83 protein-coding genes and 1 pseudogene (1 of these 84 cut by a window edge) are annotated in these 92,130 nt (G+C 35.5%); 64 read left to right on the plus strand and 20 right to left on the minus strand.

What is annotated here, in order from left to right; translation table 11 throughout:
• On the minus strand, positions 1–541 hold the 5' portion of the coding sequence (locus tag WH267_RS03545) for a hypothetical protein (protein ID WP_340005766.1). The gene continues 386 nt to the left of window position 1, outside the view; only the first 541 of its 927 coding nucleotides appear in the window; it begins with the start codon at positions 539–541; its stop codon lies beyond the left edge, outside the window.
• Between the two features lie 552 nt (positions 542–1,093).
• On the opposite strand from WH267_RS03545, the pseudogene WH267_RS03550 reads away from it, so the two are divergent.
• The 3 genes and pseudogenes from WH267_RS03550 to WH267_RS03560 form a co-directional block, all read left to right on the plus strand.
• Positions 1,094–1,449, plus strand: a pseudogene (locus WH267_RS03550) (recombinase); the annotation flags it as partial.
• A gap of 92 nt (positions 1,450–1,541) precedes the next feature.
• The gene (locus WH267_RS03555; RefSeq protein WP_228438685.1) at positions 1,542–1,991 is read left to right on the plus strand and encodes a type VI secretion system amidase effector protein Tae4; all 450 of its coding nucleotides are present in this window, start codon (positions 1,542–1,544) and stop codon (positions 1,989–1,991) included.
• Positions 1,992–2,003: 12 nt separating this feature from the next.
• Entirely contained in the window at positions 2,004–2,480 is a 477-nt protein-coding gene (locus WH267_RS03560; RefSeq protein ID WP_340005771.1) for a hypothetical protein, read from the plus strand.
• Between the two features lie 78 nt (positions 2,481–2,558).
• On the opposite strand, the gene WH267_RS03565 is transcribed toward WH267_RS03560, so the two are convergent.
• The 4 genes from WH267_RS03565 to WH267_RS03580 form a co-directional block, all read right to left on the minus strand.
• The gene (locus WH267_RS03565; protein WP_115971310.1) at positions 2,559–2,855 is read right to left on the minus strand and encodes a hypothetical protein; all 297 of its coding nucleotides are present in this window, start codon (positions 2,853–2,855) and stop codon (positions 2,559–2,561) included.
• Between the two features lie 121 nt (positions 2,856–2,976).
• Entirely contained in the window at positions 2,977–4,458 is a 1,482-nt protein-coding gene (locus tag WH267_RS03570) for a carboxylesterase/lipase family protein (RefSeq protein ID WP_340005773.1), read from the minus strand.
• 67 nt (positions 4,459–4,525) lie between these two features.
• A complete protein-coding gene (recF, locus tag WH267_RS03575; protein WP_123318692.1) occupies positions 4,526–5,605 on the minus strand; it encodes a DNA replication/repair protein RecF in 1,080 nt (359 codons plus the stop codon).
• 3 nt (positions 5,606–5,608) lie between these two features.
• Positions 5,609–6,364 carry a hypothetical protein gene (locus WH267_RS03580; RefSeq protein ID WP_340005778.1) on the minus strand — a complete coding sequence of 252 codons (756 nt, stop codon included), beginning with the start codon at positions 6,362–6,364 and terminating at the stop codon, positions 5,609–5,611.
• 18 nt (positions 6,365–6,382) lie between these two features.
• Here WH267_RS03580 and WH267_RS03585 point away from each other — a divergent pair, with 18 nt between their 5' ends.
• Positions 6,383–12,301 carry an alpha-2-macroglobulin family protein gene (locus WH267_RS03585; RefSeq protein WP_340005781.1) on the plus strand — a complete coding sequence of 1,973 codons (5,919 nt, stop codon included), beginning with the start codon at positions 6,383–6,385 and terminating at the stop codon, positions 12,299–12,301.
• A gap of 43 nt (positions 12,302–12,344) precedes the next feature.
• Positions 12,345–12,833, plus strand: coding sequence for a serine protease inhibitor ecotin (gene eco / locus WH267_RS03590; RefSeq protein ID WP_115971305.1), 489 nt, complete (start codon positions 12,345–12,347; stop codon positions 12,831–12,833).
• Between the two features lie 80 nt (positions 12,834–12,913).
• On the opposite strand, the gene WH267_RS03595 is transcribed toward eco, so the two are convergent.
• Together WH267_RS03595 and WH267_RS03600 are read right to left on the minus strand one after the other, a co-directional pair.
• A complete protein-coding gene (locus WH267_RS03595) occupies positions 12,914–13,102 on the minus strand; it encodes a hypothetical protein (RefSeq protein WP_340005786.1) in 189 nt (62 codons plus the stop codon).
• 42 nt (positions 13,103–13,144) lie between these two features.
• Positions 13,145–13,405 carry a hypothetical protein gene (locus WH267_RS03600; protein ID WP_340005789.1) on the minus strand — a complete coding sequence of 87 codons (261 nt, stop codon included), beginning with the start codon at positions 13,403–13,405 and terminating at the stop codon, positions 13,145–13,147.
• Positions 13,406–13,823: 418 nt separating this feature from the next.
• Here WH267_RS03600 and WH267_RS03605 point away from each other — a divergent pair, with 418 nt between their 5' ends.
• From WH267_RS03605 to WH267_RS03690, 18 genes are all read left to right on the plus strand, one after another.
• Positions 13,824–15,242, plus strand: a complete 1,419-nt coding sequence (locus tag WH267_RS03605) for a TolC family protein (RefSeq protein WP_340005792.1) — start codon at positions 13,824–13,826, stop codon at positions 15,240–15,242.
• An 11-nt stretch (positions 15,243–15,253) separates the two neighbouring features.
• Positions 15,254–16,210 carry an HlyD family secretion protein gene (locus tag WH267_RS03610; protein WP_115971411.1) on the plus strand — a complete coding sequence of 319 codons (957 nt, stop codon included), beginning with the start codon at positions 15,254–15,256 and terminating at the stop codon, positions 16,208–16,210.
• Between the two features lie 75 nt (positions 16,211–16,285).
• On the plus strand, positions 16,286–17,494 hold the full coding sequence (locus tag WH267_RS03615; protein WP_115971303.1) for an ABC transporter permease: 1,209 nt from the start codon (positions 16,286–16,288) through the stop codon (positions 17,492–17,494).
• Between the two features lie 127 nt (positions 17,495–17,621).
• Positions 17,622–18,077, plus strand: coding sequence for a DUF1569 domain-containing protein (locus WH267_RS03620; protein WP_115971302.1), 456 nt, complete (start codon positions 17,622–17,624; stop codon positions 18,075–18,077).
• Between the two features lie 11 nt (positions 18,078–18,088).
• Positions 18,089–18,559 carry a hypothetical protein gene (locus WH267_RS03625; protein ID WP_123318696.1) on the plus strand — a complete coding sequence of 157 codons (471 nt, stop codon included), beginning with the start codon at positions 18,089–18,091 and terminating at the stop codon, positions 18,557–18,559.
• A 68-nt stretch (positions 18,560–18,627) separates the two neighbouring features.
• Positions 18,628–18,999, plus strand: coding sequence for a VOC family protein (locus WH267_RS03630; protein ID WP_340005797.1), 372 nt, complete (start codon positions 18,628–18,630; stop codon positions 18,997–18,999).
• Between the two features lie 37 nt (positions 19,000–19,036).
• Entirely contained in the window at positions 19,037–19,486 is a 450-nt protein-coding gene (locus WH267_RS03635) for a VOC family protein (protein ID WP_115971299.1), read from the plus strand.
• A 133-nt stretch (positions 19,487–19,619) separates the two neighbouring features.
• Positions 19,620–20,015, plus strand: a complete 396-nt coding sequence (locus WH267_RS03640) for a DUF1398 domain-containing protein (protein WP_340005801.1) — start codon at positions 19,620–19,622, stop codon at positions 20,013–20,015.
• 140 nt (positions 20,016–20,155) lie between these two features.
• Positions 20,156–20,833: a DUF2490 domain-containing protein gene (locus WH267_RS03645; protein ID WP_123318699.1), complete on the plus strand. Its 678-nt coding sequence runs from the start codon at positions 20,156–20,158 to the stop codon at positions 20,831–20,833.
• A 67-nt stretch (positions 20,834–20,900) separates the two neighbouring features.
• Positions 20,901–21,905 (plus strand): bestrophin family protein, encoded by a 1,005-nt coding sequence (locus WH267_RS03650; RefSeq protein WP_340005803.1) that lies wholly within the window; start codon positions 20,901–20,903, stop codon positions 21,903–21,905.
• A gap of 136 nt (positions 21,906–22,041) precedes the next feature.
• Complete coding sequence (locus tag WH267_RS03655; protein ID WP_340005805.1) at positions 22,042–23,652, plus strand: Na+/H+ antiporter; 1,611 nt, start codon at positions 22,042–22,044, stop codon at positions 23,650–23,652.
• Positions 23,653–23,885: 233 nt separating this feature from the next.
• Complete coding sequence (locus tag WH267_RS03660; protein ID WP_340005807.1) at positions 23,886–24,311, plus strand: SRPBCC family protein; 426 nt, start codon at positions 23,886–23,888, stop codon at positions 24,309–24,311.
• 3 nt (positions 24,312–24,314) lie between these two features.
• Complete coding sequence (locus tag WH267_RS03665) at positions 24,315–24,815, plus strand: GNAT family N-acetyltransferase (RefSeq protein WP_340005809.1); 501 nt, start codon at positions 24,315–24,317, stop codon at positions 24,813–24,815.
• Between the two features lie 6 nt (positions 24,816–24,821).
• Positions 24,822–25,205: a VOC family protein gene (locus tag WH267_RS03670; protein ID WP_340005811.1), complete on the plus strand. Its 384-nt coding sequence runs from the start codon at positions 24,822–24,824 to the stop codon at positions 25,203–25,205.
• A 35-nt stretch (positions 25,206–25,240) separates the two neighbouring features.
• Positions 25,241–26,263: a glutaminyl-peptide cyclotransferase gene (locus WH267_RS03675; protein ID WP_123318703.1), complete on the plus strand. Its 1,023-nt coding sequence runs from the start codon at positions 25,241–25,243 to the stop codon at positions 26,261–26,263.
• A gap of 88 nt (positions 26,264–26,351) precedes the next feature.
• Positions 26,352–27,314: a hypothetical protein gene (locus tag WH267_RS03680; RefSeq protein WP_340005813.1), complete on the plus strand. Its 963-nt coding sequence runs from the start codon at positions 26,352–26,354 to the stop codon at positions 27,312–27,314.
• Between the two features lie 24 nt (positions 27,315–27,338).
• Positions 27,339–27,953 (plus strand): deoxynucleoside kinase, encoded by a 615-nt coding sequence (locus WH267_RS03685; RefSeq protein WP_115971290.1) that lies wholly within the window; start codon positions 27,339–27,341, stop codon positions 27,951–27,953.
• An 88-nt stretch (positions 27,954–28,041) separates the two neighbouring features.
• Positions 28,042–28,392, plus strand: coding sequence for an ArsC/Spx/MgsR family protein (locus WH267_RS03690; protein ID WP_115971289.1), 351 nt, complete (start codon positions 28,042–28,044; stop codon positions 28,390–28,392).
• A 101-nt stretch (positions 28,393–28,493) separates the two neighbouring features.
• On the opposite strand, the gene WH267_RS03695 is transcribed toward WH267_RS03690, so the two are convergent.
• Positions 28,494–28,970 carry a hypothetical protein gene (locus WH267_RS03695; protein WP_340005818.1) on the minus strand — a complete coding sequence of 159 codons (477 nt, stop codon included), beginning with the start codon at positions 28,968–28,970 and terminating at the stop codon, positions 28,494–28,496.
• 94 nt (positions 28,971–29,064) lie between these two features.
• Between WH267_RS03695 and WH267_RS03700 the strand changes: the two genes are divergently transcribed.
• Positions 29,065–31,125 carry a M43 family zinc metalloprotease gene (locus tag WH267_RS03700; RefSeq protein WP_340005820.1) on the plus strand — a complete coding sequence of 687 codons (2,061 nt, stop codon included), beginning with the start codon at positions 29,065–29,067 and terminating at the stop codon, positions 31,123–31,125.
• Positions 31,126–31,384: 259 nt separating this feature from the next.
• Here the strand turns inward: WH267_RS03700 and WH267_RS03705 are convergent, their stop codons facing one another.
• Positions 31,385–31,690 (minus strand): DUF493 family protein, encoded by a 306-nt coding sequence (locus WH267_RS03705; protein ID WP_115971285.1) that lies wholly within the window; start codon positions 31,688–31,690, stop codon positions 31,385–31,387.
• 41 nt (positions 31,691–31,731) lie between these two features.
• Positions 31,732–32,403, minus strand: coding sequence for a DUF4197 family protein (locus WH267_RS03710; protein WP_115971284.1), 672 nt, complete (start codon positions 32,401–32,403; stop codon positions 31,732–31,734).
• A gap of 348 nt (positions 32,404–32,751) precedes the next feature.
• Here WH267_RS03710 and WH267_RS03715 point away from each other — a divergent pair, with 348 nt between their 5' ends.
• The 21 genes from WH267_RS03715 (at position 32,752) to WH267_RS03815 (ending at position 66,316) form a co-directional block, all read left to right on the plus strand.
• Entirely contained in the window at positions 32,752–35,574 is a 2,823-nt protein-coding gene (locus WH267_RS03715) for a SusC/RagA family TonB-linked outer membrane protein (protein WP_340005822.1), read from the plus strand.
• A gap of 12 nt (positions 35,575–35,586) precedes the next feature.
• Entirely contained in the window at positions 35,587–37,002 is a 1,416-nt protein-coding gene (locus WH267_RS03720; protein WP_123318708.1) for a RagB/SusD family nutrient uptake outer membrane protein, read from the plus strand.
• A gap of 67 nt (positions 37,003–37,069) precedes the next feature.
• Positions 37,070–38,461 carry a glucoamylase family protein gene (locus WH267_RS03725; RefSeq protein ID WP_340005826.1) on the plus strand — a complete coding sequence of 464 codons (1,392 nt, stop codon included), beginning with the start codon at positions 37,070–37,072 and terminating at the stop codon, positions 38,459–38,461.
• 352 nt (positions 38,462–38,813) lie between these two features.
• Positions 38,814–39,515 carry a carboxylesterase family protein gene (locus WH267_RS03730; RefSeq protein ID WP_340005828.1) on the plus strand — a complete coding sequence of 234 codons (702 nt, stop codon included), beginning with the start codon at positions 38,814–38,816 and terminating at the stop codon, positions 39,513–39,515.
• A 69-nt stretch (positions 39,516–39,584) separates the two neighbouring features.
• On the plus strand, positions 39,585–41,912 hold the full coding sequence (gene bglX, locus WH267_RS03735) for a beta-glucosidase BglX (RefSeq protein WP_123318711.1): 2,328 nt from the start codon (positions 39,585–39,587) through the stop codon (positions 41,910–41,912).
• 94 nt (positions 41,913–42,006) lie between these two features.
• A complete protein-coding gene (locus WH267_RS03740) occupies positions 42,007–42,396 on the plus strand; it encodes a hypothetical protein (RefSeq protein WP_340005831.1) in 390 nt (129 codons plus the stop codon).
• 178 nt (positions 42,397–42,574) lie between these two features.
• Positions 42,575–42,988 (plus strand): hypothetical protein, encoded by a 414-nt coding sequence (locus tag WH267_RS03745; RefSeq protein ID WP_340005833.1) that lies wholly within the window; start codon positions 42,575–42,577, stop codon positions 42,986–42,988.
• Between the two features lie 514 nt (positions 42,989–43,502).
• Positions 43,503–45,122, plus strand: a complete 1,620-nt coding sequence (locus tag WH267_RS03750) for a T9SS type A sorting domain-containing protein (protein ID WP_340005835.1) — start codon at positions 43,503–43,505, stop codon at positions 45,120–45,122.
• Positions 45,123–45,134: 12 nt separating this feature from the next.
• The gene (locus WH267_RS03755) at positions 45,135–48,626 is read left to right on the plus strand and encodes a hypothetical protein (protein ID WP_340005837.1); all 3,492 of its coding nucleotides are present in this window, start codon (positions 45,135–45,137) and stop codon (positions 48,624–48,626) included.
• 5 nt (positions 48,627–48,631) lie between these two features.
• Positions 48,632–52,075, plus strand: coding sequence for a DUF6443 domain-containing protein (locus WH267_RS03760; RefSeq protein WP_340005839.1), 3,444 nt, complete (start codon positions 48,632–48,634; stop codon positions 52,073–52,075).
• 2 nt (positions 52,076–52,077) lie between these two features.
• The gene (locus tag WH267_RS03765; protein ID WP_340005841.1) at positions 52,078–52,665 is read left to right on the plus strand and encodes a hypothetical protein; all 588 of its coding nucleotides are present in this window, start codon (positions 52,078–52,080) and stop codon (positions 52,663–52,665) included.
• Between the two features lie 222 nt (positions 52,666–52,887).
• Entirely contained in the window at positions 52,888–54,126 is a 1,239-nt protein-coding gene (locus WH267_RS25080) for an RHS repeat domain-containing protein (protein ID WP_445223262.1), read from the plus strand.
• 1 nt (position 54,127) lies between these two features.
• On the plus strand, positions 54,128–54,847 hold the full coding sequence (locus WH267_RS03775; RefSeq protein ID WP_148060734.1) for a hypothetical protein: 720 nt from the start codon (positions 54,128–54,130) through the stop codon (positions 54,845–54,847).
• A gap of 696 nt (positions 54,848–55,543) precedes the next feature.
• Positions 55,544–56,971, plus strand: coding sequence for an adenylosuccinate lyase (gene purB, locus WH267_RS03780; protein ID WP_047096071.1), 1,428 nt, complete (start codon positions 55,544–55,546; stop codon positions 56,969–56,971).
• 47 nt (positions 56,972–57,018) lie between these two features.
• Positions 57,019–57,993, plus strand: coding sequence for a WG repeat-containing protein (locus tag WH267_RS03785; RefSeq protein WP_340005845.1), 975 nt, complete (start codon positions 57,019–57,021; stop codon positions 57,991–57,993).
• 5 nt (positions 57,994–57,998) lie between these two features.
• Positions 57,999–59,426, plus strand: a complete 1,428-nt coding sequence (locus WH267_RS03790; protein ID WP_340005847.1) for a serine hydrolase — start codon at positions 57,999–58,001, stop codon at positions 59,424–59,426.
• A gap of 180 nt (positions 59,427–59,606) precedes the next feature.
• Entirely contained in the window at positions 59,607–63,302 is a 3,696-nt protein-coding gene (locus tag WH267_RS03795) for a phosphoribosylformylglycinamidine synthase (protein ID WP_340005849.1), read from the plus strand.
• A gap of 108 nt (positions 63,303–63,410) precedes the next feature.
• Positions 63,411–64,109, plus strand: a complete 699-nt coding sequence (locus tag WH267_RS03800) for a DUF3667 domain-containing protein (protein ID WP_115972121.1) — start codon at positions 63,411–63,413, stop codon at positions 64,107–64,109.
• Positions 64,110–64,170: 61 nt separating this feature from the next.
• Positions 64,171–64,587 carry a ribonuclease inhibitor gene (locus WH267_RS03805; protein ID WP_115972122.1) on the plus strand — a complete coding sequence of 139 codons (417 nt, stop codon included), beginning with the start codon at positions 64,171–64,173 and terminating at the stop codon, positions 64,585–64,587.
• Positions 64,588–64,955: 368 nt separating this feature from the next.
• Positions 64,956–65,585 carry an SGNH/GDSL hydrolase family protein gene (locus WH267_RS03810; protein ID WP_340005853.1) on the plus strand — a complete coding sequence of 210 codons (630 nt, stop codon included), beginning with the start codon at positions 64,956–64,958 and terminating at the stop codon, positions 65,583–65,585.
• Between the two features lie 272 nt (positions 65,586–65,857).
• On the plus strand, positions 65,858–66,316 hold the full coding sequence (locus WH267_RS03815; RefSeq protein ID WP_340005855.1) for a GyrI-like domain-containing protein: 459 nt from the start codon (positions 65,858–65,860) through the stop codon (positions 66,314–66,316).
• Between the two features lie 102 nt (positions 66,317–66,418).
• Here WH267_RS03815 and WH267_RS03820 read toward each other — a convergent pair whose 3' ends face one another.
• Positions 66,419–66,772 carry a diacylglycerol kinase family protein gene (locus WH267_RS03820; RefSeq protein ID WP_340005857.1) on the minus strand — a complete coding sequence of 118 codons (354 nt, stop codon included), beginning with the start codon at positions 66,770–66,772 and terminating at the stop codon, positions 66,419–66,421.
• A gap of 251 nt (positions 66,773–67,023) precedes the next feature.
• Here WH267_RS03820 and dnaN point away from each other — a divergent pair, with 251 nt between their 5' ends.
• From dnaN to WH267_RS03845, 5 genes are all read left to right on the plus strand, one after another.
• The gene (dnaN, locus tag WH267_RS03825; protein WP_340005860.1) at positions 67,024–68,154 is read left to right on the plus strand and encodes a DNA polymerase III subunit beta; all 1,131 of its coding nucleotides are present in this window, start codon (positions 67,024–67,026) and stop codon (positions 68,152–68,154) included.
• A gap of 484 nt (positions 68,155–68,638) precedes the next feature.
• Positions 68,639–69,469 carry an AraC family transcriptional regulator gene (locus WH267_RS03830; RefSeq protein WP_340005863.1) on the plus strand — a complete coding sequence of 277 codons (831 nt, stop codon included), beginning with the start codon at positions 68,639–68,641 and terminating at the stop codon, positions 69,467–69,469.
• 63 nt (positions 69,470–69,532) lie between these two features.
• Positions 69,533–70,144, plus strand: a complete 612-nt coding sequence (locus WH267_RS03835) for a DUF417 family protein (RefSeq protein WP_340005865.1) — start codon at positions 69,533–69,535, stop codon at positions 70,142–70,144.
• Positions 70,145–70,402: 258 nt separating this feature from the next.
• On the plus strand, positions 70,403–72,805 hold the full coding sequence (gene pheT / locus WH267_RS03840) for a phenylalanine--tRNA ligase subunit beta (RefSeq protein WP_340005867.1): 2,403 nt from the start codon (positions 70,403–70,405) through the stop codon (positions 72,803–72,805).
• Between the two features lie 487 nt (positions 72,806–73,292).
• Positions 73,293–73,703 (plus strand): META domain-containing protein, encoded by a 411-nt coding sequence (locus WH267_RS03845; protein ID WP_115972130.1) that lies wholly within the window; start codon positions 73,293–73,295, stop codon positions 73,701–73,703.
• A 49-nt stretch (positions 73,704–73,752) separates the two neighbouring features.
• Here the strand turns inward: WH267_RS03845 and WH267_RS03850 are convergent, their stop codons facing one another.
• The 6 genes from WH267_RS03850 to WH267_RS03875 form a co-directional block, all read right to left on the minus strand.
• Positions 73,753–73,992, minus strand: a complete 240-nt coding sequence (locus WH267_RS03850) for a hypothetical protein (RefSeq protein ID WP_002977986.1) — start codon at positions 73,990–73,992, stop codon at positions 73,753–73,755.
• A gap of 45 nt (positions 73,993–74,037) precedes the next feature.
• On the minus strand, positions 74,038–74,934 hold the full coding sequence (locus WH267_RS03855) for a 3-hydroxybutyryl-CoA dehydrogenase (protein ID WP_185018765.1): 897 nt from the start codon (positions 74,932–74,934) through the stop codon (positions 74,038–74,040).
• 10 nt (positions 74,935–74,944) lie between these two features.
• On the minus strand, positions 74,945–75,355 hold the full coding sequence (locus WH267_RS03860) for a hypothetical protein (protein ID WP_340005872.1): 411 nt from the start codon (positions 75,353–75,355) through the stop codon (positions 74,945–74,947).
• Between the two features lie 55 nt (positions 75,356–75,410).
• A complete protein-coding gene (gene bla-A, locus WH267_RS03865; protein ID WP_115972133.1) occupies positions 75,411–76,292 on the minus strand; it encodes a CGA/CIA family class A beta-lactamase in 882 nt (293 codons plus the stop codon).
• A gap of 168 nt (positions 76,293–76,460) precedes the next feature.
• Positions 76,461–78,191: a cellulase family glycosylhydrolase gene (locus WH267_RS03870; RefSeq protein ID WP_340005875.1), complete on the minus strand. Its 1,731-nt coding sequence runs from the start codon at positions 78,189–78,191 to the stop codon at positions 76,461–76,463.
• Between the two features lie 328 nt (positions 78,192–78,519).
• Positions 78,520–79,488, minus strand: a complete 969-nt coding sequence (locus tag WH267_RS03875) for a Gfo/Idh/MocA family protein (protein ID WP_115972135.1) — start codon at positions 79,486–79,488, stop codon at positions 78,520–78,522.
• 126 nt (positions 79,489–79,614) lie between these two features.
• On the opposite strand from WH267_RS03875, the gene WH267_RS03880 reads away from it, so the two are divergent.
• From WH267_RS03880 to WH267_RS03895, 4 genes are all read left to right on the plus strand, one after another.
• Positions 79,615–80,265 carry a protein-L-isoaspartate(D-aspartate) O-methyltransferase gene (locus WH267_RS03880; RefSeq protein ID WP_123318732.1) on the plus strand — a complete coding sequence of 217 codons (651 nt, stop codon included), beginning with the start codon at positions 79,615–79,617 and terminating at the stop codon, positions 80,263–80,265.
• A 310-nt stretch (positions 80,266–80,575) separates the two neighbouring features.
• The gene (locus tag WH267_RS03885; protein WP_340005880.1) at positions 80,576–80,833 is read left to right on the plus strand and encodes a prevent-host-death protein; all 258 of its coding nucleotides are present in this window, start codon (positions 80,576–80,578) and stop codon (positions 80,831–80,833) included.
• Positions 80,834–80,905: 72 nt separating this feature from the next.
• Positions 80,906–81,892, plus strand: coding sequence for a 2-hydroxyacid dehydrogenase (locus WH267_RS03890; RefSeq protein ID WP_340005881.1), 987 nt, complete (start codon positions 80,906–80,908; stop codon positions 81,890–81,892).
• A gap of 50 nt (positions 81,893–81,942) precedes the next feature.
• Entirely contained in the window at positions 81,943–82,236 is a 294-nt protein-coding gene (locus WH267_RS03895; RefSeq protein WP_340005883.1) for a hypothetical protein, read from the plus strand.
• Positions 82,237–82,355: 119 nt separating this feature from the next.
• Here WH267_RS03895 and WH267_RS03900 read toward each other — a convergent pair whose 3' ends face one another.
• The gene (locus tag WH267_RS03900) at positions 82,356–82,790 is read right to left on the minus strand and encodes an endonuclease domain-containing protein (protein WP_340005885.1); all 435 of its coding nucleotides are present in this window, start codon (positions 82,788–82,790) and stop codon (positions 82,356–82,358) included.
• A 266-nt stretch (positions 82,791–83,056) separates the two neighbouring features.
• Between WH267_RS03900 and WH267_RS03905 the strand changes: the two genes are divergently transcribed.
• From WH267_RS03905 to WH267_RS03925, 5 genes are all read left to right on the plus strand, one after another.
• Entirely contained in the window at positions 83,057–85,042 is a 1,986-nt protein-coding gene (locus tag WH267_RS03905; RefSeq protein ID WP_340005887.1) for a urocanate hydratase, read from the plus strand.
• Positions 85,043–85,058: 16 nt separating this feature from the next.
• Positions 85,059–85,514 carry a hypothetical protein gene (locus WH267_RS03910; RefSeq protein WP_115972141.1) on the plus strand — a complete coding sequence of 152 codons (456 nt, stop codon included), beginning with the start codon at positions 85,059–85,061 and terminating at the stop codon, positions 85,512–85,514.
• A gap of 51 nt (positions 85,515–85,565) precedes the next feature.
• Positions 85,566–86,108, plus strand: a complete 543-nt coding sequence (locus WH267_RS03915; protein WP_340005889.1) for a Crp/Fnr family transcriptional regulator — start codon at positions 85,566–85,568, stop codon at positions 86,106–86,108.
• A 407-nt stretch (positions 86,109–86,515) separates the two neighbouring features.
• On the plus strand, positions 86,516–87,277 hold the full coding sequence (locus WH267_RS03920; RefSeq protein WP_340005891.1) for an MBL fold metallo-hydrolase: 762 nt from the start codon (positions 86,516–86,518) through the stop codon (positions 87,275–87,277).
• 42 nt (positions 87,278–87,319) lie between these two features.
• On the plus strand, positions 87,320–88,093 hold the full coding sequence (locus tag WH267_RS03925; protein ID WP_340005893.1) for a hypothetical protein: 774 nt from the start codon (positions 87,320–87,322) through the stop codon (positions 88,091–88,093).
• 64 nt (positions 88,094–88,157) lie between these two features.
• Here WH267_RS03925 and WH267_RS03930 read toward each other — a convergent pair whose 3' ends face one another.
• Both WH267_RS03930 and WH267_RS03935 read right to left on the minus strand, forming a co-directional pair.
• The gene (locus WH267_RS03930; RefSeq protein WP_340005895.1) at positions 88,158–88,457 is read right to left on the minus strand and encodes a hypothetical protein; all 300 of its coding nucleotides are present in this window, start codon (positions 88,455–88,457) and stop codon (positions 88,158–88,160) included.
• Positions 88,458–88,591: 134 nt separating this feature from the next.
• Positions 88,592–89,383, minus strand: coding sequence for a hypothetical protein (locus WH267_RS03935; protein ID WP_340005897.1), 792 nt, complete (start codon positions 89,381–89,383; stop codon positions 88,592–88,594).
• A 243-nt stretch (positions 89,384–89,626) separates the two neighbouring features.
• Here WH267_RS03935 and WH267_RS03940 point away from each other — a divergent pair, with 243 nt between their 5' ends.
• From WH267_RS03940 to WH267_RS03960, 5 genes are all read left to right on the plus strand, one after another.
• A complete protein-coding gene (locus tag WH267_RS03940) occupies positions 89,627–90,196 on the plus strand; it encodes a hypothetical protein (protein WP_340005899.1) in 570 nt (189 codons plus the stop codon).
• Positions 90,197–90,272: 76 nt separating this feature from the next.
• Entirely contained in the window at positions 90,273–90,818 is a 546-nt protein-coding gene (locus WH267_RS03945; protein WP_340005900.1) for a Crp/Fnr family transcriptional regulator, read from the plus strand.
• A gap of 46 nt (positions 90,819–90,864) precedes the next feature.
• Positions 90,865–91,254: a tautomerase family protein gene (locus tag WH267_RS03950; RefSeq protein WP_340005902.1), complete on the plus strand. Its 390-nt coding sequence runs from the start codon at positions 90,865–90,867 to the stop codon at positions 91,252–91,254.
• A gap of 1 nt (position 91,255) precedes the next feature.
• Positions 91,256–91,654 carry a cupin domain-containing protein gene (locus WH267_RS03955; protein WP_340005904.1) on the plus strand — a complete coding sequence of 133 codons (399 nt, stop codon included), beginning with the start codon at positions 91,256–91,258 and terminating at the stop codon, positions 91,652–91,654.
• Positions 91,655–91,656: 2 nt separating this feature from the next.
• Entirely contained in the window at positions 91,657–92,058 is a 402-nt protein-coding gene (locus WH267_RS03960) for a cupin domain-containing protein (protein WP_340005907.1), read from the plus strand.
• Positions 92,059–92,130: the final 72 nt, after the last annotated feature.

Raw genomic sequence — 92,130 nt, forward strand, 5'->3', positions numbered from 1 at the left:
AATAAAACTCATCGTATAAGATATCACCGGAATGAATTTCCTGATCTTGAATAAATATCTTTATAGGATTTAATATTTTATCCGGCATAGGATATTTTTGAGCAGGTATAGGTTCTTCAGTATAATAAAGCGGATTGAAATACTCTTGGGGTACTAATTTCTCAGTTTTTAAAATATTTCTGATTTCTTCAGCCGGCAGATCTGTTACAATCACAGGATCTTCCAGAGTCAGCAACACCGAATCTGACTGATATATTAAGATTGCTTTATAGGAGTTGTTAATCACAATACCTTTTTCTCCTGTCTCCCGATCTACACTAATTAAGTTTTTGCCTTCCCAATACAGATATTCATTATATTCTGTATCAAAAAGGAGTTCTACGGAATAAGTATACATTTTCTTCCTGTGATTAACATGAAAACGGGGGAAGCAATACTCTAATAAATGAGGTAACCCAGTCTGTTGTAATGATTCTTTGAATTTTTTTATATGCAGTTTCTCTGCATCAAGGATCTGTTGTTTAATGTCTTCGAAGTTCATGGTTTGTTTTTACTGTTATTGCTTTAGTTTTGATACTCCTGTTTAATTCGTCATTATGCTGTTAATAGGATTGAACCATGAAATATCATCCGGATAAATTTACATTATTTAGCATTCTCTATTTTGTTTTTAAGAAAAATAAAAATTGAAACAGATTGTATTGATTTATCTTCTAATTTTAGGATTGAGCCGTCTAGTAAAGTAGAAATACTATTTTTAAAGCATGAAATGTAATGGGTTCAAAGCTGTTTTATGATCTGGATGAAACTATAAAAGCATTAAAACCCGAATGAAATATATGTAACCCTATACTTCATCAGCAATATAATCGCACAACCTTACTTCCTCAAAATAAAGCAGGACGATTAATCAGCTTTGTGCTAATTTTTATTTTTTGAAACGGAGTAATTATAAACATCTTTTAATCAGTACTAATTATGTGTGATTTGTAGAATGTGTTCAATAAGGGGTGGGCTTTAGCCCGCCCAAATAATAAAAATAATCCATTGGCTTTAGCCAAAAATATATACCGTCAATTTGTAAAATAGGCGGGAGAGAATTGCCAAAAATATTTCTATCAGAATTTTTTTTTGGAAGAAATTTGCAAAAGGACTATCAAAATATTATGCTAAAAACTGGCTTGGAATTGTTTCCTATTTCTGGTTCGCGATGTTCCTAGGGCTACAGAACCCGTAGGATTGTTCTTTGGGCTTGACTTGGACATCAGAGACATTACCTTTGCTGCAGAAAACTTTGCGCTAGGGCTTTATGGAAAAAACTTTTCAGTAGATTCCTACACGTTTTGGATGTCCTTTTTTACCGTATTTCTATTAGGGTTCTTTAACTTCCTGGTAAGCCTCAGTCTATCGATGTTCCTAGCCTTCAGGTCAAGGAAAATGAATTTTGGGTAGGTGAGTGAGATCTATAAGAAAAATTTCTGGGATTTTTTATGAAATAATTTTTCCTTTTACTGTGAACTAAATATTATTTGTTAATTTGGATGAAAAATTATTTCGATATGGTAAGATTTGATATTCTATGGAAAAACCATCCCGGAACCTTTAAGCCATGCAATGTTGTCGAATTTCCGAATCAATGTGCAATACGCATGAGCGAAGCATTTAGCAAATCAGGAGTAGACCTAATCTCTTTTTCAGGAGCAAGATGCTGGGAAAAACATGAAAATAAGTTTAGACACATCTTAAGAGCTCAGGAGCTGGCAGATTGGATAGATAAACATCCTGAAATTTTTGGAAACACTCTAAAATTTTCAAGAAAAAAATATTCTAAAATGAATAGTAAAAGTTTTAAGCATAAAGGATTAATTTTCATAAAGGATGGATGGGGAGCTACGGATCATATTGATTTATGGGATGGAATCTCTTTAAGAGCAGGATCTGTAGATTATTTATCTTTGGGTATTGAAATATGGTTTTGGCCATTAATTTAAATTCTTTTTGATATGAGAGCAACAATTTATATTTCTATCATAATTTTTTGTTTGCAAGCCTGCAGGGAGAAAAAAGAAACTTTGAAAGAAACTCATAAAACTGTAACAACTGATACAGCAAAAATTAATGGAGTTTTACTTGAACTAATAGATGATAATGGAGTAGGTAAATTAAAAGCTATATCAGGTAAGTATAGGTTGTCCGGAAGTGTAAAAATTAAGTCTCCTTGTTATTTTTTAAGGAACAAGGGAAAAGTTATGTCGTATGCATATCCACAATTCAATGTTCAGGAAACTATCGTCATATTAGGGGATACTAAAAAGGAGAGCTTAAATAAAATTTTCGGAACTGAAATTCAAGGTATTTTATTTAAGAATGACAGTATAAAAATTGTTGGAACTTTAAAAAATTACAGTCCGATTAATCTAGAAGCTGGAGTTGATGAAAAAGATTATTGGGGGTTTGCCTCTGGGACATATAAAAATTAGATGTCAATATATTTGAATGTAAAGCACAATGTATTTAATAGAATTGAATGAGTATTTCAGGTATATTGATACTGTATTTTAAAGTATCTGCAGATCATCAAATTTATCCTCACCAAATTTATCCTGAAACTTCTTCAGATAAAAACTTTTCCGCATTTTAAAATCATTCTTCAATAAAGGAGAATCTATTTTAATAATGATGCATTTCTTTTCAATGTTCACACTTCTTATTTCATTGAAAAGACTCTGGTCAAGATAATCTTCAAGAAAATCTTTAATGTCAAAAGCCACAAGCTTATCTTCAAAACCATAGATTCTTGCAAAAGATTTTACAAGTTCTGATGACTGAAATTCACGTTTTTTATTCTTCTTCATAGGTAGGTTTTCGATTGCCAGTTTCTCTTATATAAATGCAACCCATCAATTTTATAAATGGTGTTTTAAAATACTATGGTTATTCTCAATAAATACTCAATTTATTCTTAATGTCAATAGATTATCTGACCCCATCCCATGCAGAACGCTCATCAGCCCTGTCATCAACAGTAATTTGTGATACAACATCAAAACGCATGGATATACGGTTATCTGTATCATAAGTATCCCAGCCAGGATTGCCATTCGTCGCAAAATCCACCCATGCTTTATGAACAGTGTCAGCCAATTGTTGTGGAGGATGATTACCTAGCATATTGGAAAAACCGGGATTAGTTAGATTATCAAATACAAAGGCAATTTCAATACCATGACAGGCACCAAGTAAATTGTCACATGCAGGGGAACCCCATGAAAACTCATATACATGTGTATTGCTGTGTTTTTCTGCAATGCGCAATGCAGGGATACGGTAAAACCAATCTGTAATAATAGCGCTTAGTGTATCACCAGGAGAACTGTCGGGGCGATTAGTCCGGTAGGTTTGAATAGCTTCTGCGGATAATCCATAGGCAGCAGCGGCAGTATCCAAAGCGGAATCTGTAATTTTTGGTAGGATACCATCAGGGACAAGAAATAATCTAAATTCCTGGCTGTTGGTACCAATAAGGATATCTACCTCTTTACCGGAACCATTGGCAATGCATTCTATTGGGGAGGCGGTTAATAAATGGCCATCAATTACCGGTTCAAAAGGCATTAAGTTGAATGCCGCTTCACCCCATAACTCCATTGAAGGTTTTGCCATAATTTCGGATCCTAATTGTCCCTGTGCTGCAAAGACCTTTTCAAGACTTACTTCTCCAATGGCTTCTCGTGTTGGTGCAACGCCAAGTATTTCTGCTAGTCTTGTACCAATAAGCTTTGCGGATGAAGGGCTAATTACAGAGTGTCCTGCTCCTGATTCAGCAATTGCCCGTCGAAATAACCCCTGCGCTTCTTTTATAGCAAGTAGTGTACAGACGCTCATTCCACCAGCAGATTCGCCAAAAATAGTAACATTATCAGGATCGCCGCCAAAGTTGGCAATATTGTCCCGAACCCACTTTAGAGCAGCAATTTGGTCCAGTATACCAAGATTGGGTACCCCATCTCCAAACCATAAAAATCCTTCAATACCTATTCTGTAGTTGATGGTAACTAAAACAACACCATCCCGTGCAAAACTACTGCCATCATAACCTGGGACAGCTCCTGATCCAAGAACAAAAGCTCCTCCATAAATAAAAACCATAACCGGTTTTTTTTCAGCGGTATCTGAAGTCCAGATGTTAAGGTTCAAATAATCGTCCCCTGGAATTACAACATTAGGTAATAATTCAGCAAATGGTCCGGTATTAGGTGTTAACTGAGGTGGAGTAGGTCCATATTCTGTTGCGTTTTTTATTCCGGTCCAAGGTATAGGAGGAGTAGGAGGTTGAAAACGGTTTGCTCCAATAGGTGGAGCTGCATACGGAATGCCTTTAAATGTTAGGATGCCTTTCTCTGTTTTAATGCCACTAACGTCTCCATACTGAGTAGTAACTGTGTGTAATGTTTCCATAATAATTGTAAAAAAGTATACTACAAGTTAGACATATTTGGGTAAATTAAAGAAAATAAGAGATTAATTATATCTCAAAGATGATGCTTTCCTCATTAATTTTCTTTACCACACTTTCAGTTCTTTCTCTATGTGTATCTGTAATAAAAATCTGGCCAAAGCTTTCTTTATTAACAAGCTCAATCAATTGTGCAACTCTGGTATCATCAAGCTTATCAAAGATATCATCTAACAAAAGAATAGGCGTTTTTTTGGTAAGTTCTTTGACAAGGCTCATCTGAGCAAGCTTTAAAGAAATCAGGAAAGATTTTTGTTGTCCCTGTGAACCTATTTTTTTAATTAAAATATGATCCATTTCAAAGAGAAGATCATCTTTGTGTATTCCTTTTGAAGTATAAGTCAACATGCGGTCCTTTTCAAGGCTTTCTTTTAAAAGTACTTCAAAGGTATTTTCCAATAAGTGAGATTCGTAGATGACAGAAACCGTTTCTTTTCCACCCGAAATAATCTGATAAAAATTCTGAACAATAGGATTTAATTGTTCAACAAACACTTTTCTTTTATTGAAGATTTTGGTTCCGGATCTGGTGATCGGTTCATCATAAATTTCCAGTGAATCTTTATCCCAGGTCCTGTTTTTAGCAAAGTATTTCAGTAAAGCATTTCTTTGCTGTATTGTTTTTTGATACTGGATCAGGTCAAAAAGATATTCAGAATCTGTTTGGGAGATCATAGCATCCAGAAACTTTCTTCTGCTTTCTCCGGAATCAGAAATAAGGTTGGAATCATAAGGTGAAATCATAACACTTGGGAGATATCCGATATGATCGGCAAGCCTGTCATAGCTTTTATCATTCTTTTTAATCACCTTCTTAGCTTCCTTAGGCTGAGTGATTCTAATGATATCTTCACTGTCTTCATTCTGGATCTCAGCATCAAGGGTGAAAAAATCTTCCTCTTTTTTGATGTTGTTGAGATCCGTATTTCCCAAAAAGCTTTTCCCAACTGATAAATAATGAAGGGCATCGAGGATATTGGTTTTTCCCACACCGTTATTACCCACAAAACAGTTGATCTGTGGGGAAAATTCAAACTTTTTCTCAGAATGGTTTTTGAAGTTGTATAGTGAAAGCTTCTTGATTATCATTCGTCAAAAATACTCCATTATTAGTAAAAATAAAAAAGGAAGTGCCGAACAAGTTTCCACTCCGAATGAAAAATAAGTGTCATCTCTTTTGTTTTCAGCGAAATAAATAAGAATATAAGTAATGATACTGGATAGAAAAAAGGCGACAGCATAAAGAGGTTTCAGATAAAAAATTCCAATGATACTGCTTATGAAAACCATTGTATAGGCAATATACTTTGTATTCTGAACGCCAATCAGCATGGGGAAGGTTTTTACCGTATCACTGTTCATATCACGGATGTCAAAAGGAAGTACCAATGCCGTGATATAAAAAAAACTGATCAGAAAAATAGGGATACTGAATTCAGGGAGTGTAAGCCAGCAGTTAACCAATGCCCAGACCAGTCCTACATAAAATACTTTCAACAAAGGAATTTTCCGGATATAAACATCCAGAAAAAAACTGTTATACAGTAATCCCAATATCACAATAATAAACCACTTCATCAGTCTTATTTCATTATGATTATGAATGATTATGAATGCGCAGAAGATCCCTGCAACAGCATTTAAAACCAGAATTTTGAAAAAATGTTTGGTATACTGGTACTTTGTATAAAGATAACCACTGAAATACGTTATAAAAATCAGCAGAATAGTAGGGAAACGGAATGTGTTTTGCTCTTTCATGAAAAATACTGCAAAAAGAGTTCCCATTAAAGAGACATATATTTGGCTGTCTATGACAGTTTTTTTCAGTATTTTTATAATGTTCATTTATCAAAATTAATACATATGAAAAGATTTTCCAAGATATTTATGCTTTCGCTGTTATCATTGGGCTTTTCCCCGGTTTTCGCACAGAAATATTATGATGACCAGTGGAAAAAAATAGCAGAGAACAGTCAGAAAGGAGCTTATAAATCTAATCTTCCCATTATTTTAGACCTGGAAAACAAAGCTATGAAAGAAAATAATACCATTCAGCTGATCCGTTCCCTTAAAGCAGAGTTCAGTATTGTAAATCAGACTGTAGACGATGATCAGAACGATGCTGCGTCAAAATTCTTTAAAAAACTTCAGGAATCAGAAGGAAAGCTGAAAGGAGAGGAGAAACTGGTATATAATGTCCTTTTGAGCGGATTCTTTCTGGATTATTACAATCAGAATTATTGGGAGATCAATGGAAGGACCAATATCAATACGCAGAATCTTACACAGATTGAGACCTGGACAAAACTTGACTTTAAGAACTATTTAACCAAAAGTTATCAGGAGCTTGATCAGCAGAAACAGGACATGAAGAAGATTTCACTGGAAAAGTATAAAACACTGTTTTCAGAAACGAAAGACCTTGCCTATTTTCCAAGTTTGTATGAATGGTATGCCCTTAAGAAAGTCGGGTTTTTATCAGAAAATAATATTTTCACAAAAAATGAGCTTGCAGAGAACAGGACTACAATTAATGCTGTTTTTGATGAATTGATTGAACAGAATAACGGGAATCCTAAGCTGTATTTTATGAAGGAAAAATTGGTGAATAACTGTAATTTCAACCAATGTAAAGATAAACTTGAACAGCTTCAGGCGCTTGCCAAATCCGATGTGCAGGGTGATTACAAAGTAGTCATCATGGGCGAAATTATGGATGAACTTATCATGAAAAAGAAAGCCAAAGAAGCTATTGCTGTTGCAGCACAGGCCAAAAGTGAATATCCGAAATCTCCTTTCATCGAAAACATTAAAAACAAGGAAAATCAGATTACTAATCCGGTATTGAGTATCAAATATGAGAAGCAGACCCAGAATAATCTGCCAATTCATTTTGTTGCAGAATATCAGAATATCTCAGAATTTTCTTTAAACATTTATGCGGTAAAAGAAGATTTTCTGCCATTCATAAAATATGCACAGAATCCTTATGCCAATAATTATTTTGGAAACATTAAAAAGAACCTGGTAAGAAAGGAAACTTATCAGCTTTCAGATCCTAAAGATTATCAGCTTCATAAAACTTCACTGGAAATCAAACCGCTTCCTTCAGGAGTGTATGTGGTAGAATATGCAGTAGCAGGAACCAATTCAAAAGATAATGATCCTGAAAGGAATTTTTATTTTCTGGTTTCCGGTAATAAGATCATCTATCAGTCTAAATCTTCCAAAAACACGCTTTCCAACGACCTTAGATTAGTGAGTAGTGAAAACGGAAAAGCTATTTCTAACGAGAACCTTAGGTTTTATGAGTTTGTGAATAATAATTCCATTAATAAAATTGAAGGAAAAACAAGTGATAAAGGAGTTTTTCAGTTCCCAGTCACTGCCAACAAGGAATATTACAGAACGTTCCTGATTCAGCAGCCTAAAACCAACGATTTCCAGATCATGCAGGTTTATGGGAATTCAGGCAATGAAAATTATAATCCTAACGTTGAAACCCGTTCCAAAGCTCAGATCTTTACAGACAGAGCGATCTACAGACCAGGACAGACTGTGTATTTCAAAGTAGTCAATACCCGGTTAAATAATGAAATTGAAACCGTAGTTTCGGGATTGAATCAAAAGATTACGCTTTTGGATGCCAACAGCCAGGAAGTTACTTCCCAAAGCCTTACCACAAATGAGTTCGGCTCCTATCACGGAAGTTTTATGTTACCAAAAGGAAAGCTGAATGGTGTTTTCTATCTGAGAACAGATGGAAATAGCCAGGGATATAAAGATATCAGAGTAGAAGAATATAAGAGACCCAAGTTTGAAGTGAGTTTTGAATCGGTAAAAGATGAATATAAATACGGTCAGACCATAGAGCTGAAAGGGAAAGCAATGATGTTCTCCGGAGTCGCTTTAAGCAATACAACCGTACATTATGAGATCAAAAAACAGAATATCCGATGGAGATATTTCTGGTGGTATCCAAGAGATAATGATAATGAAAACTCAGTTCTTGGAGAAGCTAAAACCAATGAAAAAGGAGAATTTGTTATTCGTCTGGATCTTAAAAAAGATGAAAAACTGGAAGGAATACAGATTGATAACTATCAAATCAATGCTTCTGTCACTGACATTAATGGAGAAACCCAATCTGCGGATACAAATCTTAAGGTTGCTTCAGTTTCCCATTACATCAAGGCTGATGACATTAAGAATATATTCAGTGATGAAAATACCAAGCTAAAGGTAGAGACGAAGAATTATAATGAGCAGGTTCTTAAAAAATCGTATCAGGTAAAGTTGTCAAAACTGGCTGCTCCGGATAGAATTTTCAGAGATAATTTTACATCAGAAGTTCAGGATCTTCCAAAATATTCAAAAGAAGAATTTATAGGTAAGTTCCCGCACGATAGATTTGACAAAAATGATGACATCAAAAACTGGAAAACAGAAAAAGTAGTCGTTGATAGACAGCAGCAACCTTCTTCTGGTACACAAACTGGATCAGATCTGGATCTTGGAAAACTTGAAGCTGGAGATTACCAGCTGGAGCTTTTCAATATTGAAGGAAGAGACACGATAAAGGCTTCTCAATATTTCAGTGTTTGGGATAAAAATTCCCTGAAACCGGTTCAGAAGACATTTTTAACGGTTATTGCACCGAAAGATGAGCTTTCAAGAGGAGAAAAAGCAAAAGTATATGTGTATTCTGCAATTCCGGATGCTCTGGTCAATGTATTTGTTCAGGATGGATCAGGTAAAACGCTTACTGAAACCCATCAGCTTAACAAAGGAATATTAGAGTATACCGCAGATATTCCAAAAGATAAGAGTGTTTCTGAACTTAATCTTCAGTTCCAGTTGGTCGCATTTAATAATGTAAAAACAGAGGCCGCAGTTTTGAAAATAAAAGACACTGAGAAACCTTTAAAGATTGAAACGGTCACTTTCAGAGATAAGCTAGAACCAAATGCTAAAGAAAAATGGACTGTAAAAGTTACTGGAAATGATAAAGAAAAGGTAAATGCAGAAGTACTGGCAAATATGTATGATATGTCTTTAGACCAGTTTGCCGTAAATAATTTTGGCTGGAGTAAGCTGTATAGACCGTTCAATATGATCAGCTCCTATGATATCAGAGAATATCTGTTGGAGAAAAACTACCAGAAACGATTGAGATATTTCAATGAAAAGGGGATAACGGTTCCTGAGTTTAATTGGTTTGATGGTGACTTTTCATATGTTTTGCAAGGCGAGATTGCCAGTATTCAAAATCAAGAGGGCATTAAAGCACCATCGTATTCACCACGACCACCATCACCCATTGCAGGGGCCAGATTTAAAACTGCGAGAGCTGCGTCTGTCGAAGATAAAATAGAGGTTGTACAGAATGTTCTTCCTGAACCTGTAACGGCTGCGAAGTCGGAAACGCCTCCTCCTGGAGGATCTGCTGAAGAAAATCTAGATAAGGTTCCTGTACGTCAGAATTTAAATGAAACAGCATTCTTCTATCCGGATCTGAAAACCGATGCGGAAGGAAATGTAAACTTTGAATTTACTTCTCCGGAAGCTTTAACGAAGTGGAAACTGATGTTCCTAGCTCATACAAAAGATGCAAGAGCTGCTACATTGGAGAAAGAAGTGGTAACACAGAAAGAATTCTCTGTGACTCCAAATTATCCGAGATTTTTAAGAGAAGGAGATGAATTGAACTTACAGTCAAAACTATCTAACCTTACCAATAAGAAAATGAACGGTTCTGCCGAATTACAGATCTTAGACGCATTTACCAATGAAAATATATCGTCTCAATTCGGAATCACCTCAGGAACCCAGAATTTTGATTTAAATGAAAACGGAAACGGAGCATTAACATGGAAATTAAAGGTTCCGAATAATGTTTCATCTATTATTTTGAAAGTAGTAGCAAAAGCTGGAGCTTATTCTGACGGAGAGCAACAGGCTGTAGCAGTCTTGCCAAACAGAATGCTGGTGACTGATGCTGTACCGGTTTTCGTGAAAGAGGGAGAAACGAAGACTTTTGTGCTGGATAATCTTAAAAATAATACATCTACAACAGCGTCCAATGTTTCGAATACACTGGAACTTACAACCAATCCTATCTGGGAGATTATGTTTGCGCTTCCAAGCCTTAAAAATGATCAGAACAGTTCGGCTGATGTTGTTTTCAATAAGTGGTTTGCAGATATACTGGCTTCAGAGGTATTTAAGGCTAATCCTAAAATGAAGACGGTTTTTGATGAATATCAGAATAAAGGAATACTTAATTCAAATCTTGAAAAAAATCAGGAGCTGAAACAGTTATTGTTGGAAGAAACCCCTTGGGTGCTGGAAAGTAAGAATGAAAATGAACAGATGCAAAAGTTGGCCCTTCTGTTTGATACGAATACGATGAGGAATTCAATGAATCAGGATTGGGATGATTTCAGTAAGCTGCAAAATCCTGATGGTGGATTCTCCTGGTATGCGGGATATCCAAGTTCTTACAGTACGTCATTATATATTCTTAAGAATCTAGGAAAACTTAATATATGGTTAAAAGATAACGCCAAAGACTATCAGAGTTCAGGGCAGAATGCTTTAGTGTCAAAACTGATTCAGTATGTAGACAATGAGATCAGTAAATATGCTGATCCTAAAAAAGAAAATGTTTGGAGCAATTGGGTTCTTGATTATCTTGATACCAGAAACTACTGGGAAAAACAATACCCTTTAAAAGGAAAAGGGGCGAACCTGAAAGTATTGATAAAACAAAAAGCAAAAACGGCAAAAATCACTGATTTTACATTCTTCGGACTTCATCGTGCTGCTTTACTAATGAATGATTATGGAGTAAAAGATGTTTCTGATAAACTGATGAATTACCTTAAAGAAACTTCTACAGATACCAAAACTCAGGGAGTATACTGGAAACAGAATCTGAATGACTGGGGCTGGTTCAGTTCTAAAGTAGTGAACCATGCAGGGGCTTTGGAAGCTTTCAATACATTAAAAGCTAATGATACCAATTTTATAGAAGACATGAAAATCTGGCTGGTAACACAGAAAGAAGTGAACTCATGGGGAAGTTCAAGAGGTACGGCCGAAGTGATCTTTACAATCTTAAATTCAGGAAAATCATGGACGGGTGCTGAAAGTGATAAAGCAACTATTGTTTGGGGTGGAAAAGAAATCGTTCCTCAGACTCAGGCAACAGGATATGTGAAATCAACAGTGAAAACAGAGGCTGTAGATAAAAACCTTGGAACGGTGACTGTTACCAAACCGGGGCCAGGAATTGTTCAGGGTGGATTGTTCTGGCAGTACTATGAAGATCTGGATAAAATCAAATCATCCGAGAATTATATCTCCGTAACCAAAGAGCTTTATAAAAAAGTGAAAACAGTAAACGGGGAAGAGCTTCAGGAAATTTCAGCGGAAACTCCATTAAAAGTAGGAGACAAAGTAACCGTAAGAATGATCCTGAATACAGACAGAGCGATGGAGTTTATTCATATTAAAGATATGCGTGCTGCAGGATTTGAACCGGTTAATGCAATATCAGGATATCAGTGGAAAAATAATTTAGGATATTATCAATCTCCTAAAGATGCCTCCACAAATTTCTATATTCAATATATGCCAAAAGGCAAATATGTGTTTGAATACGATGTAGTTGCTAATGCATCCGGAAAGTTCTCAAATGGTATTACCACTATGCAGAATTACTATGCCCCACAGATGAATGCCCATACAAAAGGAACCGGTGTTCAGATTTTGGAATGATTTTTGGCTATTAGGAAATACGTAAAATTTAAAACCAAATAAAATGAAATTTTCAAAAACTTTAATTACTGGATTGGTATTGATGGCTGGGGTAAGTGCTTTCGCTCAAAAGAAAGCTGAAAAGTTTGAAAAACTACAGATTGAAATGTTCCCAAAAGCTAAAGAAGGATACAAACAAGTATATATTCAGCTTCCTGTTGCAAAAAATGAAAGCGATTTAAAAGTAGAAGTTTTTGTTGGTGCTGAAAAAATGTTAGACTGCAACAATTACTCTTTAATGGGAGAAATGAAAAGCCAGGATCTTCAGGGATGGGGATACAACTATTATGAAGTAGAATCAAAAGGGGAAACGGCAGGAACGTTAATGGCTTGTCCGGGACAGAAAATGACTAAAAAGTTTGTTACCCTTAAGCCGGAAATTGTAAGATACAACAGTAAACTGCCATTGGTATTTTATGTACCGAAAGACATAGAAGTTCGCTACAGAGTCTTAAGACCTGATAACACTATGAAAAAAGCAGTTCAGAAGTAAAATTTGCAAGCTTATTATAAACAGAAAACTCCTCACAGTGATGTGGGGAGTTTTCGCTTTTTAGAGAGATTATATTATCTTTATTTTGGGCTATTTCCATCCGTATCTTTTGAATAAGGATTAGTGAAAAGCTTTTGGGTTTCTTCAATATCATTAATGCCATCTCCGTCAGAATCTTTTAAAATCTCAGCAAGATCAAGAGTGAGTAAAGCATTGTTTTTTACAACAGTATATTCAGGAGTTTCTCCGTAAACCAGATGTTTAGTCATTCGGGTTATATCTGCTTCAATTTGAATATAATTTTCGTCTTTTCATAATGGGTACTTGGAATTGGATTTTAAGAAATAATAATGATTGGCAACTAATCCCGTAAAATAATTCTGCCAGGTTTTGCCATTATCTTTGGATATCTTTATATAATAATTTTTGGATAAAAAAGAATCAGTGGTATATAAAATAGCAATTGTCCCTTTAAATTTTTCCTTCTTAATAATAAGTGGGATAGGAATATCATTTATCTTTTTAGAAAACTCTTCCTGCATGATGGCATGCAAGGCATCAATACTGTCCAATTGGAGATCCTTTATTCGCCAGTAAACAGAATCAGTAATATTTTCTGATTTTAGCAGCTGCCTTGATATATTTTACTGAAATATAGGTGAAGAGTGGGATGAGAGCATCTTCTTCCGTAACAGTCTGAAAAAATGGATGTGACTGAGAAAGGCTGTCTTTTAATTTTTCAAATTGAATACACTTGCAAGCCTTTGTTTCCTGAGGAAATGAAATGAAAGGACATTACTAAAAGTGGAGTTAAGATTTTTTTCAAGATTTTTTAGTTTTTAATTAACATTTAAACGGTTTTGATAAGACTTTATTTCAAAGACTTTTATACTTAAACACATTTTAAACTTATTTTAAATTCAGGGTTTTGTTAAATTATCTTTGAGTATTTTAACAATTTTTGCATTATATTTGTTATAAACATAAACCATGAAAAACAATTTATTGATTTTTACGTTTAGTTTTTTTGCTTTTCCTGCTTTTGGCTGGGCACAGTCTGCGCCGGATTTTAAAGAACTTTTGGATAGTGCTATGGTTCGGGACTCGAACCTGAAAATGCAGATTACCCAAAACAAGCTTACCGATCTTGATGAACATAAATTAAAAGATATCTTTCTTCCTACTCTGGAATTAAGTGGTAAAGCAGGTTATCTTAACGGAACAGCAAGACTTACGTCACCGGAAATTAATCTCGCTCCCTTCATCAATATTCCGGAAGGTACTTTCAACAATAATTTCAATGTATCAGGGTTTTCAGGCGTTGCCAAGGCAGATGCCAAGATGCTGCTATACTCTGGAGGGAAGGTGAAATATCTGAAAAAAGCAGTGGAAGAGAAGAAAAAATCTGAAGAAGTACTGCTGGAAAAAACAAAAGATGAAGTGGTTGCCACTATTTCCAAAGCCTATGACCAGCTGGCATTGATCCATCAGTCTAAAAAGGTATTGGACGAAAGTAAAAAAAGACTGGACATCAACAAAAAAACAGCAGACAAAGCTTTAGGCTATGGTCTGATCACTCCTTACGATCACAAAAAAATTGAACTGGCTCAGGCTACTTTAAATGCAAAGATGGTAGAATATGAAGGGAAAAAGGAATTGCTTCTTACCCAGCTTTATATTTTAACAGGAATCGACAGGGAACGTTTAAGAATGATAGACCCCGTACTATCTCCTGTAGAGCTTCTTGCTGCAGAAAAAGGAATAGAGCAGAGAGCTGAAGTTCGTGCCCTTGAGCATGGGATCAGTGCTGCAGATTATAAAATAAAAGCTGAAAAGACCTGGATGATTCCAAAAGTTCAGTTGATGGCCTCAGCTTATTACATCGGGTTATACGGAAACCGTATCAAAAGTTCTGAAAATGTAGTTCCTGCCGTTCCATTATTAGGATATGAAGGGAAAAAACTGGACTGGACCCCAAACAATATCAATGTTTTTCCGTTGATTACAGCTGGTGTTGGATTTAAATGGGAAATTTTTGACGGAAAAGAAGGAAAGCATGCTGAAGAAACAGCAAAAGTTGGTAAAGAAGTATTGCAGAATCAAAAAGAAGATGCCCTGAAAAAGCTAACTCTAAATCTGGCCAATAACCAGACCAATTATGATATTGCTTCTGCTCAGATCACTTTAAAGGCTAAAGAAAAAGAATTGGCTAAAAATGCATTGGTACAGGCTGAAAAAGAATTCAGATATGGAATGAGCAAATCATCACAGCTTATCGATGCGGAAAATGACCTTGAAGCAGTAGAACTTGAATATCAGAATGCAATTTTCAACCAGAGAAGAGCAGGAATAGAACTGATGAGGTCTACTCAGGAACTGGATATCACCAGATTTTATTTAATCCCTTAAAAATTAAAATGATGCATAAAAATATATCTATACTCATTGCTTCTCTGTTTTTATTGGGAAGTTGCGATAAAAAGAACGAAAAGATAAAAGAACCTGAAGGAAAAACCAAAAAGGATGTGATCTCTTTTGCTCCGAAGGTTACCGGAAGAATCTTAAAAATATATGTCTCTGAAGGACAGTCTGTAAAAAAAGGAGATACCCTGGCCCAGCTTGATGTTCCCGAGGTTTCTGCAAAAATAGCACAGGCGCAGGGAGCCGTGAATGCTGCAACCGCTCAGGAGCAGATGGCAAAAAACGGAGCAACACCGGATCAGCTGAGACAGCTTCAGGCAAAGTATAAAGGATTAAAGGAGCAATATGAATTTGCACAGAAATCCTACAGAAGAGCCAATAATATGTTCCGGGACAGCCTGATGTCTCCGCAGGCACATGATGAAATTTATGCAAAGCTTCAGGGTGCAAAAGCACAGTATGATGCTGTAATAGCAGAACTGGATGATGTGAACAGAGGAACGCGTTTCGAAAAAGTAGAAATGGCGGCAGGGCAGGCTTCCCAGGCTAAAGGAGCTTTACAGGAAGCCAATGTAGCTTATTCTGAAAGATACGTTATTGCAACCAACGATATGGAAATTGAAACCATCAGTTTAAATACCGGAGAATTGGCAACAGCCGGATTTGCTTTGTTCAACGGATATATTCCTGAAAGTACTTATTTCAGATTCACCGTTCCTGAAAGTGCCATTTCAAAATACAAAAAAGGGCAGAACGTTACTATGCAGGTTGTTTACAATAAAGAAAATCTGGCAGGAACAGTTGTTTATATCAAACAGCTTACAAGATATGCAGATATCACTACTGCTTATCCGGATTACCAGCTGCAGGATGCGGTCTATGAGATCAAGGTGAAACCCACAGATATGAATAAAGCAAAAGGGCTCTTGGTGAATGCCAATGTGATCCTTAAATAATACGAAATAAAATATGACGGATGTTCCTTTTGTAAAAAGACTCCGTCAGGTTATTTACAATTTTAAAATATACAGATGAAAGAATTTTTCCGTCTTTTAAAACGTGAGTTCAAACTTTTTATCAGCAATTCTACCTTAAGAACTGTGTTCTTTTTGGCACCGGTTTTTTATGCAACCTTGCTGGGGTTTGTCTATCAAAGCGGAAAAGTTGAAAATACACCTGTATTGGTTGTTGACAGAGACAATACGCCATTGTCCAGTCAGTTAACCGAAATGCTGGATGATAATAAAAGTATCAAAGTCATAAAATACCTGCAGGAGCCTTTGAGTATAAAAGATGAGGTGATCCGTCATGAGGCGGCGGCAGTTGTTATTATTCCTTCCCGTTTTGAAGGAGATATGCTTCAGAAAAAATACCCTGAACTGAACGTATATGTAAATACCGGAAACGTTTTGACAGCAAACTTTGCTTCCAAAGCACTCCAGCTTACTATAGGGACATTCTCTGCCGGGGCATCCATCAAGGCTTTACAGAAAGCAGGAATGCCTGCAGCAAAGGCTGTTACACAATATGAGCCTTTTAAAACAAACTATATCACTCTTTTCAATACAACCAGCAACTACCTTATCTTTATGTGGCCGGCTATGTTGGCGGTAGTATTGCAGCAGGTAATTCTGTTGGCAATGGCAGTAAGTTTTGCAGCAGAATTCCAGAGAGGATCTTTCGTAAAAGAGTATGCGAAAATGAAAAAATGGGCATTTCCTACGATGTTGATTAAGGTTATTCCGATTTGGGTATTTTCCATTCTTATCGTGAGTGTCTATTATCTGATGCACATGATTTTCAAAGTACCGATGCCGGAAGGTATATTTAATTTTATTCTTCTTACAGCTGTTTTTGTAGGCTCAGTTTCTTTCCTTGGTGTGTTTATCAGTATATTGATCCCGGATGCTTTGAAAGCCACACAGATTCTTATGGTTATTGCTTCACCGGCATTTATTATCAGTGGTTTTACATGGCCTTTAAATGCAATGCCTGCCTTTGTACAGTTTATTGCGAATATTATTCCGCTCACTCCTTTTTTACAGGCATTTAAAATTCTGCTGATTCAGAAAGGATCTGTAGAGCTTACTTTCCCATATCTGGAGCACTTAAGTATTCTCTTAGTGGTTTATGCTATTATAGGATGGATTGCTTTAAAAATCAAACTTTGGTTTATATTCAAAAAACCGGTTCCGCAGGAAATTGAAGCGGAAGAAGCTTCGGAAGGCGAAAATGTATAATACGCTGGAATTTTCAGATGCTCAAACTTAGCAAGCCACATCCCAAAACTCACAACAAAAATTCTTCCCACAATAAAAATCAAACAAAAAAACTGATATATTTGTCTGTAGTAAAAACAGATCGTATATGGAAAATGTATTTGACGCAAAAGATGCTCAAAACTATATTGATAGAATAAACAGACTGGTAGAAGATACTCATGGATTATGGGGAAAAATGACGGTGGATCAGATGTTGGCGCACTGTAGTGTAACCTATGAAATGATATATGAGCCTGAAAAACATAAAAAGCCGGGCGCAATTGCGAAGTTTATTTTAAAGACTTTTGTTAAGCCTAAAGTAGTAGGTGAAAAAGCATACCCAAGGGATTCCCCCACAGCTCCTCAGTTTTTGGTTACGGGAAGAAAGAACTTCGATGAAGAGAAAATTAGACTGATCGGTTTTATTCAGAAGACCCAGCAATTGGGAGCAGATGCTTTTGATGGTAAAGAGTCTTTTTCTTTTGGAAAATTAAATGCTCAGGAATGGAATAATATGTTTGCAAAACATCTGAACCATCACCTGTCACAATTCGGAGTCTAAAAAATCACTGTATGAAAAAACTTTTATTGCTCTTCATCCTGGCTGCCAATTTTGTATTGGCACAAATGCCGGATATCTCAAATACATGGCTGAATAACAGTAAACCTTATATCGGGACTATTGGAAATAAGGGACAGGAACTGAAACTTAAAATCAATACTGCTGAACAGAATAAAAAAAATGACCAGGAATATTTTGTTTCAGGATATTCTCTTGTGGACACCAATTATGCAAAATTTGAAGGAAAAATTACCATTTTAAAATATAAGGATGCCAAGAAACAAGGAACTGTGTTTGGTGAATATGAATTGTCTGAAGAGAATAAAGGAAAACATTCAGGAACCTTTAAAGGCCGATTCGTTTACAACTTTAAATGGAATAGAAAAACTGAAAAAGTAGAAGGGCAGTATATTGAACTGATTGGTGACTGGAAAAGCTATGACGGAAGTCTGGAGTTTAAAACCCGTTTAAAAAATCAGTAAAGCAAATTTGTCTTTAATCGTACAAATATAATTTCTAAAAGGCTTAGTCCACAATCAATCTTAAAAATATGAAACTAGGAGCATTTTCAATCAGTCTAAGTGTAAAAGACCTTCAGAAGTCCAAAGATTTCTATGAAAAGCTGGGCTTCGCAACTATGGCAGGAGCTACAGAGCAAAATTATCTGATCATGAAAAACGGATCCACTTTGATTGGGCTGTTCCAGGCAATGTTTGATGGGAATATGCTTACTTTCAATCCGGGATGGGATGAAAATGCCCAAAATCTTGAATCCTTTGACGATGTACGTGAAATCCAGAAGCGTTTGAAGGAAAATGGAGTAGAAATTGATAAAGAAGCTGATGAAACTACTTCAGGCCCTGAACATATGTACCTGAAAGATCCGGATGGAAATATGATCCTGATCGATCAGCATAGATAAACTTCAAAACAAATTAAAACTTAACTAAAAAACAATCATGGCAACAGTAAACGTTTATTTAACATTTAATGGAAACTGCAGAGAAGCATTCGATTTCTATAAGTCGGTTTTCGGAGGAGAATATCCTTATATCGGAACTTTTGGAGAAATGCCTCCAATGGAAGGAAAAGAGCTTCCAGAAGAAGATAAAAACAAAGTCATGCACGTTACCCTTCCTATTTCCAAAGAAACGGTATTAATGGGCAGTGATACAGGCGGAGAATGGGCATCCAACTTTAAAGAAGGAAACAATTACTCTATTTCTATTAATGCAGAATCCAAAGAAGAAGCAGAGAAATTATTCAATGGCCTTTCTGCAGATGGGCAGGTAACAATGCCATTGGCTGATACTTTCTGGGGAGCTTACTTTGGAATGTTTACTGATAAATTCGGGATCAACTGGATGGTTAATTACGATGATCCTGCCAAAATGCAGCAACATCCGTAAGATTCATATTTTGTATATGAAATATAGTTATAAGTTACCGGCAGCCATACTGCCGGTTTTTTATTTGATGTTATATTTGCATCCCGAAAATTTTTAAATTTGAATAAGTATAATAATAATTAATTAAAATAACATGATGAAATTTACCATTGAAGAGATTAAAGCGGAGCATAAAAAAGTAAAAAGTGGAGCCGATTTCCCACACTATATAAAAGCTATTAAAAATCTAGGTGTCTCTCACTATACAGCCTATGTTGATGATGGAAACACAGAATATTCTGATAGTCATAATCAATCTGTCCATACAGGAGCTAAGTATGAGAAACTTATTGTTTCTGAAAAGATGAATCTTGAAAATTTTAAAACAAGATTAAAACTTCACCAGCAGGGAGGCACAGATTACATGACATTCTGTAAGGACTGTGCAGAAAACGGAATCGAAGGCTGGGTAATAAATCTGGGAGCAATGACCTGTACTTATTTTGATAAAGATCGAAAAGAAGTTCTGGTGGAACAGATTCCTGATTAAGACTAGATAAATTTGATAGGAGCCAGATTGAATGCTACCTAATATACAAATTCGATGGAATCAATCATAAAATATCGCTTGCTATTATTGATTTAAAATATTAATTTTGTTAAAACGATAGATAATAGTAATTGATAAACATGAGAAAGGTTTTTACGAAGTTGGCATTCACGGTATTGGGTTTGGGATCCGTTTTTACATTTGCACAGAAAAGTGATCTTGGTGCATGGTATATGTATTTTGGAAATAATAAAATCAGCAAAAAACTGAACTGGCACAATGAGGTACAATACAGAAACTTTGATGCCGTTGGTGATCTGGAGCAGCTTCTGATCCGTACCGGAATTGGGTATGATCTCACCGAAAACAATAATAACGTGTTATTGGGATATGGATTCATACTTAGCCAGCCATATGTAAACGGAGATAAAAAGGAAAATATAGAACACAGAATTTTCCAGCAGTACATTACCAAACAGAAGTTTGGACGTTTTAACCTTCAGCACCGCTACCGTTTGGAAGAACGTTTTCTGGAAGACGATTTTAGAATGAGATTCCGTTATATGCTGGGATTCAATATTCCGATCACTCAAAAGGAAATGCTGCCGAAAACATTATACGCATCCGTATATAATGAAATTTTCCTGCATTTCAACAGCCCTGTTTTTGATAGAAACAGAGTCTATGGAGCTTTAGGATACGTCATTAATAAAAATATGCGGATTGAAGCCGGATATATGAATCAGATTCAGGAAAACAGAAACAGAGGACAGATCCAGATTGGTTTTTATAACAATATCCCATTTACCAAAAACTGATTCTGACCTTTCTGCTGGATGCGCTGATGAAAACTATTAAATAATTAACACACAAAAATAACACATAATGCATTCAGGAAAAAGATTTGGAGCGCGTGAGTTCATCAGTTGGACACGACGCAGTATTTATGCCTTAATTATATTGGCTGCCATTCCTACGATTTTTTATTTCTTAGGTTGGAAATTTCTTTCTGTACCCTGGCAACCCATTGCAATCATGGGAACAGCAGTTGCCTTCATCGTTGGGTTCAAAAATAACGCCAGTTACAGCAGGCTTTGGGAGGCAAGACAGATTTACGGAGCTATTATTAATGATAGCAGAAGCTTTGGGTATATCTTAAGGGATGCTCTTGTTTCAAAAGATTCAGATACAGTAAAAACGATGTTCCTGCGTCATTATGCATGGCTGACGGCGCTAAGGTACCAGCTTAGAGAGCCCAGGATTTGGGAGAATACAGGATCAGCCCAGTTCGATGAATATGCTAAAAAATATGAAATCCCGGAACGGCTTTCAAAATTGGATGATGAACTGAAGAAATACCTTTCAGAAACAGAACTTCAATATATCCTGAGTAAGAAAAACAGGGCAACACAATTGATGGCTAGTCAAAGTAAAGAATTGTCTGAAGCTTATGAAAAAGGAGAAATCAATGATTTCCAATGGACACAGATCAACCAGCAATTGGTGAAATTTACAGATAGTCAGGGAAAAGCAGAAAGAATCAAGAACTTTCCCTATCCAAGAAATTTTTCTTCTATCACAACCTATCTTTTGTTGTTGTTCATTGTATTTGTTCCTTTCGGATTACTAAAAGAATTTGATAAACTGGGAGAAAATTCTATGGTGGAAGGATGGACAATTTGGTTCAATATTCCTTTCTCATTACTGGTAACATGGTGTTTCCATACATTGGATAGTGTAGGAGAAGCATCAGTAAATCCTTTTGAAGGAAGTGCCAATGATGTTCCCATTACCCAGATCAGCCGTACTATAGAAATCGATATGAGAGATATGCTGGACGAAACTGATCTTCCGCCTGCGATCACTCCAAAAAATAATATTGTACTTTAAAAAGATTAAGAAATCTGCATTATCTGGAAAATCTGCGTGAGGAAAAAATCAAACGGATAAATTTAAAAAATCCATTAGGTTTAAATAAAGAAGCATTTCTTAACAAAAAATAATACTTAAAAAAAACTAACTCAAAATGATTCACAGCTATGTTATAATATCTATTGTAGTCTTACTGTCTGTAATGATATTGGTAATGATAGGACAAAAACTGAAAGTAGCATATCCTATTTTTCTTGTGATTGCGGGATTACTCATCAGTTTTGTTCCGGGAATGCCCCGGGTAGAAATAGAACCTGATCTTGTATTCCTTATTTTTCTTCCTCCTATTTTATTTGAAGCCGCATGGTTTACTTCATGGCAGGATTTTCATAAATGGAGAAAACAGATCTTTTCCATGGCATTCGGATTGGTTTTTTTAACGTCAGTTGTTGTTGCTTATCTTTCATCTTCAATTATTCCGGGACTTACCATAGCGATGGGCTTCCTGTTGGGAGGAGTAAATTCTCCACCGGATGCTGTAGCCGCAACTTCAGTATTGAAGCATATGAAGATTCCAAAAAAAATTACCAGTATTCTGGAAGGAGAAAGCCTGATCAATGATGCATCCAGTTTAATTGTATTTAAATTTGCCCTTGCAGCAGTCATTTCAGGGCAGTTTATCTGGAGAGATGCTGTTCAGGATTTCTTTACTATGGCCATTGGGGGAATTGCAATGGGTGTTGCAATAGGTTTTCTGTTTGGAGCATTATTGAGAATTATTCCTACAAATTCCAATATTGATACTGTTATCACGCTCATTGTTCCTTACATCATGTATGTGGGAGCAGAGCACTTTCATTTTTCAGGAGTATTGGCCGTTGTTGCCGGCGGACTATTGATGTCTTATAATTCACACTGTTACCTAAGTCATACCTCAAGAATTCAGTCCGGAAATGTATGGAGTGTTTTAATATTTCTGATGAATACCATTATTTTTATCCTGATCGGCCTTGAACTGCCTATTGTTGTAGAAGGATTAACAGATTATACTGTTTCAGAAGGGATTTTCTACAGCGTAGTGATTGGTGGTGCCATAATCGGAACTAGAATTATCTATAGCTATGCACTTATGTATTTCCCAAGAATCTGTTCCAAAGAATTAAGGTTAAAAGCTCCGAAACCCGATTGGCGTGAACCCTTTATCATCAGTTTTGCAGCAATGAGGGGAGTCGTTTCATTAGCCGCTGCATTGTCTATCCCAGCATTTTTACCTAATGGAGAAGCTTTTCCACATCGAAACATTATTTTATTCGTAACCTTTGTTATCATATTAATTACGTTGGTTGGCCAGGGATTATTGCTTAGTCCAATCCTGAAATTATTGAATATACAGGATGCAGGAAGTGAATTACCGGAAGAAAAACAGGAGGTAATCCTGATGAGAAAACTTAAAGAAACCGCTTTACATAAACTTGATAATGACTTTTCTGAACTGGCAGTAACCAACAGCCTTGTTCGTCATCAAAAGCATAAACTGGAAAATGAAATGATGCTGATGGCTGATAAAGCTCAGTGTATGGCTTCTACCGGAGATTATGTAACTGCAATCAATGAGAATAAAGATGTATTGCGTCAGGTTATTCAGGCCCAGAGAAATGAGTTGCATAGAATGAAAAAAGAAAAAATATTCGATGATCATGTGATGAGAACCATTGAAATGCAGCTGGATTTTGACGAAGCAAAGATTACCGGATTTTCCCACTGATAATATAAAATATTTACGATAAAGTAAATATAAAACCACAAAAGTCACAAAAGGATTTAAGCTAGGTTTAAAATTAAGGTTAACTTGCATAAGGTTCACAAAGTGAAAATTCACAGATTTCTGAAATTTCAGTGTTCTTTTCAATGGCAAGAATATTAACTTTAAAATAACTTAAGTGTTAAGATTCTTTTGTGACTTTTGTGGTTAAAATAATTTAGTTAAATTTTAGTAATATGAACACTCCAATCACCGTTCAATACAAAATAAATGCTCCCATCGATAAGGTTTGGAGGGCATTAACTGATAAAAATGAAATGAAATCCTGGTATTTTGATATTCAGGATTTTGAACCGGAATTAGGAAATGTGTTTAATTTCTACGAACCGGGAGGTGAAAATAAATACCATCATCAGGGCGAAATTCTGGAAATTATTTCCCGTCAAAAATTAAAACATACCTGGGCTTATCCTGATTTCTCAGATCAGAAAACAACAGTAACATGGGAGCTGCAATCCGAAGATAATGGAACTCTGGTTACATTAACCCATGAGGGAATTGAAAACTTTAAAGACCTTGGAGAAGGCTTTTCAAGAAAGAATTTTACCGGAGGCTGGAATGCTATTTTAGGTCAGAGTTTAAAAGAATATTTAGAAAAATAAAACATGATAGAATTACAGCCGTTCAGTATTGTTGATGCGCCAGTATTAATTTCAAAAATTAAAGATAAAAGATCTCTACTTCAGTTTGCGGGACCTATGTATCGTTTTCCTTTGACTGAAGGTCAGCTTGAAATGGATTTGTCTGATGAAAACCGAACCTTATTCAAAGTAGTGGATATGGAGCATCAGAATATAATAGGTCATGCTCAGATATTTTTAAAAGAAAAGACATTTTTGCTGGGAAGAATCCTGATCTGGGACGAGAATAACCGTGGAAAAGGCTATGGTAAAAAGGTAATGCAGGAACTTTTGAAATACGGATTCAGCCATTTAAACAGAGAGCTGGCGGAACTGAATGTATACGACTGGAATACCGGAGCGATTGAATGCTATAAAAAAGTAGGATTTACCATTGATCCGGATATTAGAAATGAAGCTAAAATTGATGATGAAATCTGGGTTTCTCTCAATATGAAAATTCACAGAGGTACATTTGAAATATAAAAAATCATGAGCAGATTTACCGGACTTCGTCCCATGCTTTGGACTGAAAATTTAGAGGAAAGTATAGGGTTTTATATTCATATTCTCGGTTTTGAGCTATTAGACAGAAACGATGAGTGGCATTGGGCTTCGCTTCAGAAAGACGATGTGTATATCATGCTTGCTTTGCCCAACAAACATGAAAACCCGGTCACAGTCGGTTTTACCGGATCATTTTATTTTAATGTAAATAAAGTGGATGAATTATGGGAAAACATTAAAACAAAGGCCCGAATCTGTTATGAAATTGAAACGTTTGAATGGGGGATGAGAGAATTCGCAGTATATGATAACAACGGATATATCCTACAATTTGGCGAACCTGTGGATAATATTGGCAATACGGAATAAAATTTGCTATTTTTGGGGAAATATTTAAAAAGTCAATGAAAAAAAATATAATAGCGGGTTTCGCAGCAATCTTACTACTGGCATCTTGTAATAAGGATAAGGAGATTCTTAACACATTAAATACATACAATAATTCTATGGAAGCAAAGGGATATCATTTCGGTGATAAATTACAGCTTCCAAAAGAAGTGACAGAAAATGCAGAAAGCGTAAGCATCAGCTTTGGAGATAAGGAAACTACAGATTTAACTATCGACCCTAAATTTTTTACATTAGGTGATAATGCTGTTACTTTTAACATCAAAACCAAAGGCGGAGAAACATTGAACCAGGATGCAACCATCAATGTGTTTGCAAAAAGTCCTGAAAAAAATATTGCTTACCAGATTGTAGCAGAATATCCTCACGATCCTAAAAACTTTGTACAGGGATTCCAGGCTGAAGGAAATACCATTTATGAAAGTGACGGTCAGAACGGATCTTCACAAATTCTTAAATATACATTAGGAACAACTACACCACTTGCTTCTACTAAGCAGGCTCCGGAAGATTTCTCAGAGGGAAGTACCATTGTGGGAGATAAAGTGTATCAGCTGACATGGCAAAGTAAGAAAGGCTATATTTATGATAAAAGTTCTCTGAAATTACTTTCAGAATTTGCGTATCCAAATGTATTGGGTGAAGGCTGGGGATTAACGTATGACGGGAAAAGCCTGATTGCATCAGACGGAAGTAAACTTTTATATTTCCTTGATCCGAATGATCCTTCAAAACTGATTAAATATATTGCTGTGGCAGGAAGTTCACAGGCATATGATCAGTTGAATGAACTGGAGTATCACAACGGATTCCTTTATGCTAATGTATGGCAAAAACCAATCATCCTGAAAATCAATCCTGCTACCGGAGAAGTAGTAGGTACATTTGATTTTACCGAAATTGCAAAACAAAACACCAAAGGAAGTGATGACGTATTGAACGGAATTGCCTTCAAAGGAGAAAATATGCTAGTCACAGGAAAGAATTGGCCAAAAATTTATGAAGTTGTTATTAAATAAGAAAAATTGATAACAATTTCTATCCGAATAAAATAAAGTATGTAAATTGGTAGCGTTCCGAAAGGAGCGCTATCTTAGTAAAAGAATTTTGAGATTAATCTATCTGATATGCATTTTCATTTTCTGTACCTCTGCGGCACAGAACGTTCTTCCTTTGGATACCTTGAAGCTGAAGGAAGCCAAAGATATGCTGGCTGATGACTACGGAAACCTGTACATCTATAAAAACAAGGATTTCAGCTTTACCAAGTACGATTCTTTGGGGAAGCAGATTGGGAAAATGATGCTTACAGTTCCTTATAAGGTACAGTCGGTACAAAATCCTCTGACTTTATCTTTGTTTTCGGAGAATGCTCAGGAAATGAAATTTGTAGACCAGAATATGAATGAAATCCAACGTATTGATTTCAAACAGAAATTTGGCTTTATCAAAATGGCTTATGCTGAAGATTTACAGCAGTTATGGCTATTGGATGACAGTACAAAGAGACTAATACAGTATAATTTCAGAAATGATACCACCATCAATGCATTTCCTTTTGATATCAGTTTCGAGGATTTGATGGATATGTTGGTATATGAAGGTAAAGTTTATATTCTTACTCAAAAACATCTCAGAATTTATAGTGTAAAGTTTGAAAAACTCTTTGAAGCTCCGGTGGATAACGGAAAAAGATTCAGAAGAGAGAATGATAATATTCTGGTTGTTACTAATAATTCAATTCTAAAATATGTTCCTGAGAAAGGGATGAGTGTCATTTTTGAAGATCCCGATGCACAAATTGTGGATAAAAACATCCTTTCTTATTTTGAAATCAAGGGGAACAAGCTTTATCTTTACAGCCTTGAAAAAGTAAAGAAAGCCAGACAGCAGAAACAGCAGGAAGCTGAGCTTCAGATCATAGAGCAATCTACCGGGAAACCTGTAGAAAATACTGAAGAAAAGCCCGATGGAGAAGCAGAAAAGAAATCTTCTGACAATACATTGGAACAGTTGATTGAAGACACTTCCGAAGTGCAGGCTGCAGGTGTAGAAAAGCTTATCAATTAATCAGTTAATACAAGGAAAAAGAATATGCATATTGCAGTTACAGGAAACATCGGAGCAGGAAAAACAACTTTAACCACGATGCTTTCTAAGCATTACGGATGGGATGCACAGTTTGAAGACGTAGATCACAATCCTTATTTGGAGGATTTTTATTCGGATATGAGTAAATGGAGCTTTGCATTGCAGGTATATTTTCTGGGAAGTAGATTCCGTCAGGTAAAAGAGATCAGAGAAAGTGGGAAAAACATTATTCAGGACCGTACGATCTATGAAGATGCCCATATCTTTGCGGAGAATCTGAATGATATGAATCTTCTTTCAGACAGGGATTTCAATAATTATTCATCTGTTTTTGATCTGATGAAATCTTTCGTTTCGGCGCCGGATCTTTTAATTTATCTGAAATCAGACGTTCCGAATCTGGTAAAGAAAATCTACAAAAGAGGACGTGAATATGAAGCATCTATCAGTATTGAATATCTATCAAAACTGAATCAGAAATATGAAAAATGGATTTCCAACTATACAGAAGGTAAACTTTTGATTATTGAAGTGGATGATTTGGATTTCGTTGAAAAGCCGGAAGATTTCGGATTGATCCTGGAAAAAATTGAAACAGAATTGAACGGATTGTTTTAACAAACTTTTATCAGAACATTAAGATAACATCCACTGAATTCTTGTTAAATTTGTTACAGAAGAGTTTAATTTTTTAAAATCATTAGAAATGTTAGTTAAGGTTTTACATAACGGAAGCTGTTCAAAATCAAATGCAGTATTAGAGTATCTTGATGAAAACGGAGTACCTTTTGAGATTATCAATATTATTGAAGATCCCTTGAGTATTCTGGAGATTAAAACCGTATTGAAGAAGCTTAATCAGAGCGTTTTTCATATCATTAGGAAGACAGATAAACTGTATACCGATAACTATGCAGACAAAAATTATTCTGAAGAAGAATGGATAAAAATTCTGTCTGAAAACCCTTCACTGATCCAGAGACCGATTTTGGTAAAAGGTTCGGTAGCCATGTTGGGAAGGCCTATTGATAATGTGAAGTTCTTTATTGAAAAATAATAATTGATTATATATATAAAAGAGTCCGTTTTACAAGCTAAAACGGACTCTTTTTATTTTATACTTTTCTTTTGGAATAACCGCCGGAAACTTAAATGGGTTTAAGGTGTTTTTTTCTTTTTTCCTTTTGGTTGCCGGATAGTGTAGTATAACGCTTCCAGTTCTTTTGGAGGGTTGCCGGCGTCAAATGTTGCGGAAGTGTATGTTGTTCCTCCAGAAGTAATGAGAAAAGTTGCGGATAAGGCCTGATCAGAATATCTGCCTGTAGTAGGAGACTGAAGTTCTGATATTTTGGAGAGATCAAGAGCTTCTACCTGTCTGGAGATATTATCCCATTCGGAAGGATTTGTTGTATATTTTGTGGAATCGCCATTTAAAACAGTGATTTTAAAGGTTGGTGTAAAAATAGAATTTCGATGGATTCCCCTTGTCATCTCTGTTAGCTGTATTTTTTCAATTTTTTTTTGTTTATCGTTTTTTGTTGTTTTTATTTCATTATTATCTTTTTTATTTTGATTAGCGCAACATATTGTTGATGTAATTAAAATAATACTCATTAATGTTAAAAATACCTTCATTGTGTTATTTTTATTTTATTTAATATTTTATTGAATAGTTAAATTGTTAAGTAATTTAATTTTATATATTTGCTAAAATATAAAAAATATATTAATGAGAAAATCTACTATTTTTAAATCCTCTTTAGCCGTATTGTTTTTTATGGGCGTTGGATTTTCAAATGCACAGAAGAGAGATGGTGGAAAGCCATCAAAAAAAGTGTGGGAAAAAAGAGAACTTGATCCTAAAGGAATGGAAAAATGTGGGACTGTTGAATATGAAGACAACTTGCAGAAGAAGTTTCCAGACAGATTATCATCAGAGAAGTTTGAAGCATGGATTGCTCCTTTGATTGAAAAGGCAAAAGCAGACAAGTCTCAGATTGGAAATGTAATTACAATTCCGGTGGTAGTACACGTTATCCACAGTGGTCAGAATGTAGGAGTAGCTCCAAATATTTCTGACACTCAGGTAATGTCACAGCTTACTGTGATGACTAACGACTTCAGAAAAAAAGTTAACACTCCTGGTTTTAATAACAACCCAATTGGTGCAGATACTGAAATAGAATTTGTACTTGCAAAAGTAGATCCTAACGGAAATCCTACCAATGGAATTGATAGAGTAAATCTTTGTAGAGATTACTGGGGAAGAGGTGATGAAAGCCAAGGGTATACAAATTATCTTGACAGTATTGTAAAGACTAAAACAATTTGGGATCCAACCAAATATATGAACATGTGGAGTGTGGACTTTGCAGATAACGGTTTATTGGGATATGCCCAGTTTCCTTCTAATTCTACACTTCCGGGTCTGAATCCTAACATGGGTCTTGCAGCTACGGATGGAGTTGTTGCCGGATATTCTACTTTCGGAAGTATGGATTATGATGATACTACATTCATTATGCAGCCTGGCTATGACAGAGGAAGAACAATGACTCATGAAGTAGGCCACTTCCTGGGATTAAGACATATCTGGGGAGACTCTGCATGTGGTAATGATTACTGCGCAGATACCCCTACTGCACATACTGCAAATTATCAATGTAATGCTTCTATACAGAGTTGTAATGATCCGAACGTTTTTGAAATGGTTCAGAATTATATGGACTATACCAATGATACCTGTATGAATATCTATACTAATGATCAGAAAACAAGGATCAGAACGGTGATGGATAATTCTCCAAGAAGAATGGAGCTGAAAGCTTCTACTAAAGATCAAGCTATTCCTTTATTTCCAAATGATGCTGAAATAAAATATGATGGCGGATGTTCCATAGGAGTTGTTAATTGTGGGCAAGGATCATTGCGTCTGCTTATTACAAACAGAGGTACCGCTAATCTGACATCGGCTGTTATTACTTACACCATGAGTGGAGGTGCTGCTCAGACATTTAACTGGACAGGAAATCTTACTCAGGATAAATCAAGTGTGATAAATATTCCTGTTGACGCATCTATAGCATCTTCAGGAGTTTCCTTCTCTATTGCTTCTGTAAACGGAACAACGGATCAGAGAAGTACTAATAATACTACATCTGGTGACTATGTGAAACCTGTAGCACCTCAGTATTTTGGAACAACTACGGTTACCTTCAAATTACAGAGAGACAGATGGGGACAGGAGACAAGATGGAATCTTAAAAACAGTAGTGGACAGATTGTAAAATCCGGAAGATATGGTAATACCGAAGATGGTGATCCAGATCCGGCTCTTATCACTCAGGTATGGGATTTACCTACAGATTGCTATGTGTTTACAATATCTGATGATTTTGGGGATGGTTTAACCGGACAATTGGCTAATGGTGCAAGTGGATATGCAAAACTAACTGTAGGTTCTTCGGGGACAGGACAGACTATATTTGAAACGAATGGTGAATTCTCTTATGAAACTAAAGCCTTTACTACAAGAGAATCTTTATCAACTACAGAAGTAAATAAGAAAAATACTTTTGGAGTATACCCTAACCCGGTTAATGATATTCTGAATGTTACAGGACTTTCCGGAGAATCTCAATTTGAAATTCATAATACTGTAGGACAAGTTGTTAAAAAAGGAAAAATTAATGATAATCAGATTCATGTAGCTGATCTTGTGAAAGGAGTTTACGTGATTACGATTAATAATGCTAAAGTTTCAGAAAGCATTAAGTTCGTTAAGAAATAATAATAAATACAGCAAAGTATTAAGCTGATAAAACCGTCTCAATAGAGGCGGTTTTTATTATTAAAAAAATGATTATACATTTTGAGTGAGGGTGAAGGTCAAAAAATAAGAGACAGTCAATAATGGTTTTTGACTCAGAATTAATTCTTACCCTTAATTCACTTTATTTTAATAGATTAAAATATTAAAAAATAAGAATAGTTTTTAATGAATAGAGCTAAAAAAAACCGTTTCATTTAATTATGAAACGGTTTCTTTTTTACAATAGAATAACGCCTTCTATTTTTGCTACTTCTTTATAAATTTTCACTACCTGATCTGCATCTAAAACAAATGCATTAATGTTGCAGGCTGTGTATTTTCCATTTTTGCTTTCGCGATTTCCCAATGTAAATTTGATACCATCAAATACTTTGTAAATTTCTGTAAGTTTTGATTGGTCTGTAGGAATAATAAATTTAAATAAATAATCCTCAGGAAAATCATGATGACCTTCCAGTTTTTCCTTTAAAGATTTATAAAAGTCTTCAGGATTTGCGTGTTGATTTCCTTGTAATATATCCATCTGCAATTCTAATATAATATATAAATATAACGAATTTTTTTCTATTTTCCAAATGGTCCCAGCAGTGACTTGGAGTTCTGGTGCTCGTAATCTTCAATAATATTAAAGAGTCCTGCTACCAACTGTTCAGAAGCAAGCTGGCTTAATCCACCTGAATTTACGGTGTTCTTATTTCCTCCCAGAAGACTTCCGAGGAAGTTACTTCCTGCTAAAGATGTATTGATGGTTTTTACAATGCCATATTCATTAAGCTTTTCATCCACCTTTGGAGCGATGGCAGCAATAAGCTGTTGTGAAGTTTTTTCCTTAAGGATCTGTGTTGCAGTAGTTCCTTCAATGATTCGCGTTACATCCTGCGCGTTTAAGCTGTTTACAGCACCCTGCAGAATGGGCCTTGAAGTATTTACGGTATAGGCTGCTGCCTGCGCAATATAATCTCTCTCTTTAGCAACTAGTGATGGCGCTATCTTTTCCAGCATGGAGTTGATCTCTCTAAGTTCTTTAGGAAGAGCCTTGTCTACCATATTATTCTGTAAGAAGGCTTCTTTGTTGGTATAAATACCCATTCCCTTATCAATGCCATTGAGTAGCATTCTTTTAATAATAGAAAGCCCCATATCAGATGTGGCCAATGTTGTACAGGATTGTACAGAGGTGGTAATAACAGCACCGGTTCCTATGATAAGAGCGGCTGCAACGATATATTTTTTCATTGATCTTTTTATTGCTTTTCTCAAAAACTGCACCAAAGGTAAATACTATTTTGTATTTAACAAAATATTAATGATTAGTGAATTATTTGGTGATTTTTTGAGTTGAAATCATGATTTTGTTATTAGTGATGTGATATTAAATTAGTGTTTATTTTGTATTTAAATTCACAAAATGTAATCATATTTATATTTTTGTGTAAAAAAATACAATTGTTTTTAAATTTTTAAGATATCTTAACATAGTTCGGTTTTTTTTATATTTTTGACTAATGTCTTCTTTTGAGAAATTGAATGCTTCGAAATGAGACATTGTTGAAAATCTGATTGTACGAATAAAATTGAAACTATATGAAACAAAGTAATGTAAAATATTCATGTCTCATTGCTGTTCTATACTTTGGTATGAATGTCAATGCTCAGACTCAGCCTAAAGATACTGCTGCCAAAGAGCAGAAGATCGACGAGGTGGTTCTGATCGGATATGGATCGCAGAAAAAAGAGAATGTGACCGGTAGTATCGGAATCGTTTCTGCTAAAGATTTAGCGAATAAACCGAATGCCAACCCAATTAGTTCTATACAGGGAAGGGTAGCAGGTGTACAGGTTTTAAACTCCGGAGCACCAGGAGGTTCTCCCAGAGTGGACATCAGAGGAATTAGTTCATTAACGGGGAAAACTGTTTTTATTGTTGATGGAATGATTACAGATGATATCTCATTCCTAAGCCCTCAGGATATTGAATCTATGAGTGTGCTGAAGGATCCTTCCAGTTTGGCAATTTATGGGGCCAGAGCATCCAATGGTGCTGTGATCATTAAAACCAAAACCGGAAGAGGTAAAAAACCGGTTTTTAATTTTAACTCGTATCTAGGAATTAAACCGGTAACGAACGTTCCTAAAATGGTTAATTCAGATCAGTATCTAAAGCTGTATAATGAGAAACTAATCAATGATAAAGTAAAAGACCCTGTATTTTTAGACAGATCATCTTATCCTGCAGATACAGATTGGTTCAAAGAGATTTTGAGAACAAGTATCATTAACTCGAATGATATTTCGGCTTCAGGAAACCTTGGAAAGCTGAACTATTATGTAAGTGCCGGAAATCTTCAGGATGAAGGAAATTTGGCAGCAGGACAAGGTATTAATTCAGGCAGTGGTTTTAATAGATTTACAACCAAAGTGAATTTGAGTTATAAAATTACAGATAATATAACCATAGGTAATAATTTCACTTTTTCAAAAATGCGTACAGATCATGTAAATAATACTTTGCTGGACGCTTATTCATCTCCTCCAGTTTATGCTCCAATTAATCCGGCTACAGGGGATTACCAATATTTTACATTAGCAAAAGTCCCTAACTCCAGAGCAAAAATGGATTTATTCAGATCTCAGACAAGAGAAGAAAGACTGCTGAATAATATCTGGGGAGAATATAAATTTTTAAAAGATTTTACTTTACGAATCAGTTATAGTTCTGATAATATTAATTCGAATAAATACGAATATACCCCAACATTCGGTTACGTTCCTGTTGCCGATCAGAAACCAAATAAATTAATAACAAGAGATTCGAGAACCAGAAATTATATCTGGGATAACACATTAAGCTGGAAAAAAGATTTTGGAAAACATAATGTAGAATTACTGGCAGGTTTCTCCAGAACCAGAAACTCCTATTCTCAGGCCTATGCAGAAGCTTTAAACGTTAATTATAACGGAACAAATGCTTCTCTGGATATTTCTAAAGGAACGGATATTTATAAAACAAGTTTCGATGAAAAAGAAAGAAATGTTATTCCTTATCAGGACAGAATTGAATCCTTTTTCGGAAGGCTTAATTATGATTATGATGGGAAATACTTAGTGAATGCATCGGTTCGTAGAGATGGAACTTCTAAGTATTCTGCGAATGACAGATCTCGTGTATTTCCTGCTGTAAGTGCAGGATGGGTAATTTCCAGAGAAAACTTTATGAGTGAGCAGAATGTTGTTAATCTTTTAAAATTAAGAGCAAGCTGGGGGAAGCTGGGTAATCCGGATGTACAGAGAGCTTACACTCTAAATACTACTAAACTGGAGGGAGGAGCTTATTATGGAGATTCCGGATATCCTGCAGAAACAATAGACAAAGTTATAGACCCGAATATTGGCTGGGAAACAACAACAGGTAAAGATTTCGGATTGGAAATGGCCATGTTCAATAATAAACTGAAAATAGATGCTACTTATTTTGATAAAGATACCAAAGATGTAGTGTATGGTATTGTTCAGGGAATGGTTTCCGGTGCTTCTAACTGGAATAACTATATTACGAATGCGTACTCTTTTAATAATAAAGGATTTGAATTTTCGGTTAATTACGATACTAAGATTAATGATCATATAAAAATCGGTGTATATGGAAACTTAACCACTTTAAAAAATAAGATTACCTCTGTTTTAAATGATTCATACTTAAATGCAGGGGCCAGTTTATATGGTAACTCCATCATAAGACTTCAGGAAGGACAGGCTGTAGGTTCATATTATGGTTACCAGGTGGCAGGTATTTTTCAGAATAAGGCAGAAGTAGATGCATCGGCGGTTCAAAATGGTGCACAGGCCGGAGGGTTTAGATTTGAAGATTTGGATGGAAACGGAGTGATCGATGTTCGAGATAAGACATTTTTAGGAAGCCCTATTCCAAAAGGGACTTATGGATTTGGTGTGAATATGAATGTATATGACTTTGATTTTGCTATTGATTTTCAAGGGGTGTTCGGAAATAAAATTTACAATTTCAACAGAGAGCAGCGCTATGGAAATGAAAGCTGGGATCTGGATTTCTACAATAACAGATGGCATGGTGAAGGAACATCCAATACCTATTCAATGGCAACCAATAACCAGGCTATTATTTTACCCAACAGTTTTTATGTAGAAGATGGAAGCTACATAAGAATCAGAAATATTCAGGTGGGATATAATTTACCTCAATCATTTACAAAATCGATGTCGATTACAAAGCTAAGATTATATGTAAGTGCACAGAATCCATGGACAAGTTTCAAATATAATGGGTTCTCACCTGAAGTTTTAAATACCGACAGGGTACAAATGGGGGTGGATAATAATATTTATCCAATTTCAGCCATTTATACTTTGGGTCTTAATTTAACATTTTAATAAGAAAGAGTTATGAAAAAGATATTTTTATCAATCGCATTATTATCACTTGCAGCAAGTTGCAATGATTATTTAGATATAAAACAGGAAGGGTATACAGAAGCTGCATCATTTTTCAAGACACAGGAGGATGCAATGCTGGCAACGAATGCTATCTATAGTTTTCTGAGAAGTTATGATAATTCAGCTTTTCCTTACCAATTTGTTTTTGGAGTGCCTGCAGATGATGTTGTTAAAGGTTCCAATCCCGGAGATGCTTCTTTTATCAATGTTTATGATAACTTCACCTATACTGTAAGTGATGAGGGTGTAAGAGGATACTGGATCGGACAATGGCAAGGACTAAATAGCTGTAATCAGGTGATCACGAATGTTCCGAAAATTGAAATGGACTCAGCACTGAAAACAAGATTGGTTGCAGAAGCAAAAATGCTGAGAGCCTATATTTATTTTAATTTAGTAAGGATATATGGTGGAGTGCCTATTTTTGACGGGCTTCAGGCCAATTATAAAGTTCCGAGAAATTCAGTAGAAGAAGTATACAATTTTATTATTTCTGATCTTACCAGTGCGGCAGAAATTCTTCCTCAGACTTACCCTGCTTCAGATTTAGGGAGAGTAACAAAGGGAGCCGCATTAGGATTGCTTTCAAAAGTATATCTTTATAAAAAAGACTGGCAGAAAGCCTATGATACCTCTAATCAGGTGATGGCAATGGGATATGATTTAGATCCGGATTTTAATCATGTATTCAGACCTTCAGGTGAATTTGGAAAGGAATCTGTATTTGAAGTAAACTGTGACTGTATCCCTCCATTAAAAGGAAGTCAGTATGCTGAAGTTCAGGGTGTAAGAGATCAGTTTGGCTGGGGCTTCTTTACCCCTTCTAATGCTCTTGAAAATGCATTTGAACCAGGTGATATCAGAAAAGAACTTACCATCTTAAGAAACGGGGAAATTACTCCGGAAGGCGATTTAATTGCAATGGGGGATGCTCAATCGGTAACCACTTATAACCAAAAGGTATATGTACCAAAAGCATTGAATAAAAGTGCTTGTGGATATGGATCTATTCAGAATATCAGAATTTTAAGATTTGCTGAAATTCTTCTGATCAATGCAGAAGCAGCTAATGAATTAGGAAATACTTCTGTAGCTACTACAAATCTGAATAGAGTAAGAGCTAGAGCTAAGCTGGCAGGAACTACGGCTTCAACACAAATAGCCCTTAAAACCGCAATCTGGAATGAACGCAGGGTAGAATTAGCCATGGAAGGAGATCGCTTTGTAGATCTTGTAAGAACAGGACAGGCTCCTACAGTTCTTGCTTCTTATGGATTCAAAGCTGGAAAAAATGAATTATTCCCGATTCCATTTGATGCCATCACTGAAAGTGCTGGGGCATTTACACAAAATCCAGGATATTAACAAATAACCATAAACTAGAGGAGAGTGAAAATTCTCCTCTACTTTTATAACCAGTAAACCAATACCAATGAAAAGGACCCTATTATCAATTGCAGTAACTTCTTTATTCTTTGCTTATTCCTGCAAAAATGCTCACGTTTCAAAACAGGAACCACCAAAAAGTAATGTAGTTAAAAGTACTGTTACGGATGAACAGCTGATGGATAGAGTACAGCAAGATGCTTTAAAGTATTTCTGGGATTATGCGGAACCCAATTCTATGCTGGGAAGAGAACGTTATCACGAAGACAATATCTATCCGGATAATGACAAGCATGTCATTACAACAGGAGGATCAGGATTTGGATTGGCAACTTTACTGGTAGGAGTGGAAAGAGGATTTGTTCCAAGAAAAGAAGCTGTGAAAAGATTAACCCATATTATGAATTTTCTGGCAAAAGCAGATCGTCATAAAGGGGCATGGCCACACTGGATCAATGGGGAAACCGGAAAAACGGTTCCTTTTGGAAAGAAAGATAATGGAGGAGATCTTGTAGAAACAGCATTCCTTACTTCAGGGATACTGATGGTTCGTGAATACTTTAAAAATGGAAATGCAGAAGAAAAAAAATTGGCTGCAAAATGTGATGAACTCTGGAAAGGAATTCAATGGAACTGGTACACCAAAGGAGGTGAAAAAGTACTGTACTGGCACTGGTCACCGGAATATCAATGGGAAATGAATTTCCCACTTGAAGGCTATAATGAATGTCTCATTACTTATATCCTTGCCGCATCTTCTCCTACATATTCCATAGATGCTGAAACTTATTATAAAGGATGGACCCGAAACGGAACCTACCTTACCGACAAAACAAAATACGGATTACCTCTGTATGTAAAACACAACTATGCCGAAGAATACGGCGGGCCGCTTTTCTGGGCTCAATATTCATACATTGGGCTTGATCCGACAGGATTATCCGATAAATTGGTGAAAAACTATTTTGATATTAATAAAAATCAAACCCTTATTGATTATAAATACTGTGTTGAAAATCCAAAACAATGGAAAGGTTACGGACCAAATTATTGGGGACTCACGGCCGGATATACAAGAAATGAGGATGGAAGCACAGGCTATACGGCTCATATGCCAAATAATGACAATGGAGTGATAACCCCTACAGCTGCTCTAAGCAGTTTTCCGTACACTCCAAAAGAATCCATGGATTTTCTGAGGTTTATCTATACTCAAAAGCCTGAATTCATTGGATCAGCAGGCCCTTACGATGCAACTTCCATCAACTATAACAATTGGTTTACGCCAAGATACCTTGCCATTGATCAGGGGACAATAGCACCCATGATCGAAAATTACAGAACAGGATTTCTCTGGAAGCTATTTATGAATGCTCCTGAAATCCAGCAAGGATTGAAAAAACTAAGCTTCCAATCCACAAAATATGGAATAAAATAATTAAAAATAAAGCTCACTGATTTTATATGAAAAAGTTATTTATTTTTATATAAACCTCAAAAGATAAAATACTTAAGTTATTTAAAGTGTCAGGCCTTGTGTATCATAAGGACATATAAGTAGAAAATCAAAGACTTTAAAAAACTTAAGAGGACTTATATACAGTATTGTTTAAATTAACTTAAGAGGGCTAAAGTGTTTGGAATAAAACTTTTGTGGTTAACTATTGATGAGAACTGTAAAAAGATAAAACACAATAATCTGCTTAATCTGTAAAATCTGCGAGAGAAAAAATTTGCAAAAGCTATATGCATTCAATAGAAACAGGCTTTAGCCAAAACCTAAAAGCATCATGAAATTAAAACATATTCCCCTTTTATTATTGCCACTTTCTTTACAGCTTAATGCTCAGGAAATCAAAGCAGAACTGAATAAAGAGATCAAAAGACCGGAAAAAATCTCTTATATCCTGGATTATCCCCAGAATGCAAAAGGGAATGTTCCACTGATTGTTTTTCTTCACGGTTCGGGAGAAAGAGGGAATAATCTTGAAATGGTAAAAGCTCACAGTCCATTCACATATAAAGCCCTGATCAAAGAACCGGTGGCTATTCTGGCACCGCAATGTCCGGCAGATAGCTGGTGGGATACAGTAACAGTATATCACCTGATTAAGGATATCCAGAAAAAATATAAAATTGATGCCTCCAGAATTTATCTTACAGGACTTTCGATGGGAGGTTGGGGAACTTTGAAGCTGGCAATGGAGCATCCTGAAATGTTTGCTGCAGTAGCCTCAGTTTGTGCACCTACAGACCAGATGATGACGGCCAATATTGATCAATTTAAAGATTTGAATATGAAGATGTTCCATGGTGGGATGGATGATGTTGTATTACCTGAAAATGCTTTTAAACTGTATCAGAAACTTCATCCTATAAATCCATCAGCAGAACTGGTGATTTTCCCGAATGACAATCATAATTCATGGGACTCAGCCTATTCAAATCCGCAGTTGTATGAATGGATGCTGTCTAAAAAGAAAAATAAATAGAAATACAGGTTTCGTTAAACGAAAAAGACTAGATAGAAATCAAAACAATAATAATAAGAAGATAGATTTATGAAAAAGTTAATTGTACTTGCAACCCTGGCCCTTTCGCCGGTGTTTTCCGCTCAGGAAATGGTGGATAAGCCTGTACAGTCCTATCAGACTGCACAATATCAGGCCAAGAAGAAAGCCTTTGTAGACAATCTTTTATCTAAAATGACCTTAGATGAAAAAATCGGTCAGCTGAACCTTCCTACCTCCGGAGATTTTACTACGGGAATGGCTCAGAGTTCAGATATCGGAAAAAAAGTAGAACAGGGGCTAGTAGGAGGATTATTTAATATAAAAGGAGCAGACAAGATTAAAGCTGTTCAGAAAGTAGCTGTTGAAAAAAGCCGCCTGAAAATTCCAATGATCTTTGGAATGGATGTGATTCACGGCTATGAAACTACTTTCCCTATTCCATTAGGTTTAGCCGCTTCATGGGATATGAATCTGGTACAGCAGTCTGCTAAAGTAGCTGCAAGAGAAGCTGCATCTGATGGAATCAACTGGACATTTTCGCCAATGGTGGATATTTCCCGTGAACCAAGATGGGGAAGAGTGTCCGAAGGTTCCGGTGAAGATCCGTATTTAGGAAGTGAGATTTCAAAAAATATGGTATATGGTTACCAGGGTAAAGATTTGGCTAATGGTACAAATATTTTGGCATGTGTAAAGCATTTTGCATTATACGGAGCAGGAGAGTCCGGTAGAGATTACAATACGGTTGATATGAGCCATGTAAGAATGTTCAATGAATATTTTCCACCTTACAAAGCTGCTGTAGATGCTGGGGTAGCTTCTGTAATGGCATCTTTCAATGAAGTGGACGGCGTTCCCGCTACTGGAAGCAGATGGCTTCAGACGGAAGTATTGAGAAACCAATGGAAATTCAAAGGATTTGTAGTAACCGATTATACCGGGATTAATGAAATGGTTGATCACGGAATGGGAGATCTTCAGCAGGTTTCAGCACTGGCTTTAAAAGCTGGGGTTGATATGGATATGGTAGGAGAAGGCTTTTTAACCACTTTAAAAAAATCATTATCCGAAGGAAAAGTTACCCAGGCTGAGATTGATATGGCCACAAAAAGAATTCTTGAAGCAAAATATGACTTAGGTCTTTTTGATAATCCATACAAACACGGTGATGCCAAATTAGCGGCAAAAGAAGTATATAATTTAGAAAACCGTAATATCGCAAGAAGCATTGCTGCTCAGTCAATGGTTTTACTGAAAAATGAAAATCAGGTATTGCCTTTAAAAAAATCAGGAACTGTTGCGGTAATCGGACCATTGGTGAATAACTCTATGAACATGGCTGGAACCTGGAGTGTTGCTACAAAACACAGTGTTTCAGTTAATTTAATGCAGGGGCTTCAGGCAAATTACGGCAAAGAAGTGAAATTCCTTTCAGCAAAAGGGGCTAATATCGATTACGATGCCAAATTAGAAGAAATATATGCTGCTCACGGAAAGAAAACCGATAGAGATAACCGTTCAAAAGAAGAACTGTTAAAAGAAGCCGTTGATATTGCCAGTAAAGCTGACGTTATAGTTCTGGCGATCGGAGAATCTGCAGAAATGAGTGGAGAATCTTCATCAAGATCCGAAATTACGATTCCTCAATCACAGGTTGACCTGTTAAATGAACTGAAAAAGACCGGAAAACCAATTGCAATGATCCTTTTCACAGGTCGTCCATTAGCATTAACGAATGTAAAAGACACTCCCGATGCCATTCTTAATGCATGGTTCCCAGGTTCAGAAGCAGGAAATGCCATGGCAGATGTACTTTTCGGAAAAGTAAACCCATCAGGAAAACTTCCGATGACGTTCCCGAGAAGCCTGGGACAGGTCCCTATTTATTATAATGCTAAAAATACAGGCAGACCATTAGATCAGAAACTTACGGATAAATGTGAATACCAGAGATTCCGTTCCAATTATATGGATGAGTGCAATACGCCATTATATTCATTTGGTTACGGATTGAGCTATACGAAATTCAACTATTCAGATATCAGCATATCCAATACCAATCCAAAAGGAAACCAGGAGATTCAGGCGTCCGTTACCGTAACCAATTCTGGAAACTATGACGGTGCGGAAGTGGTACAGTTGTATATCAGAGATATGGTGGGAAGTATTACAAGACCCGTAAAAGAACTGAAAGGGTTCCAGAAAATATTTTTGAAAAAAGGAGAATCTAAAAAAGTAACCTTTACGATTACGCCGGAAAACCTGAAATTCTATAATGGAGATTTAAAATATGACTGGGAATCAGGCGAATTTGATATTATGATGGGAACAAGTTCTGATGAGGTGAAGCATTCAAAGATCAATTGGACAAAGTAAAAAGAGATTTTTTTTCACAATAATGTGTTTTATGATTTTTTTGGCATGATTTTTATTAATATCCTGCGTAGTTATCATATATAATACAAACGAAATGAAAAAAACAATTTTATTGAGCGCAATGTTCCTGGGTACTATAGCATTTGCACAGCAAACACCGGTATTAGGTGGCGATAAAGATGCTCACGGATGTATCGGTTCAGCAGGATATACCTATTCACAGATTAAGAAAAACTGTGTAAGAACCTTTGAAGAAAAGATCAAATTAAAAGAGGTTGCTACAAAAGGAGATTATATCGCAGCAGTTATTTTCAGTAAAGACATGAAGAAAGCTGAAATTTTTGTAAAAGATGTTGAACAAGGAAGCATGATTCTTAACAGAACAGGAAAAGCAAAAGCTTGGAAAAAAGATGGCTATGTGTTAACTCCCTACAAAAAAAGAGGTTACCAGCTTAAAAAGGATAATGTAGTAATTTATCAATAAAATCACATTTTTAAAGAAAAATGAAGTCACTCGAAGGAGTGACTTTTTTGTAGAATTAATTCACATAAAATAGAACTGATACATTGTTTATAACAATAATGTTTTTTGTAACTAAGAATGAATTAGTATCTTTATTTCCAAAATACTTTACCAAACTGAAAACATTAATAATTTAAATATGAAAAAACCAATTTTATTTAGCATGATGTTCCTGGGATCTTTAGTTTTCGCTCAACAAAAAACTCCGGCTTTGGGAGGTGACAGAGATGTTCACGGATGTATAGGCTCAGCAGGATATACTTATTCGCAAATCAGAAATAACTGTATAAGAGTTTTCGAACAGAAAATCAAATTAAAGGAAGTAGCTACAGATAAAAGCTATTCCACAATGACGGCAGTTATTTTTAGTAAAGATATGAAGCGGGCTGAAATTTTTATTCCGGAAGGAAATGCAAAAAGTATCATCCTTGATAGAGAAGGCAAAGGAAAAATCTGGAAAAGCGGAAGCTATATTAAAGAAACCTATGTCTTAGTTCCTTACAAGAAAGCAGGCTACCAGATTAAAAAAGATGACATAGTCATTTATCAATAAGATCAAAATTTCAAAAAATCTAAGCCACTCGTAAAGGGTGGTTTTTTTATGAATATATATTAGACTTTAAATGTCTTCTTCTTTTTTTAGGAGCTTAATCTCGCTATCCACTCATACTCCTCACGCCATAGCGCTCCAACGCTCAATTCCTACACCTTTCTAACCTGTGTTGCGGGGTAACCGTTTCTATCGGGGCTATTTTTATGAGTAAAGAATGATATTACTTTTCAATACAGTACCTTTTATATCTCATAAGTTAAAAGAATATTTTGTTATCCTGTAAGACGGTTCTCAAGCATTTTCGTTAAGCTGTCTTACATTGAAAATAATCTCAAAATAACACGACAGGTTCTGTCGTTGTGCTGTGGTAGATTTGTATAATTAGAATAGAGTATGATAATGAATCTGATATTGAAAATTTATATTAAATCATACCAACGTGATATTGTTATATTAAAAAAGTTACATTTGCAAAAATTTGAAAACTAATCATTAAACTCAAAACAACACGAGAATGAAAAAGATTTATCTCAGTGCATGTACTGTATGCACAATTCTTGGCATATCTGCCCAGAATGTTCTCTGGCAGAAAGATATCAAGTCCTCTACCCAGGATTTCCTTAGCCAGGTGACCACCACTATCGATCAACAGTATCTTATCACAGGAAGCTCTATACAAAGCGATAAACAGCAAACTTCAGGAAGTAAACAAAACAATGGCTATGATTTCCACCTGGTTAAACTCAATCAACAGGGAGAAGAAGCTTGGGAAAAGTATTTCTCAGGAAATAATCACGATTATTTATCTGCAGCAGTCAGCACTCAGGAGGGAGGATTTCTTTTAGCAGGAACCTCATACTCCGGAAAAGGGCTGGATAAGAAAGAAGATTCCAAAGGAGGTTCAGATATCTGGCTGATCCGGATCAATGAATTTGGCGATGAAATCTGGCAGAAAACATTAGGAACCTCTTCCGATGAAGAAGCTAAAGCCGTTATCCAGACTACAGATTTAGGCTTTTTTGTAGCCGGGAATGTACAAAACTCTTCCCAAGGGTATGGCTCCAAAGATGTCTGGATCACCAGACTCAATAAAGACGGAAAAGAACTTTCCCAATTGATAGTAGGTGGAAAAGGTTTGGATGAAGTAGAGAAAATGATTCCCACAAAAGATGGTGGAGCCTTATTAGGAATTTATTCAAGAAGCTCCGAAGTTCGAGGTTCAGGATTAAGAAATCCTGAGAGTAAATCTTCAGATGAAAGATCTGTCAGTTCAACAGCCATTAGCCAGACGCCAAAAGCCAGCAGCAACTTCGGTGAAGGAGATTACTGGATTATCAAGCTGGATAAAAACGGAAAAGTAGAATGGGAAAAGAACTTTGGTGGAAAAGGAGATGACCATATCAGAACCCTGTCTTTAACCTCAAATGGCTATATCATCGGTGGGGAATCCAGATCCGAAAGATCAGGAAACAAGACTGTTGGTATTGAAGAAGGAACCGATCTGTGGCTGATTTCTTTAAATGAAAAAGGTGATGAACAGTGGCAGAAATCCTACAATTTCAAAAACCGTGATATTCTGATGGGAGCAAGCGTAATCCGTTCAGGAGACGACAAATCCTCGAAAGGAATTCTGTTAGGTGGTTACACCCAAGCCGAAGGAAGAATAGAAAAAGATGATGAGACGTTCTGGATGATCTACCTGGATGGTAATGGAAATGAACAGTGGAGAAAACATGTAAGCGGAGAATCCAGACAGAAAGAAGAGAGACTTTCAGATTTGAGACTCAACAGAGATGGTTCTATTATTTTAGCAGGAACCAGTGCCAAAGAATTGGGTAAAGAAAACTGGAAGATTGTAAAGCTTGGCGATAAACAGGTCAATGATCTGATTGAAAAATATGATATCAAGATCTATCCCAATCCTGTATCTGATTATGCTTACATAGAAATCGGCTTTGATTTTAAAGAGGCTGATATTGTGCTATATGATATGAGCGGAAGACAGCTTCAAAATTTGAAGACTAAGAATAAAGTAACGAAGATAAATACCCAAAATCTAATTCAGGGAGCTTATCTGGTGACTATAAAAACGGATACTAATAAAACAGCGAATGCAAAGCTGATCAAAAAATAAAAAACATTAATCATGAAGAAAGCTATCATTTGTGCAGCTATCTTGTCTGCTCATTTTTACTCTGCTCAGGAAGTAGCAAAGGGAAATCCTGGCTCAGGATCTGGAATAGAACTTCCTAATATAAATCCTCCTTCTCCTGAGTCCTCTTTTAGGACACAATTTGGCAATTTGGAAACCAATGAATTTAAAGGAAATCCCAATATCAATATTCCGATTCATACGATCTCCGATAGTGGATTAAAGCATACAATATCTTTAAAATATGGTAAAGCTGGCGTAAAAGTAAACGACACCCCAAATACATTGGGGATGAACTGGATCCTGGATGCAGGAGGCGTTATTAATAGAACCATTTATGATAAAGCAGATGAGTTCGGAGCAGAAAGGATTTTACTAAGCCTCAATGATCTCACTCATCTGTACAGTCAGCAGGGAGCAGATGATCTTGTAAAACTTACTAAATATGGCTCTGAACAGTATGATCACCAGCCTGATGTTTTCAGTTTCTCTTTTCCTGGTTATAGTGGAAGTTTTTATCTAGATGCTAATTTTCAGCCGGTTCTTCTGACTCAGGATAACAATCTCAAAATTGAAACGATAGGAGCATTCAAGGATAATCATTCTTTTATTATCACTACTTATGATGGAACAAAATATACCTTTGGAGGTACAGGAGCTACTGAAAAGACTTGGGTAAGGCTCAATGGAGGATTAAGTGGAGATACTAGTTTCTTTCTTACCAAAATAGAGAATACTGCAGGAAATAAAATTGAATTTTCATATTCTGAAGTTAATACGAATGCTACCATACTTAGTATAGGAGAACAGCAGTCTTTGGATACCCGAATGATGGATGAAGGTCCTGCAGAACAAGGTACCTCAGCAATTCCTCCTACAACTCCTTATAGCCAGTCAATTCGAACCCTCAATATAATCAGGCCCAAAATATTAACCCAGATTAGTACGGAAAGCGAAAAAATTACCATCAATTATTCAACAGATCCTTCAGAAATTTTTCAAAAGATTGGAAATATTATAGTGTCTTCAGTTACCAGTTCCAATACTATTACCAACCGTATTACAGGTACAACGAATGTCAAAAAAATTGTATTCGATTATATCAACAATTCAGAAAGTGATCGTCAAAAAAAGCGTTTTTTCCTTGAGAAAGTGAAAGAATATGTAATAAAAAACAATCAGGAAACTTTTGTACAGGAACATAAATTTGAATATGATAATCCTCTTGGTCTCCCTGCAAGATTATCTAAGACTACAGATTATCTGGGATACTATAATGGAAGCAATAATGGAAATACCTCACTGCCTGATTTAAATATGTTTGGAGAGAAATACAAACTGTTTTTTAATAGCTCTTATTATGCCAATAGAGTCCCTAGTTTTATCTATGCCAAGTTAGGAACACTTACTTCCATTACTTATCCTACCAAAGGAAAAACTACTTTTGAGTACGAGCCTGAATATGCAAAGGAAGCTATAATAGGAGAAGGAAAACATTATGTAGCGATAGGGAACGCAGAGCCATTTTTTGAGGATGCACCTTCTGCCGATTATGATCTGATACATATGGTAGCGGATCGCCTCCCTTTATCTAATGAAACAACAAGTACATTTGATGCCTCTGAGGTGGATGGAGGCAAGGTAAAGATAGAATTGAAAATACACTCAAACACAGATATAGGATTCGGTAAAGGAAAAGCTCAATTTACTCTTGTGGATACGTCTACGGGGCAGACTGTATTTACAAAACCGATATTTCTAAACAAATCCGACAAGGATATGAGTTCTATTGAAGATTTATTATTAGGTGGTAGTACTTATCAATTGACATTCAAAATAGTAAATAATATTTGTAACCAATGTTCTGCTACTGCGCTCATCAGATATAATGAAAAAAACAAATGGAATATTGTTGAAGATGGAAATGTCAGATTGAAAAAGCAATATGATATTGCTGAAACTGGAAAAACGAATATTAAAAGACTATATTATAGTGTTTATAATGATATTAACAACATGAACAAGATGGGATCTCCATATAAACCGGAATTCAGATCCTACAGATTTGATCAAAAAACTTATGCTCCCTTTACTGATCCTAACTCTTTACCTTCTCCTGGAGCTACTATGGTAGGTAGTCTATTTGAGACTATTTTTCATTCGGAACCTCAAATTTCAATTCGACATTCTGGTTTTTTTACGGATAGTATGGATGGGCAATACTCTTACAGCATATATGACCCGATATATCCTAATGTAACAGTTAGCTATGGAGGAGATCAATTTGAAAAAGGAGGTGAAGAAAAAGTATTCTCAACTCAACTATACAATAACAGTTATGCTTTCCGAACTCCCACGGTAGATGGAATGTATACTAATAATTTAAATGATCTTCCTATGGTATCTTCATCTGCAGAGAACTCACTGTTTTGGAGTGTTCCATCAGGAAATCTGAGTGGAAAGCTCTTATCCCATAGGGTATTCAACAGTAAGAATGGGCAATTTTATTTGAAGACTTCTATGAAAAATGAGTATTTTAAGGATCAGACAGGGATTATATCGAGTATTGCAGGCGTTACACTTTTCCCTCTTGCTTTCATCATGCCGGGAACCAATGTCGGGACTTATCTTGATAATATGTACATCACAGCCTATAGGCTTCCTTCTTATTCTTTTGTTCTCAATAAAAGCATTTCCAAAGAATACCTGGAGGATGTTCCTTTGAATACTACAGATGATTCTTTGTATAAAAAAATAACTACAAGCAGTGATTATCTTTATAATAATCCTGATCAGCAACTTTCAAAAAGTATTACTTCATTCTCTGGTGCAGGAATTAAGGAAACGTCTTATCTATATGCCAGAGAAAAAGGAAATCAGAAGCTGATCAGTGCCAGTATGCTGGGAATTCCTTTGGAGACAACTGTTGTCAATAAACAGAATTCAAGCGATTCCGGAAAAATTATTTCAAGAAACGAAATCAAGTACGATAATCCGGCTAATTTACTGCCAAGCTCAGTAATATCTTATGGACTTCAGAATAATATACCTTCAACAGAAATAATGTATGATAAGTTTGATACCAAAGGAAATCTTTTGCAGTATACCACTAGAGATGGAGGTATAACAGTTATCATCTGGGGATATAATAAAACTCAGCCTATTGCCAAGATTGAAAATATACGGTTAACTGATATCCAGCAATCTTTTATAGACAGTATCGTGAATGCCTCTGATCTGGATGCAGCAGCCGGAGCAAATAATGATGAGAATAACCTACTTAATGCCTTTCAAACTTTCAGAGCCAATTTGCCCGGGCATCAGGTGACGACTTACAGCTATGACCCATTAATTGGAGTAAGAAGTATTACCCCACCATCCGGAATAAGAGAAACTTACCTTTATGATTCTGCCAATAGACTTGAAAAAGTAGTTGATACCAACGGAAAGATCCTAAAGGAAATGAAATACAACTATAAAAACTAAAACCGATGAAAAAAATAATAATCCCTATAAGCATGCTGCTGATTACCCATTCAGTGCATGCCCAGCTTACCCCGCTCCCTAATACGGAGAATTATATACAGACCAAAACCTATCTGGATTATAATGGATCTGTTCCTACAAAATCTTCTGAAACAGTAGGATATTTCGATGGCTTGGGAAGACCTAAACAAGTTGTGAATGTAAAAGCTTCCCCATTGGGAAGAGATGTGGTCACCCATATAGAATACGATCAGTTTGGAAGACAGACAAAAGACTATCTTCCTGTCCCACAATCAGGAACTCAGAATGGTGCTATTATTACCAATCCTTTATCCAATGCAACCCAACCTGGGATTTATGGATCAGAAAAGATCTATTCGGAAAAGATGTTGGAAAAATCACCTTTGGATAGAATCATGCAGCAGATTCAGCCCGGTAACGACTGGGCCAGTAAACCTGTAGGATTTTCATACGAAGCCAATATGGCTAATGAAGTATATCAGTATACCACGAAAACAACATGGGAGAACGGAGCTACCAAAAGCGAGCTTATTCTGGCTTCAGCTACTTCCTTCTATGCTCCCGGAACATTGTATAAAAATGTAGTCACTGATGAAGACGGGAATAAAACCGTGGAGTTTAAGAATGGAAAAGGTCAGACCTTACTTGTAAGAAAAATTACTACCGAGTATTTAGATACTTACTATGTGTATAACGAATACGACCAGCTGGCCTTTGTAATTCCTCCTAAAGCAGTTCATATGGGAACTGCCGAACCTTTACTGAATGATCTCTGCTACCAATACCGTTATGACAGCAGAAACCGTCTGGTTGAAAAGAAATTACCCGGTAAAGGCTGGGAATTGATGGTGTATGATAAAGCAGACAGGTTGATTTTGACACAGGACGCTGTAATGGGTCCCAAAGGTAAATGGCTTCTCACCAAGTATGATATTTTTGGAAGAGCGATCTATACAGGAGTACTGGTATCAACAGCCAAGAGAGCAGTATTACAGGATCTTATTAAAGACCTGGTCATTACCGAACCTCGCAGTACCCAGGGATTTATCAGAAATGGGATGACGATTTACTATGTCAATAATTATTTCATGGTGGATACAGAAAGTATTCTAAGTGTCAATTATTATGATACTTATCCTGAATATACCTTTAATCCGCCGTTTCCTTCCACCATTCAGGGAGTACCTACCTTAACTGAGGCGATATCACCAGAAGGAAGAAGCACCAAAGGACTTCCTGTGATGAGCCTGGTAAAGAATATTGAAGATGACAACTGGACAAAAAACTACACCTATTATGACACCAAAGCAAGAGCTATTGGAGCGTATTCTATCAATCATTTAGGGGGTTATACCCAAACAGAATCCAAGCTGGATTTTGCCGGAGTAGCTCACAATGTTGTTACCAGACATAAAAGACTGGCAACCGATACAGAAACAGTGATCACAGAAAATTTTGAGTACGATCACCAGAACAGGCTGCTTGTCCACAAACATCAGGTGAATTCCAATCCTGTAGAAATCCTTACCCAGAATACATACAACGAACTTTCCCAGCTTGAATCTAAAAAAGTGGGTGGCGTTTCTGTAGGAACTCCGCTTCAGCAGATTGACTATAAATACAATATCAGAGGCTGGATGACTAAAATTAATGATCCTGCTAACCTGAATGGGAAACTGTTTGGGTATGAAATAAAATACACTAATCCGGTTAATCCACTCTATGCCACTGCAAGATACAACGGTAATATCGCAGAAATAGACTGGAATACCTCCAACGATAATGTATTGAGAAGGTATACCTATGATTACTATGCAGATAATAAACTGAAGTTCGGACATTATTCCGAACCCTGGGCAACAGCACCTCAAAACAGTTTTTACAGCGAGTATATTATTTATGACCTGAACGGAAATATCACTCAGTTATACCGTAATGCTAAGAACTCCACTACTGGAGTGGCAATGCAGATTGATGATCTTACCTATAGTTATGCCGGAAACAGGCTTTTGAATGTAAAGGATAATGCTCAAAATAATTTAGGATATGTAGGAGGAGGCAATACCATCTCCTATGATGATAATGGGAATATGACAAGCCATATTGATAAGGATATCACTACAATTAACTATAATTACCTGAACTTACCGACCGAAGTAAATTATATTGACCCCAATACCAAACTACAATTCTTATTTAGAGCAGACGGTACAAAACTGAAAAAGACTTACAATTACTTTAATTTACGAGCAGGGAAAGTTATTACTGCCAATACAGAATATTTGGATGGATTTCAATATACAGAAGCAAGCTTGAAATTTGTTCCTACTTCAGAAGGTTATTTTAATTTTGAAAATAATAAGTATATTTACAATTACGCAGACCATTTAGGAAATGTACGATTGAGTTATTTCAAAAATGGTACGGGAATAGAAGTTCTTGAGGAGAATAATTATTATCCTTTTGGGTTGAAACATGAAGGGTATAATATATTAGGAGGTAATCCTAGTTATAATTACAAGTACAACGGGAAGGAGCTTCAAGAGACTGGTATGTATGATTATGGAGCGAGAATGTATATGCCGGATATTGGGAGATGGGGAGTGGTAGATCCGCTGGCTGAAGTAAACAGAGCTTGGTCTCCTTATAGATATGCATACAATAATCCTTTACGTTTTATAGATCCTGATGGAAGACTAGAAGGAGATCCACCTGGTTTTTTAAGTAGGGCTTGGAAAGAAGTCAAGAGCTGGTTTGGAGGTAATTCAAAAGGTACATTAGAGGTTGGGCAAGTTGAACGTGTTGCTGAGGGGCAAACTAGATTATTTGGTTTAATTCAAAATGCAAATGTTGATACCAATGGAAATAGTCCTTTAGAGAATTATAGGCAATGGCAAAATAACCCAGGATATAATAATGGGGAAAGTTTTGGAGATAGGACTGCTAGATTAATTGGGGCAGGGACCTTAGAAGCTAGAAGAGATTTCGCAAGCGGAGGCATGAATATGTTTGGCGGTTACGGAAGAGCGGCGAAAGCAGTGAATGCAGTTGAAGAAGCAAGCAACTTAATAAATGTTAAAAATACAGCTCCACAGGTGGGTGAAGCTTTTCAAAATTTAGGGGCAACCATAGCTGATGGAAATATTTCATTATCAGGAAGAGCTGTAACGAATGGTCGTTTTGATTTTGTGGTAACTGCGTCTGGCGAACTTAAAGTAGGAACTGGGCACTTTAATTTATCTGGAGGAGCTAATGAAGTTCAAGCTGCAGGCCAACTAAGGTTATTTAAAGGTCAAGTAATGGAAATCAATAATGCCTCTGGACATTATCAACCTTCTGCAGCAGAAGCTCAGCAATTTCCAACAATATTATCAAATATGGGACTAGATGTAAGTAGAGCTAAATTGAGAACTTTTTCAGTAGAATAAACATGAATAAAATAAACATTGGAAATGAGGTTAAAGAATTGTCTTCTCAGATGGCAATTAGCTCCACAAAAGAGGTGGTACAATATTTTCCTATAGATAGGTTTTTTATTGAAAAAAACGGATTCATTGAGAAAATTCGGTCTGTTAATTATTTAGAATTTTTACTTTGTAATTTTGAAAATGTAAATCCAACATATACCGTTCAGTTGTTTATATGCTTACCTGAATTATGGGAAAAAGTTAACTATGAAGATTTAATTAAATTAACAGAAAATTTTACTAATTCTTTTTCTTTTTATTCATTTATAGAGTTCACCTATAAATACTTAGAGATAGATTTATTTGATGAAATAATTTACAATAAAAATATAGAAGAAAAATTTAAAATAGATTGTTTGAGTTTTACTTTTAACACATTAGACTTCTTATACTTAGAAGATTATGAATATATTGAATTTAAAGAAAATTTATTTGGAATAAATATTGAACAACTTCGCCGTTTACAATTAAAATTTAAAAATGATAATGAATTTACAAAAGCAAAGCCTAAAAATGAGCTTTATAAAAAATTATTACTAATACAGGTCTAATTGCAAAAGCCACTCGTTTGAGTGGCTTTGTTGTTTTATAAAATGCTTTGCAGTTTAGTTTGTTTAAGGAATGCATCAAGGAGAGCGAAGACATGCTGTCTATCGTTCTCTTTTAGTTTTTGTATATCTAAAATTTTAGCGACAATATTTTTATCCAGTAAAATATCCGTAGACCCTACAAGATAATCCAGAGATACCCCAGCTGCGCAAAGTCTCCTGACTTTGAGCAATCAAAATAAAAGAACCTTTGCAAGAGCGAAGGTTTTTTACTTATACACTGCTCATCCGGATAAAAAAATCTCATCCATCAAATATAATTACTTGAATTTGCCTCAACAGGTTACCCAAGATTCAAAAACAACTTATTATATCTACAGAGCGGATGGAACAAAGGTTAAAAAATCAGGAACGGCTGGCTTAGCTACAGATTATCTGGATGGTTTCCAATATACAGAAGCAAGCTTGAAATTTGTTCCTACTTCAGAAGGTTATTTTAATTTTGAAAATAATAAGTATATTTACAATTACGCAGACCATTTAGGAAATGTACGATTGAGTTATTTCAAAAATGGTACGGGAATAGAAGTTCTTGAGGAGAATAATTATTATCCTTTTGGGTTGAAACATGAAGGGTATAATATATTAGGAGGTAATCCTAGTTATAATTATAAGTACAACGGGAAGGAGCTGCAGGAGACAGGAATGTATGATTATGGAGCGAGGATGTATATGCCGGATTTGGGAAGATGGGGAGTTGTTGATCCGCTGGCGGAGAAAACAAGAAGGTGGACACCATATGTTTACGCAGCAGATAATCCTATAAGATTTATTGACCCTGATGGAAGAACTTGGGGAGACCCGAAAGACCAAGAGAGGTTAACGAAAAATGTTAATAATAGAATTGAGAGTCTTAATAAAAGTAATGCTGATATTCAAACCAAAATTGATAAAGGAGGTTTGAGCGAAAAAAAATTGGCTAAACTTAATGCACAAATGGCAGAAAATACAGCAATGATTGGAAATATGAACCAATCCCTTAAAGATATCCAGACTATTGCTGATGCTAAAGAAGTATTTTATTTAACAGGCCCAAGTCAAAATAATGGCAATCACGGAGTTGTAAAAACCACGGATAAAGATGGCAAAGAAAGAATAAATATTGAAGGCTCTAATACTGCGCTACATTTACACGAAACTCGTCATGTCGGGCAAGGATATGAAGCTGGTGGTTTGAGATTTAACAAAAGTGGTCAAATGCTAAATCCCGCTATAACTAAAGATAAGCAAGATTATGCAAAAGGAAAAGCTTTAGAAGTGGAAGCATATAAAGTTGGTTATTCATATGATACAGGAAGTTATCCTCTTCCTGCAAGTTCTTTAAACGATATTAATCCTACAACTCTAATGCAGATTGGAAATGGTGTTACATACCAAGGATTAGAAGACCCTAAAAAGAAATAGAATGAGAATTTTTATTTTAAGCTTTATGAGTGTTTTTATTGCTCAAAGTTGTAAAACGCAAGAATTTAAAAATGAATTTTTAATCGGTACATACGTAAAAAAAGGACGAACCGATAAAATAGAACTCAAAGATAACAGCTTGTATATCTTGTATAATTCCAAAAATTTGGGAGATTTAGCTTTAGACCAGTGTGATATTTTGTCTAAAGGTCAATGGAAGCAAATAAGTACAGATGTAGTGGATTTAACAAGCGAAAATTACTATTCAAAAGAAGATGGTTACAAGTATGACTTGAAACAAGAAACCAAATTTTCAAAAGATAGTGTGTATATTAATATAAATCTTCATAAAGATTTTGAAACGTCAATACCAACGCCTGAGTTTAGTATTTTATTCAATTATAAAAGTTCTAAACAAATAGAAACAACGAATAATAAAATTGTAATCTCAAAAAAAGACTATTCTTTAATCGGAGTGAAAAACCAAGTGAATTTAGATTTAGTTTTTAAACCAAGCGGGCAAACCCGCTATTATAATCGTTTAAGATATGAGATTCTTCAAGATTTTCCTTTGGATGTAGAGAAAAATAATTATTTTACGATTAGTCTTCCTAACTTCAATCAATGTTTTTACGAGTTTGAGCCATATTACCATAGTTACATCTATGTAAAGGATAAAAAAACTCTAATGTGGCAAGGAGAAGAATGGATAAAACAATAAACAAAAACCCGCCCCAGCTGCGCAAAGTCTCCTGACTTTGAGCAATCAAAATAAAAGAACCTTTGCAAGAGCAAAGGTTTTTTACTTATACCCCCCGCTGGCGTGAGCTTCTAGCTCGTACCTCCAAATAATATAGAAATTATTGTATTTGCAATGGCCTTATTATTTTGGAAATGTAAAAGTAAGTTTGGTTTCTTCTATTTTTAGAGTCTGGATCAGTGTATGACCTTTTACTAAAAATAAAACCTGACTTCAGTCAGGCTTATATTTAAATACACTTTTCAGGATCATATGTCCTACAGGCACCATTTTCGCGATATTGACATGTTCCGCTCGGACAGCTTTGTCCAGGTTGTGGAACCCATCCTCCTGAGATCGTTTTTTAATCAGATTTTGTTAGTTTTTTGAGATTTTTCATACGTTTAATTTGGTTTTGGTTATTCTATTCTGTAAGCTTTTCGAGGTCCGCTTGTTACGAATTTATAAAAAAGTTTAAATAAAATTACAACTTATGGAAAAATTTTGAAAATAAATTCCGAAAATAAAATAGCTTGATATATAAGGTGTTTGACCTTAAGCTGATAAAATTCATCCAAAATTTTGCTCTACCCAACCACCACAAAAATCATAAAACCAACATTTTCATCTCTCACTGAAAAATCGTATTTTTGTACATCTAAAAAAGTAAAAGAACGAATGAATTCCTACAAAAATCCATTGGAAGAGCGCTATTCCAGTGAAGAAATGTTGTTTAATTTCTCACACAATAACAAATTCCGTACCTGGAGAAAGCTTTGGATCGCTTTAGCAGAGATCGAAAAAGACTTAGGCCTTGAAATTACAGACGAGCAGATCGCTGAATTAAAAGCTAATGCTGAAAATATCGATTTCGATAAAGCAGCAGAATACGAAAAGAAATTCCGTCATGATGTAATGGCTCACGTTCACACGTATGGGGATGTAGCGCCTTCAGCAAAAGGAATTATTCACTTGGGAGCTACTTCAGCTTTTGTAGGAGATAATACAGACTTAATTCAGATCCGTGACGGACTTTTAATTCTGAAGAAAAAGTTGGTTAATGTAATGAAAAACTTAGCAGACTTTGCGATTCAGTACAAAGACCTTCCAACATTAGGATTCACACACTTCCAACCGGCTCAGTTAACAACAGTTGGGAAAAGAGCAACCCTTTGGTTACAGAGTTTGGTTCTTGATATCGAAGAATTAGACTTCTTCCTTGAAACACTTCGTTTCAGAGGAGTGAAAGGAACTACAGGAACAGCTGCAAGTTTCCTTGAACTGTTCAACGGAGATTATTCAAAAGTAAAACATTTAGATAAAGAACTTTCAAAAAGATTCGGATTCGAAAAAGTATTCGGAGTTTCAGGACAGACTTACGATAGAAAGATTGACGCTAAAGTTGTTGCTCTATTAGGAAATATCGCTCAATCTGCACATAAATTCACTAACGATTTACGTTTACTTCAAAACCTTAAGGAAATTGAAGAACCATTCGAAAAAAACCAGATCGGTTCATCAGCAATGGCTTATAAGCGTAACCCAATGAGAAGTGAAAGAATTGGGGCATTGGCAAAATACGTAATGTCTCTAACGACAAGTTCTGCAATGGTAGCTTCTACACAATGGTTTGAAAGAACATTAGATGACTCTGCAAACAAGAGATTAACAATTCCTCAGGCGTTCTTAGCGGTAGATGCAATCCTATTGATCTGGAACAACATTATGAACGGAATCGTAGTATATCCGAACAGAATCAACAAACACATCGAAGAAGAACTTCCTTTCATGGCCACAGAATATATCATCATGGAAGAAGTGAAAGCGGGTGGTGACCGTCAGGAAATTCACGAAGTAATAAGAGTTCACTCTATGGAAGCTTCCAAGAAAGTGAAAGAAGAAGGAAAAGAAAATGACCTGATCGAAAGAATCTTAAACGATGATTCTTTAAAGCTAGATAAATCAAAATTAAAAGAAGTTTTAGATCCTAAGAACTTTATTGGGTTCGCGCCGATTCAGACAGAAGAATTTGTCAAGAATGAAGTGCAGCCGATTATAGACCAAAATAAAGACCTTATAGGATTAGAAGCTGATCTTAAAGTATAAAACAATATGCAGCCTTTTGGGCTGCATATTTTATTTAAACCCCAACCATGAACAAAGTCCTTTTACTCATTTCAATAATCCCTGTATTTGCCTTCTCTCAGGAGAAGGAAGTTTTAAGATATTTTAAAACCAAAGAATCCTTAGTAGGGGTGAAAAACGACAAAGGAAATATTATCATTCCTGCACAGTTTAAAATGTACTCAGACCTTAAAGACGGTGATCTGGTAGAAGGAGAAACCATTCTTTTTGATGGCGAGAAAAAAGGTGAGAAATCTCAGAAAAATACCTGGGGATATGTCTATGACAGAAAAGGAAACTTTCTGTACACTCCACTTCTATATGACAACGGACCCGATTATTTTGTAGAAGGGCTAAGACGTTTCGTTAAAAATGGAAAGATAGGTTTTGCAGATAGAAACGGAAAAACGGTTATTGAGCCTAAACATGACTTTGTTGCCTCTTTCAATTATGGATACGCCTCATTTTGTGACGGATGTAAAAGGAACGATGATGATGGCTATGTAAAAGTGCCGGGTGAAAAATGGGGAATGATGAATATCAAAGGAGAAACCGTTCAGCCTCTTACAAAATATTCTCAGAATGATGTGAAGATTGTCGGAAAATACTATCCGTATCCTTTCCAATACAATGAAAAAGAAAAAAATATTCTTCAGTTTTTTGAAAAGCAGAATAAACTGTTATCAGATCTTTATTATGTAAATCAGTACAATAAAATCCCTGAAAAAGAAAAAAAACTTTTTTTTGAAATTGTAGAAAGACCCAAAGAAAACTTTCCTTATTATCAGGTCAATACATATGATTATACGAAGTACGATTTAGGAATGCTTTATCGTTTTAAATTTCTGGTTTCAGAAGATGGGAAAACATTTTATGCCATAACAGCCTATAATGAGAAAGGAGTTCCTTTTGAAGAATGGCTGAGAAAAGAAATAGAAGAAGCAACAAAATTTCAAAAAGAACATCCTGATAACCCAAATAAATTCAAAAATAACCAGAATTAAACTTAATGAGAAAAAATATATTCTTATGTATTGTTGCTTTGACATTTGTGAAGAACTATGCACAAACAGATAAAACAGTTTATTCCATGATAGATGCAGCAGCTCAAAAAGTTGCAGTAGAATCTAAAGCATATTCCGTTTCCGTTGGAATTATTAAAGACGGAAAAGTCTACACCAAGCACTTTGGCGAAATAGACAAAGGAAAAGGAAATAAAGCAGATGATAATACATATTTCTCCATCGCTTCCGTTACCAAGCTTTTTACAGGTCAGTTATTGGCTCAGGCAGTGCTGGAAGGGAAAATAAGCCTTGATGATGATGTACGTAAATACCTCAAAGGATCTTATCCTAACTTAGAATATAATGGAGTTCCTATAAAAGTTCGCAACTTAATTTCTTACGAAACAGCGCTTCCAAGAAATCTTCCTATTGATGATGAATTAAGGAAAAACATGAACGATGAGACCGCTTTTCTTTACGAGAAGCTTAATAAAGGCTATACAAAAGAAGACTTTAAAAAAGATCTGGCCAGTGTTACATTAAATATGGAGCCAGGTAAAGAATATAAATACAGCAATTTAAGCCTTGAGTTGACTGGTCTCATGCTTGAAAATATTTACGGAAAAAGCTATGAAACGCTTTTGAAAGAAAATATATTTTCAAAAGCTGGAATGAACCATACCAAACTGGAACTTGGTAAAGATGAAGCTCAGGCCAATGGATATCATGAAAATTATCGCCTGATGCCCGTTTCACAAAGCCTTTTATGGGGCTCAGGTGGATCGAAAACCGAATCTACAATGGGAGATATGGTGAAGTTTTTAAAAGAAGAACTGAATCCACAAGATAAAATAGTTCAGGAGTCCCAAAGGAACATTAACAACAGCAAAGAAGGCTGGTATGGATATTTTTGGGATAAATATTGGATTACTGAACATGGTAAAAGAGGATTCAAACATGGTGGATCCTATGGAATAAATACCTTGTTTACGGTATTTCCTGAACTGAATATCGGAATCTGTATAATAGTGAACATCAATGGACCTGAAACATTTACTGCACTTTATAATGGAACGGATAGTTTAGTAGCCGATCTTATTTCAACCTCAGATAAAAAACAGGTATATGGATATTCCGTAAAGGGAGATAAAATCGTTTTTTCTTACACACACCCGAAAAACCTGAACGGAAACCTTATCAATACTGTTGCTGTAACAGGAAGTTTCAATAATTGGGATCCTGAAAATAAAGAATATCAGATGATAAAAAAGGATAAAAACCTTTATGAATTGGAGGTTCCTGTATCCCATTTTGAAAAAGGAAAAACCTATTCTTTTAAATTGGTATTGAATAAAGAAGAATGGATAGGAGCCTCTAAAAATGCATCCAATAGCGATGGTACCAAAGATCATAATCTGACATTGGTATTATAAGAAAAAGATAGAGGAAAAAGAAAGTAAAAAGAGTAAATTTGTACTCAATAATATAGAGCGGATGATAACGCTTAAAGTAGGATTAATACAGAAAGGATAATAAGCCACAATCTGATATGGATTCTCCGAAACCCAGAAAAGTAAAAGAAAAATAAATCTAATATTAAAATCTGACATCTAATGTCTAATAACAAAAGAATTTTCGTAGAAAAAAGAGGAATTTTCGATGTTGAAAGTCCAAAAATTTTTGATGAAGTAAAAGCAGTTGTTCCGGCAATTCAAAGTGTGAAAGTATACAATGTGTACGATATTTTTAACCTGAATGACGGGGAATTCGAAAAAGTAGTAAACAATACTTTTGTAGACCCTGTTACTGATATTTTACATACAGAAAACCCTGCAACAAGCATCCACTTCGGAATGGAATTCCTGCCTGGTCAGTATGATCAGAGAGCAGATTCTGCACAACAGTGTATCGCTTTATTGACAGAAAATGAAAAATCAAAAGTAAGAAGTGGAAAGCTGATCGAATTTGAAGGAGTTACAGAAGCTGATTTGGTGAAAATCAAAGATCTTTTGATCAATAAAGTGGAATCTCAGGAAAAAGACCTTTCTGTGTTGGATATTCCTGCTGATGAAACACCTTCAAAAGTATTAATCCACGAAAATTTCATCAATTTTAACGATGCTGAACTTGAAAACTTCTATAACAATCACGGTTTTGCATTAGGATTAGATGACCTGAAGTTTATTCAGGAATATTTTAAAACAGAAGAAAGAAACCCTACAGAAACAGAACTCAAAGTATTAGACACCTACTGGAGCGATCACTGTCGTCACACGACTTTCGAAACAGAATTGTCAGACATCCAGTTTGAAGGGAAATTCAAACATACATTGGAAACCATTTTCAATGACTATATCGAAAAAAGAAAATTCTTAGGCCGTGAGCTGAAGCCTATTTCCTTAATGGATTTAGCAACAGTTTGTGGTAAATTTTTCCATAAAACAGGCAACCTTGACAACCTTGTTATCTCTGATGAGATCAATGCTTGTACTATCCAAATTGAAGCAGAATACGATGGGAAAAAAGAACCTTGGTATTTACTATTCAAAAACGAAACGCATAACCACCCAACAGAAATTGAGCCTTTCGGAGGAGCATCCACTTGTTTAGGAGGAGCGATCAGAGACCCTTTATCAGGAAGATCTTTCGTATTCCAGGCAATGAGATTAACGGGAGCTGCAGATGTTTTAGAATCGGTAGACAAAACATTACCAGGAAAATTGCCTCAGAAAACCATTACAAAACAGGCTGCCAACGGATATTCATCTTACGGAAACCAGATTGGTCTTGCAACTACGATGGTGTCTGAAATTTATGATGAAGGCTATAAAGCCAAAAGAATGGAAGTAGGTTTTGTTACCGGAGCCGTTCCTGTAGACTGGGTAAGACGTGAGAAGCCTGCGAATGGTGACTCTATCATTATTTTAGGAGGGGCTACAGGCCGTGATGGAGTAGGCGGAGCAAGCGGAAGTTCAAAAGAACAGGATGAGACTTCTATTCATACTATGAGTTCCGAAGTTCAGAAAGGAAATGCGGTAGAAGAACGTAAGATCCAGAGGTTATTCAGAAATCCTGAACTGACAAGATTAATCAAGAAATCAAACGATTTTGGTGCAGGAGGTGTTTCTGTAGCTATTGGTGAAATTGCAGACTCTTTAGAAGTAAACCTTGATGTATTACCATTAAAATATGAAGGGTTAAACGGGACAGAATTAGCCATCTCTGAGTCTCAGGAAAGAATGGCGGTCGTAGTAGATCCAAAAGACAAAGAAAAGTTCATCAAATTCTGTGAAGCTGAAAACATTGTTGCTGTAGAAGTAGCAAAAGTAACAGATTCAGGAAGAATGCAGATGTTCTGGAAAGGAGATAAAATTGTAGACCTTTCAAGAGCATTCCTTGATACCAACGGATGTTCAAAATCTCAGGAGGTGAAAATCAACCATCTTGAAGAAGTAAAGACAGAAACTAAGGTATTCAACGAAGAAAACTTCGTGAATATTTTAAAAGATAAAAACGTAGCTTCCCAAAAAGGATTATTGGAAATGTTCGACTCTTCAGTAGGAGGAACAACCGTTGCAATGCCTTTAGGTGGAAAATACCAGCAAACCCTAATGGAAGGAAGTGTGCAGACATTACCGATCTTAGGAGCTAAAGATATCAAAACCGTTTCCCTGGCAAGCTGGGGATTCGATGCTGAAATCTCAAAACAGAACTCATTATTGGGGTCATCTTACGCTGTTGTAGAAAGTGTGGCGAAGATTGTTGCAATGGGAGGTGATTATAAAAACATCAGATTAAGCTTCCAGGAATATTTCGAAAAACTAGGTCAGGCTCCTGAAAAATGGGGTAAACCTTTAGCTTCACTTCTTGGTGCTTATGATGCACAGATCAACCTTGGATTGGCAGCAATCGGTGGTAAAGATTCTATGAGTGGAACCTATCAGGATCTGAATGTTCCGCCAACATTAATTTCTTTTGCATGTGCAAACGGAGAAAAACAAAATATCATTTCCCCTGAATTTAAAACAGCAGGAAACAAAGTATATTTCTTCAATCACATTGCTCAGGAAAACGGTCTTCCAAACTATGATGCTTTAAAAGATGTTTATGAATTCATTTTTGAAAACATCAAGTCAGGAAAAATTGTTTCTGTAAAAACAGTAAAAGATGGTGGAGTAGCAGTAGCATTAGCAAAAATGAGTTTCGGAAACAGATTGGGAGCTGAAATCAACGCTGATGAAAATACTTTATTAGCTAAAAACATCGGTAGCTTAATCATCGAAGCTAAAGAAGAACTAAACAATGCATCTCTTCAGATAATAGGAGAAGTAAAAGATTCTGGTATTTTAAAGATCAATGGTCTTGAGTCCAGCATCTTGAATCTTGTGTCTGCTTACACAGGTACATTCGAAAACCTTTTCCCAACAACAGAAAAAGAAAAGATTACGGTTGAAATTGATGAAAAATCAAACTCAATCAACCCAAGAAATATTATTATCAAAAAACACGGAATTGCGCAGCCTAAAGTATTTGCTCCGGTGTTCCCGGGAACAAACTGTGAGTATGATACCTTAAACGCATTCCAGAAGGAAGGGGCTGTAGTAAGCAGCTTACCTTTGATCAATATCAGCCACCAATTATTGGATGAAAGTATTGATGCATGGGTAGAAGAGATAAAAACTTCTCAAATCTTAGCCTTCTCAGGAGGTTTCTCTGCAGGTGATGAGCCGGATGGTTCTGCTAAGTTCATTGTCAACGTTTTAAAGAACGAGAAGATGAGAAATGCAGTTCACGAATTACTAGACAGAGACGGGATGATTATTGGAATCTGTAACGGGTTCCAGGCTTTGGTTAAATCTGGATTATTACCTTACGGAAGAATTAAAGATTTAGATGAAAACTCTCCAACATTGGCTCATAACGCCATCAGAAGACACATCTCTCAGATGGTAACGGTAAAAGTAGTGAACGATGAAAGCCCATGGTTAAAAGGAATGAAAGGTCAGACCTTCACCATTCCGATTTCTCACGGTGAAGGACGCTTCATGGCCTCAGAAGAAGAGATCAAGAAGTTATATGAAAACGGACAGATTGCAACACAGTACATCGATTTCGATGGGAACATTGCCCACGGAATGCCATTTAACCCTAACAATTCATTGTTTGGAATTGAAGGCGTTACCAGCCCATGTGGAAAGATCTACGGAAGAATGGGACACCCGGAAAGATTTACGGAAGGTCTCATGAGAAATATACCAACCGCGAATTATCACAATATATTCAAAAACGGTGTAGAATACTTCAAATAAAAAATCAACCTCATAGAATTTCAATATCTATGAGGTTTTTTTTTACTATTTAATCAATAAGTTTATATTTTTGTACCATTACAATTAGAAAAAACAAAACGATAACCGATGAACGAAGAACATTCTTCTGAGCCCCAAAAAGAAATCAAAAGAATAGACGCCCATTACATCTCGCACGAGATACAGCACCTTTTACATTTTGATAAAGGCTTTCCTTTTACTTTTAAAGAAGTTTTGATACGCCCGGGAAAAGCCGTAAGAGAATATCTTAGAGAAAACCGTGAAAAATATGTAAAACCAATCGTGTTTTTAGTTTTCGCAGCAGTTCTTTATACTTTCATTATTCATTTATTGCATATTGACGTTCTCATATTTAATATAAAAGGATTTGAGGAAACGAAACAATGGGAAAATAATATAAATACCGAAGCTATCAATAGCTGGATAGATTCTCATCTTGCATATTCTGCTTTGATTATTGGATTTTTTATGGCTTTATGGACAAAAATATTCTTTTACAAAAAGGGATATAACTTATTTGAAATCTTCGTATTACTGTCCTATATTTTTGGCGTGTTTTTTATTTCACTTCTATTCTTTCTATTGCTCACAAAGCTTACTGGCTTGTTGATGATCACCCAAATTGGGGTGTTTTTGCTTCAGATTTACTTTGTATGTGCGATAGGGCAGTTTTTTGGAGAAAAGGTCTTTTTAAATTATGTTAAAAGTTTAATTTGTTTATTTTTAGGAGTTGTTACCTACAAATACACTTTGATTTTATTGGCTTACCTGATCCATCTTTTTTAAGTGAAATCTATTGTAATAGAAAAGGCTATCACATTTTAGGAATCATCATATATCATTAAAAATGAAATTGAATACCTCAAATAACAATACAGGGAAAATGATTGTCATCCATGGTGATCATTTTTCATCTTTAGAAGGTTTTTACGAAGAAGTTTCCAATGTTTTAATGAAAGACACAGATTGGAAAGTGGGAACCTTAGATGGCTTTGATGATATTCTCTATGGTGGTTTCGGAATCTTTGAAAATAAAGAAGAAATTGAAATTATCTGGAAAGAATCACAAAAATCAAAAGAAGATTTAGGGCTTAAAGCCACTCAGGAGTTCTACAAAAACAAGATCCGACATGGAAAACCTTTTAATATTGAATTAGCCCAACAAAAATTAAATGATTTACTGGAAGGAAAAGGGCAGACATTGTTTGGTATTCTGATAGAAATTATCGAATCACATACAAATATCACTTTGACGTTAGATTAATAAGCAATAAGCAATAAGCAATAAGCAATAAGCAATAAGCAATAAGCAATGAGTGGGAATTTTAGATATTAATGACACGTATTATTTTCAAAGCTTGCCACGTCGCTTCATCGAATCAACTTGTTGATTGCATCTTTGCTTCCTAAAATATATACTATTAAGAATAAAACCTTTGCGTTAAAAATATATTTAAATCCCTTTTCTTAATTCCTTAAAGATCCTTAATGATTCAAAATTTTCTTACTACAATTTTACATTTAAAAAATCTCACAGATTAAGCGGATTTCGCAGATTTTTATCTTACTTTGAAGAATAATTGAAAAGCTTTACTGTAAAAGCAACAATCAAAAAACAAAAGAATTAATTGAATGAAGAAAATAGTATATGGGTTGTTCTTCGGAGACAGTATAACGTACGGAGAATATGATGGTGTTTTTGGAGGCTGGGTAGATATTTTAAAAAGATATGCCCTTCAAAAATTCCATGAAGGAAATGGGGATGAACTGATTTTATTCAATTTAGGAATCGGTGGCGAAACCACAGAAGGGTTATTGAAACGAATGCCTGTAGAATTAAGGGCAAGAAATTCTGCCGATGGAAATCTGGTTTTCATCAGTTATGGAGCGAATGATCTTGCTATTAAAGAAGGAATGCAGATCGTGAATCCTGAAAAATTTAAATATAATATCATCACAGCGGTTCAGCATGCCCAGGAGTTTTCTAATGACATTTATCTGGTAAGCATTCTTCCTATATCTAAAAATATAGATGGAGTAGTGGTTAGTTCAGGGAAACTCAGATCAAACGAGGAAGTGATCACTTACAACGGGATCCTTAAGGATATTGCAAAAGAATATTCCTTAACCTATATTGATTTTCATTCAGCTTTGTTTGAGGATAAAGAAGTTCTGCTTTCCGCAGATGGGGTTCACCCCAATGAGAAAGGCTATGGAATGATGGCCGAAATAGCAATTCCAATCATTGAAAAATATCTGTAATACCTTTTGTATGTTGCTGTATCATCCGAAAGATAAGATGCAGAGATTACTGTTTGGTTAGCAACAGAAAAAGGTAATAAATAGTCGAATATCAACATCAATAAACGGGCTTTAGCCCGTTTTATATTTTAAAGACCTATCCATTGGCTTGAGCCAAAACATAAAATATCATTTCATTCCCTATTCTCGGCATTATTCATTCTAAAATTCTCTCCTGACAAACAGTTGTCACAACTTCCCTCTATCTTTGACTTACAACAAAAAATCAAACAATGAACAACGTAAAAGTGGAACCTTTTAAGGTAATCGGAATTGCAGTAAGAACAACCAATGAGAATGAACAGGCTGCCAAAGATATTCCGGTATTATGGGAGAAATTTATGAAAGAAAATGTACTGGAGAATATCCCACACAAAATGGATACTACTGTTTATTCCATCTATACGGATTATGAAAAGGACCATACAAAACCTTATACTACGCTGTTAGGATGCAAAGTAGAAAATCTTGATCATATTCCGGAGGGAATGGTCGGAAAGTCTTTTGATGGCGGAGATTATGTGAAATTTTCCCCAAAAGGAAATCTGGCAGAAGGGTTGGTGATTAATGAATGGTTTAAAATCTGGGATATGGATCTGGGCAGAGCCTTTACCGCTGATTTTGAAATATATGGGGAAAAAGCACAAAATCCATCCGATGCAGAAGTAGATATTTTGATTGCTGTGAAATAAAACTCAGAAAAACTAAGCCTCCTGTCTTGATAAACTTTTGAATTGAAGACGTAATATTCCCCTCCTCCGGAGGGGTGTCAAATCAAAGATTTGACGGGGTGGTCAAACAATATACTTCCAATATACAAGAACCCCAATAATAGCAGAAGCAATGGCTACTAGAATAACCGCTCCGGCTGCAATATCCTTAATAAAGCCAATTCTTTTATCAAAATCCGGTTGAATGATATCACATATCTTTTCTATGGCTGTATTGAAAATTTCAGCACTTAAAACTGTTGCAGAAGCCATAAGAACCAAAGCTGCATCAGTAAAAGTGAGCTTTAGATAGAAAATAAGGAACAGGTTAATGAAAAAAGACACAAGCTCAATCTGAAAATTTCTTTCCGTTTTGATCATCATAAAAACACCCCGGAAAGCATTCAGAAAACTTTTATGAAGAGGAGGTTTTTGCATGTTCCTTTACTTTTTTGAACAAAGATAGCTTTTGTATTTTGATTGTTGCAGTTAATCTGTTATATTTGGAAAACTAAGATTACAATATATTCAGCAGTCAATATTTTGATACAAAATATACCGCTATGGAAACCAGAACGTAATATCGGATCTGAAACCCCATTGACGATCTTTGTTAAAAACTCGTCAGGAATATTCTTTTCTTTGTTGTATGTATTTATTATATTTGTAGAAACTTATTTTATAAATCTATGAAATTTATTATTTCAAGTGGTGAACTGCAGAAGGCGTTGCAAACTGTAAGTGGCGTAATATCAAGCTCTCAATCGAGACCGATTTTAGAAAACTATCTTTTTGAATTAGACGGAAATAATGTTACCATTACAGCATCTGACGGCGAGACAACTCTTGTAACTTCTCTGGAAGTAAAGTCTGATGATTCAGGTAAATTTGCTGTTCCTGCTAAAATTTTTCAGGATTTTATCAAGACATATGGAGAACAGCCTTTAACATTTGTTGTAAAGGACAATGCGGAAGGAACTGGAAGCCAGCTTGAGATTTTAGATGAAAAAGATAATTTCGCAGTAGCATTAGATAATGCCGATGACTATCCCGAATTGCCAGAATTCGACGCTTCTCAAAGTGTTGTAATGCCGGCTGGAGTTTTGTCCGAAGCTTTAACCAATACATTATTTGCCACCAGTAACGATTCACTTCGTCCGGTAATGACAGGAGTATTATTCCAGTTTACAGAAAACGAAACCAATTTCGTTTCTACAGACTCTCACAGACTTGTTGTTTACAAAAGGTCAGACCTGATGAATGCTGAGCCAATGGAGTTTATCATGCCTAAAAAACCATTGAATATTTTCAAAAATATTCTGGCAAGTTCTAATGAAGAAGTAAAAATCGACTTCAATGAGAACATGGCTAAATTTACCTTTGATAAACATATCTGGATCTGTAGACTGATCGATGGTAAATATCCAAACTATACAGCGGTAATCCCTAAAGAAAACCCGAATGTACTGACAATCAATAGAAACCTTTTATTAGGAGCAATCAAGAGAGCGTCTATCATGTCTAATAAATCTACCAACCAGGTAAGATTCAAACTTTCAGGAAATATTCTTCACCTTCATGCAGAAGATACTGAATATGCAAATAAAGCAGACATGCAGATTCCTTGTGATTATAATGGAGAAGATATCAATATCGGATTCAGCTCTAAGTTCTTAACGGAAATGTTGACGATCTTAGGTTCTGACGATATTACAATGAAAATGTCTCAGCCTAACAGACCGGGAATCATTGAACCACTTGATGGTCTTGAAGAAAATGAAAATATCTTAATGTTATCAATGCCGGTAATCGGGTTGTAAGATTAAAATAATAAATAGTAAAAGCCGGATCACTCCGGCTTTTTTTGTTTGTTATAGTCAAAATATTGAACCGTTAAGAAATATGAAGATTTTAAGAAAAGTTAAGCTACATCAAAGACGGATTCAGGATGCTGCTAGTTAAGTGAAACGCCTTTGCATCCTTAAATTATACATTATCATTATAAAACCATTGCGTTCCTTGCGTTAAAAATCAAGTAATATAGATTGTTTAAACGCTAAGTTCGCAAAAAAAGGATTAAAGGCTGTATATTTTTGTTCGCAAGAGCATTTCATTCAGCAGAGATGATGCATGATAGGTTAAATGAATGTTTAGAATCAGTAGATTAGCCTTAGATGAGTGAAGTGCCATTACGATCTTAAAAAAATAATACGGTGTAATTATAAAATCCTTGCGTACGCCGCATTAAAAGAATATATATAAGTAAAATTATAACGTTCTTTGTAATGCACAACAACGCTCATCATGGAAATTAAAATACAGTCTTACCGAATTTCAGATTTTCCTTCCCATTTTACCACTGAAAACTACAGTGTTGTTCTATGGAAGGGTTCCGGTGTTTTTTCTGTAGATGATATCAATTATCCTTACAAAGGATATAATATCTTATTTCTTTCACCCTATCAAAAGTTGAAACTGGTTTCAGAGACGGATGAGAATATTGATGTTCTTCTATTTCATGGAGATTTTTATTGCATAGAGTATCATAAAGAAGAAGTAGCCTGCAACGGACTACTTTTCAATAATATTTATCTGAATCCCGGCATAGAACTCTCAAAAGAAAACTATGAATACATTCTTGAGCTTTTTAATCATATAAAAAAGGAAGAAACAGAAAATCATCAGTTTTCACAATCTATTATTAAAACATATATCCAGCTGATTCTTGCCATTTGCAGTAAGCAAAAAAGCGGAATTGAAAACAGTTCAGTAATCAAGGAGAAACTACCCAACAAATACGCTGTAGAATTTCAGAAACTACTGGAAGGGAATTTTAAAAATGAAAAAGAGCTTTCATTTTATAGCGATCAACTCAATATTACCAACAATACCTTAAGTAAAGTGGTCAAAAAAGAGTTTTCCAAAACACCTACTCAGCTGATTAATGAGAGAATTATTCTGGAATCCAAAAAGCTTCTTCATTTGACATACCGTTCCATAAAAGAGATTGCTTCAGAGCTGGGATTTGATGATGAATTCTACTTCAGCAGGTATTTCAAAAAAGCTGTGGGCTGTTCTCCCAAACAATATCGGGAAAAAGTAGGCATTTCTGTGGTGGCAAAAATGTCCATATAATGTCCTGAAATGTCTATGTTTGGGCTGTAAGCATGTGAATATCTTTGTTAAAAAGTAAATCTTATGCAAAACAGTAGCTTATACAGCCGTTTATTAAAGTTAGATGATTATTTCTTCAATTTTCTGAGAATATCAATATGTATTGTCATGGTCTGGATTGGCGGGCTTAAAGCATTTCAATATGAAGCTGATGGAATTGTTCCCTTTGTTGCCAATAGTCCGTTGATGAGTTTTTTCTATAAAAATGCAGGAAACAAAGTCCTGAATAATGATCAAAAGCTTGTTTCTGAATACACAATATATAAAAATCCGGAAGGAAAAGTTGTACAGAAGAATATTAACTGGCACACACAGAATGGGACCTATACCTTTTCCTATGGGCTGGGAACGATGATTGTGATCATAGGAATTGTAGTGCTTCTGGGAATTTGGTTTCCTAAAATAGGTGCTGTAGGTGGGGCTTTGACCTTTTTTATGTCTCTGGTTACCTTATCTTTTCTCTTGACCACACCAGAAGTGTATGTTCCTGATCTTGGTGGAGATGGCCCGACGATTCAATATGGATTTCCATATCTTTCAGGAGCAGGACGTCTTGTTTTGAAAGATATTATTATGATGGCAGGTGGATTGGTTTTATTTTCAGATAGTGTAAAGAAAGTGGTAAAGCCCTTCTAGCCAATTTTTAATGGTTTCTCAAAAATTAGATTGAAAGTACATCACAGAGGGATCTGCTCAGCCTTCCCGGAAGAAATCTATTAAAATTATTTCTCTTAAAGTTGGTTCTAAATTTCTGTATTTCTCAAAAAAACACGACATTTGTACCGCGAAAAACCGACTCGATAATTGAGCGGAATTTCAAAAAAAGTTTCAAAAATAGTGCAGATGGAACCTGATGTTTCGTTTGACGAATTAAACAAGTAGATAGATAAGCAAATGAAAATATCAAACAACTGGCTGAAGGACTTTGTAAAAACGGAATTAAAAACTGAAAGAATCGGTGAGTTCCTTACAGATATAGGTCTTGAGGTTGAAGGGATAGATAAATTTGAAAGTGTGAAAGGCAGCCTGGAAGGAATTGTTGTAGGTAAAGTTTTAACTTGCGAGAAACATCCTAATGCCGACAAACTGAAGAAGACAACAGTAGACGTAGGAAACGGAAAAATATTGAATATCGTTTGCGGAGCTCCTAATGTAGAGGCAGGACAAACTGTTCCTGTAGCCGTTGTCGGAACCAAAATCTATGATAAGACCGGAAACTTTTTTGAAATTAAAGAAGCAAAAATCAGAGGCGAAGTTTCTCAGGGAATGATCTGTGCTGAAGATGAGCTTGGCTTAAGCGAAGATCACGGGGGAATCATGGTTTTAGATGAAACTAAGTATGAAGTAGGAAAAAACTTTGCAGACTATTTTGAATTGACCAATGATGAGGTTCTTGAAATTGGTTTAACACCAAACAGAACAGATGCAATGTCTCACTATGGTGTGGCAAGAGATCTGCATGCATTTCTTTCTACCAATCAGCAAAAGTCGCAATTTAATAAAGTGGCTTCCGAAGTTTTAAATAATGAAGGAACTCACGATTTCAAACTGGAAATTGAAGATGCAGAGCTTTGTCCAAGATATATTGGCGCTGTAATTGAGAATGTAAAAGTTACAGAATCTCCAAGTTGGTTAAAAGACAGATTGAAAGCAATCGGCTTAAGCCCGATTAATAATGTTGTAGATGTTACAAATTATATTCTTCACGGATACGGGCAGCCGCTTCACGCATTTGATGCTGATAAAATAGCAGACAAAAAAGTGAAAGTGGGTGTGGTAAAGCCAGGGACAAAATTCACTACACTGGATGGAGTAGAAAGAACACTGAACGGTACTGAGATCATGATTAAAGATGGTCAGGATAGCCCAATGTGTATTGCCGGAGTTTTTGGTGGTGAAAATTCAGGAGTATCTGAAACTACAAAAACAATATTCCTTGAAAGCGCTTATTTCAATCCGATTGCCGTAAGAAAAGGTGCGAAACTTCACAGTTTAAATACAGACGCTTCTTTCAGATTCGAAAGAGGAGTAGACCCGAACCTTACAAGAACAGCAATTACTCACGCCATTAAACTGATTCAGGAAATTGCAGAAGGAAAACTGGTGGGTGAGCTTTTAGAAGAATATCCTAAGAAAATAGAAGATAACTATGTGATCCTGAGATTCTCTAAAATTGAACAGATTTTAGGAACAAAAATTCACAGAGAAAAAGTAAAAGAAATCCTTAAAGCATTGGAAATTCAGGTTTTAAACGAAATTCCTAACGGTTTTGAAATCTCTGTTCCTGCTTACAGAGCAGATGTAACAAGAGAAATCGACGTTATTGAAGAGATTTTAAGAATCTACGGATACAATAAGATCGATGCTCCACAAAAGATTTCATTTACCCCAGTGAAGTTAAGTGCAAATGATCAGGATGAACTGGAAAACAGTTGGGCAAAAACTTTACAAAGCCTTGGTTTCAATGAAGTAATGAACAATTCATTGACTTCTGTAAAAGACGAAACTGATGCCGTAAAACTATTGAATCCTTTAAGCGGTGATCTTGCCTTCATGAGAAAATCTCTATTAGAAGGGCTTCTTCAGAATACTGTTTACAACATCAACAGAAAGAATGAGGATATCAAATTCTTTGAATTAGGAAAGATCTACCACAAAAGAGAGAAGTACGAAGAAAGAAAACAATTAGCGATTATTGTTTCCGGAAGAGATGTAGCTGAAAACTGGCTGCAGCCTAAATCTGCAGTAAGCTTCTACAACCTTAAGGCTTATGTAAAAGTTTTATTGGAAAGATTAGCCGTAAGTTATAAAGAAGTAGCTTTATCTGACGAAAGATTCTCTGATGCATTAGCTTATGAAGCAGATGGTAAAATTTTAGTAAGAATCGGTAAAGTAGCTCCGGCGTTATTGAAGGATTTTGATATCGATCAGGATTGCTTCTATGCTGAAATAGAGCTTGAATTGGCTCAGGAATTACGTTCTAAAAACGAATTGAAGTTTAAAGACATTCCGAAATTCAACAAGATCAGAAGAGACTTAGCTTTATTGATTGATAAGACAGTTAACTATCAGGAGCTTTACCAGATAGCGAAGAAAAATAAATCTCCATTCATCAAGAATATTAATTTATTTGATGTGTATGAAGGTAAAAATCTTCCGGAAGGTAAAAAGTCTTATGCCATGAGCTTCGAGCTGTTAAATGAAGAAAAAACACTGGAAGAAAAAGAAATCACAGAAGTAATGGATTCCTTAATTAAAGCTTTCCAGAAAGAATTCAATGCAGAATTAAGATCTTAATCAAAGATTACAGAAATATTATAAAACGGGCTTTTTAAAGTCCGTTTTTTGTTTTTAAATTATTTCTAGGTAGATTATGAAATAATATTCTATGTGTCCTTTAGTTTGTAAGCTTAATTTCTTTTTACAAACTAAGGACACATAGGCTTTATCTGCTGATAGATTATTCGTGCATTCATGGCATTAGAAGAAGCATACAATTTTATCGGAGATAAAATCCTTGCACCTTAAAAACAGCAGATTTTCAAAAACATTGCGTCTTAGCGTTTCCAACCTGTAAGGCAGTATTTCAATGTTGATATTGCTTAGCTCGCACTGAGAGGTAGGTGTAACATTTGTGAAATTAATATCTAAAGAAGAGCCGGTAAGATCAGTAATTTACATTTAAAATAAAGTAAAAATATCAACTGTTAAAGAATAAAAATTTATCGCAGCCCGTTTAAATAATATAAAATCCGTAAATTTGGGTTAATTCAAAAAGTAAAAAATGAAAAATCTTTTTTTAAGTATATGTACAGTAGCAGTATTGGCTTCGTGTGGATCCATGACAAGTCCATCTGCTTCTAAAGTAGGAAAAGCCCAACCAGCTCTTGCCAGTACAAAATGGACGTTGGCAGATAATGTAAAAGGCAAAGTCCCGACATTGAACATTGAAGGTGAAAAAATTAATGGAAATGCAGGTTGTAACAACTATTTCGGAACCGCTACCATAGATCCTTCTACAGGAGGTTTCTCAGCAGGGCAAATGGGATCTACAAAAATGATGTGTAACAATATTGGAGTAGAGCAGAACTTCATGGATATGATGGGGAAAGCTAACAAATATGTAATTTCCGGAACCACTCTGGAGCTTTATAAAGACAATCTTTTATTATTGAAATTCAATAAATCAGAATAAAAAGAAAAAGGAACTCAATTTGAGTTCCTTTTTTATGATTTAGATGTAATTAATCTTCCTCTTCTTCGTCGTACTTAGCCAACTCTTCATCGCACCATTTGAATGCTGCTTCTACCACTTTCGTAGCTTCGTCTGCCATAGTCTCTTCGTCGTCTCCTTCAAGATCGTCTAACCACTCAACTTCCTCTTCCTCAACGTTTAGGATAAATCTTGGATATTCTGTGTGGACTACGAATAGATCTTCTGGAAATTCCGAATTATCTGCTAATAAAAACTTTGGTAATTTCATTTTTTTAATGTTTTAACTTTCTCAAAGATAAATAAAATTATTGACTTAAAATGAGTTCAAAAACATTTTTGAAACTTTTTCAGCTTTTTTACTTTCAGAATAATCATAGAAGCCTTCTCCTGATTTTACACCCAGTTTTCCAGCTGTGACCATGTTTACAAGCAATGGATTCGGAGCATATTTTGGATTCTTGAATCCATCATACATTACATTCAGGATAGCAAGACATACATCAAGACCAATAAAGTCTGCCAGTTGAAGCGGTCCCATCGGGTGAGCCATACCCAGCTTCATTACTGTGTCTATTTCCTCTACACCGGCAACACCATTGTAAAGAGTTTCGATAGATTCGTTGATCATTGGCATTAAGATTCTGTTAGCCACAAAACCAGGATAGTCGTTCACTTCTACAGGAACCTTTCCTAGTGTTTTACTCATTTCGTAAATAGCAGAGAACGTTTCTTTAGATGTAGAATATCCTTTGATGATTTCTACCAGCTTCATAATTGGTACCGGATTCATGAAGTGCATTCCGATCACTTTATCTGCTCTTTTTGTAGCCGCAGCAATTTTTGTAATAGAAATAGAAGACGTATTGGTTGCAAGGATACAGTCTGTAGGTGCCAATTCATCCATCTGGCCGAAGATCTTTAATTTAAGATCAAGATTTTCAGTAGCCGCTTCTACGATAAGATCAGCCGCTCCTACAGCATCATTAAGTGCTGTGAAAGTCGTAATATTACCTAAAGTTTCAGCTTTTTGCTCTTCCGTAAGGTTCCCCTTTGCAATGATTCTGTCAAGGTTCGTAGTAATGGTTTTCAATCCTCTGTCTAAAGCATCCTGGGATACATCCACAAGATTTACTTTAAATCCACTTTGTGCGAAAGTGTGTGCAATACCATTTCCCATGGTTCCTGCTCCGATAACTACAATGTTTTTGATCATTTTTCCTTTATTTTTTATAGATAGTTAAATTTCTTGCATTCATAAGATCCTCCTGATGAGCGATATCAGTGGAATCAAAACCAACATTTCCGGTGTTTGCCTGTTTTTTATTGTTGTTTTGATTAGAAACAGCAGCAGTAAGCCCCCGTACAAGGCGTTTTCTCTGATTAACGGTAAGAAAATCGGTTCCTACATATAACTGATATTCACCTTCTCTGCCTACGCCCTTTTCTATAAAGATTTCCAGGCTTCTTATCTGGTTTTTTCTTTTAAACTCTTTAAGGTAGCTGATGACAGGTTTCTCTGAAGCCGGACCACAGCATACACTTCCATAGCGGATCTTTAAATAGTTTTGATTCTTCTGTGACAAGAAGAAAGTGAAGCAAAATAAAGACGCTGCTAATAGTATTTTTTTCATAGTAATGAATTCAGGAATCGATGTGATTCTCTGCCCTAAAATTAAGCTTAATATTTTATTTATTAAAATTATCCCAGACCACTTTTGAAATGTCTGAGATTATTTTGCAGTTTTCGGTTTCAGATTCTTTGGAATTGCTTACATAGATGGCAATTGCATAGTGTTTACCGCTAGGAAGAGTGATGATTCCCATATCGTTTTCTGCAATAGTAAGTGTATCATCCTTTCTGCCGGAAGATCCTGTTTTATGAGCTGCTGGTGTTCCTTTTGGCAGCTGTTCAACAATTTTATTGGCTCCGGTTTTGGTTCCCAGCATAATCTGCATCAGATAATCCGTAGATTTTTTGGAAAGCAGTTTTCCATCATAGAATTTTTTCAAAAGATTTACAGTAGAACTAGTGGTAGTGTAATTTTCATAGAGAGAATCCCAGCCGTTAAGAGCCATACCATGTTCACTGTATTTAATCTGAAAATCTTTGATACCCTTAGAATTCATGAATTTCTGAATAGCTTGTGTACCACCTGTAAGGCCAATCAACAGATCACAGAGATTATTATCACTCAAAGCCACTGTATAGTCAATGATTTCGTTTAAAGTAGCTTCCCTATTTCCTTCAGGATGCTTTACACGATAGGGAGACCATGTATTTTCATAGAGGTCAGATTTTTTAATGAAAATCTTTTGATCCAATGAAAGTTTCCCCTGGTCCACGAGATCTAACGCTGCACAGGCAATATGGAACTTGAAAACACTCATCATAGCAAGTCTTTTGTCTCCGTTTTGGCTGTATTTAAAATTATTTTCAAATCCTAAAACTGAAACTCCTACTGTAGCTTGCTTGCCCTTTGTAATTGAGTTTATTTTTTGTTCTAATGTAGATTTTTGTGCAGAAACAAATGCGGAAGTTAAAAGGAGAAAGAATGTTATTTTTTTCATAGGGATTAAGGATAAAAAGAAATCCCTTTTAAAGGCTAAAAGGGATATGCAATTTAAGATAATTATCGATAGACTCAGAAGAAAAAAAGATTTTTAAACGGGCCGTTGAAAGGTATTAGTGAGATAATTAACTCCAAGCTTCCATCTTCCTGCTTCCCAACCTTCATTTTACTTTATTTCAAAATAATTCAGGCTCACACCATCATTTTCAAAGATGACCCTGATTTTGTTTTCCCCTTTCTGAAGCTTGATATTTTTTGCAGAAACAGTATTCCAGTCTTCATTTTTTCCCGTAGCCGGTAATGAGATGGTGGATAATAATTTTCCTGAATTATTCTCAAATCTTATTTTTGAAGGATTTATACTTGAATATCTGATCTCGAACGTATAGTTTTTATCTGCTTTTGAGCTTACAGTATATTGCAGCCATTCTCCAGCTTCTGTTTTTCCTACATAATATTGATTGGTGATTGTATCAGTGCAGGAGTAGATGTCTACACCATCATTTCTCATTTGCTGGCCGGAATTCCATTCGGATCTTTTAGCAGGATCGCTTACCCAGAGGTTAATAAAATCTTTATCCAGATAAGCAGAACCCAACCTCCCCAAATCATACTCTGAAGCAAATACTCTTCCAGGAACTAGATGGTTTTTAAACGGTTTTGTAGAATCATCGGTCACCTGTCTGAACATGGCATCAATAACATCATTTTTTACTTCAGTATTGCTGAATTTGTAGTTGTCTGCAATATGCATCAAAGCTTTCTTTGCATATTCTTTGGAAGGTTTTTCGCCGCCGTTCTTCCAGTAGTTCAAAAGCTTTTCATACTCAGGAGTTGTTTTTACATTGGTAATTCCGGCAATGTTGTCAATTTTTTTCATAGGCCAGAAAGCATATCCGATATTATGCTTATCCAATAACTGAATCAGTTCTGTAAACCATACATTAGAATTTTCACCGGTTTCTCCAAGCCAGATCGGGATATTATGTTTCTCCCTTAAATCCAAGGCAAACTGTATGGTTTTATCATCGTTATCATTCCAGTATTTATGGAAACTGAAAGCCATGTTCTGATCCCAGATTGGCAGTAAGCCATTGTAATTATTACCCCATCCATTTCCTTCAATAAAGATAATATGCTTCTGATCCACTTCCCGGATGGCGCTGGTGATCTCTTTTTGTAATTTCCAAAGAGGGGCATTCGACATTTCATCAATACCATTGGGGTTTTTTCCGGTGAAATTGATATTAGGCTCATTGATAATATCATATCCACCAATCCAGGGTTCATTCTTATAGCGATCTGCCAGTTTTTTCCAGAGAGCAATGGTTTTTCTTTGATTTTCTTCACTTTCCCAAAGTGATGGCTTAGTCTTATCATTATCTGAGATGTTGGCATCATTTCCCTGTCCGCCGGGAGCAGCATGAAGATCAAGGATCAGATAGATTTTGTTGTCTTTACACCATTTAAGCAAATCATCGGTCATCTTAAAACCTTCTTCCAGCCATGTGTCCTTGCCTTTTACCGATTCCTTTTCTATAGGAAGAGTATACAGGTTGTAATGCATAGGAAGCCTAATAGAATTGAAGCCCGCTTTTGCTAAAAAATCAATGTCCTGTCTGGTAATACCATTCTTCAGATAAGCTTTATAAAATTCATGCATTCCATCCTCACCAATCAATTCGGCTATTTTTTCCTTAATCTTATATTGAGGACCAGCAAAATCAGCTGTTTTCAGCATATAACCTTCCTGTAGCATCCATCCGCCTAAGCCGAGGCCTTTCAATTGGATATTTTCACCTTTATCATTAATGATTTTTTGTCCTGAAGTCTTTAATAATTGAGATGTCCCAAATTGAGACAATAATAAAGCGGATAATAGAGTGGCTCTTTTCATAGTTGTTTTGATGGTTTTAAAATAATGGAGGAATAATATTAGAAGCAATCATGAATGGCATTATAAAATAAGCAGTTACTTACTTCATTTGCTTTGCCATAGATCCTTATATATAAATCAAAATATTTCAATACTTTATTGAATTGTTTTTCAAATATATTGTTTTTTTGCTTTGAAGGAGTCTTTTTATTGGTAAATCTGTAATTTTTAATGAGAATTTTATTTAAGAATTACAGCTGTACTATATTAAAAATGCTACCTTAATAATCAGGGTAAGGGATTATTAAGATAGCATGATCACTATTGTTGCTGATAACACAGCATATTTTTATTTTTGGCTGATTAGGCTCATGATTTCCAAAGCTACCTTCAGTGCCTCAGTTCCATCTTCAAGAGAAACCTCTACATTTTTATCACCGGTAATGGCATCAGCAAAAGAGTTTAATTCATCAAGAATTGCATTGTTAGGCTGAATGTTAGGGTATTCAAACAGGATCTGATTTTTTTCTCCTTCTGCATTTTCAATGATCATATCAAATGGGGTAGGCTGTTCAGGAGCATCTTTCATTCTGATCACTTCTGCTTTTTTCTCAAGAAAATCTACAGAAATATATGCGTCTTTCTGGAAGAATCTGCTTTTCCTCATGGCTTTCATAGAAATTCTCGAAGTCGTAAGGTTGGCAACACATCCATTTTCAAATTCTATTCTTGCATTGGCAATATCCGGAGTTTTACTCACTACACAGACACCACTTGCGTGGATGTTTTTTACTTTAGACTTAGCCATGCTTAACAGAATATCCAGATCATGAATCATAAGATCCAGTACTACAGAAACATCCGTACCACGAGGATTGAATTCAGCTAATCGGTGAATCTCAATGAACATCGGGTTGTTGATGTATTCTTTGGTGGCAATGAACGCTGGGTTGTATCTTTCAACATGCCCTACCTGTGCTTTAATGCCATTTTCCTGGCATAAACGAAGAATTTCTTCTGCCTGCTCCAGCGTTTGGGTAACCGGTTTTTCAATAAAGAAATGAAGCCCTTTTTCTATAGCTTTTAAAGCGTAATCATAATGATAGACTGTTGGAGTAACAATATCCAGCATATCAATCTGCTCAAGCAATTCATCAAAGTTTTCAAAATATTTATATCCTAATTCGGCTTCTAATTTTTTTCCGTTTTCAACATCTTTATCGTGGAAACCAACGAATTCGTATCTGTCTGACTGATTAAGAAGTTTTAAATGGATCTTTCCCAGATGTCCGGCACCTACCAAACCTGCTTTTAACATAGCTCTATTAAATTTTTGTAAAGATAAGAAAGAAGTTATATTCAGGAAGGCAGAAATTGTTTTTTTGTGGATAAAACTTTTTTGCAGACTCCTGAAATCTAAAATCTAATTTCTTACTTTTGTCAGATGCAGGATTCGTTTGTACATAAAGGAAAAAGAAAGAATTTAGTAGAATATCTCAGATACAGAATCGGGATTTCGGATGAGAATGTACTTTCAGCAATGAATGACGTTCCGAGACATCTTTTCATTGAAAGTATTTTTGAAGACTTTGCTTATGAAGACAGGGCTTTCCCTATTCTGGCCCATCAAACCATTTCGCATCCTTCAACGGTTGCAGAGCAGTCTGAACTGCTACAGGTGAGAGCAGGAGAGAAAGTATTGGAAATCGGGACAGGATGTGGATATCAGACAGCTGTTTTACTGGCAATGAAAGCTCATGTATACACTGTAGAAAGACAAAAAGATCTATTTGATTTTTCTAAAAATAAATTGAGAGAGCTTCACCTTTATCCAAAGTTTCAAAGTTTTGGAGATGGTTTTGCCGGGCTGCCAACTTTTGCTCCTTTTGATAAAATTATTGTTACCTGTGGAGCCGGAACTTTACCTACAGAATTGTTAAAACAATTAAAGGTAGGTGGCAAAATGGTCATTCCATTAGGTCCAACGGATGAACAGGTTTTATACAGATTCACCAAAGTAGGCCCTACGGAATTTGAAAAAGAAGAGTTTGGAGCTTATAAATTTGTTCCGATGCTGGGCAACACGAATCAATAAAATTAAGATTAAGTTCTAAATTTAAATAATCGCTGAACAAAGGAACTGGTAGGCGTGCTGGTCTCAAACACCAGTTCTTTGATTTTGCCACGAATACAAAAAAAAATGTTTAATCCAAATGCATTCCTAAAAAATTCGTGCATTCATGGCTATAAATTAAATTCTTATATGAACTTACATGTAGTACCATTTTGAAGCTTTATCGTTGGCATAATTTAAAGTTTTTTGTGTTTTTTTTATAAAATTTTGATTCAGTTCGGAATGGAAATTGGACTTCTTTAAAAACTCAACCACTTAAAATCTTATGATTATGGATACAAACAGATTCAAGGCGTCACATGATTTTAGCAATCTTCAAAAGAACCTGCACAACAATCCCGGATATAGTGTAGAAAGCTATTTCCAGCAGGCGAAAGATTACATTCACGATATGAAAAGCAAGAATCAGGAGGCCACAAAACAAGGATTTATGACACAAGCACAGAAATCGGCTAAAGAAGTTTGGGAAGAAATTCAGGAAATAGCTTCTGAGGCTTGGGAAAAGAACCATTCTGATGAAAAGAAATAATTTTTAATATTAAAGTTCAATAACCTTACTTTTTGCGAGTGAGGTTTTTTATTTAAATCCAATAAAATAATAATGAAAGTTTTTATCAATAAAAGAATTCCTGAAATTGGAATCAATATGTTGCAGGAAGCAGGACTGGAGATCATATTTCCTGAAAATGAAAATCTTACTTATGACGAATGGATACAGTATTGCCGGAATACGGATGCAATTCTTAATATTGGTGGTGATTTTAAATATGATAAAGTCTTTTTTGATGCCTGTCCTGATATCAAAGCCATTGCTTTATATTCCGTAGGGTTTGATCATGTTGATATAAAGGAAGCCAGTCTCAGGAATATTCCGATTGGGAATACTCCGGATGTATTAAGCAGAGCAACTTCTGACGTAGCTTTTTTACTGATGCAGTCGATAGCCAGACGGGCGAGCTATAATTTTCAAAAAGTGAAAGAAGGAAATTGGGGAGCTTTTGATCCTTTGCATGCTTTGGGACAGGAACTTTATGGCAAAACATTAGGAGTTTTCGGATTGGGAAGAATCGGTTTTCAAATGGCTGAAAAATGCAAAAAAGCTTTTGATATGAAGATCATTTATCACAATCGTCGTCATAATGAAGAAGCTGAAAAAGAGTTGGATGCGAAGTATGTCTCATTTGATGAACTGGTTACAGATTCTGATGTATTAAGTATTCATGCTAATTTTACTGCTGAACATAAAGAACTTTTCAATAATGTGGTATTTGGAAAAATGAAATCCAACGCTATTTTTATCAATACAGCGAGAGGTGGGTTTCATCAGGAACAGGATTTATATAAAGCATTAACTGAAGGGAAAATCTGGGGAGCCGGTCTTGATGTAACCAACCCGGAACCTATGTCTGCAGACAATCTTATCTTAGAATTGTCCAATGTTTGTGTGTTACCTCATATCGGCTCAGCAACCATTGAAGCAAGAAACGGAATGGCCCGACTGGCTGCCGGAAATCTCATTGCCTTTTCAAAAGGTGAGAAGATGCCGAATTGTGCCAATCCTGAAGTATATTCCCATCATTTATCATAACTTGGAATTATTTTTGTTCTGAATATATAAACCTTAAAAATCTAAATATTATGGCACCGGAAAACAATATTAATGAACAGAACAAAAGGTTGGAACGTATGGATTATGATCCCAACGAAGATATATTCAAAAGAGAAAAACATGTTTCGCTGGATGGAGACGGAAATCCTATATTTGATGAAGATATAGATGAAGACAAGATAGATAAAGGCCTTGATATTCCAGGTGCCGAAGACGATGATAAAATGGAAGAAATAGGAGAGGAAGATGAAGAAAATAACTATTGGAGCCTCAGTGATAATGATGATGATCATGAAGAGGAAAATGATGAAGTTTTAACTTAGACTCTACCATATGAAATAATTACCTTGCTGATTTTCAGTGAGGTTTTTTGTTTTCCAGATGATAACTTTTCTCTGTAAGAAGAAATTCCCCTCCTCCGGAGGGGTGGATTCAAAAATTATTAAATTTTTGAAGACGGGGTGGTTCCATAATGAGCAACAATAAAATCCTCCAATTCTTTCATTACCCACCCAAGATTATTTCTCACATCAAAATCACTAACTCTAAAAAATAACAGCCCTAAAGATTCCAGATATTCCTGTCTAATACCATCATAGACTTGTTTTTCATCGTGACTTGAACCATCAATCTCAATAATTAATCCTAAGGATCTTACATAGAAATCAACAATATAGTTCCCGATAATCCTTTGTCTGTCGAAATCAATTTCATAAAAGTTTTTTGCCCGAACTTTTTTCCAGAAAATGAGCTCACCCAGTATTCCGGCTTTACGTTTTTCTTTCAGTAGTGGTTTTAATCTGGAATTGTAGGGTAGATTTACTACAAAGTTCTTACAAATGGGAATACCATTAATAGAGGTTAATATTTCTTTCATTGGTGTGTTTTTTAACCACCCCGGCTTTCAAAATTTAGAGAATTTTGAAAGCCACCCCTCCGGAGGAGGGGAATGTGAGTGCGTCTTTTTCAAATATAGTATTTCAAATATAGTGTTGAATATATTTTCATAGGATTGATAATCAGCTTTTTTGCCTAATCATTGTTTTAGGCTTTCCTTTTCCTGTCTTTTGTTGCCTATATTTCATAATTTGAATATCTTTAAAACTTAAAACATTGTTTAAACATAGAACTTTAAATAGCAATATGACATTTCAAGAACAGATACAGCAGGGGATTCCGAATCAGCTGCCACAACCAAAACCATACGAAACGAATATCAACCATGCTCCCAAGCGTAAAGAAATTTTAGGAGAAGAAGAGAAAAAACTGGCATTAAAGAATGCTTTACGTTATTTCGATCCTAAGTTTCATGCAGAATTAATTCCTGAATTTAAGCAGGAACTGGAGGACTATGGAAGAATTTATATGTACCGTTTCCGTCCGGATTATGAGATGAAAGCCAGATCTATTGAAGATTATCCGGGAAAATCTGAGCAGGCAAAAGCCATTATGCTGATGATCCGGAACAATTTGGATTATGCCGTTGCTCAGCATCCTCATGAACTGATTACTTATGGTGGAAACGGAGCTGTTTTCTCCAACTGGGCACAGTATCTGCTGACCATGAAATATCTGTCTGAAATGACCAATGAGCAGACTTTGGTAATGTATTCAGGACATCCGATGGGACTGTTCCCATCTCACAAAGATGCACCAAGAGTAGTGGTAACGAACGGGATGATGATTCCAAATTATTCCAAACCGGATGATTGGGAGAAATTTAATGCTCTTGGAGTTACGCAGTATGGGCAAATGACAGCGGGAAGTTATATGTATATTGGTCCCCAGGGAATCGTTCATGGAACAACTATTACTGCTTTAAATGCTTTCAGAAAGATCAATAAAGATCCAAAAGGGGGGCTGTTTGTTACTTCAGGATTGGGAGGAATGAGTGGAGCTCAGCCAAAAGCAGGAAATATTGCGGGTTGTGTTACCGTATGTGCAGAAGTAAATCCAAAGATTACCAAAATCCGTCATGATCAGAAGTGGGTGAATGAAATTTATGAAGACCTGGATGGATTGGTGGAAAGAGTAAGAGAGGCACAACAAAATAAAGAAACTGTTTCTTTAGCTTATCTTGGAAATATTGTAGATGTTTGGGAAAAATTTGACAAGGCAGATTTAAGAATTGATATTGGTTCAGATCAGACTTCACTTCATAACCCTTGGGCAGGTGGATATTATCCGGTAGGACAAAGCTTTGAAGAATCTAATGCCATGATGGCTGAAGATCCTGAATTATTCAAAGAAAAAGTTCAGGAAACATTAAGAAGACACGCGGCAGCAATCAATAAACATACAGAAAAAGGAACTTATTTCTTCGATTACGGAAATGCTTTCTTACTGGAAGCTTCGAGAGCTGGAGCTGATGTAATGGCAGACAATCCTACATTAGGAAGAGAATTCAAATATCCAAGTTATGTTCAGGATATTATGGGACCTATGTGCTTCGACTACGGTTTTGGGCCATTCCGTTGGGTATGTGCAAGTGGAAAACCGGAAGATTTACAGAAAACCGATGAAATTGCATGTGCTGTATTGGAAGAAATGATTAAGAATTCTCCTGAAGAAATCCAACAGCAGATGAAGGATAATATCCAGTGGATTAAAGGAGCTCAGGAAAATAAACTGGTGGTAGGCTCACAGGCGAGAATCCTGTACGCAGATGCAGAAGGAAGGATGAAGATTGCTGAAGCCTTTAACAAAGCTATTAAAAACGGTGAGATCGGACCTGTAGTATTGGGTAGAGACCATCATGATGTTTCAGGAACAGATTCTCCTTACAGAGAGACTTCCAATATTTATGACGGATCAAGATTTACTGCAGATATGGCGATTCACAATGTGATTGGTGACAGTTTCCGTGGGGCAACCTGGGTTTCTATTCACAATGGTGGCGGAGTAGGCTGGGGAGAAGTAATCAACGGAGGTTTCGGAATGCTGCTGGATGGGAGTGATGATGCTGACAGAAGATTAAAGTCTATGCTTTTCTGGGACGTAAACAATGGGATCTCAAGAAGAAGCTGGGCAAGAAATGAGGGGGCTATTTTTGCTATTAAAAGAGCGATGGAAGCTGAACCTAATTTAAAGGTAACCCTTCCGAATCTTGTAGACGAAAATTTACTGTAATTCTTAGTTTACAGGCATGAAACTCTTTACAACAAAAGAAGGGAATTTTTCAATTCAAGTACTCAATGAGAGAGAAGAGCATGTCGGTGAACTTTTATTTGGAGTCATTAATGGCCTCAATGAGCGAATAAAAATAGGGAGCGAAATCTACAAAATTGAAGGTACAGGATTTTTATGGAAGGATATTAGGGTTTTGGATGAATCCGGAAAGGTGGTTTTAATAATCGACTCTTCCAAAAACCGACTCTTTTATTATGGGAATAGTACAGAAATTTATACCTACCAATTTAAAAGTTGGCTTCACAAAGAGTTATTGTTGTATGACAGCCAAGATAAATTAGTCTTAGCTTTAAGTTATAAGCAAACCCTTCTTAAATTGAAGTATGTACTGGAGATTGATGAGGATTTCAATCACGATTTGATTATTTTAAGTTTTTTAAATTTTTATCTGAGAGATGTATTAAATGGATAATTTTGAAACTTCATTTCAGGTAAAAACAAAAATTTTATAAACTGCTAAGCGTTGGCAACGATCAATAAAAAACTGTTTTCACACCTCAATATAGAGGATGATGATCCTGTTTGGGAAAAGTTTGCTGAGGTTGAGTTTTCAAAGAAAAATATATTCTCGGACAATAAAGCCTATCTTGTTGAAGATGGGCTTGTCCGTAAATACTATATCAACAGTACATCAGATATAGATACTGAAGTCTGTGCAGAGTTCTATTTTCCTGGCGATATTTTTACGGTTGGGAATAAAGGTTCTGAAGGTATTTATGAATCCATCAGCAGTGGCCTTGTCTGGGAGATTACATTAGAGGAGGTAAAGGAAATGTTCGCTGTGAATCCTGAGTGCCGCTTTGTGCAGAATTACTACTTGAGCAGAAAACTGAACGCTGCCATGAAGCGCGAGATGCTGTTACTAAAAAATACACCACAGGATCTTTACGAATACCTGCTGGAAAATAAACCTCATTATATTCAGAATATTCCTTTGAAATACCTGGCTTCCTATATTGGGATTACTCCAATTTCTCTGAGCCGGATCAGAAAGAGGATTAGTTAAAGACTGGAAGCTTGAAGATGGGAGGTGGAAGTGATCAAGGTAATAATAAATGATCCCATACTTTTCATAAGAGCTATTATCCTATTTTTTATAAACGCAAAGTTTCAATTTTAAATATACATTATTTTAAGTGAGCAAAGAACTCATCGATTTTTAATTGATTTGATAAAGTATGCCTCAACCATTAATTTCAGTACTGGCTTGGCTGGCATCTTTACTTCCTTTGATTTTGTCTTTTAATGAATAAAAACAAAGATATACGCTGTTCCTTGATTCAAAAAACTATCAGAAATTACAGGACGATAATTAACTTCCATCCTCCATTCTTCCATCTCCCAGCTTCAATTAATTAACTTTTGTTTATTGTTTGACCTTCTATAAGTCTTTTCCTTTGTTGAAAAAAGAATATGGAAATACAAAAATTAAACTGGGCGGGAATAAAGCTTATTTCAAATGGTAAAACCATCTTAATAGATGCAGCAGAAGATTTTTCTTATTACAAACCTGTGTTAGGGGAGGCTGTAAATGAAATGATCAGCTTTACAGATGAGACAGAAGCAGATTATATCTTATTTACTCATATGCATCTGGATCACTTTGATAAAAGTGTTATTAAAAAATGCTTAAAAAAAGAAGGGAAATTGATTGTGTATTCAGGGCTAGAATCAGTTGTCAGAAAGATTATGGGTGATGTTGAAATGGTTGTACTTAATCTTAATGAAGTTTTTACCGAAAACAATATTATCTTTAAACCTGTATTTGCAATGGATGGAGTAGGAGAAATCCAGACTTCATGGATTGTGGAAGATCTGCACTCGAAGATTTTTCATGGTGGCGATACTATCTGGCATAATCAGTTCTGGAAGTTGGGAAGGGAGAATGAAAATATAGACTATGCGTTTTTGCCATCCAATGGTGTTGTTGTGAATTTTGAAATGATAGGATTGGAATACAGTCCGGTTCCGGCTTCTCTTAATTTGAAAGAGGCTTTTGCTGCGGCCCATCTTTTACATGCTAAAAAGCTGGTTCCTATACATTATGGATTATTTACCCATGAGAAATTTTATATTCCTCAATTATTTGATCAGGAAGATTTGCAAAAAACTTCTAAAGAAATAGGACAGAGCTATCTTATTCTGAAAGATGGAGAAGTGTTGATGGATTCGTAGACAAAGATTTGTTTTTTAACAAATAGATTCATAAATTAAAAAATGAAAAAAATTGGAATTATAGGTTGTGGCTGGTTGGGCACTCATATAGCAGAGAAGTTATCAGATCAATATGAGATTTTTGCAACCACCACTTCAGAATCTAAAATAAAAGATTTATCCGCTAAAGGATACCAGATCACTCAGGTTAGCTTTCAGGATGACGATATATCTGAAACAATGCAGGAATGGGAAATAGCCCCACAGTTGGATGCTGTGATTATTACGGTTCCGTTTTCGGGAGTGAGAGGAGCTGAAATTCCTTTGCATGAGAGAGCTGAGAATTTACTCGCATTTCTTGGAGATTATAAAGGTCAGCTTTATCTGATGAGCTCTACGGGAGTATATCCTGATACTGAAAAAGAGTTTACAGAAGATGAGCGTCTTGCAGATGATGTCCCAAGCGAGAGTATTATAAAAAACAGATTTCCTGAAGTCAATGTTTTGAGATTGGCAGGATTAATGGGGGATCAGAGACTGCTAAAGAATTATAATATATCCAATCTGGATCTGCTGGTTAACCATATTCATTATGCTGATATTTGTTCAGTCGTTGAGAAAATGTTGAAGAATCAGGCCAGGTCCAAAGTTTATAATGTGGTGGCACCTGTGCATCCTAATAAAGAAGAGATTATCAACGCCCAGAAAGATCTGCCGTATTCAGGTGAACGTACCACTCAAGGCAGAACAATATCACCTTCAAAATTAATTTCAGAGCTGGATTATGAATTTCAATATCCTGATCCTCGATATTTTCATCTTACGAAGGGCTCTTAATAATGAAGTTTAAAAAATAGAAACCTGCTGTGAGGCAGGTTTTTTTATTTATGTAACTATGTTTTCAATCTTGATAGTCAATGATTTGATATTTAATCTGTTCTTTCTCTATATAGTTTTTAAGTTCATCAAGATCTTTCCACACATAAGAAGAGCCATACTGGCAAATATAGATACCATCTTCCTCAAAAATAATACTGATATTAGGGATTTTCCCGGTGTTTTCCATATACCTGAAATCCCAGAACAGCTGATGGGCATATTCATATTTTTTCTCAAAAAGAGCAGAGCTTTCCAACAAATTCTGTATTTCAGTGATTTGTTGGTCTGTGAGCTTTATTTTTAGTTTGTACTCAAATCCCATTTATTTTCTTAATACTGCAAAATTAAAATTTTATCTGAAAAATAGGATAATAATAAGATTCCAAAATACATATAGAGTATTGGTATGGTAATTTATTTTTGGAGCATTAGTTTGGTGGAATTTATGATAGGTTTTTATTTCATCTTTTGTTCTTTAAAGTTTTTTCCGCCATATTCTTTATACTGTATGTCTTGAAGAGGGTAAAAGTTGATTGATTTTGGAGCATCAAATGTAGACGTGGCAACAAGATGATCTGCAAATTTTAGATATTCAGTCTTACTTAGAGGGTATATATCTATTAGATCTTTGATTGATTTTGAGTCAAAAATACTCACTGTACAATCTGAACAGTTTTCTTGTCTAAAATGTTTAATAAAGTTTGAGATTTCGTCTTTTGATAAATTATCTATGTTAAGGTAGATATTGTAATTTTTACTTACATTATTTTCAGTTGTGGAAATGATTTCATATTTCATGGAGGACAAATTTATATTAGAGGTTTGTATATTATCTTTTATAATATTTTTTAATGGAATCCATCCATAATGTGTTGTTGATAAATAAGAGGGTTCAACGACTCTTACTTTAGCCCAATTGTTTTTTTCTTCTTCAATAGAAATAGTACAGGTATAATCAACCTGCATATATTGAGTCTCTCCAATAGCATCAGTTGCTTTTTGGTTCACCAGCTTTTTATAATTATTTCCAGGCCCATCTCTAAGAAAAATATTTTTTCCTTTTACATCATAAGTTTTGGTTTCTAAATCAGAGCCATCAAGCCCATGCATTTTTAATGAGTCTATTTCATCATCATTATTTAGGTATTGATTTAAGGAATCTAAATTTTCATTGACATCTACATTGGATTTTCTGCAATTTGTTAATGAAAAAGAGACTAAAATTATTAATAATGCTGTTCTCTGCATGGTTTAAGTCAATTATAATATTTCAAATGTAAAAAACTATTACCATGAATAATTGCGGTTTACCATAATGAAATGTTAGTTCCCCTTTGCAGAGAATTTGTGGAAATAAAATAGGGTGTAATTTCAATTTTATCGCAGATAAAATCATTGCGCCTTAAAGCATTATGATTTTAATATCAATTGCGCCTTAGCGTTTTCCAACCTTTCCCATTCCAATAGCATCTTTATAAGTAAAAGAATACTATGAAAATTACCATCCCAAAACCCTGTCATGAAAACTGGGATAACATGACTTCTGATGAAAAAGGAAAATTTTGTTCTGTTTGTTCTAAAACTGTTCACGATTTTACCGGTTTTTCAAATGAAGAGCTATCTGATAGTTTTGATTCAAATGAAAATATATGTGGTAGATTCAGAGAAGATCAGCTGGATAGGAATTTGTATCTCTCAATAATAAGTAAGCTAGCATTGGGATTATTGACTGTAGGTGGAATGCTGACCCAGCTAAATGCTCAGGAAATAAAATCAGATGAACTAAAAATTTCAGAACCGGTACGGGGACTTAATATGACTAACCCCAGGATTAATGATACTGTAAAAAGTAGATCTTTCAGAATTGGAGCACCTGCATCCATACCGACAGAAAAGCCATTGATCTTGCTTAATAATAAAGAAATTTCTATAGATGAGTTAGGATCTTTAAAACCTGATAGGATTGAGAGTGTCAACAGTTTTTTACCTGCAGAAGCAGTAAAACGCTATGGTAAAAATGCGAAAAATGGGGTTGTAGTCATTACTACCAAAAAGAAATAAAGAGAAGAAAATAATAATATTTAATTCTATGATACATTTAATTTTTTAGATAAATTGTACCCTAGATTTATAAACTATGCTTTCATCTGAATCTTTAGAAAAAATAATCGGTATCAGTCAGATCATTACTGTACAAAGGAATAATTATTTTGTAAAAGAAAATGATATTTGTAATTATATAGGCATCGTGAAAAGTGGTACCCTGTATTCTTATTTTGAAGATTCGGATGCTAATATGATCGTCAATGAATTGTACAATAAACAGTCTATCATAACGTCATATAGAAGTTTTTTAAATGAAATTCCATCACCTGCTTATATAAAAGCCTATTCGGATGCTGAGATTTATGCAATCGAAAAAAAAACTTATAAGGAATTGATACAATATCAGGAATGGACTTTGATCTTTAAAGAAATTGCAGATGAATTGTTTATTAATAAATGCTTTAAAGAAACGTCATTGATTAAATTAAAAGCAAAAGAACGTTATTTGACATTCATACAGAATAGGTCTTGTATAGAACAGGACTTTCCTCAGCATCTTATAGCATCATATCTTAAAATTCGCCCCGAAACTTTATCAAGAATTAAAAGTCTTGACCTACATCAAGATAATAAATAGTTTTTCTTGCTGATTTTTGCATTGTAACAAAAACAACAGAATAACAATGCCTTTAATCAGAATTACTTTATCAGAAAACTATTCAGCAGAAGAATGCCACAAGATTTCTCAGGCGATTCATGCTGCGTTAATTGAAGATTTTACTATTCCAGCAGATGATTATTTTCATATCATTGAGCAGGTAAACCCGTCTCAACTCTTTTTTCCGGACCAATATTTGGGAATGAAGCATGACCAGGGAATTTTATTTATTCAAATCATTGCTGCTATGGGTAGAACCAGGGAACAAAAACAAAAACTTTATAAAAATATCGTTTTAGGAATTTCGGGCTCTACGAACATAAATCCACAAAACATCATCATTACTTTATTAGAAAATTCTAAAGAGAACTGGTCATTCGGTAATGGTGAACTCCAAAATTTTAATCACATATAAAATGATAGAGATTGTCAATGCAGAACAACTGTTGAAAAACAGTACTGAAGACCAGGCGATGAATCAAAAAGTTGTTTTCCTTACAGGGGATGATGATAATGTTTTTTTTATGATAGAACTCCATCCAAATAGAACACTGCCGGCACATTATCATAAAGAAAAAATAGAGATATATTATATTCTGAAAGGCGTAGGGACGGTGATCACTGGAAAATTCAAAAATGGAAAAGTGATGAACCTTTGCACTCAAAACGTAGGCGAGAGAGATGTTTTTTCTATAAACCCCTATACAGTACATCAGATTACAAATACAGGAACGGAAGTCCTTCAAATTTTAGCTTTAGCTCCCAAAAGCCATAGTGCAGAAGATCGATATTTTGTAACACTTACTACTCAATAATAATGAAAAATAGAATAATTCTGACCATCATTTTTTTATTTGTGATCACCTCTTTTTCAGATTGTAATGCACAGGAAAATAAAATAAAAAGAAGAGATCTGCAAAGTGTCATTATTGATCAATATCTGCATAAAGTGGAAATGCAGGAAATTATTTTGGATGCCAGTCAAAAGGCCCCTGTACATTATCACCCTTGTCCGGTAATCGGAATTGTTGTTTCAGGAAAAATTCTATTTCAGATTGATGGAGAAGAAGCTAGGGTTTTAAAAGAAGGCGATGTATTTTATGAACCTAAGAATTGTAGAGTATTGCATTTTGATAACTTAGATTCTGAAGCATCAGTTAAATTTGTTGCAGCTTATTTAAAGGAATCAAATGAAAAATCTATTGAATTAATACATTGATTATCATATGAAAGTATGAGGCATATCTGTATTGCATGATGGGATTAAATAAATGCTCGGGCGATCGAAGAT

Source organism: Chryseobacterium sp. MYb328, assembly GCF_037572595.1.
Classification (GTDB): Bacteria; Bacteroidota; Bacteroidia; order Flavobacteriales; family Weeksellaceae; genus Chryseobacterium; species Chryseobacterium pennae.

What these genes read in the sequence shown, in the direction of transcription:
- WH267_RS03920 (WP_340005891.1), top strand. Translation starts at nt 86,516, where the DNA reads ATGGAAATACAAAAATTAAACTGGGCGGGAATAAAGCTTATTTCAAAT.
- WH267_RS03615 (WP_115971303.1), top strand. Translation starts at nt 16,286, where the DNA reads ATGAAAGAATTTTTCCGTCTTTTAAAACGTGAGTTCAAACTTTTTATC.
- WH267_RS03775 (WP_148060734.1), top strand. Translation starts at nt 54,128, where the DNA reads ATGAGAATTTTTATTTTAAGCTTTATGAGTGTTTTTATTGCTCAAAGT.
- WH267_RS03910 (WP_115972141.1), top strand. Translation starts at nt 85,059, where the DNA reads ATGAAACTCTTTACAACAAAAGAAGGGAATTTTTCAATTCAAGTACTC.
- purB (WP_047096071.1), top strand. Translation starts at nt 55,544, where the DNA reads ATGAATTCCTACAAAAATCCATTGGAAGAGCGCTATTCCAGTGAAGAA.
- WH267_RS03940 (WP_340005899.1), top strand. Translation starts at nt 89,627, where the DNA reads ATGAAAATTACCATCCCAAAACCCTGTCATGAAAACTGGGATAACATG.
- WH267_RS03715 (WP_340005822.1), top strand. Translation starts at nt 32,752, where the DNA reads ATGAAACAAAGTAATGTAAAATATTCATGTCTCATTGCTGTTCTATAC.
- WH267_RS03830 (WP_340005863.1), top strand. Translation starts at nt 68,639, where the DNA reads ATGGAAATTAAAATACAGTCTTACCGAATTTCAGATTTTCCTTCCCAT.
- WH267_RS03930 (WP_340005895.1), bottom strand. Translation starts at nt 88,457, where the DNA reads ATGGGATTTGAGTACAAACTAAAAATAAAGCTCACAGACCAACAAATC.
- WH267_RS03880 (WP_123318732.1), top strand. Translation starts at nt 79,615, where the DNA reads ATGCAGGATTCGTTTGTACATAAAGGAAAAAGAAAGAATTTAGTAGAA.
- WH267_RS03900 (WP_340005885.1), bottom strand. Translation starts at nt 82,790, where the DNA reads ATGAAAGAAATATTAACCTCTATTAATGGTATTCCCATTTGTAAGAAC.
- WH267_RS03635 (WP_115971299.1), top strand. Translation starts at nt 19,037, where the DNA reads ATGGCAACAGTAAACGTTTATTTAACATTTAATGGAAACTGCAGAGAA.
- WH267_RS03845 (WP_115972130.1), top strand. Translation starts at nt 73,293, where the DNA reads ATGAAAAATCTTTTTTTAAGTATATGTACAGTAGCAGTATTGGCTTCG.
- WH267_RS03565 (WP_115971310.1), bottom strand. Translation starts at nt 2,855, where the DNA reads ATGAAGAAGAATAAAAAACGTGAATTTCAGTCATCAGAACTTGTAAAA.
- WH267_RS03815 (WP_340005855.1), top strand. Translation starts at nt 65,858, where the DNA reads ATGAACAACGTAAAAGTGGAACCTTTTAAGGTAATCGGAATTGCAGTA.
- WH267_RS03695 (WP_340005818.1), bottom strand. Translation starts at nt 28,970, where the DNA reads ATGAAGGTATTTTTAACATTAATGAGTATTATTTTAATTACATCAACA.
- bla-A (WP_115972133.1), bottom strand. Translation starts at nt 76,292, where the DNA reads ATGAAAAAAATAACATTCTTTCTCCTTTTAACTTCCGCATTTGTTTCT.
- WH267_RS03730 (WP_340005828.1), top strand. Translation starts at nt 38,814, where the DNA reads ATGAAATTAAAACATATTCCCCTTTTATTATTGCCACTTTCTTTACAG.
- WH267_RS03655 (WP_340005805.1), top strand. Translation starts at nt 22,042, where the DNA reads ATGATTCACAGCTATGTTATAATATCTATTGTAGTCTTACTGTCTGTA.
- WH267_RS03905 (WP_340005887.1), top strand. Translation starts at nt 83,057, where the DNA reads ATGACATTTCAAGAACAGATACAGCAGGGGATTCCGAATCAGCTGCCA.
- WH267_RS03890 (WP_340005881.1), top strand. Translation starts at nt 80,906, where the DNA reads ATGAAAGTTTTTATCAATAAAAGAATTCCTGAAATTGGAATCAATATG.
- WH267_RS03750 (WP_340005835.1), top strand. Translation starts at nt 43,503, where the DNA reads ATGAAAAAGATTTATCTCAGTGCATGTACTGTATGCACAATTCTTGGC.
- WH267_RS03760 (WP_340005839.1), top strand. Translation starts at nt 48,632, where the DNA reads ATGAAAAAAATAATAATCCCTATAAGCATGCTGCTGATTACCCATTCA.
- WH267_RS03605 (WP_340005792.1), top strand. Translation starts at nt 13,824, where the DNA reads ATGAAAAACAATTTATTGATTTTTACGTTTAGTTTTTTTGCTTTTCCT.
- WH267_RS03685 (WP_115971290.1), top strand. Translation starts at nt 27,339, where the DNA reads ATGCATATTGCAGTTACAGGAAACATCGGAGCAGGAAAAACAACTTTA.
- WH267_RS03870 (WP_340005875.1), bottom strand. Translation starts at nt 78,191, where the DNA reads ATGAAAAGAGCCACTCTATTATCCGCTTTATTATTGTCTCAATTTGGG.
- WH267_RS03820 (WP_340005857.1), bottom strand. Translation starts at nt 66,772, where the DNA reads ATGCAAAAACCTCCTCTTCATAAAAGTTTTCTGAATGCTTTCCGGGGT.
- WH267_RS03630 (WP_340005797.1), top strand. Translation starts at nt 18,628, where the DNA reads ATGAAACTAGGAGCATTTTCAATCAGTCTAAGTGTAAAAGACCTTCAG.
- WH267_RS03860 (WP_340005872.1), bottom strand. Translation starts at nt 75,355, where the DNA reads ATGAAAAAAATACTATTAGCAGCGTCTTTATTTTGCTTCACTTTCTTC.
- WH267_RS03620 (WP_115971302.1), top strand. Translation starts at nt 17,622, where the DNA reads ATGGAAAATGTATTTGACGCAAAAGATGCTCAAAACTATATTGATAGA.
- WH267_RS03555 (WP_228438685.1), top strand. Translation starts at nt 1,542, where the DNA reads ATGAAAAATTATTTCGATATGGTAAGATTTGATATTCTATGGAAAAAC.
- WH267_RS03935 (WP_340005897.1), bottom strand. Translation starts at nt 89,383, where the DNA reads ATGCAGAGAACAGCATTATTAATAATTTTAGTCTCTTTTTCATTAACA.
- WH267_RS03670 (WP_340005811.1), top strand. Translation starts at nt 24,822, where the DNA reads ATGAGCAGATTTACCGGACTTCGTCCCATGCTTTGGACTGAAAATTTA.
- WH267_RS03660 (WP_340005807.1), top strand. Translation starts at nt 23,886, where the DNA reads ATGAACACTCCAATCACCGTTCAATACAAAATAAATGCTCCCATCGAT.
- WH267_RS03690 (WP_115971289.1), top strand. Translation starts at nt 28,042, where the DNA reads ATGTTAGTTAAGGTTTTACATAACGGAAGCTGTTCAAAATCAAATGCA.
- eco (WP_115971305.1), top strand. Translation starts at nt 12,345, where the DNA reads ATGAAATTTTCAAAAACTTTAATTACTGGATTGGTATTGATGGCTGGG.
- WH267_RS03785 (WP_340005845.1), top strand. Translation starts at nt 57,019, where the DNA reads ATGAACAAAGTCCTTTTACTCATTTCAATAATCCCTGTATTTGCCTTC.
- WH267_RS03805 (WP_115972122.1), top strand. Translation starts at nt 64,171, where the DNA reads ATGAAATTGAATACCTCAAATAACAATACAGGGAAAATGATTGTCATC.
- WH267_RS03885 (WP_340005880.1), top strand. Translation starts at nt 80,576, where the DNA reads ATGGATACAAACAGATTCAAGGCGTCACATGATTTTAGCAATCTTCAA.
- recF (WP_123318692.1), bottom strand. Translation starts at nt 5,605, where the DNA reads ATGATAATCAAGAAGCTTTCACTATACAACTTCAAAAACCATTCTGAG.
- WH267_RS03720 (WP_123318708.1), top strand. Translation starts at nt 35,587, where the DNA reads ATGAAAAAGATATTTTTATCAATCGCATTATTATCACTTGCAGCAAGT.
- dnaN (WP_340005860.1), top strand. Translation starts at nt 67,024, where the DNA reads ATGAAATTTATTATTTCAAGTGGTGAACTGCAGAAGGCGTTGCAAACT.
- WH267_RS03595 (WP_340005786.1), bottom strand. Translation starts at nt 13,102, where the DNA reads ATGACTAAACATCTGGTTTACGGAGAAACTCCTGAATATACTGTTGTA.
- WH267_RS03740 (WP_340005831.1), top strand. Translation starts at nt 42,007, where the DNA reads ATGAAAAAAACAATTTTATTGAGCGCAATGTTCCTGGGTACTATAGCA.
- WH267_RS03835 (WP_340005865.1), top strand. Translation starts at nt 69,533, where the DNA reads ATGCAAAACAGTAGCTTATACAGCCGTTTATTAAAGTTAGATGATTAT.
- WH267_RS03625 (WP_123318696.1), top strand. Translation starts at nt 18,089, where the DNA reads ATGAAAAAACTTTTATTGCTCTTCATCCTGGCTGCCAATTTTGTATTG.
- WH267_RS03790 (WP_340005847.1), top strand. Translation starts at nt 57,999, where the DNA reads ATGAGAAAAAATATATTCTTATGTATTGTTGCTTTGACATTTGTGAAG.
- WH267_RS03875 (WP_115972135.1), bottom strand. Translation starts at nt 79,488, where the DNA reads ATGTTAAAAGCAGGTTTGGTAGGTGCCGGACATCTGGGAAAGATCCAT.
- WH267_RS03800 (WP_115972121.1), top strand. Translation starts at nt 63,411, where the DNA reads ATGAACGAAGAACATTCTTCTGAGCCCCAAAAAGAAATCAAAAGAATA.
- WH267_RS03705 (WP_115971285.1), bottom strand. Translation starts at nt 31,690, where the DNA reads ATGGATATATTACAAGGAAATCAACACGCAAATCCTGAAGACTTTTAT.
- WH267_RS03955 (WP_340005904.1), top strand. Translation starts at nt 91,256, where the DNA reads ATGATAGAGATTGTCAATGCAGAACAACTGTTGAAAAACAGTACTGAA.
- WH267_RS03745 (WP_340005833.1), top strand. Translation starts at nt 42,575, where the DNA reads ATGAAAAAACCAATTTTATTTAGCATGATGTTCCTGGGATCTTTAGTT.
- WH267_RS03580 (WP_340005778.1), bottom strand. Translation starts at nt 6,364, where the DNA reads ATGAACATTATAAAAATACTGAAAAAAACTGTCATAGACAGCCAAATA.
- WH267_RS03560 (WP_340005771.1), top strand. Translation starts at nt 2,004, where the DNA reads ATGAGAGCAACAATTTATATTTCTATCATAATTTTTTGTTTGCAAGCC.
- bglX (WP_123318711.1), top strand. Translation starts at nt 39,585, where the DNA reads ATGAAAAAGTTAATTGTACTTGCAACCCTGGCCCTTTCGCCGGTGTTT.
- WH267_RS03850 (WP_002977986.1), bottom strand. Translation starts at nt 73,992, where the DNA reads ATGAAATTACCAAAGTTTTTATTAGCAGATAATTCGGAATTTCCAGAA.
- WH267_RS03585 (WP_340005781.1), top strand. Translation starts at nt 6,383, where the DNA reads ATGAAAAGATTTTCCAAGATATTTATGCTTTCGCTGTTATCATTGGGC.
- WH267_RS03795 (WP_340005849.1), top strand. Translation starts at nt 59,607, where the DNA reads ATGTCTAATAACAAAAGAATTTTCGTAGAAAAAAGAGGAATTTTCGAT.
- WH267_RS03945 (WP_340005900.1), top strand. Translation starts at nt 90,273, where the DNA reads ATGCTTTCATCTGAATCTTTAGAAAAAATAATCGGTATCAGTCAGATC.
- WH267_RS03570 (WP_340005773.1), bottom strand. Translation starts at nt 4,458, where the DNA reads ATGGAAACATTACACACAGTTACTACTCAGTATGGAGACGTTAGTGGC.
- WH267_RS03700 (WP_340005820.1), top strand. Translation starts at nt 29,065, where the DNA reads ATGAGAAAATCTACTATTTTTAAATCCTCTTTAGCCGTATTGTTTTTT.
- pheT (WP_340005867.1), top strand. Translation starts at nt 70,403, where the DNA reads ATGAAAATATCAAACAACTGGCTGAAGGACTTTGTAAAAACGGAATTA.
- WH267_RS03755 (WP_340005837.1), top strand. Translation starts at nt 45,135, where the DNA reads ATGAAGAAAGCTATCATTTGTGCAGCTATCTTGTCTGCTCATTTTTAC.
- WH267_RS03925 (WP_340005893.1), top strand. Translation starts at nt 87,320, where the DNA reads ATGAAAAAAATTGGAATTATAGGTTGTGGCTGGTTGGGCACTCATATA.
- WH267_RS03765 (WP_340005841.1), top strand. Translation starts at nt 52,078, where the DNA reads ATGAATAAAATAAACATTGGAAATGAGGTTAAAGAATTGTCTTCTCAG.
- WH267_RS03950 (WP_340005902.1), top strand. Translation starts at nt 90,865, where the DNA reads ATGCCTTTAATCAGAATTACTTTATCAGAAAACTATTCAGCAGAAGAA.
- WH267_RS03710 (WP_115971284.1), bottom strand. Translation starts at nt 32,403, where the DNA reads ATGAAAAAATATATCGTTGCAGCCGCTCTTATCATAGGAACCGGTGCT.
- WH267_RS03645 (WP_123318699.1), top strand. Translation starts at nt 20,156, where the DNA reads ATGAGAAAGGTTTTTACGAAGTTGGCATTCACGGTATTGGGTTTGGGA.
- WH267_RS03675 (WP_123318703.1), top strand. Translation starts at nt 25,241, where the DNA reads ATGAAAAAAAATATAATAGCGGGTTTCGCAGCAATCTTACTACTGGCA.
- WH267_RS03810 (WP_340005853.1), top strand. Translation starts at nt 64,956, where the DNA reads ATGAAGAAAATAGTATATGGGTTGTTCTTCGGAGACAGTATAACGTAC.
- WH267_RS03665 (WP_340005809.1), top strand. Translation starts at nt 24,315, where the DNA reads ATGATAGAATTACAGCCGTTCAGTATTGTTGATGCGCCAGTATTAATT.
- WH267_RS03610 (WP_115971411.1), top strand. Translation starts at nt 15,254, where the DNA reads ATGCATAAAAATATATCTATACTCATTGCTTCTCTGTTTTTATTGGGA.
- WH267_RS03895 (WP_340005883.1), top strand. Translation starts at nt 81,943, where the DNA reads ATGGCACCGGAAAACAATATTAATGAACAGAACAAAAGGTTGGAACGT.
- WH267_RS03650 (WP_340005803.1), top strand. Translation starts at nt 20,901, where the DNA reads ATGCATTCAGGAAAAAGATTTGGAGCGCGTGAGTTCATCAGTTGGACA.
- WH267_RS03640 (WP_340005801.1), top strand. Translation starts at nt 19,620, where the DNA reads ATGATGAAATTTACCATTGAAGAGATTAAAGCGGAGCATAAAAAAGTA.
- WH267_RS03725 (WP_340005826.1), top strand. Translation starts at nt 37,070, where the DNA reads ATGAAAAGGACCCTATTATCAATTGCAGTAACTTCTTTATTCTTTGCT.
- WH267_RS03960 (WP_340005907.1), top strand. Translation starts at nt 91,657, where the DNA reads ATGAAAAATAGAATAATTCTGACCATCATTTTTTTATTTGTGATCACC.